This is a genomic window from Streptomyces sp. NBC_01216, assembly GCF_035994945.1.
In the GTDB taxonomy this organism is placed as follows: domain Bacteria; phylum Actinomycetota; class Actinomycetes; order Streptomycetales; family Streptomycetaceae; genus Streptomyces.
In genome coordinates, this window is record NZ_CP108677.1 from 3,145,353 (window position 1) to 3,259,024 (window position 113,672).

The following is a 113,672-nucleotide window of genomic DNA, read 5'->3' on the forward strand; positions in this document are numbered from 1 at the left end:
AGCGGATGCGTGACGTGTCCGTGACGCTGATGTTCGCGGCCGTGGTCGTCGGCTCGATCCCTCGGATGGGCAAGACGTTCCTGATGCGGCTGTTCCTCCTGATCGCCGCACTCGACCCGCGCGCGGAGCTGCACGCGTTCGACTTCAAGGGCACCGGCGACTTCGGAGCCCTGGAACCCGTCTGCCACCGCTACCGCGCAGGCGAGGAGAACGACGACATCGAATACGTCCTGGACGCGCTGCGGGAGCTGAAGGAGGAGCTGCGCCGGCGGGCGAAGGTCATCAAGTCCCTGCCGCGCTCCCGCTGCCCGGAATCCAAGGTCACCCCCGAACTGGCCAGCGACAAGAGCCTGGGGCTGCACCCGATCGTGGCCGGGTTCGATGAGTGCCAGGTGCCGTTCGAGCACGAGGAGCATGGCAAGGAGATCGAGGCGATCTGCACCGACCTCGTGAAGCGGGGCCCGGCTCTGGGGATCGTGACGCTGTTCGGGACGCAGCGGCCGGACGCGAAGTCGCTGCCGACCGGGATCAGCGCGAACGCGGTGCTGCGGTTCTGCCTCAAGGTCATGGGGCAGCCCGCCAACGACATGGTGCTGGGGACGTCGATGTACAAGGCGGGGTACCGGGCCACGATGTTCTCCCGCTCGGATCGGGGCATCTGCTGGATGGCCGGTGAGGGGGACGACCCGCGCATCGTGGCGTCCGCGTTCGTGGACGCGGTGGCCGCCGAGCAGATCGCCGCCCGCGCCCGCCAGGTCCGCGAGGAGTACGGCAACGTCACCGGCCACGCCATCGGCGCGGGCCCGGAGAAGTCCGGGCAGTCCGATGTGCTGGCCGACGTCCTCGCCGTCATCGCCCCCGACGAGAAGGCCGTCTGGTGCGAGCGCATCGCCGCCCGCTTGGCCGGCGCGCAGCCGGACGTCTATGGCGGGTGGAAGGGCGAGAACGTCACCGCCGCCCTCAAGCCCCACGGCATCAAGGCCGGGCAGGTCTGGGGCCAGACCGACACCGGTGAGGGCAAGAACCGGCGCGGCATCGACCGCGCCGACATCACCGCAGCCATCACCCGCCGTAACCAGAACAAGGCTGCTGCCTGACCCCAGCAGCGCTGCTAGGTCTAGCACCCCAGGCTGCTAGGTCTAGCACCCCCGCTAGCACCCCGAACCCTCCCTGAGCTGCGACCTAGCGTCTAGCAGCCCACCTGCGGAAACACCCGGAAACCCGCCTGACGAAGGGATGTGAGCCCCTCGTGGCGCTCGCTAGCCTCCTCATCCTCCTCACCGCCGCCGGTTACGCAGTGTTGTGCGCGATGCGGCCGTTCGCCCCGTGCCGGAAGTGTTCCGGCATCGGCGTCCGCACCCGCCGCCGCGCCGTCACCGTCTGCCGGCGCTGCCATGGCGACCGCGCCCGACTCCGCATCGGGCGCCGGCTGCTGAACGACAGCCGCAGCATCCACGCGGCCGGCACCCGACCCCAGCCCACCGACCGGAAGGCCACCCCATGGCAGTGACCCTGTCCCTTGTCGCTCTCTTCGGACTCGTCCTGTTCTTCCTGCTGCGGTCCGGCAGCCTCACCCCGGGCGGAGCGTTCACCGCTGCCGGGTTCGGGTTCTTCCTCGCTTCCACCGGAGCCGCCGGACCCATCAACGAGATGGCCACCGCCCTCATCGACGCCCTCCCCAACATCTGAGGAGCATCCCGTGCGACTGCGCCTCCAGCTCACCGGCTGGGACCGCCGGACCCTGACCCTCACCGACACCCCCCGCCCCGACTGCCCGCTCTGCGACGGGCACGGCGGGCTCGCCTACGACTACGGCGACCACAACGGGGAGTACGCCGGCACCGAGTGGGACCCCTGCACCTGCTGGGACGAAACCCGCCGCTGGACCCTGATCCGCTGCCCGCGCATCCGTCGTCGCCGCCGTGGCGTGCGCGACCCGTGGAGCAACGAACCGCCCTTCTGACATGCACGAGGGCGGCCCCCGCCTCGCCAAAGTCTGGGGCCGCCCTCGTCTGCCAGCACTTCTCACAGAACTGGAGACACCAGCATGACCCAACCCACCCCCATCGGGCGAGTGCCCGACCTCCTGTCCGCCGCGCTGGGTGCGGCCGAGCGCGGGTGGCACGTCTTCCCGCTCCGCCCCCGCGACAAGCGCCCCGCCCTCCACGGAGAGACCACCTGCCCCGGCACCGGCGACTGCACGGGCGGGCACCGGAAGTGGGAGCAGCGGGCCACCACCGACCACGACCGCATCCGCGCCGCGTGGTCGGCGGGCGCGTTCAACGTCGGTGTGGCCACGGGCCCGTCCGGGCTGGTCGTGGTGGACCTGGACCCGGTCAAGGCGAAGGATCCGAAAGGAACGCCTGACGGCGTGACTTCCCTGCAAGCGCTCTGCGAGCGCGCCGGCAAGGCCGTCCCCGCCACCTACCGGACCCGGACCGCGAGCGGCGGGCACCACCTGTACTTCACCGCCCCGCCCGGGGTGAGGCTCGGCAACAGCGCGGGCAGGCTCGGCAAGCACATCGACACCCGCGCCCACGGCGGCTACGTCGTCGCCGCGGGCAGCGTCCTCCCTGGCGGTGCGTACGAAGTGGTCGACCCCACCGCACCCGTTCCGCTCCCGGAATGGCTGCACGCCCTCCTGACGCCCCATCAGTCGTCGCGTGCATTGACGGCCGCGCCCGTGCCGGTACGGGCCTCCAGGTACGCGGCAGCGGCTCTCAGGGCCGAAACGGCGGCCGTCGCGAGGGCCGGGGAGGGGGTGCGGAACTGGACGCTGGTTCGGGCCGCCCGCGCTCTGGGGCGGTTCATCCCGCCCGGCGACCTCGACCGCCATGAGGTCGAGCAGGCTCTTAATTCGGCGGGATTGGCGGCCGGCCTCCGCGAGAACGAGTGCCGCGCCGCCGTGACCAGCGCTCTGAACTGGTCCATCGCCAACAACCCCGGGCGCCCGGCATGACCACCACCCCCAGGAATCCCCGCCTTAAGAGCCTGCCTGCCACCCCGAACACCCCGCAGGCCGCCAACGCCACCGCAGCACGGAGGACCGGTGGCGAGCCGAAAGGCGTCGCCGGAGGCGTCCGCGTTGCTGTTCTCCCTGACCCGCGCACGGTCACGGTGACCGGCATCCGCCCCGGACTCACGGTGCGCGGGCTCGGCCGCAACCAGATCCCCACGGCTGACTGGCTCTGCGCCTGCGGCCACCACGAACGCGCCCGGGGCCGCGACCGCGTCACCGAACTGACCACCCGCGCCCGCGTCGACCACTGCCCGCACACCGAGCAGCACCGGAGGAACGCCGCATGAACACGCCCGCCCAGCAGACCAAGGCACCCATCGACGGCGCCGCCCTCCTCGACCAGGTGGAAGCCTTCCACCGCCGGTTCAACGTCTTCCCCACCGAGTCCGCCTACGTCGCGGTCGCCCTGTGGGACGCACACGCCCACCTGATCGACTGCTTCGAGACCACCCCCCGCATCGCGTTCCTCTCCCCGGAACCCGGATCGGGAAAGTCCCGGGCGCTGGAGATCGTGGAACTCCTCACCCCCCGCCCCATGAGCACGGTGTCCGCGTCCGCGAACGCCCTCTACCGGCTGGTCGACTCCGCCGAGGGACTGCCCACCGTCCTGTTCGACGAGGTGGACACCATCTTCGGCCCCAAGGCCGGGGCGGACGAGGCGCTCCGCGGGTTCCTGAACGCCGGATACCGGCGCATCGGCGGGGCCCTGCGGTGCGTCGGGGACGGCTCCAACCAGAACGCCCAGGTGTTCGGCTCCTACTGCGCCGTCGCCATGGCCGGACTCGGCTCCCTCCCCGACACCGTGCTGACGCGGTCGGTCATCATTCGGATGCGGAAGCGGGCCCCCAACGAGAAGGTCGAGTCCTACCGGCAGCGCATCCACGAGAAGCAGGGCCACGCCCTGCGCGACCAGGTCGCGAAGTGGGCCGACACCGTCCGCGACCAGGTCGCCAACGCCTGGCCCGAGATGCCCGACGGGGTCACCGACCGGCCCGCCGACGTCTGGGAGCCGCTTCTCGCCGTCGCGGACGCGGCCGGTGGAGCCTGGCCCGCCCGGGCCCGGGCCGCCTGCCTGGACCTGATCAACGCCGGTCAGGACAACGACGAAGCATCGTTGGGGGTCCGACTGCTGACCGACCTGCGCGACACCGTGTTCTGCGGCGCGGACCGGGTGCCCACCGCCGTCATCCTCGAAATCCTGCTCCGCATGGACGACGCCCCCTGGGGCGACCTGGACGACAAGCCGCTGAACTCCCGGACGCTCGCCAAGCTCCTCGGGCAGTACGTCACCCCGGCCATCAAGCCCATCAAGCCGCGAGGCATTCGCACCGCCTCCGGCACCCCGAAGGGCTACTACGCGGAAGACCTCGTGGACGCCTGGACGCGGTACTGCCCTCCGCCCCCCGAGGAATCCGCAACATCCGCCACGTCCGCCACACCGCAGGTCAGCGGGGGTGAATCCGTGGCGGATACCGCCACAACCACCCGCCACATGTCTGCGGAATCCGCCACACCGCTCTTCCCGGTCGCGGGCTGACCTCCAGCGTCACCAGGTGCCGCCACACGACTGCCATCCGCCACAAACGCAGGCCCCTGACCTGCGGTGTGGCGGCGTGGCGGACGTTGCGGACCTCACAAGAAGGGGGCAGGAAGCCCCCGGATTCGCCACCGAGGAGGCATTCCGTTGAGCACCGCCACGCGAGTCATCGAGCCCCTTCTCTACACCCCCGAGGAAGCCGCCGAAGCCCTCCGGCTCGGCCGCTCCACCGTCTACGAGCTGATGGCCGACGGTGCCCTGGAGTACGTGAAGCAGGGCCGCTGCCGCCGCATCAAGGTCGCCGTGCTGAAGGCGTTCGTCGCCGGGATGCCGTCGGAGACCACCACCCACTGACCCACGACCCGAAGCGCGGGCCGGAGGACACTCTCCGGCCCGCGCTTCGGCGCGCAAGGAGCACGATGAGCCCCCGAAAAGCCAACCTCGAATCGTCCATCTACCTCGGCAGCGACGGCTGGTGGCACGGCCGCGTCACCATGGGCACCAGGAACGACGGCAGCCCCGACCGCCGACACCGCCGCGCCAAGACTGAGGCTGAAGTCAAGCGCAAGGTGCGGGAGTTGGAGAAGCTCCGCGACGAGGGGCGGGCGCCCGTCGCCGGACGCAAGCCCACCGTCGAACAGTGGATGACCACCTACCTGACCACCATCGCGAGCCTGAAACTCAAGCCCCGCTCCCTGGACGACTACTGGTCCAAAACCCGCAACGACATCATCCCCGGACTCGGTCAGCACCGGATCGACAAGCTCCAGCCCGAGCACCTGGAACGCTGCTACGCCGACATGCTCCGCGCCGGCCACGCCCCGTCCCACGTGCTCAAGGTGCACCGCATCCTCTCCCGCGCCCTGAAGATCGCCCACCGTCGCCGGATGATCGCGGAAAACGTCGCCACCCTCGTCGACCCGCCCACCGTCGATGAGACCGAAGCGAACCCGTTCACCATGGAGGAGGCGAAAGCGTTCCTGCTCGCCGCAGCGAAGCGGCCCACCTTCATGCGCTGGCTCGTCGGCGTTGGGATGGGCTTCCGGCAGGGCGAGAGCCTGGGGCTCCGGTGGAAGTACGTCGACCTGGAAGCCGAGCTGTTCAACCCGCAGTGGCAGCTCCAACGCCTCACCTGGCGCCACGGCTGCGCAGACCCCCACCTCTGCGGCGAACGCCTCCACCGCTTCGATTTCTGCCCGCCCCACTGCACCCGGCACAAGGGCTACAAGCGGGGCTGCCCGAAGCCGTGCCCGCCCGGCTGCACCCGCCACGCGAGCACCTGCCCGGACCGGAAGGGCGGCGGACTCGCCTTCACCCGGCCCAAGACCAAGAAGAGCCGCAACGCCGTCCCCATCCCCTCCCCCTTCATCCCCTACCTCCGCGACCACAAAAAGCAGCAGACCGCTCTACAGGCGGCGGCCGGGGAGGAATGGCAGGAGTTCGACGCGGTATTCACGCGCCCGGACGGCCGGCCGATCGACCCCCGGGACGACTGGGAGGAATTCAAGGAACTCCTCGAAGAGGCCGGGATCAGCGATCGGCGGCTCTACGACGGCAGTCGCCACACCGCCGGCACCATCCTCAACGAACTGGGGGTGGACATGCCGACCATCATGGAGATCCTTCGCCACACCCAGATCAGCCAGACCCGCCGCTACGTCAAGGGGCGCTCAGCTCTCTCCAAGGACGCCATGCTGCGCATGGGCAACGCCTTCACACCGGGCCAGCCCACAGGCCCCTCTGAGACCAGAACTGAGACCCCTGGCACCCGTACGGAGCGCTCACGGCGGCGCCGCCGCATCCGCTGACGACAGAAGTCCAGGTCAGACGACATCTGACCTGGGCTTCACGGTGAGCCCCCTGTCGGATTCGAACCGACGACCTACGCATTACAAGTGCGGCGCTCTGGCCAGCTGAGCTAAGGAGGCATAGCCCGCGCTCTACCGTGCGCGCGAAGGCTCCCCCACTCTACACAGCGCCGACAATCCCCCGCGACGGACTTCCGGCCCCCGCGGCGCCCCCGCCACACGCCCGCCGACGCCCCCGTCACACGCCCTCCGGCGGCCCCCCGGAACCACCCTCCGGCCGGGGCCCTCGGCCCCACGCTCCGCACCGTCGGAAATCTCTCGGCCTGCGACTGCTGACAGATCCCGTGCCGCCGGGTAGCGTCTCGGACAGTTCACTCCGGTGGACTAGACCTCCATCCTTCCACTCGGATCGTCCGGCACGTTCCTGCCGGTGAAGGGACACAACACCATGGCTTCCGTCACTTTCGACAAGGCGACCCGGCTCTACCCGGGTTCCGACAAGCCCGCCGTCGACCAGCTCGAGATCGAGATCGCGGACGGCGAGTTCCTCGTCCTCGTCGGCCCGTCCGGCTGCGGCAAGTCGACCTCTCTGCGCATGCTCGCCGGTCTGGAGGACGTCAACGGCGGCGCCATCCGCATCGGCGACCGCGACGTCACGCACCTGCCGCCCAAGGACCGGGACATCGCGATGGTGTTCCAGAACTACGCGCTGTACCCGCACATGACCGTCGCCGACAACATGGGTTTCGCGCTCAAGATCGCGGGCGTCAACAAGAGCGAGATCCGCGCCAAGGTCGAGGAGGCGGCGAAGATCCTCGACCTCACGCCGTACCTGGACCGCAAGCCCAAGGCGCTGTCCGGCGGTCAGCGCCAGCGTGTCGCCATGGGCCGCGCCATCGTGCGCGAGCCGCAGGTGTTCCTCATGGACGAGCCGCTGTCGAACCTCGACGCCAAGCTCCGCGTCTCCACCCGGACGCAGATCGCGAGCCTGCAGCGCCGGCTCGGCATCACCACGGTGTACGTGACCCATGACCAGGTCGAGGCCCTGACCATGGGCGACCGCGTCGCCGTGCTCAAGGACGGCCTGCTCCAGCAGGTCGACTCGCCGCGCAACATGTACGACCGCCCGGCCAACCTCTTCGTCGCCGGCTTCATCGGCTCGCCGGCCATGAACCTGGTCGAGGTCCCGCTCACGGAAGGCGGCGTGAAGTTCGGCAACAGCGTCGTCCCGGTCTCCCGTGAGGCGCTCTCCGCCGCGTCCGCCAAGGGCGACACGACCGTGACCGTCGGCATCCGCCCCGAGCACTTCGACGTCTCGGGCGCCGACAGCGACGCCGGTCTGGCCGTCTCCGTGAACGTCGTCGAGGAACTCGGCGCGGACGGCTACGTCTACGGCGCCACGCGCGTCGGCGGCGAGGAGAAGGACCTGGTCGTCCGCGTCGGCGGTCGCGCCGTTCCGGCGAAGGGCTCCACGCTGCACGTCGTGCCGCGCGCCGACGAGCTGCACGTCTTCTCCACCTCGACGGGCGAGCGCCTCTCCGGCTGACCCCGAAGCCACCGCCGTACGGCCTCTCGTCGGTTGCCGATGGGAGGCCGTACGCGTATCCCGGAACCCGCCGGACCACTGTCGACGACTCCCCCGGCAGAACGGCTGGTGGGGGCGCCACCCCCGCCCCGGCGTCAACACTCGATTCGAAAAGACACTTCGAACGATCCCTCGCGAGAGTGACTAAATGTCGCCAAATCATCACCGACCGCTACGCTCGCCTGCGTGACGCACACTGCCCGCCGTATCGGCCGCTCTCTCGCCCTCGTCCTGCCCGTCGTCCTGGTGCTCTCCGGCACGCTCGCGGTGTCCGCCGTCCCGTGGGCGGGCCAGGGCTCCGGAAGCCAGATGCTCACCGCATCGTCCGAGGACGTCTCCGTTCCCGCGAAGTCCCGCGCTCCCCAGGATATTCTGCGCGACCAACTGCTCGTGGAACTTCAGGAGAAGGACCCCGGAACGGCTCTCACCCACCTCCAGCGCGAGGTCGAGAACCGCCCGTCGCTCGCCGAGCACTGCATGTCGATCGCCAAGGCCCTCGGCCGCGCCGCCGTGCAGCACTACGGCCCCGCCCGCGCCCAGTCCTACTCGCGCCCGGTCTGCGACACCTCGTTCGCGACCGGCGTCATGTACGCCGGCTGACCCGCCGTCCGGCCGGCGCCGCCGGCCCCGGGAGTGCGCCTATCGTTCCCGGTATGCATACCTCCCCGACGCAGGCCGTGGTCCTGGCGGGCGGCCAGGGCTCGCGCCTGCGCCCCTACACCGACGACCGCCCCAAGCCGATGGTCGAGATCCCGGGCACCGGGACCCCGATCATCGGCCATCAGCTTTCCTGGCTGGCCGCCGAGGGCGTGACGGATGCCGTGGTCTCCTGCGGCCATCTCGCCGAGGTGCTCCAGGAGTGGCTCCGGCAGGCCGACCTGCCACTCCGTGTGACGACCGTCGTCGAACCGGAGCCGCTGGGCCGCGGCGGCGGGCTGAAGTACGCCGCCGCCCACCTGCCCGAGCCCACCCGCCCCTGGTACGCCACGAACGGCGACATCTGGACCCGGTTCTCGCTGCGCGAGATGGCCGCGTTCCACGACGAGCGGGACGCCACCGCGACGCTCGCTCTGGCCCGCCCCCGAATCCCGTGGGGTGCCGTCGAGACCGACACCTTCGGGCACATCACCGACTTCATCGAGTCGCCGCCCTCGCCGTATCTCATCAACGCGGGCGTCTACGTCTTCTCCGCGGCCTTCACGCAGCTGCTGCCCGACCGGGGCGACCACGAGCGCACCACCTTCCCCCGGCTGGCCAGGGAACGCCGCCTGGCGGGCTTCCCGCTGCCGCAGGGGGCCTACTGGCGGGCGATCGACACGGCGAAGGACCTGACCGAGGCCGCCAAGGAGCTGGCCTCTCAGGGAGCCTGACAGCCCCTCCCGCGGGCCCCACCGGCACGACCGCCCCCGGCGCCGCCGACGGCCCCGCACGGCGGACAAGGACGGCGGACAAGGACGGCGAAGGGCGGCACCGCCTCCACGCGGTGCCGCCCTTCGCCGTCCCCGGCCGGTCAGCCCAGCAGGCCGCCGATCGGGTTGCGGTTGCCCCCGCCGGTCGAACCGTCGTCGGTGGAGCCGCTGTCGGTACCGGAACCGCCGCCGGTGGTCGAGCCGCCCGTCGTCCCGCCGGAACCGGAGCCGGAGCCGGTGGACGGCGGCGGCGCGGGCCGGGACTGGGTGGGGCTGCTGTCGGTGCCACGCGTCGCCGTGGGGCGGCTCTCGCTGACGCGGCCCGTCTCCCGCACGGTCCTGCTGGGCTCGGCCGTCTTCTTCTCCTCCTCCGGCCTGCCACTGACGCCCGCGGACTCGGAGGGCCGGGGCTTGGTGGAGGCGGAGCGGGACGGAGTGCTCGTCCCGGGCTCCTTCGGAAGGGGCTGTCCGGGCAGGTGGTTCATCGGGTCGTCGTCCGGGCCGGGCACGGTGACCATCTCGGTGGACCGTACGGCCCCGCCCAGCATGGAGCCCGTGAGGAGCGTGAGGCCGATGACGACGGAGGCGATGATCAGGCCGCGGCGCAGCACCCGACGGCGCAGTTCCCAGAGTTCGGAGCGTGGACCGAGGGTGCGCCACGCCTCGCCGGCGAGCCGGCCGTCGACGGAGTAGACGGGGGCGCCGGCGATGACCAGCGGGGACCAGGCGGCGAGGAAGATGATGTCGGGGGCGTCGTAGACGGGGACGGTCCGCCAGCTGACGGTGAGGATCATCGCCGCGGACAGCAGGGCGCCGACCACGGCGGCCACCCGCTGCCAGAGTCCGAGGACGGTGAGGACACCGACGACGACCTGGAGGAAGGCGACGGTCAGCCCGGCACCGACCGGGTGCTGGAGGGCGAAGTCCCGCAGGGGCTCCGCCAGGGCCCAGGGGTGGAGCGAGGTGAGCCACTTGACCATGGAGCCGCGCTCGCCCCCGTCGAAGTAGACGGGGTCGCACAGCTTGCCCATACCGGCGTAGATGCAGATGAAGCCGAGGAGGACGCGGAGCGGAAGGAGCACCACGCCCAGGTTCATCCGGCGCCCGGGGTAGTAGGCGTGGCGGACGGCGTCGGCGCCGTGGCGGTGGGGCCGGCCCTCGTGGTCGTCACCGTCGAGGCCCGTGGCGCCACCGGCGGCGCGTCGGGCGTCGTAGGCCGGCTCCGGCTCGTAGCTCTGGTCGTAGGCCCCTTCGGCGCGCCGCATCGGAGGCAGCAGCGGCGGACCGGCGGCCGGGACGACCGGGGTGGGCATGGTGGCGTCGATGCGCGGGATGGCCTGGGTGGCTCCGGCGTCGACGTGCGCGGGGGGCTCCAGCGTGGAGACGGAGGACTCCCGCATGGCCTGGAGCAGGCCGGTGGCGCCGGGGTCGCCCGGCGATGACTTGCCCGTCCACACGACGGGGCGGCGGCGGCCCGCTGCCGCGCCCGCGGGCGCTCCGGCGAGGCTGGGGATCCGGGGGGCGGCGGCGAACTTCGGCTGCTGGGCCGGCGCGAGCCGCACACGGAAGCTGGCGTGGTTCACGATGACCTGCGCGGGATCGGAATCCACTTTGAGCATGCTCAGCGCAGGCTGATCGTCGAACCCCGGCCGGGGCGTTCTGGTGTCCACACTCATCTAACCGAGTGACGTGGGGTTAGGACACTGCCTTGACGGACTCGGAATGTCCGAGACCCGTCAAGATCGCCCACTGTGGGAAAGGGCCCAGCTCAGCGAGGTGGGCCCCTTTCCGTTACGCCGTGTGCGCCGTCGCGCGGCGGCAGGCGTCGCCACCTGCCGACGCCCGCCGCGGTGCGGGTCAGCGCGCGCGGCGGCGGGCGACCTCGTAGAGGACGATGCCCGCGGCGACGCCGGCGTTGAGGGACTCGGCGCCACCGGGCATGGAGATCCGCACCCGGTAGTCGCAGGTCTCGCCGACGAGGCGGCCGAGGCCCTTGCCCTCGCTGCCGATGACGATGACGACCGGGCCGTCGAGCGCTTCGAGGTCCTCGACGGTGTGCTCGCCGTCGGCGGCGAGCCCGACGACGGTCAGGCCCTCCTTCTGGTAGCCCTCCAGGGCCCGGGTCAGGTTGGTGACGCGGGAGACCGGCGTGCGGGCCGCGGTACCGGCGGAGGACTTCCAGGCGCCGGCGGTCATGCCGGCCGCGCGCCGTTCGGGGACGACGACGCCGTGACCGCCGAAGGCGGAGACGGAGCGGACGATGGCGCCCAGGTTGCGCGGGTCGGTGACGCCGTCGAGGGCGACGATCAGCGGGTCCTCGTGGTTGTCGTACGCCGCCGCGGTCAGGTCCTCGGGGTGCGCGTACTCGTAGGGCGGGACCTGGAGCACGAGTCCCTGGTGGTTGAGCCCGTTGGTCATCCGGTCGAGCTCGGCGCGCGGGGCTTCCATCAGGTTGATGTTCCCGCGGTCGCCGGCCAGCTTCAGGACGTCGCGGACGCGCTCGTCGTTGTCGATGTACTGCTGGACGAAGAGCGTGGTGGCGGGAACCCCGTCGCGGAGCGCCTCGAAGACCGGGTTGCGGCCGACGACCATCTCGGAGGTGCCCTTGGGGCCGCCGCGGCGGGGGGCGGGGCGGCGGGCGGCGGCGTGCTTGGCCTGGGCACCGGCGAGGCGGTTCTTCTTGTGGCCCTTGCGGGCGGCGGCGGGCGGCGTCGGGCCCTTGCCCTCGAGGCCCTTGCGCCGCTGGCCACCGCTGCCGACCGTCGCGCCCTTCTTGTTGGACGTACGGCGGTTCCTGCGCTGGCTGTTCCCGGCCATGACTACCTAATCCTCGGTGTTGCGTACATAGGTCTGTGAGTGAAGTGTGCCGCCCGGCTCCCCGAGCGGCACATCATCAGCGGTTGCCCAGCGTCCAGCGGGGTCCGTCCGGGCTGTCCTCGATGGCGAGGCCGGACCGGGTGAGCTGGTCGCGGATGGCGTCGGCGGTCGCCCAGTCCTTGCGCTCGCGAGCCGATTCGCGCTGCTGGAGCACGAGGCGTACGAGGGTGTCGACGACGCCGTGGAGCTCCTCGCCCCGGTCGGTCTCCTCGGCCCAGTGCGGGTCGAGCGGATCCAGGCCCAGGACGCCGAGCATGGCGCGGACCTCGGCGAGGCGGGCGATGGCCTCGTCCTTGTCGTCGGCGGCGAGGGCGCTGTTGCCCTGCCGGACGGCGGTGTGGATGATCGCGAGTGCCTGCGGGACGCCGAGGTCGTCGTCCATCGCCTCGGCGAAGGCGGGCGGCACCTCGGGGGCCGGGGCGACGGTCTTCCCGGCCTTCTCCGTGGCGCGCTGGACGAAGCCCTCGATACGGGCGAAGGCCGAATCGGCCTCGCGCAGGGCCTCCTCGCTGTACTCGATCATCGAGCGGTAGTGCGGGGTGCCCAGGTAGTAGCGCAGGACGATCGGGCGCCAGTTCTTCACCATCTCGGAGACGAGGACCGAGTTGCCGAGCGACTTCGACATCTTCTCGCCGCTCATGGTGACCCAGGCGTTGTGCACCCAGTACGAGGCGAACGCGTCCCCGTGGGCCTTGGCCTGGGCGATCTCGTTCTCGTGGTGCGGGAAGATCAGGTCGAGGCCGCCGCCGTGGATGTCGAAGGCGGAACCCAGGTACTTGTGGGCCATGGCCGAGCACTCCAGGTGCCAGCCGGGCCGGCCGCGGCCCCAGGGGGTCTCCCAGTCGGGCTCGCCCGGCTTGGTGGCCTTCCACATGGCGAAGTCGCGCGGGTCGCGCTTTCCGGTGATGCCGTCCTCGGCGGGCTGGCGCAGGTCGTCGATGTCCTGGTTGGACAGTTCGAGGTAGCCCGGGAAGGAACGGACGTCGAAGTAGACGCTGCCGTCGGCCTCGTAGGCGTGGCCGCGCTCGATGAGGCCCCGCATCATCTCGATCATCTCGGGGACGTGGCCGGTGGCGCGCGGCTCGTAGGTGGGCGGCAGGCAACCGAGGGCCTCGTAGCCGTCGTTGAAGGCGCGTTCGTTGTCGTACCCGATGGACCACCAGGGGCGGCCCTGTTCGGCGGCCTTGGCGATGATCTTGTCGTCGATGTCGGTGACGTTGCGGATGAAGGTGACGTCGTGGCCGCGGTACTCGAACCAGCGGCGCATGATGTCGAAGTTCAGCCCCGAGCGGATGTGTCCGATGTGCGGGGCCGCCTGGACGGTGGCGCCACAGAGGTAGATCGAGACACAGCCCGGTGTGAGGGGGTTGAAGTCACGGATCTGCCGGGCGCTGGTGTCGTACAGGCGAATGGTCACCCCACCAGGGTAGTGGGCGTGTGGTAGTGCCCCGCGACCGATTCCCGGCCCCGGGGCGTCATTTTCACCACGGTCCCCGCTTGGCGTCGTCCCGTCGGACTAGCGGACGCGGACCACCAGCGCGGTGGCGATGGCGGCGAGCCCTTCGGCGCGGCCGGTGAGACCGAGGCCGTCGGTGGTGGTGCCGGAGACGGAGACGGGGGCTCCGACCGCCTCGCCGAGCGCCTGCTGCGCCTCGTCGCGGCGCTTGCCCACCTTGGGGCGGACGCCGACGACCTGGACGGCGATGTTGCCGATCTCGTACCCCTCGGCGCGGACGAGGCGGGCGGCCTCGGCGAGCAGGGTGACGCCGGAGGCGCCGGACCACTCGGGGCGGGAGGTGCCGAAGTGGGCGCCGAGGTCGCCGATGCCCGCGGCGGAGAAGAGGGCGTCGCAGGCGGCGTGGGCGGCGACGTCACCGTCGGAGTGCCCGGCGAGGCCGTACTCCTCGTCCTCCCAGAGCAGGCCCGCGCACCACAGGGCGCGGCCCCGCTCGAAGGCGTGGACGTCGGTGCCGATGCCGGTGCGGGGCAGCGGCGGGAGCCGGGTCGGCTCAGAAGCCATCGTTGGCCCTCCTGCGGGCGAGTACGGCCTCGGCGAGGACGAGGTCGAGGGGGCGGGTCACCTTGAACGCCTCTTCGTGGCCGGGGACGACGACGACGGGGGCGCCGAGCCGTTCGACCATGCCGGCGTCGTCGGTGGCGCCGTCGCCGGTGAGGGCGACGGTGGCGTGGGCGTCGACGAGGGTGTCGCGGTCGAAGCCCTGCGGGGTCTGCACGGCCCGCAGCCGGGACCGCTCGGGGGTGGCGACGACCTGCTCGGGCCGGCCCTTCTCCGGCGCCGGCTCGACCTCCTTGACGGTGTCCGCGACCGGCAGGGCCGGGACGACGGCCACCGCGCCGTCGCGGACGGCCTCCACCACCGCGTCGACGGTGTCGACGGGCACGAGGGGGCGGGCGGCGTCGTGGACGAGGACGGTGGCGATGCCCTCGGGCAGCGCTTCCAGGCCGAGACGTACGGATTCCTGGCGGGTTTCGCCACCGGGGACGACCAGGTAGTCGGTCCGCTCGGGCAGGGCGTGCGCGTCGAGGAGGTTCTTGACCTCGGCGGCGCCGTCGGAGGGGGCTACCACGACGACGAGGGAGACGGCGCGGGAGGCGGCCATCGCCCGGACGGCGTGGATGAGCATAGGGGTGCCGTTCAGCGCGCGGAGCGCCTTGGGGGCGCCCGGGCCGAGCCGTACGCCCCGTCCCGCGGCGGGGATCACCGCCGCGGTCCGTCCGGGACGCGTTTCGTCTGTCATCGGTTGCACTCCGGCAGGTTTGTTTCCTCGGCCGACATGGGTATGGCCCTGGGTGCACCCCGGCCGACGGCTGGGGCGCGCCGACGCGACGCCTCGACCGGGCCCTTTCCGTGACGACGGTCGGGGGCGTTCCGCGGAGGCACAGGGGATGACGGCACGAGGGAATCGGGACGGGGGAATGGTCGAGGCCGGCACCGCGAGCGGTGTCCGGGCCAAGCGGTCGCGACGGTGGCACCAGACGGATCACCGGCGCGCCGTGAGGCGGGACGCGGACATGCCGCAGCGCCCGGCGACGCCACTGTGATCTTCACAGCACGTCAGCGGGCACCACGGCATCGCTTCTCACATCAGGACGCGAGGACCTCGTCGAGGAGAGCCTCGGCCTTGTCCTCGTTCGTGTTCTCCGCGAGGGCGAGCTCACTCACCAGGATCTGCCGAGCCTTGGCGAGCATGCGCTTCTCACCTGCGGAGAGTCCGCGCTCCCGCTCCCGGCGCCACAGGTCGCGGACCACTTCGGCGACCTTGATGACATCGCCGGAGGCGAGCTTCTCAAGATTCGCCTTGTAGCGACGTGACCAGTTCGTCGGCTCCTCGGCATACGGTGCGCGCAGCACCTCGAAGACCCGGTCCAGCCCGTCCTGCCCGACTACGTCGCGCACTCCGACGAACTCCGCGTTGTCCGCCGGCACACGAACCGTCAGGTCGCCCTGAGCGACCTTGAGCACCAAGTAGGTCTTGTCCACGCCTTTGATCTGGCGAGTTTCGATGGCCTCGATCAGCGCGGCCCCGTGATGGGGATAGACCACGGTGTCGCCAACCTTGAACGTCATGTGACAGGTACCCCTTCCGTGGCTATCCAGGGTAACACGGATACGGCTTCTTCTGAATGGCGTTTTCGCAGGTCAGGGCATATCTCGGGGCTTGACAACAGCGACACGGACGTGCTGCGAAGGGCTTGCGGAAGGCGGTATTCGCAGGTCGGAGCGGCTGCGTGGACACAGAGAAACGCGAACGCTACACGCTCCGGGAGCCCCTGACGAGAGGAATGTTGTCCTGTTTTGCCTGGTTCAGGGTAGGCATCTTCAGGTGCTCCGTTCGAGGGTCGACCACCCGTACGGACGCATCCCTGATCGAATCCCGAATTGATCAACGACTGTCGGAGTGGCCTTTTCCGGGGCGCGCCCCGCGGAATACCGGACGCCCGTCGAATTGATCAAGGCGGTTTTGTGAACGCCGGGTCAATGAACCGTTTCCGGCCATCGCGGGGGCACCGGGGGAAGGCGACGAGGTGCGGAGGGGCGGGTCGGGTGCGGGACGAAGAGTGCGGCTCGGTAACCTAAGCCCGCCGACACACCTTTAGCTCGTCCTTAGTCCGCCGCTGGTCCCCGGGCCGCGCGGCGGGCCGTCCACAGACTGTCCGTACGTCCTAGGAGATGCCGCCGCCGTGAGCCGCAGCCTTCGACGCGGCGCCCTCGCCGCCACCGCCATCGTGATCTCGATCGCCTCCCTGTCCGCGTGTGGCGCGGGCAACGACGCGCAGACGCTCGGGGTCCGCCCCGACAACGCCGCCGTCACCGTCGAGGACGTCAAGGTCCAGAACGCTCTGGTCATCACGCAGCCCGGACTCACCGCCGCCGGACCCGCCGTCGTCTCGGCCACGGTCTTCAACAACGGCAGCGCCCAGCAGACCATCGACGCGATCACCCTGCCGGGGGCCGCGGCGACGGTGACGCTCAAGGCCGCCGAAGGCGCCGGCCCGATCACGATCCCCGCGGGCGGCTCGGTCGTCATCGGCGGCGAGGGCAACGCCTCCGCCGTGATCGAGAACGGCCGCGAGGCCGTCAAGGACGGCGCCGCCCAGCGGGTCGTCTTCAAGCTGAGCCAGACCGGCGACGTGTCCCTGAACGCCTTCGTCGTACCCGCGAAGGGCTACTTCGAGGGGTACGGCCCGAGCGAGCTGCCGAAGCCGCCCGGCGCCACTCCGGACGCCACCCCGTCGGACACCCCGGCCGAGACGCCCTCGGGCGAACCGTCCGGCGACGCCGAGCACGCGGCCGGTCACTGACCCGGAACACACGAGGGCGCCCCACCGGATCAGATCCGGTGGGGCGCCCTCGCGCGTAGGCCGGACGGTCGGTCCTCGCACGCGCGCCAGGCCGGGCGTGTCCGGGTCACCCCGCGACGCGCGCCGGAACCGTACGCCACGCGCCCCGGGAACGGCTCGGCGCGGCGGTCACGGCCGGTCACGGTCTACGGCTCGAACTTGTAGCCCAGCCCCCGGACCGTCACCAGATAGCGCGGCGCGCCCGGGTCCGGTTCGATCTTGGCGCGCAGCCGCTTGACGTGGACGTCGAGGGTCTTGGTGTCGCCGACGTAGTCCGCGCCCCAGACGCGGTCGATGAGCTGCATCCGCGTCAGCACCCGGCCCGCGTTCCGCAGCAGCATCTCCAGCAGGTCGAACTCCTTCAGCGGAAGGTCGACCTTGCCTCCGGAGACCGTCACGACGTGGCGGTCCACGTCCATCCGCACCGGACCGGCCTCCAGGGCCGCCGGCGTGACCTCCTCCGGTTCCCCGCGGCGGCGCAGCACCGCGCGGATGCGGGCGACCAGCTCCCGCGAGGAGAAGGGCTTGGTGACGTAGTCGTCGGCTCCTATCTCCAGGCCGACGACCTTGTCGATCTCGCTGTCCTTGGCGGTCACCATGATGACCGGGACGTTCGAGCGGCCGCGCAGCTGGCGGCACACCTCGGTACCGGGCAGACCCGGCAGCATCAGGTCGAGGAGGACGAGGTCCGCTCCGTTGCGCTCGAACTCGTCGAGTCCGTCGGGCCCGGTCGCGGCGACCGCGACCTCGAAGCCTTCCTTGCGGAGCATGTACGACAGGGCGTCGCTGAAGGATTCCTCATCCTCGACGACGAGCACTCGGGTCACGGAAGGACCTCCGGGGCAGGGAGCGGTTCGGTCATGAGATCGGGGGTGGGCGAGTCGGGCGAACGGCGGTCCCGTGCGGCGCCCGCCTCGGGCAGTCGCAGGGTGAAGGTGGAGCCCTGGCCTTCGGTGCTCCAGACCGTGACCTCGCCGCCGTGCGAGGCGGCCACGTGCTTGACGATGGCCAGGCCCAGACCCGTACCGCCGGTGGCACGGGAGCGGGCCGGGTCGACTCGGTAGAAGCGCTCGAAGATGCGCTCCTTGTCCTTGTCGGGGATGCCGATGCCCTGGTCGGTGACGGCTATCTCGATCAGGTCGCCGCCGGGTGCGGCGATCTTGCGGGCCGCGATGCCGACGCGGGTGTGGGCCGGAGAGTAGTTGACGGCGTTCTCGACGAGGTTGCCGAGAGCGGCGGCGAGCTGGCCGCGGCTGCCCCAGACGTGCAGGCCGGCGGTGCCGCCGGAGGCCATGGTGATCTGCTTGGTGGAAGCCGGGTGGCGGGAACGGTCGATGGCCTCGGCGACCAGCTCGTCCACGGGCACCGGCTCGGAGTCCTCCAAGGGGTCGTCGTTCTGGACCCGGGAGAGGTCGATGAGTTCCTGTACGAGATTGGTGAGGCGGGTCGCCTCGATCTGCATCCGGCCCGCGAAACGGGTGACCGCCTCGGGATCGTCCGAGGCGTCCATGACGGCCTCGGAGAGCAGGGACAGCGCACCGGTCGGGGTCTTCAGCTCGTGACTCACGTTGGCCACGAAGTCGCGCCGCACCGCCTCGATGCGGCGAGCCTCGGTCAGGTCCTCGACGAGCAGCAGGACCAGGCGGGAACCGAGCGGCGCCACCCGGGCGGAGACCGCGAGGGCCTCGACACGGCCGGTGCCGCGCCGGGGCAGATCCAGTTCGACCTGCCGTATCTCCCCGTCGCGACGGGTGTCCCGGGCCATGTTGAGCATGGGCTCGACAGCCAGCTTGCCGCCCCGGACCAGGCCGAGGGCGTACGCCGCCGAGCTGGCCTTGACCACCGAGTCGCTCTCGTCGAGAACGACCGCGGAGGACCGCAGCACGGAGAGCACGGTGTCGACACCGGGCGGCAGCACGGCGTCGGTGTGCAGGGAGGTACGGGTGGGTCGCGCCTGGTCGCGTTCGCTCCAGCGGAACGCCAGCATGGCGATCACGCCGGTGCACACCCCGGCGATCGCTGCCAATGCGGCAACCGCCGCGTTCACGTCCATGCCCTCAAGGTTATGCGGGTCGACGGACACTCTCCCAGCCGTGCGAGTGGCTGCTCGAACAGTCGTCGCCCAGAGTTCACCATGGGGACGGCGTTGATTCATTTGCCCTGATGGCGAGGCCGGCGGGCGTCGCCCAGAGTTCACCAGGGAGACAGGGTCGGTTCATTTGTGGTGGAGGAGCCGGACGCGTACGGGGCCGAACGTGGGAGCGTGGGGGTCCGAGCCCCACCCGGACACCGGCCCCCGGACTGCCGTGGAGAAAGAGGGACACCCATGCGGGACGCGTACCACGAGGAACTCGACTCGATCGGAGAGAGCCTGGTCGAGATGGCCCGGCTCGTCGGGTCGGCGATCGGGCGCGCCACGACGGCGATGCTCGACGCGGATCTGAAGCTCGCGGAGAGCGTGATCGCGGCCGACCAGAAGGTCGACGATCTCCAGCACGACCTGGAGGCACGGGCCATAGCCCTCCTCGCACGGCAGCAGCCGGTGGCCACGGATCTGCGGATCGTGGTCACCTCGCTGCGGATGAGCGCCGACCTGGAGCGCTCGGGCGACCTGGCGCAGCACGTGGCGAAGCTGGCACGGCTGCGGTTCCCGGACAGGGCGGTGCCGCGGGACCTGCACGCCACGATCCTGGAGATGGGACAGCTGGCGCAGCGCCTGATGGCGAAGGCCGCCGAGGTCATCATCACGAAGGACGTCGACCTGGCGCTCCAGCTGGAGCAGGACGACGACGAGATGGACCGGCTGCACCGGACCCTGTTCCAGCACCTGATGGACGACCGATGGAAGCACGGCATCGAGACGGCCGTGGACGTGACGCTGCTGGGTCGCTACTACGAGCGTTTCGCGGACCACGCGGTGTCGGTCGCCAAGCGGGTCGTCTACCTGGTGACGGGCGAGCACGCGGACGAGCTCCAGCAGACGGACGCGCCGGTGGAGGGCGCGTAGGACGCCCCTCCGGGCGCGTCGCCCCGGAGGTTCCGGCCCGGTCCGGAGCGTCCGGGGATCCGTCGCACCTCTGTGCGCCGTTGATGCGCCCGGTCCGCTGGGCATGCAATGGGGAGAGGCGACGTACGCCTTCGAGGAGGACCCATGGCCGAATCCCCGACCACCGACCCCCGGCAGGAGCCGCGCCAAGCGGATCACCTGCCCGTTCTCGGCGCCTGCGGGTGCGGCTCGGGCTGCGGCTGCGGCTGCCAGTCCGGCGGGCCGTGCCAGTGCGGGGGCTGCTGCGGCTAGCGCCGCATGCGGCGGGCCCGCCCGCGGCACCGAGGACGGGGCCCTGCCCGGGTATCCGACGAGCCGGGCGGGGCCCTTCTCCCGGAACCTCCCTGTCGGGTCCCGAAGTCCGGGCCCCGCCGGGTTCCTCGGCCGCTATCCCGCCAGTTCGAGGACGCCGACGGTCTCGCCCCCGGAGACCTCGCCGGTCTTGCGGAAGCCGAGCTTCAGGTAGAACTCCTCGGGTCCGTGCTCCCCCGGCTCCCAGGTGACGTACAGGGTGCGGCCTCCGGTGCGCAGGACCTCTTCGCGGACCGCGTCGACGGCGAAGCGCCCATATCCACGGCCTTGCCGGCCGGCCGCGATGTTCAGCCGCCACAGGCCGCTGCGCCGGTCGTCGGGGTCCTGCTCGGGGTCCCACGGGATGTCGATGAAGGCCATCAGGAAGCCGACGAGTTCGTCACCGTCGAAGATCAGTCGCGGCCAGGCGGCGGCGCCGTGCGCGTACGCCTCGGCGAGCGAGTGTGCCACCGGGGCGACGTTCTTCTCCTGCTCGGGCCGGACCCGCAGCTTCAGGGCGGCGTCCACGTTCTCGGGTGTGATCTTCTCCAGGCGGAGCGTGGCGGTCGTACGGAGTGTGGCGGTCATACGGCGGACGCTACCGATCTTTCGTGCCCCGGACCCGTGAATACGTTCGAACGCTGCCGGTCCTGGCGGCTTCCGGCCACGCGCCCGATCGCCGGACGTCCGGAACTCACGAGCCCCCCGATGCGCCGGCGCCGATCGGCCCCCGGCGCGGTGGGCTGCCGGTGCGGGACCGCGCGCCTCCCCTGACCGGACGCCGGCGGGAGGGAGCTGCCCCACCGGACCGACGCCCGGCCGTCGCCGGGGGCCGGTCCCGCCGCCGGGACCCAGGACGCGTCTTCGCCATGCGAGCCGCCATGGTCGAACGCTTCCGGCCCATGGTGGACATGGGCGCCGGCTGTGGCCTACGGCAAGGCGAGATCCTCGGACTGTCCGTGGATGAGCTGGACTTCGACAGCGGCACCCCGCACGTGGTGCAGCGGCTCAGGCTCAGCCTGAGCAAGGCCGTGTTCGCGCCCCCGAAGGGCGGCAAGCTCCGTGACGTCCCGCTGCCCGATCCCGTGGCGGAAGCGCTCAAGGAGCACATCAAGCGGTTCCCGCCCGTCGAGATCACGCTGCCGTGGATGCGAGCGAACGGCCAGCCCGTCACCAAGCGCCTGATCTTCACCGGGCCCGACGGTGGCCATGTCTGGCGTACCTCGCTGAATGAGGACCACCGGAAACCCGCTCTAGTGTCGGTGGGCGTCATCCCGAAGGCCAAGAGTCGGGAGCACACTGCACTCCGCCCGCCGCAGGACCCGCCGCGCTGAGGTCCCACAGAAGGCCCAGGCCGTGAAAACGCCCCCGCCCCGCGCCATTTACGCGGGTCGGGGGCATGATCACGAGAGCTACTTCTTCTTGCCCTGGTTCTTCACGGCCTCGATCGCCGAGGCCGCGGCCTCCGGGTCCAGGTACGTGCCGCCCGGCGTGACCGGCTTGAAGTTCTCGTCCAGCTCGTAGGCCAGCGGGATGCCCGTGGGGATGTTCAGGCCCGCGATCGCCTCGTCCGAGACGCCGTCCAGGTGCTTGACCAGCGCGCGCAGGCTGTTGCCATGGGCGGCGACCAGAACCGTCCTGCCGTCCAGGAGGTCCGGGACGATGCCGTCGTACCAGTACGGCAGCATGCGGTCGACGACGTCCTTCAGGCACTCCGTCCGCGGACGGAGCTCCGGCGGGATGGAGGCGTAGCGCGGGTCGTCGGACTGCGAGTACTCGGTGCCGTCCTCGAGGGGCGGCGGCGGGGTGTCGTACGAGCGGCGCCAGAGCATGAACTGCTCCTCGCCGAACTCGGCGAGCGTCTGCGCCTTGTCCTTGCCCTGGAGGGCGCCGTAGTGACGCTCGTTCAGGCGCCAGCTGCGGTGGACCGGGATCCAGTGCCGGTCCGCGGACTCCAGCGCGAGCTGCGCCGTGCGGATCGCGCGCTTCTGCAGCGAGGTGTGCAGCACGTCGGGCAGCAGGCCGGCGTCCTTGAGCAGCTCACCGCCGCGGACCGCCTCCTTCTCGCCCTTCTCGGTGAGGTTGACGTCCACCCAGCCGGTGAACAGGTTCTTCGCGTTCCACTCGCTCTCGCCGTGGCGGAGGAGGATCAGCTTGTACGGTGCGTCGGCCATGGCCCGAGCCTAATCGACGGTCGACAGTTGACCCCCACCGTCAATTCGCTGGCGTCCGACCCGTGAGATGCGTAAGTTACGCATGCCATTGGAGGGACTTACATACACGGGGGCCGGCCACACATGTCCATCAACTCGCTCAGACGATCAGCCCGCGCGACCGTCTCCGGTCTCCCCGGTGGCTTCTGGTGGCTCTGGCTGTCCACTCTGGTCAACCGGACCGGCGCTTTCGTCCTCACCTTCCTGTCCCTCTACCTGACTCAGGAACTCGGACGCTCGGCCTGGTTCGCGGGTCTCGTCGTCGCGCTCCACGGCCTCGGCGGAGTCGCCGGTTCGCCTCTCGGCGGCATGCTCGCCGACCGGTGGGGCCGGCGGCCCACCATGGTCACGATGCACCTGGCGGCCGCCGCCTGCGCCACCGCGCTCGCCGTCGTCACCCACCCCTGGGCGGTCGCCCTCGTCGTGCTGCTGATGGGTGTCGCCATGCAGGGCGTCCGGCCGTCCATCAACGCCACCATCGCCGACATGGTCCCCGAGTCCGATCTGCGCCGCGCCTACGCACTGAACTACTGGGCCCTCAACCTCGGCTTCGCCGTCGCGGCGTTCGGCGGGGGCGCGGCGGTCTTCCTCGGCTACCGGTCCCTGTTCGTCCTGGACGCCGTCGCCACCGCCCTGTGCGCCCTGATCGTCTTCCTCCGCCTGCCCGAGTCCCGCCCCGAGGCGCGCCGCGACCCGGCCGGGAAGGTCGTCGGGGAGGGCCGGGTCGGCGTCCTCGACGTGCTGCGCGACGCGCCCTTCCGCACCCTGCTCCTGCTCAACCTGTTCGTCTGCCTGGTCTTCACCGCTCCCTGGATCGGGCTGCCCCTGACGATGACCGGGCAGGGCCTGTCCACCGCCGCCTACGGCGCGGTCATCGCGGTCAACGGCGTCGTCATCGTCGGTTTCCAGCTGCTGGTCAACAAGGTCACCGACAAGCGCTCGCCGGCCGTGCTGCTCGCGGTCTCCTCGTTGCTCTTCGCCGTCGGCACCGGCGCCACCGCCCTCGCCGGGACCCCGCTGACCTTCGCCGCGACCGTCGTCGTCTGGACCATCGGCGAGATGATCCACGTCCCGACCAACGCCGCCGCCACCGCCAAGCTCGCCCCGGCGCACGCCCGCGGTCGCTACCAGGGCGTGATGGGCATGTCCTGGGCGGTCGCCGGCTTCGTCGCCCCGATCCTGGCCGGCTGGGTCGTCGACGGGCCGGGGCCCGACGTGCTCTGGGCCTCGTGCGCGGTCATCGGTGCCGCGGCGGCGGCCGGCTACCTCACCCGCCTCCGCAAGGTCCTCACGGACGGCGCGCCCGGCCGTCCCGGCGACACGGTCGCGTCCTCTCCGTCGGCTCCGCCGGCCGCACTGGTCCCCACGGCCCCGCCCACCGAGCGGGCCGGAGCCGACGGAACCCCCGACGCACCGGCCTCGTCCGTCCGCGCCTGAACCCGCCGGGACGGGTACGGGCGGGCGGCGGACGCGCCTCCCGCACAAGGTCACGGGGCGGGCCGGGTCCTCGTGTGAAGCCCCGGCGGCGGCGCGGCGCGACGGATCAGGCCGACGTGATGGATCAGGGCGGAAGATGCCGGGCGAACGGGTCGGGACGGAGCGGATCGGGACGGAGTGGATCGCCGGGGAAGGGATCGCGCGAGAACGGATCGCGCGGCAGCGACAGAAGACGGCGTTCGGGGGGAGGGGCGCCGCTCAGGACGCGGGGCCCTCCGGAGCCGGACGCTCTGTCAGGTGCCTGAATGCGTCGAGGTTGCGGGTCGGCTCACCGCGCGAGACCCGCCACTCGTACTCCCGGCGGATGGCGCTCGCGAAGCCGAGCTCCAGGAGCGTGTTGAAGGAACCGTCGGCGGCTTCGAGTACCGAGCCGAGCAGCCGGTCGAGTTCGTCGGGCGTGACGGCGGCCAGCGGCAGCTTGCCCGCGAGGTAGATGTCGCCGAGGCCGTCGACCGCGTAACTCACCCCGTAGAGCTTGAGGTTGCGCTCCAGGAGCCAGCGGTGGACGCCCGCCTCGTTCTCGTCGGGATGCCGGACCACGAAGGCGTTGAGGGAGAGCGAGTGGCGGCCCACGCGCAGCGAGAGCGTGGTGAACAGCTTCCGTGTGCCCGGAAGTCTGACGACGTACGAGCCCGGTTCGGGCGACTCCCACTCCAGTTCGGCGTCCTTGAGGGTGTCCTCGATGACCCGCCGTACGTCTTCAGCCACGTCCTCAGCCATGGTGCGAGCGTACGCGACGGCGGTGGTCGTGCATCGCGGCCGTGTACACGTCCGCCGTGCCGGAGGCCGCCGTGTCCCAGCCGAAGGAACCGGCGTGCCGGGCCGCCGCGGCACCCATCCTGGCGGACAGGTCCGGGGTGTCCAGGAACCGGCCGAGGGCGCGGGCGTAGTCGGCCGGGTCGTGGCCCTGCACGAGGAAACCGGTGACGTCGTCCCGTACGGCGACCGGCAGGCCGCCCACCGCCGCCGCGACGACCGGGGTGCCGGCCGCTTGGGCCTCGATGGCGACGAGCCCGAAGGACTCGCTGTACGACGGCATGACCAGCACCGAAGCCGCACGGAACCAGTCCGCGAGCCGGGCCTGGCCGACCGGCGGGTGGAAGCGGACGACGTCCGCGATGCCGAGCCGGGCCGCCAGCTTCTGGAGCCCCTCCGGCTTGGCCAGGCCGCTGCCGCTCGGCCCGCCGACCACGGGTACGACCATGCGCGAGCGCAGTGAGGGGTCCCGGTCGAGGAGGAGGGCCGCGGCCCGCAGCAGGATGTCGGGGGCCTTGAGCGGCTGGATGCGGCCCGCGAAGACGGGGATGAAGGCGTCCGGCGGCAGGCCGAGGCGGGCCCGCGCGGCGGCGCGGCCGTCGGCGGGGCGGAAGTGGTCGAGGTTGACGCCGGGGTGGACGACGGCGACCTTGCCGGGGTCGGCCTCGTAGAAGCGGACGAGTTCGTCGGCTTCCTCGTCGGTGTTCGCGATCAGCCGGTCGGCGGCGCGGACGATCTGTGTCTCCCCGATCACCCGGGCCGCGGGCTCCGGTGTGTCACCGTCGGCGAGGGCCGCGTTCTTGACCTTGGCCATGGTGTGCATGGCGTGCACGAGCGGGACGCCCCAGCGTTCGGCGGCGAGCCAGCCGACATGGCCGGAGAGCCAGTAGTGGGAGTGGACCAGGTCGTAGTGGCCGGGTCGGTGGCCCGCCCATGCCTGCATCACGCCGTGGGTGAAGGCGCAGAGCTGGGCGGGCAGCTCTTCCTTGGCCAGCCCCTCGTAGGGTCCGGCGTCCACGTGGCGTACGAGGACACCGGGCGCGAGCTCGACGACCGGGGCGAGGCCGCCGGTGGTGGCGCGGGTGAAGATCTCGACCTCGATGTTGATCGCGGCGAGGCGCTTGGCGAGCTCGACGATGTAGACGTTCATGCCGCCCGCGTCGCCGGTTCCCGGCTGGTGGAGTGGCGAGGTGTGGACGCTGAGCATGGCCACCCGACGGGGATGACGGTGACGGCCGGGGAGCCGGAGCCTGGGCGGTGTCGCCAGGGAGCCGGCGAGCCGGGACACGTACTGGCTCACGTCGACGGTCCTTCCGCTCGGAGCGAGGGCTAGCGGTCACCGCGGTACGACGGGTACGCGGCATGACAGGCACTGCGGGCACTACGGATGTTGCGGGTACGACGGGTCCGGGCATCCCGAAAGGGAGGCGCGGACGCCCTCCGAAGGCCAGAACACCGGAATCCCCACATCCATTTCCGTTTTGCCAATTCATTGCCGTGCGGCCCCGGCGTGGCGGCGGTCCGGCAAGGCGACGAGACCGCCCCGGCGCGGCTGCCGCGCCACGCCCGCCGGCGCGGACGGGGCAGCCCGTAAGCTCGGGCCATGGCCCCGCGCACCACCCGCCCCGTCGGCACGACGACCCGCGGGACCACCAACCCCAACCGGTTGCGCCGCATGGACCGCTGGATCGCCGCCACACACGGACCGGCACTACGGCGGAGCGCGACGGCCCCCGTCGCCGTCGACCTCGGCTACGGCGCCGCCCCCTGGACCGCCGTCGAGCTGCTCACGCGGCTGCGCACGGCGGACCCCCGCACCGAGGTCGTGGGCATCGAGATCGAGCCCGCCAGGGTCGCCGGCGCCCTGCCCTACGCGCGCGAGGGGCTCCGCTTCCTGCACGGCGGCTTCGAGATCCCGGTGCGGGGCGAGGTCTCGCTGATCCGGGCGGCGAACGTGCTGCGCCAGTACGACGAGGGCGAGGTCGCGGCGGTGTGGGCGCGCCTGTGCGGGCGCCTGACACCCGGCGGCCTGCTGGTGGAGGGGACCTGCGACGAGATCGGGCGGCGGCACGTCTGGGTGGCGCTCGACCGGTCCGGGCCGCGGACGGTGACCTTCGCCACCCGGCTCGGCTCGCTGGAGCGCCCTTCCGACCTCGCCGAACGACTGCCGAAGGCGCTCATCCACCGCAATGTGCCGGGCGAGCCGGTGCACGCCTTCCTGCGGGACTTCGACCGGGCATGGGCGGCCGCGGCGCCGTACGCCTCCCTCGGGGCGCGGCAGCGCTGGATCCGGGCCGTGCGGGATCTGACGGTGGACTGGCCCCTGACGGACGGACAACGGCGTTGGCGGCAAGGCGAGGTGACCGTGCGCTGGGAGGCACTGGCCCCGCGAGCGTGACACGGGGCGCGACGCGAAGGCGAGCGGACTTTCCGTCATATACCACCTCATCGGCGTGCCGAGGGGAACGTGTCACACCGATATCGCGTCCCCGTGGGGGGAAAGCGGCCTCGCGCCCCTCGTCATCCCCTGTCGCTTTCACGTTTCGCATGGCACTATCACCAAGGTCACGAGCAAGTTACTGACGGTAAATCAGATGGGGCCGTCCGAGGGGGAGCTTTGAACCGACGCCGCTGGTCCACCGCCACGCTCACCGTGGTCTGCGCCCTGACGGTGCTGGCCTCGCCCGCGCTGACCCTCCAGGCGAGTGCGGCCCCGACGCCGCCCGCCCCGCGCCCGGGAACCACCGCGAAGGCGCCCCGGCTTCCCGAGCGGACACTCGAGGAGGTCCGCGCCGAGATCGACGCCCTCTACCGCCAGGCCGCCGTCGCCACCGACGCCTACAACCTCGCCGAGGAGCAGTCCGAGGAGCAGTCCGAGGAGATCGTGCGGCTGGCCCGGATGATCGTGGCCGGCCGCGAGAAGATCGACCTGCTCAAAGCACAGGCGGGGGCGGCGGCCCGCGCCCAGTACCGCAACGGGGGCCTCCCGGACGGTGCCCAGTTCGTCCTCACCGACGACCCCCAGCTCTTCCTCGACCACGCGGGGCGGCTCCAGCAGGGCGCGAAGGCCACCAAGGACCTTCTCGCGGACATGGATCGCACCCAGGCGGAGCTGACCTCCTACGCCAAGGACGCGGGCACGAACTGGACCCTGCTCGAGGCCAACCGCGTCAAGCAGGCCAAGGCGAAGAAGGACGTCGAGGCCAAGATAGAGGCGGCCAAGAAGCTCGAGTCCGAACTGGCGGCCGAGGAGCGGGCGCGGCTGCGGCGGCTGGAGGAGCAGGCGCAGAACCGGGCCCAGAGCGCCTGGCTGGACTCCGGAGTCCTCAAGGGCCTGGACGGCAAGGCGACCGAACAGGGCGAGCGGGCGGTCCGGTTCGCCACCGCGCAGATCGGCAAGCCGTACGTGTGGGGCGCCGAGGGCCCGGGTTCGTACGACTGCTCCGGCCTGACCCAGAGCGCCTGGGGGGCGGCGGGCAGGTCCATCCCGCGTACCTCGCAGGAGCAGTGGCGGCTGCTGCCGCACGTGGCCGTCAAGGACATGCGGCCCGGCGACCTCATCGTCTATTTCAAGGACGCCAGCCACATCGGGATGTACGTGGGCGACGGCACGATCGTGCACGCCCCGCGACCCGGCAGGAACGTGACGCTGGCGGGCGCGGGTTCGATGGCGATCCTGGGCGTCGTCCGCCCCGGGTGACGGCACCGCCGAGACCGGTCCGGTCTCCGCTGCCGTTTACCGGCTCCCGCCCGTCCACCGCCGGAGCCGACGGTCGCCCGCCGGCTCCGGCGGGGCCCCGTCCGACCGACGGACGTCCCGCCCGGGACGTCCGGGACGTCCGGGACGTCCGTCGGTCCGACTCCCGGCCGTGACCCGGGAGCCGGGAGCCGTATACGGAATCCTTCGGTCCGCACATCCGTCCCGCGCGGCCGTCGCCACGTGATGTTCGTCATGACTCCGCGGGCGACAACCTCCCCATGCGCGGCATATGCCATCCGCTCCCCGGTACTCGTCCCGTGATCACCATTCCGCTCCCCGCCGGGGTACCGCTATGGTCCCGGTCTGGCGGGTCGTCGTTCGGCGTCCTGCCTGCCCTCGGGGGGAGGGAAGGAACCAGGTCCGATGTCCGTACCCGTACCGCGACAGAGAATCGCCTCTGCTGCGGCGACCGGCGTTGCCACCGCCGCGGCCGGCACCGATCTCACCCTGCTGGTCGTCGAGGACGACCCGGCGGGTGCCCTCGCCGTGCCCGAACTGCTCGCCGCGGACGGCACCCGCGTCCGCATCCGCACCGCCCGCAACCTCACCGAGGCGGAGCGGCTGCTCACCGACGACGTGCACTGCGTCCTGGTCGACCTCGCCCTGCCCGGCCCCCGAGCCTCCTGCGACGACCCGCTGGCGCCACTGCGGCACCTCCTCCGCCTCGCGCCGCGCCACGCCGTCCTGGCCCTCGCGGCCTCGGCGGACGCCGAGCTGGCGGCGGAGGCGGTACGCGTCGGGGCACAGGACCACCTGTTCCGCGAGGAGCTCGACGGACGGCTGCTGAGCCGGGCGATCCGCTACGCGGTCGAGCGCAAGCGCGCGGACGCGGTGCAGGTGAAACTGGCCGAGTCGCGGCTGCGGGCCCAGGAGAACGCGCGCCTGGAGCGCGGGCTGCTGCCCACCCCCCTGCTCGACGGCTCGGACCTGCGCTTCGCCGCCCGCTACCGGCCCGGCCGCTCGCGCGCGCTGCTCGGCGGCGACTTCTACGACACCGTCCGCACCCCGGACGGCACGGTGCACGTGATGATCGGCGACGTCTGCGGGCACGGCCCGGACGAGGCGGCGCTCGGGGTCGAGCTGCGGATCGCGTGGCGGGCGCTGACCTTCGCCGGACTGTGCGGGGACGAACTGCTCTCGACACTGCAGAAGGTGCTGGAGCACGAGCGGGAAAGCGAGGAGATCTTCGCGACCCTCTGCACGGTCGACATCGCAGCGGACGGCCGCCGGGCCGGCCTCTGCCTGGCCGGACACCCCTCCCCGCTGATCGCCCGGCAGGGCCGGCCCGCCCGCTTGCTGCCCTACGAGGACGGCGGCCCGGCGCTGGGGCTGCTCCCCCGCGCCCGCTGGCCGCGCCGCCAGGTGGAGCTGGGCGGGGCCTGGAGCCTGCTGATGTACACGGACGGCCTCATCGAGGGCCGCTCGGCGGGTCCCGGATCGCCGCGGCTCGGTCAGGACGGCATGGTCGACATGATCAACCGGCAGCTGGCCTCAGGCCTGCGGGGTGAGGACCTCCTGGAGGCCGCGGTCACGGAGGTGCGCGAGCTCAACGGCGGGGAGCTGACGGACGACGTGGCGGTGCTGGCACTGGAAAGGGCCCGGGGATAGCCCCCGGGCCCTCGTTCGGGTCTCGCGCCTCGACCGCCCGCCGGTCACCGGCGCGGTGCCGGGACGGCGGGCGGTTCAGCGCCCGCCGTTGTAGGGCCCGTACGGCCCGTCGCTGCTGGAGCCGCCCCGCCGGCCGCCGCCACCGCCCGAGATCTGCCGGACGGCCGGACGGACGTCCACCATGAAGACGATGGCCGCGATGAGGCCGGCGATCTGCAGGAACAGCATCCCCGGCAGCAGCAGGTTCAGCGCGAGGTTGACACCCAGCAGGATCAACCAGAACTTCTTGGTCTTCTTGTCCGCGGCGCGGTAGGCGTCCTCGCGCACCGTCGCCGCGATCGCGAACGAGGCGACAGCGAAGCCGATGAAGACCAGCCACATCACCAGCGAGAGGATGGAATCGAACCCGTCGCGCAACATACTGAGCACCGCCTCGTGAATGGTTGGAGCGCCTCGCGGCCAAGGTACCCGGTACAACGCACCGGGCACCCTGATTGGTGCCCCGCCTTACTTCTCCGTGGCGGCGGGGGCCTTCTTGGCCGGCGACTTGCGGGCCGGGGCCCTGCGGGCGGCGGGCGCCTTCTTGGCCGCCGGCTCCTCGGCCGCGGCACGCGGCTCCGGCTCGGCGTCCGGCTCGACGACGACGGCGATCTCCGTGATGCCCTCGGCCGCCTCACCGCGCCACGACTTGACGGTCTCCTCGCCGTGCGCGGCGACCTCCTCGTACTTCTCACGCGCCTTGACCGCGTACTCGGCGGCGACACCGACACCGCGCAGCGCCAGGTCCTGGGCGGTCTCGCCCAGCTTCTTCAGGTCGGTGTCGAGGGTGCCGACGACCTCCGTGAACTTCGAGGTCACGGTGGCCTGCGCCTCCTTCGCGCGGTCGGACACCTTCTCCTGCACGGCCTTGGGGTCGGTCTTCCGCACGGCATCGATCCGGGCGGGCGCCTCGGCGGCGATCTGCTCGATCAGTCCGGGCACCTTCTTGGCCTGCTGGACGGCGAGGTCGGCGGTGCCGGCGGCGAAGTAGAGCGGGGTACGCAGTTCTTCGATGATGGCCATGGGTGTGGTCCTCCCGGATGTGTACGTACTGGACTACGGCTGGGGCGAGGTCGACGGACGCCCGGCCCCGGGCGCGTCGGGAAGCCCGGCGGCGTCAGGGGCGTCGGACGCCTCGGGCCCGGACTCCTGCCGCGCTCCGGCGGCGGAGTCCGTGACCGGGCCCGCGGCGGCGTCGGCGGCGTTCTCCTTGCGGAAGGAGTCGTAGATCTGGAGCAGAACCTGCTTCTGCCGCTCGTTGATCGAGGGATCGGCCAGTATGACGGCGCGCGTCTCCAGCTCCTCCCGCTCCTTCTCGTCGAGGATCCCGGCCCGCACGTACAGCGTCTCGGCGGAGATCCGCAGGGCCTTGGCGACCTGCTGCAGCACTTCGGCGCTGGGCTTGCGCAGACCTCGCTCGATCTGGCTCAGGTACGGATTCGACACCCCCGCGGCGTCCGCGAGCTGCCGCAGGGACAGCTGCGCGGTGCGCCGCTGCTCGCGGAGGTACTCGCCGAGACTGCCGACGTTCAGTGATGCCATGCCTCCGAAGATGCCACCCTCCGCTAACTATTGCAAGCACCTGCTTGCAATAGTGCGCCGGGTCACGTGTGACCGAGTGTGACTCGCAGCGATAACTGTCACTTCGCAGGGATTTCTGTCACCAGTCGGCCGTAGTCGCCGAGCGGTGAGTTGGCCCGTGTGTCCTGTCGCATTGAAGCTGTCGGATTCTCACCGCTTCTCGTTCGCGCTGTCGGATTCTCAGTGTGTCGCGCGCTGAGCGGCGACGTTTGCCCCATACGTGGGGTTTGATCTCATTTTCCTGGTCTGGTTCTCGCGGTACCTGTCACGGTCGTTTCGGCAGGTACGCGGAGCCGGGGGTGGCGATGGATCTGGGTCTGGTCGATGTCGAGTGGGCTGATGGTGAGGGTGGCGGGCTGCGGAGGTCCGTGCTGGAGGCGGTGTCCCGGGTTCGGTTCGAGTCGGTGCTTCCGGTGCGGCGGTTCACGTCGTACCGCGGGCAGCGGCACTTCACGGGCTGGTACTGGGCGGCGACGACGCAGTCGCTGGTGGGGTTCGAGTCGTGGCTGGAGCGGGACCGGGCCATGCTCCTTGACCATGACCGGAGGGTGGTGGGGCTGGCCTCGCAGCCGTTCCGGGTGACATGGCAGGGGGAGAAGCACCGGATCTCGCATACGCCGGACTACTTTGCACGGCTGGAGGACGGCTCGGGCCTGGTCGTCGATGTCCGGCCGGCGGACCGGGTCGGCCCGGAGGACGCGGTGAAGTTCTCGGCGACCGAAGCGATATGCCAGGAGATGGGCTGCTGGTCCTTCGCCCTGGTGCACGAGCCCGATCCGGTGGAGATGACCAACGTTCGCTGGCTGTCTGGCTACCGGCATCCACGCAACCGGGTCGGCGACGTCGCGAAACGCCTCATGGACGCCTTTGATGACCCGCGGTTGCTCATGGACGGCGCCGAGGCAGTGGGGGACCCGTTGTCCGTCCTGCCGACGCTCTACCACCTGCTGTGGTGCGGTGACCTGCGTCTTGACCTGTCGGTGCCGTTGGGAGACGGCGCCGTGATCGGCCGCGCGGCGGCGAGTCATGGCTGAACTGGCGCCACGCGGGGTTCTGCGGGTCGGGGACCGGATTCGGTTCGAGGGCCACAACCAGCAGATCATCGGCCTGGATGGAATGACCCTGCGGCTGCTCAGCGACGAGGGCGACACCAGTGTCATGGCTGCCGGCTACGTGATGGCGGCCGCCGATTTCGAGGTGCTGGACCGTGGGCCGGAGGCGGTTCCGGAACGAGTCCTGCCGCCGTTCGCGTTGGTGGACGCGTTGCCGACGGCGGCCGTCGAGCAGGCCCGGTTCTGGGAACAGCACGTGGTGGAAGTACTGACCGGGCTGCCTCCGGATGCTCCGGAAGGCACGTCTCCTCGGCCTGAGTACGACCCGGCCTGGCGGACGCTGATGGAGCGAGAAGCTGCGAAGGTGGCCGAGCTGGCGGCCGGCGGGCAGCAGATGAGCAAGCGGACCTTTCTGCGGATGCGGCAGCGCTACGAGGCCGAGGGGTTGTGGGGGCTGGTGGACGGCCGGTCCCGGAAACCGCCGGCCCCGGTCCCCGGCACGGGAAGGACGGACGAGCGCGTCGTCGAGGCGGTCACCGAGGCCCTGGCCGGGCAGACGGACCTTTCGACGGGGGATCGCAAGCGGCTCATGCTGCGGGCCGAGCAGATCCTCGCCGCGAAGCACGGCGAGGAAGCGGTGAAGCTCCTGCCGACGAGGGCGACCTTCTACCGGCTGGTGAACAGCCTCGCCAGGAACAACGAGTCCTTCGGTTCGGCCACGGTCCGCCGCCAGCGAGCGCGTCGGCCCGTGGGGCCGTTCACTCCCTCCATGGCCGCCCGCCCCGGGGAGATCGTGCAGATCGACTCCACGCGGCTGGACGTGATGGCGGTGCTGGACGACGGAGTCGTGGCCCGCCCGGAACTGACGATCGCGGTCGATGTCACGACACGCACGATCTGCGCGGCCCTGCTCAGGCCCGCGGGCACGAAAGGCGTCGACGCCGCGGTGCTGCTGGCGAGAATGCTGGTTCCCGAGCCGATGCGGCCGGGCTGGAGCCAGACCCTGGCGATGTCGGACTCGGTCCTGCCGCACCAGCGGCTCATGGCGGTGGACACGCGGTTGGAGAAGGCCGCGGCCAAGCCGGTCATCGTCCCGGACACCATCGTCATCGACCACGGCAAGGTGTTCGTCTCCGACACGTTCTCCTCCGCCTGCTCGCTGCTGGGGATCTCCTTGCAGCTCGCGAGGCCCAGGACCCCGACGGACAAGGCGATCGTGGAGAGGACGTTCGCGTCGATCAACTCACTGTTCTGCCAGTACGTCGCGGGCTACACCGGCTCCGATGTCACCCGTCGCGGCAGCGATCCGGCCTCCGAGGCGGTCTGGACCCTCGCCCAGCTCCAGGATCTCCTGGACGAGTGGATCATCTGCTGGCAGCAGCGTCCGCACGAGGGTCTGCGCAACCCCTATATGGCGGGGCGGACGCTGTCGCCGAACGAGTCGTACGCCATCGCCGTCGCCCGCACCGGATACTTGCCGGTCGCTCTGTCGGCGGCGGACTACATCGAGCTGCTACCCGCGGTCTGGAGGGCCGTCAACGACTACGGCATCAAGGTCAACTACCGCACCTACGACAGCCCCGAGCTCAACCGGCTACGAAGGCAGCCGTCCGGGGTGACGGGCAAGCAGGATCTGTGGGAGGTCCACTACGACCCCTACGACGTCTCCCGCGTCTGGGTACGGCGAAGCGACAGCCGCCGATGGATCGAAGCCCTGTGGACACACCTGCCCATGGTCCGGGCCCCTTTCGCCGACTTCACCTGGCGCCACGCACGCCAACTTCTCGCCGACCAAGGCCGCGACGACACCAGCGAGACCGCCATCGCCCAGGTCCTGGCCAAGCTTCTGCGCAGGTCGGGAAAGCCGCCGGCCGGATCGGAACAGGTCATGGCCCGCACCCGGGCATCCCTTGAGGCCCCCGCACGGCCCACACTCCCGCCTGCCCGGTCCGCCGATGCGGACGACAGCGAGACCGAAGGGCCGGAGGATGCGCCGGTCACCCCGTTCGGCGTCTTCAACCCCCTGGAAGAGGAAGGAAACCCGCTGTGGTGACTCCGCCTGACACCCATGACGACGAGCACAACCCGCTGACCACCAAGGACGGCTGGAGACAGTTCGTCGACGACGCCCCGGTCTGCCCGGCCATGCTCTCGCCACGGGCCTTCAAGGCCCTCACCGAGGAGAAGCGTCTCGCTTACAACGAGCCCCGGCTGGACTACCACTCCCGGCTCGTGATCGTGGCCACCCCCACCGTCCGCAACGTGTTCACCACCGGACGGCGCCTGGTCCTGCTCAACCGGCACCAGATCTCCGGCCGCCGCGGGCTGATCGTCACCGGCCAGGCCGGGACCGGCAAGACGACCGCCATCGCCCAGCTCGGCCGCAACCATGAACTTCTGGTCCGCAAACGGCTCGGCTCGGCCGCCGCAGGGCGACTGCCGGTCGTCTACGTCACCGTCCCGCCCCGGGCCACCCCGAAGATGCTCGCCATCGAGTTCGCCCGGTTCCTCGGCCTTCCCGTCGTCCGGCAGGAGACCCAGACCTCCATCACCAACGCCGTCTGCGACCTGCTGATCAAAATGCGTGTCGAACTCGCGCTCGTCGACGAGATCCACAACCTCAACCTCGCCACCCAGACCGGGGCCGAAGCCTCCGACCAGCTCAAATACCTGTCCGAGCGGATCCCCGCCACCTTCGTGCTCGCCGGCATCGACGTCGCCGCGAGCGGCCTGTTCAGCGGGGTCCGGGGTCAGCAGATCGCTGGCCGATACACCGTCACCGAGACCGAACCGTTCGCCTACGGCACCACCGGGCAGCGGCAGAACTGGCGGAACCTGGTCGCCTCGCTCGAAGACGCCCTGCGACTCCACCGGCACAAGCCCGGCAGCCTGGTCAAACTCGACGGCTACCTCCACGAACGCACTGACGGCGCGATCGGCAGCCTCTCCCAGCTCGTCCGCGGCGCCGCCCTTGAGGCCATCATCAACGGCAGCGAGGCCATCACCCGCAAGACTCTGGAGACCATCGAGGTCGACCAGACTGCCGAGGACGCCCGCCAGGAACACCGCCGCAACCGTCGCCCCCGCCGCCGGAGGCCGGATGTCGACGCAGCCTGACCAACTTCGTCAGCTGCCCATCGCTCTCGGGCCCATCCACAACGAGACCGTCGGTTCCTATCTCCACCGCCTGGCCGTCGCCAACAACCGTCCCGCGGGCTTCCTCGCCCGCCTCCTTGGACCGCTGCCGCTGGAGTTCTCCCCGCTCAGCAACACCACGGCCGGCTGGACTCCCCACTCGCCTGAACGCCTGGCCACACTCTCCGGGCGCCCAACGTCCCAGCTCGCCCGGGCCCTGCCCGCGCTCGCCGACTTCCTCAGCCCGCATGCTCCCGGGCGGCGAACGGAACAGCTGATCAGCCGCCCCTGCCGCTGCTGCACAGCCCGCCGCAGCCTCACCGCTTCCGTGGTCATCACCCTCTCGCCTGCCCACGTCCACCTCTGCCTGCGGCATCAGCTCTGGACCCGCTCCACTCACGACATCCCGCTCGTCTCCTTGCCGGAAGTCATCGAGGCCCAGCGTCGACTCGACCAGCTCGCCCGCCGTCACCGCCAGGTCCGACAAGCCCTCGACCTGGCACGGAGAATCGTCGAGGACTGGTCCGCCTCCGGAATGCCGATCGATCTTGGAAAGGAGTGGACCGACCGCCTCGACCGAGTCGAAGCTCTCGCGGTCAGCAAGAAGATCTCGGCTGAGGACCGCAGCCACCTCGCGGCGTTCCCCGAAGTCGTGGTGCTGACGCACCTGATCCTCGACCCGCCCACCACTGCCCTCGATCCCAAGGAGCTCTATCTTGCGACGACCGCCGAGCTGAGCCGACGATTCGCGCGGATCTACACCACCCTCGGAACCCAGGACCCCCTCTACCGGCGCTTCTGTCTCTATCGCGAACGAGACTTCCGTGAGGCTCCGGGCTAAGTTCGACTCGTGGACGGCACGGAGATCACCATCAAGCTCACCCCCGACGAGGCACTCGTCCTCTCGGACTGGCTGGAGCGAGTTCAGATGACGGACCTCAGTCGTCTGGTTGACGACCCAGCCGCCTGGGCCCCGATCCACAAGCTCGCGGGGATGCTGGACAAGGCGCTTCCCGGGATCTTCGCCGCTGACTACGCGGAGCGTCTGGATGCAGCACGGCGCCGCCTGCGGGAGACCATGGGCAGCTTCACGGAAGAGCAAGGCAGCTGACCTGCACACGCTTCCGTGGAAGCAAGCCCGTTGAGAACACCAAAGTCCCGGCGCTCTTCAGCAACAATGCCTACTCGTCGCGCCTCATGCGTCGGCGCTGAGCGGGAACATGATGCTCAACCTCGGCAGCCTGCGAGCCGCTTCTTCTTCATCCCAGACGTTCCAGCGCTTCCCGGCCGGGCCCTGGCCGACCGCGTGCTCGCCCCGCCGGGTCCGCACCGCCGCATAGAAGGCATCCCCGCACTCGTCGGGATCCCCAGTCACAAGCCCGAATGCTTCCAACGCCACATAGTCGAGCGATTCCCAACCGGGCCAGTCATCGCCCCAGGACCTCCAAGTTCGCCCCGCCAGGCGCAGGACATCAGGAGTGTCAGCCAGAGCATCAGGGTCGAGCACGGCTCGCCCGAAGGCTTCTTTGCCCAGCCCGACCATCCAGAGGCCGAAGTAGCAGAAGTCGTCATCCGAACACCGGCCACCGAAGATCCGCTCCGCCGCAGCCACTAGTTCCCAGGAGAAAGCCTGACGGGTCACTTGGTCCAGGCACATCTGGAACTCAACGATCTCTTCCAGCGGCCTGCGCGACAAATCCTCACGAAGCCATGTAAGTCGTGCATCTCTGCTTTGCGTCTGGCGGCGACAGGTCTCCACGAGTTCCCAGAACTTCTCAAGGTTCACGAAGAGCACCCTGCCAGGCACCACTGACAACGGACGGGCCACCTGGCGCCCTCGTCACTTCCGCGAGAGCCAGATCGTTTGAGATAGTCACCGGCCCGCAGTCCCAGAACATCTGGCACCTATGCAAGTCAGCGTCACGTCAACTGCCACCTGCGCTGCGACAGGACACCGTGAATGGTTGACGGGGCCCGGTGAGCGTCGGGGGTGGCCCGCACGGCAGCGATCGCCGCTTGCCAGCTAGGCTCCGCGAGAAGAAGCCGCCGTACGACACCGAGTTCCGTGAGGGCGCGGTGCGCATCGTGGTCGAGACCGGGAGGTCGGCCGGGGACGTCACCGAGGAGCTCGGGATCAACCCGGGCACGCCGCACAGCTGGGTGTCGCGGTGGCGGCGCAACGGGACGACGTCCTCGGACCGGCTCGTACAACCGACAGCCGCCAGTGGCGGTGGCGGTAGCGGTCGGGTGCGGGAGGCAGAGCGGGCCGAGCTGGAGCGGCTGCGCCGGGAGATCGGGGAGAAGAACAAGCGGATCCGGGAGCTGGAGACGGAACGTGATGCCTTCAAGCGATGCATGGCCCCCTGGGTGAAGTGACCGAGAACGCTCCGGAGGCGGTGGTGGAGGTTCCCCTCACGCTGACCAGCACCATCAGTCTGCGCGCGACCGGCCCTGGCCACTTCCTGCTCATCGAGGTGCCATCCTGGCCGCAGGGAAGCGACACGCCGCCCGACAGGTCGCCCGCAGCACTTGTGATCATCACCCTGTGGGTCGGCGCATCCGTGTGCTACCCCTGACGTCATGAGCTCAGATGCGAACGACAGGGTCCGCCCTGGAGACTTGCCGACGATGGCCTTCACGATTCTCTCGGAGGCGTTCTTCGACGATCGGGGACGTTCGGTTCCCTTCCATCTGCGGGACAAGCGGAACACCCAGGATGACCCGTTCGATGAGTACGTCACCGATCTTCTCCACGAACAGTTGCCGGCGGAGGTGATTGTTCTGCGGGCAGACAAACCCTTGGTAAGCCCCGACGCTGTCATTGCGAGGCCCGAGGAGTACGAGCTCCTGAGGGCAGGTGGGGTCGACTACGACCCCCGGGCGATCTTCGGCCTCGAGGTCAAGAAGGTCGACCTGGGCAAGAACGGGAAGCCCGCCCGTTCCACGGGTCTCGACTACAACAGCACCCCGCCTTGCGCAACCGTCCGCGTTTACGCCGAGGACGGCAACGAGATCCGCATCCCTGGCTTCTACCTGTTTGTCGCTCTTAAGGGAAACGAAGAGGGTGGCATGGTGCAAGTGCATTCGATGGTCCTGGTGGCCGGTGCTGCTCTAAATAAAGATGTGGATCTCTATGACCGCATCACGGGAACGCGCACCAAGCAGATTGGACTTGGTACATACGGTGACGGAGCGAACCGGGTAAGGCCGATGCTGCTCTTCTCTAACCCACTCGGTTGGGAATGGATGCTCGGTGCGGCAACTTTCATCAGTGAGCGCAATGACCTTGCAGACGACCCGTCCCTCGCTCACGTACGCGACATGACCCGTACCGTCTCACCAGGGGTGTCCGAGCTCTTCCATTGTTACCGGCTTGCCAAACTGTCTCCCCCGGTCGAGGAGATCGCGCACGACCCCTTCCCGCAGCCATCGAAGCGAAAGGAGGAGACGGCTCAGCGGGGCCGGTTCGAGATCAATCTGCGAACACTCACCCTCGGTTAGAACGCACGTCGAGAGCGGCGGCGGCTGCGGCGACCGCCTCTCCGGCTTCCGCCGCCAACTCCTCGACGGACAGCGAGTTTCCGGGAACGGTATGCAGTGCGAGGACAGAGCCCCTGACCACGGATTCGACGTCCGCATACCCGACCTTGACGCCAGCCTCCTTGCACTCACGCAGCGCGATAATGGCACGCTCCCTCACTGCCTCCACCGAGCACCCCTCGGGCCCCACGTGTCCGATCAGCCGGCACACGACGATCGAATCCAGGTTCGACGGATCGGCCGCACTTGACTTAATGGTGCTCGTGCTCATTTCTGCCTTCACAGGCTGCACTGCGGTAATTACCAGTCCCGCGTTCTCCAATGCCTTGACCAGCTCAACCCATCCCGCAATTCGAGCCTGATGAAAGGTGAACGCAAGCAGACCATTCGACCTAAGGAGTCGGGCACACTCCTTCCATACTGCGGCAATGGCATGGCCAAACTCGGCGGGATCTGCGGACTGGACTTCCTCTGCATGGCGCGTGGTGTTGGAGTCTGCCGGGTAGCTCTCGAATGGCTGGAGCTGCCGAAGCCATGCGTGGAAGAAGTCGGCGAGTTCACTGTAGTGGACGTTGTCCATGAAAGGGGGGTCGGTGATGACCAGATCTACTGATGCATCCGGGAGGTCGAAGGATGCCGATGATCCATAGTGAACGTACGCACTCGCTCTCCCTTGATCGAAGGACTCAGCGTCACCGATCTCTAGCGAAAGAGGATGCGACAGCCCGAAGACGCGCTCCGAGTTATCGCCCACGGGCACGAGATCATGCGGAGCACGCTTGTACTCCCACGCGCGGATGATACGAGACTGATAGAGCGTCGAGAAGGCGCCAGAGGATGCGGAAGTACCCCAGGGATGCGCTTCGAGCGGAGTCCGTTCGGGCTTTAGGACATGGTTGGAGAACATGTGCCGGACGGCACCAGTCCCTTCACCCTTGAACGAGCAGAAGAGATTGTTGAATTCAAGCACGCCAGAGAAAAGTGCGGCCAGCGCCTCGCGCTCCGGTCCGGATTCAAGGTCGCGGATAGCCTTGCCAAGCAACCCAAGGCTATAGAGCTGACGAGCGTTGAAGAACTGACGCCACTCGCGATAGTTCCAGCGGATGGCCTGTCGGGTGTTATGGCCGTCATCCAATGTGCCGGCTGGCAGTACGAGCTCCTCGCCTCGCTCCTCAAGCAGCTTCTCAGCCTTCGCGTAAAGCGCGAGGTCGAAGTCGTCGATGGGTTCGTACAGCCGTGATCCGTCTGCATCAAGCACTTGTTTCGCATACATGCGGAGCTGCGGAGGCTGCCCCCCCAAAGCGTCGATGACTTTGGCCGCGTGACCCTGAGAACAAGTCATGGTCGCGCGGTTTACCGGGCCAACGAGGTCTGAGACCTGGTTGCAGGCAGGACATGTCAGCTGCTTATCCTTCACCACATCGACGATTGCAATGGCGTGACAGTGCGGACACGTCGCCTTGCTGGCCGGATATTTCTTCGGATAGGCATGCCGAGCAAAGACGTACCGACTGAATAGCTCCACGGGCGGCACGTCGGGAGGACATTGGGGACACTGGGCGAGGGCGACCCAGAAGTAGTAGAGGACGGGCCGACCACGCTCATCCCTGTGCAACTGATCGATTTCAGAGCGGACCTGAGACTCTACTTGCTTAAATGCCCGGTCCAGTCGAGTCCGATCCCAAGGAGCCAGCGCCTGCCGCTGAACCAGTGTCGCCACCGGGTTGATGTCCCTGCCGATCACTCGCGCACCGAGCTTTGCTGCCTCCGCGAGCGTCGTGCCGGAGCCGGCAAAGGGGTCGCAGACAATAAGACCTTCGAGCCGAAGCGCATTGCTGTAGCACTCGATGGCATCTTGTTCGTCCTGCGCAACAGCTGCGGCCAGGATCCCACGGAAAACAGAGCCAAGGCGTTGCGCCCACCACTTGTGAGTGTGCGTGGCCGGTCGGTGCACCTCCTTGCGCCAGGACTCCCGCTCGGCCGCGGCCGACACGATCCCGGCAGGGAAAGCCGTCTCCAGCGCTGTCACCGCAGGGATCGAACTCCGAACGATCGACGTCGGGCCGTCTTCTGTAGCGCTGAAGATGCTGTCCTGCTCAAAGATCGTCATTCATACCTCCAAGTTCCGCTCAAGTATCCCTTGATTCCGCCGCTGCACCGCGGACTCACTGGGGCACACAGCTAACGATCGGCACCCATGTATCCGATACAGGTCGAACTAGTTCAATCAACCTTACCTAGGTGACCAGTAGTCGGCAAGTAGACTGACCTAGGCCGACTAGGATCACCGCATGGAGCTAAGCCCAGACGATCCGCGCCCCGCCTATCTGCAGATCGCCGCTGCTCTACGTGAGCAGATCTTGGACGGCAGGCTCGAGCCCGGCTCTCGGCTTCCGTCCGGCAGGGAGCTCGCGAAGGAGTTCGGCACCGCGTTGATGACCGCTCAGAACGCCCTTCGGGTTCTCCGCGACGAGGGGCTAGTAAGTCCTCAGCAAGGCCGGGGCGTGTTCGTTCGTGCCCCCGAGCTGGAGGCCGATACACAGGTCCACCACGCACAGGCACCCCTGGCATCACAACTGGAGGCGATCCTTGTTGAGCTGCTCAAGGTGAATCAACGCCTGGCCGCCATCGAGAGGCGTCTCGACGATGAGGTACATGGGGTCGTCGATTGATCGTCCGACGCCCCTCGTCCGCTCTCGAGTCGTCACTCGGGAGCGATGTCGGTAGATGCCAGCTTGCCGCGCGCCGTGCCGTTCAAGCTACATGCCGCGAACGCTGGCACTCCCGCTCGTGAAGTGCGTCGGCAAGTCACTGCCTGCCCGCTCCTCGTGGCGCGCGCGAGGTGAGGGCCAGCTGGAGGGGGAGGCAACTCCCCGGAAGGTGCCGCAGATAGCTGGTGAGCGCCGTAGCGCGGGAAGCAGCGGCTTCCCTCAAGGGCGCCAGTGCGTCGCAAGCCCGTGCCTCGTCCAGTCGCAGGAGGCGATCGGCCGCGTGCAGTACGGCGGCTCCGGCCAGGGCGTCGACGGCGGGGCGGAGGAACATCCGGGAGCTGTGCTTCTTGGCGCCGAGCAGCAGCCGCTCGTACTCGTGCTGGCGCCAGGCTGGGTACGTCCCGCCGCCACCGGAGGGGTTCGCTACTTGGGAGGATGACGATCGCCCCGCGCCGCTGAGTTCTCCGCCGCTGCCGCCACCCGGCGGACCTGTCAGAAGACGTCGGGGCACCACGGCCGGCGGGCGGCCCGCAGCAGTGTGTCGGCGCGTGCGGCGGCGCCCGGTGTGAGTTCCTCTGCCCGGCCCAGGTCCACGAGCCGCACCGCGGACTCGTCGCCGAGCGAGAGCGTGCCCAGCTCGGCCACGTCGAGGGCCAGGTCGGCGGACTCGGTGGTGCGCGTGCAGTCGGCGCCGTCGGGTCCGGCGTCGAGACGGTAGCGCCCGCCGGCCAGACCGTCATGGTCCCGCACCTCGAGGACGAGGGTGCCGGAGGATCCGTAGGCCCGGTTCCGCAGGACCTGGACGACGTCCAGGACGCGGACCCACAGCATGTCGGCGTGCGTCGTGACCCGGGCGGCGCGCGGGTCGGGCAGCAGCAACGGGAGCAGGTCGTCGGGGGCGCGGAGGCCGGACTTGACGCGGGTCACCCAGTCGACGGAGCACAGGAACCGCCACAGGGCCCGTTCGGCCGCCGGGGTGACGGCGATCAGGTCCTTGACGGTGGCCGTGTTCAACGGCTGCTTGCCGTCCTCCCAACGGTCGTCGCAGACGTAGGCGGCGTAGCCCTCGGCCACGCCCGACTCGGAGCGGTAGACGGCGTAGAAGGGTTCGGTCCACGGCTCCGTGTGGAAGTGACGTCCGGTGACGACGTCCCAGCCTCGGGTGTCCCGTTCGACGACGCCGGGCCGGACGCCGGCCAGCCTGCGGTGCAGCACCGGGCCGATGCGGCGGATCTCCGCTCCGTCGGCGAAGTCGATCCGTCCGCCGTCCTCCGGGCGCCCTGAGCGACGCGGGTCGAGGCCCGCGCGGCGGACGTCGACGGTCCACTCGGTGGTCCACGACGCCGGGCCGAAGCCGAACCGGCCGTAGATCGGATACTCGGCGGCGATGAGCGTGGCCACGGCGTCGCCCCGCTCCTTGGCCGCGGCGAGGTCGTCGGCCATCATCCGGCTGAGCAGACCACGCCTGCGGTGGGTGGCGGAGACGGTGACCCCGGAGACGGCGTCGGCGACGAGCCTGCCGCCGCCCACCGTGCTGAGCTGCTGGGTGAACGAACGGAAGGTGGCGACGACCCGCCCGCGGTCGAAGACCCCGTACACACGGGAGAGGTCGACGTGGGGCAGCCGGTCGGCGACCTCCTCGTCCGTGACGACGGGCGGCCGGAGGAAGCCCGTGTGGACGGCGCGCAGCCAGCCGCCGTACTCGGACTCGGCGACGACACGCACCTCAAGGCTCATTCTCCGAGGCTATGCCGCCTTCCCCGCCGCTCGCACTCGGGTTTCACCGGACCTTGCGGAGCGGCCGCCCCGCCCCTCTCCCGGGATGTCGGAACCACCCCGGGAAGGCGGACCTCAGGTCAGCAGGTCGTCCACCTGCGCTTCCCCTTCGCGGTAGCGGCGGGCGATCTCCGCGCTGCAGTCGTCGGCCGTCCGCTGAAGCTGCTGGCGCCGACGGGAGACCTGCTGCTCGTAGCCGGCGAGCCGCCCCATCCCCGTGTGCAGTTCCTCGTCCGTACGGGCCGCCAGGTCCGACAGCTCGACCTCCGACAGCATCTCCGTGGCGAGCCTGCGGTACTCCTCGCCACGTGGCGTCGACAGCGTCACGTGCCGCGCCGAGGTCCGCAGCCGGGATGGCGCGTCCGCGAGGATCTCCGAGAGCCGGTCGAGGACCGGTGTCTCGGGGTCCGTACGACGGGCCAGCTCGGCCCGCAGGATGTCGATCCGGCCCTGCAGCATCCGGCGGACGTAGCTGAGGTCGGCCTCGTCGCCCTGGGCGTCACGGCGCAGGGCACGCAGCTCCGACAGGCGCAGGGTGGTGATGTCCGGTGTCGTCCGTTCCGGCAGGGCGGGCTCGGCCGACCGCTGGACAGGTGGTCGTATGGCCGCGGCGGCCCGGGTCAGCTCTACGGGGCCGGACGGCGTCTGCCCGGCGCCAGGTGCACTCATGTGATTCGTCCCCTCGACCGGTGCGGATCCGCACCGCCTGTAAGGCATCGTGCCACTCCGCACGTGCACGTGCAGGCGCTCTGCACCCGTTCAGCCCCTGACGATTCGGTCGGTAGGTTGGTCCGTATGCGAGCAGTGGTGCAGAGGGTCGACGGCGCGAGCGTCGTCGTCGCAGGGGAAACGGTCGGCGAGATCGTCGGCGAGGGGCTGTGTGTGCTGGTGGGGGTCACCCACGACGACACACCGGAGAAGGCGGCACAGCTCGCCAGGAAGCTGTGGTCCGTTCGCATGCTTCAGGGAGAGAAATCCTGTTCCGACGTGAATGCGCCCTTGCTGGTGATTTCGCAGTTCACCCTCTACGGGGACGCCCGCAAGGGCCGCCGTCCGACCTGGAACGCGGCGGCGCCCGGCCAGGTCGCCGAGCCCCTCGTCGACGAGGTGGTGGCCCGCCTCCGTGAGCTCGGCGCTCATGTGGAGACGGGCCGGTTCGGAGCCGAGATGCGCGTCTCGCTCACGAATCACGGCCCGTTCACGGTGCTCGTCGAGGTCTGACACCTGCCCGGGGAGGCCGCACGACGCACCGGCCCGGCGCGTCGGGCCGCAGCCACGGCTACGGCTACGGCTACGGCTACGGCTACGGCTACGGCTCGACGATCGTCTCCTGTGCCGCGGCCGTGTCCCCCGCGAGCAGCTTCGCGTCCACCGGCACGTTCCGCTTCACCACCGCCAGGGCGATCGGCCCCAGCTCGTGGTGGCGGGCCGAGGTCGTGACGAAGCCGAGTTGCCGGCCCTCGGCGCCGTCGGAGGCGAGCCGCAGCGGTGTGCCGTGGCCGGGCAGATGCACCTCGCTGCCGTCCAGGTGCAGGAAGACGAGCCGACGCGGCGGCTTGCCCAGGTTCTGGACACGGGCGACGGTCTCCTGCCCCCGGTAGCAGCCCTTCTGGAGATGCACCGCGCTGCCGATCCAGCCCAGCTCGTGCGGGATGGTGCGGTGATCGGTCTCGAAGCCGAGCCGCGGACGGTGGCCCTCGACCCGCAGCGCCTCGTACGCCAGGATGCCGGCGGCCGGGCCGTGCGCGGCGGCGAAGGACGCCAGGTCGGCGCGGGGCAGGAACACCTCACGGCCGTGCGCCGTCTCGCGGACGACCGCGCCCGGCGGGACCTCGGCGATGGAGCCGGCCGGCAGGTGGACGACGGCGAAGTCGTCGGTACGGTCGGCGACCTCGACGCGGTAGAAGAACTTCATCGACTCCAGGTAGGCGACGAGCTCTTCGCGCGTGCCCGGCTCGACATGCGCCCAGACCGTCTCGCCGTCGTCGACGACGTAGAGCGCGTGCTCGATGTGGCCGTTGGCGGAGAGGATCAACGCCTCGGTGGCCTGGCCGGCCGGAAGGTCGCTCATGTGCTGGGTGAGCAACAGGTGCAGCCAGCTCAGTCGGTCGTCGCCGGAGACGGTGACGACACCGCGGTGGGAGAGGTCGACGAAACCGTTGCCGTCGGCCAGGGAGCGCTGTTCGCGGAACAGGTCGCCGTAGTGGGCGGCCACGCCTTCGTCCCGGCCCTCGGCAGGGACGGCGCCGGGCAGGGACAGCAGGGGGCTCTGCGGGGATCGCTGCATGGCGTCCAGCCTACGACTCGGCCTCGGCCGCCTTGCGGGAGCAGTCCTGACAGCGGCCGAAGATCGCGAAGTGCTTCATGTCGGTCTCGAAGCCGAAGGTCTCGCGGAGCTTGCCGGTGAAGTCCTCCGCGACCTGCACGTCCGCCTCGATCACCTCGGTGCAGTCCCGGCACACCAGGTGGAGATGGTGGTGCCGGTCGGCCAGGTGGTAGGTCGGCGCACCGTGGCCCAGGTGGGCGTGGCTGACCAGTCCCAGCTCCTCCAGGAGCTCCAGCGTCCGGTACACGGTGGAGATGTTCACGCCGGAGGCGGTCTTGCGCACCTCGCCCAGGATGTCGTCCGGGGTCGCGTGTTCCAGGGCGTCCACGGCCTCCAGGACGAGCTGGCGCTGGGGCGTCAGCCGGTAGCCGCGCTGCCGCAGGTCGCTTTTCCAGTCGGTGCTCACCACGCCCCCCAGTGTAGGAGGGCGCGGCGGGTCACCGGGGGCTCGCGGGCCTACTTGAAGAAGGCGATGCCGTCGTCCGGCAGGTCCCCGAGGCCGCGGGCCATCTCCGCGACCTCCTCGGGGCTGACGACCTTCTTCAGGTGGGCCGACATGTACGGCCGCAGCGGGACCTCGGGGGTGGCCTTCTCGCCCACCCACATCAGGTCGCCCTTGACGTAGCCGTAGAGCCGCTTGCCGCCGCTGTACGGGCCGGAGGCCGCCGTACGGGCCACGGCGTCGGTGACGATGTCGATCTGCGGCTTCTGGTCGGCGAGCTCGCCGTACCAGATCTCGACGATGCCCTGGTCACGCACCATGACGATCTCGACCTTGCGGTCCTTGTCGATCCGCCAGTAGCCGCTTTCGCTCTCCAGGGGCCGGACCTGCTTGCCCTCGTTGTCCAGGACCCAGGAGTGCGAGACGTACTCGATGACGTCCCGGCCGTCGTGGCTGAAGGTGACGGACTGGCCGAAGTTGCACTTCTCGGCGCCGGGGAAGTCGGAGACCCCGACCCCTTCCCACGTGCCGAGGAGGAACGCGAGGGGCAGGAGGTCCGGATTGAGGTCGGACGGAATCTCGATCATGAGCGGCTCTGTCGATCTCTAGAGGTGGTCAGCGCTGGCCCTGGTACAGCTTCTTCACGGCCAGTCCGGTGAAGGCGAGCACGCCGACGCAGACCAGGACCAGCAGGGTTTCGAAGAAGATGATCACGGGGTGCTCCTCGAATGAGCGTGAAGGCAGAACGGGCCGGGCACCAGCTTAGTGGGCTGGTGTCCAGCGCCGCCTGCGAGGTGGGTACCGCCCGTCGTCAGCCCAGGAGCTGGTTCTGGAGGGCGACGGTCTGCTGGAAGGGCACCGTGAGCGCCCCGCCCTCGCGGGACTGGGTGATCAGGGCGACGGTGTCGCCGGCCTGGATGTGGACCCACCGGGTCTGCTCCGCGCCGTACGGCTTCGTCTCCGCGAACGGGTAGAGGACGTTGAACGGCATGCGGATGTCGGTGGTCGCGGCGTCGATCTCCCCGGAGCGCACACCGTCCGGGAAGCGGCCGAAGGACGAACCCGCTTGCAGCGCGCTGTCCTTGAAGTCCTCCGCGAACGCGACCGAGTTGAACCGCAGCAGGTGGATGCGGGTCGTGGTGCCGTCGGGAGTCGTCCAGCCCCGGGCGGCGATGTGCCGCAGGGCGGACTCGTCGAGGGCCTGCTTGAGCGTGACCCTGGCGTCCTTGTCGTACCGCGAGACGTACTCGTCCACCGTGACCCAGCCGCCTTTCAGCTCGGGGTCGACCGTGGCACCCGCCGGGGCCGGGAGGAGCAGTTCCCGGAGGTCCGCGTAGTGGATCTCACCCGCGTTGCCCTCGGTGAACGGGCGCGGAGCGTCCCGCGGCAGAGCCGGGAGGCGCAGCTCCGGGTATTCCCAGCGTCCGTCGCTCTCGGTGGCCAGACCGGGCACGTCGGTGCGTTCCATGGACGTGATCTTGAGCGCGGTGCCGGTGCCGAGCCCTCCGCACACGACGACGGCGGCGGTCCAGCGGGCGACGGCCCACAGGACCCGCTTCGAGGACCTGCGCGCGGGCGGATCGGCGGGGACCTCCGGGCCCGTGGCCCCCGCGGACGCCACGAGGACCTCCGGGCTCGCGGTGGGAGCCTCCGGTGCCGGGACGGCGGGAGCCTCCGGTGCCCCGGCGGCCGGTGCGGACCCGGGCGTCCCGGCGGGTTCGTCCCGGTCCTGTGCCGGAATCCTCGCGTCCGTCTGCTCGGTCATATGTACTCCCCCGGGGACTCGATGTGGTCCATCTGCTTCTTCACCAGTGCGGCCACCGCGGACTTGTCGAACGGCTTGACCCCCGCGGCGGTGACGGTGACGTAGACGTCCGAGTCGTAGGCGGCGCAGACCATCCCGTCGAGCTGGTATGCCTGCTCCTTCTTGCTCAGGCTCTTGTCCGAAGGGATGAGATTGCAGAAGGACTTCGTGTGCCCGTCGATCTTCGGTCCCTTGGGGAACTTCAGCAGTCCGGAGATCTCCTTGCGGAGCTCGAACATGTCACGGATGCGCTTCTTGTCCTTCATCTGCGTGATGTGTACGTACACCACGAGGTCCGTGTCGGAGGAGACGAAGGTGCGGACCCCGACTCCCTGGACGCCGAGGCGGTCGATCCGCTTCTCGTAGTCCCGGCGCTTCTTGCCGGAGAGGCCCTTGGCCTGCTCCTTGAGCAGGGCCGTGGCCTCCTTCGCACCGAGTTCGCCGTCGTTCCCGAAGGTCTCGACATCGGGGCCGAGGTCGTAGCCGGAGGGCGCGGGCAGCAGGAGCTTGCTCAGCGGCGTCGAGGACTTGCCCCGGAGGGCGGCGGTGGCCGGGTCCTCGTCCTTCGCCTTCGTGTCGGGCTCCTCCCACACCACGGTGTCGGCGGTGCGGTCCGCGGCCGCGACGGTGACGCCGGTGTACGTCACGCCGCCGCCGACCGCTCCGAGGACGAGGACGGCGGGAAGGACGACCGTCAGCAGCCGCCGGGCGCGACCGGGCCGGGCCGGGGCGTCCGGCGGCACGGTGGAGGCGAACACGTCGCCCTCGTCGGGCACGGTGTTCCCACCCCCGTCGGGAGTCGTCCTCCCGGCCCCGTCGGGCATGGCGTCCCCGGCCCCGCCGGGGGTCGTGTTCCCGGCCTCGTCGGGCGTGGTGGTGCGGTCGTCGTCGCTCACGGTGTTCCGGTCCTCGTTCACAGGCGCCCCAGCTGTCGCTCGGCCACTGAGGAGATGTCCTTCTTGGAGATCTTCTTGGTGTCGAACATGAAGACCTCGACGGCGATGTCGCCGCGGCTGAGGTAGGCGCGGGCCTCGTAGAAGTCGAGGTAGCCCGCTTTCCTCTTCACCGGGAAGACATAGAAGCGGCCGTTGGCGGAGCCCTTGAGCGCCACGCCCTCGTTCTCGGCGTACTCGTCGTCGGCCATGTACGACATCTGTTCTTCGGCGTGGTCCCGCGAGCCGAGAACGTCGCTGGGGCGGTACTGCACCAGCCGGATCTCGGTCACCCGGTACTGGCCCGTCTTCCAGGACGTGGCCGCGATACGGCGGATCCCGCTCTCCAGCTGGTAGCCGAGGGCCCGGCCGGGATGGTTGAAATCGTCGGCGTACTCGGGCAGGGTCACCCAGCCGTCGTCGTCCGTGAAGTCCGTCTTCTTCGCTCCCGCCGGTTTGGGCAGCAGCAGCTTGCGCAGATCCCCGTTCGTCTTGACCGCGCGGTCCTCGGTGGCCGACAGCGGCTCGATCGTGCCGCCCTTCGGCAGCGGCTTCGGGTAGGCGAGACCCGGCTGGTTGAGGGCCGGCAGCGCTGTCGGTTCGCGCTGGGCCTGAACGCCGTATCCCACGGCCGTGCCACCGACGAGACCGAGGACGGCGGCGACGGCGATCAGGGCGACGGTCCGGCCGGTCCGGCGGGTGCGCGGCGGCGTGGCCTCGGGCGGGCCGCCGGAGTCGACGGCGGCGACGGAGTCCTCCGGTCCGTCTGTCGTGGTGTCGGTTGTCTGTATGGCTTCCAAAGGGGGTCCCCCCACGAGACCTGAATCGCAGATTCCTTAACCTGCGCACCCCTCTGACTCACGAGTGACGCATGGGGTTGTAGAGGTTCGCATTACAGTTCGGCATATGGCGAAGAAGCTCGTGATCAAGGTGACCGCCGGGGACGATGCCCCCGAACGCTGCTCGCAGGCCTTCACGGTGGCCGCCGTCGCAGTCGCCAGCGGAGTGGAGGTATCGCTCTGGCTGACGGGCGAGGCGTCGTGGTTCGCGCTCCCCGGACGTGCGGCGGAGTTCGAGCTGCCGCACGCGGCGCCCCTTCCGGACCTGATCGACGCGATCCTGGCGGCGGGACGGCTGACCCTGTGCACGCAGTGCGCGGCCCGCCGCGAGATCACCGAGAAGGATCTCCTGGACGGCGTCCGTATCGCCGGCGCGCAGGTCTTCGTCCAGGAGGCGATGGCCGACGAGACCCAGGCCCTCGTCTACTGACCGCGACCCCGCCCCGCTCCGTCCGGCTCAGGGGCGCTGCTCCAGGCACTGCGCTGCTCCAGGCGCGGCTCAGGGCTCGTGGCGCTTCTTGCCGTCGAGTTCGTCCCACCACTCGTCCGACGTGGGGTCACCGGAGGGGTCGTCCCACCAGCGGTCCTCGGGCCCCCGCCGGTTCGCGATCATCGCGGCGACGGGCGGGATGACCATGGCCACCACGCACATCCCGATGGCGGCCGGCATGGAGAACAGGCGTACGACGGCCCAGGCGCCCACGAAGAGGACCAGGCAGGCACCCATCATCCAGAAGTAGACGTGCCGACGCCGCGCGTACACCCCTTCAGGATACGACCGCGGGCAAGCCGGAGGGCCGTGCCTCAGGTCCTGGTACGGGCGTCCAACCCCCAGGAGGCACGGCCCTCCGGCCGTTCACGGGTCGCGGATCAGACCGCGATGGCGACCTCCGCGAGGCCACCCTTCTGCGCCACGACCTGGCGGTCGGCGGTGCCGCCGGGGACCAGGGCGCGTACGGTCCAGGTGCCCTCGGCCGCGTAGAAGCGGAACTGACCGGTGGCGGAGGTCGGGACCTCGGCCGTGAACTCGCCGGTCGAGTCGAGAAGGCGGACGTAACCGGTGACGGGCTCGCCGTCCTTGGTCACGAAGCCCTGGATGGTGGTCTCACCGGGCTTGATCGTCGAGGCGTCGGGGCCGCCGGGCTGCGCTCCACACATGATGTTCTGTCCTTGTCGTCGAGGGGTCCGGAGGAGGGGAGGTCCGGGGCCTTACTTGTTGGCGCCGAGCTCGATCGGCACGCCGACGAGGGAGCCGTACTCGGTCCAGGAGCCGTCGTAGTTCTTGACGTTCTCGACACCGAGCAGCTCGTGCAGCACGAACCAGGTCAGCGCGGAGCGCTCACCGATGCGGCAGTACGCGATGGTGTCCTTCGCCAGGTCGACCCGCTCCTGCTCGTAGAGGGCCTTGAGCTCGTCGTCCGACTTGAAGGTGCCGTCGTCGTTGGCGTTCTTCGACCACGGGATGTTGCGGGCGCTCGGCACGTGACCGGGGCGCTGGGACTGCTCCTGCGGAAGGTGGGCCGGGGCGAGCAGCTTGCCGGAGAACTCGTCGGGCGAGCGGACGTCGACCAGGTTCCGGCTGCCGATCGCGGCGACCACGTCGTCGCGGAAGGCGCGGATCGCGGTGTTCTGCGCCTTGGCCTTGTAGTCGGTCGCGGGGCGGGCCGGCACCTCGGCGCCGTCGACCAGGTCGCGGGAGTCGAGCTCCCACTTCTTGCGACCGCCGTCGAGGAGCTTCACGTTCTCGTGGCCGTAGAGCTTGAAGTACCAGTAGGCGTAGGAGGCGAACCAGTTGTTGTTGCCGCCGTAGAGAACCACGAGCGTGTCGTTGGCGATGCCCTTGGCCGACAGGAGCTTCTCGAAGCCCTCCTGGTCGACGAAGTCACGGCGGACCGGGTCCTGGAGGTCCTTCGTCCAGTCGATCCGGATGGCGTTCCTGATGTGGTTCTTCTCGTAGGCCGAGGTGTCCTCGTCGACCTCGACGAGGGCGACCTTCGGGTCGTCGAGGTGGGCCTCGACCCAGTCGGCGTCTACCAGGACGTCGCTGCGGCTCATGCTGTTCTCCTCCGGGGCAGTGTTCGGCGGTGTGGTGCGGTGTGGCGCAGGGTGGTGCGGGTACGCGTCATGGTGTGCGTACGGACTGCACGGAGACCCCGACTTCGCGTCAAAGGGCCTGAGGAATACGGGAATCGAGCGTCCCGCTCAGACGGAGCGACAGAGCATGGCGGCGACGCGGCACAGGTCTACTGCCCGCCGCTTCGTGAGATCCGCCTGTCGCTTCATGCCCTCGATCGTAGGGACGGACAGGCGGCCGTGTCACCGGCGTGTCACATTTTGAGACACGATCGTCCGAGATGCGGGATGAGAGGGCTCCGGAAACAGCGTCGGACGCCCCGCGGGCGGGGCGTCCGGCCAGCGCTTCTACGGTTCGGACGAGGACGTCTCAACATGTGGCATGCTCGTGTCCGAGGGGTGTCAGGGCGTCTCAGCCGGCGAGAGCCACGTCCGTGCCGGTCACCGAGACGGCCACGCCGTCCTCACGGGCCTCGACCCGCTCCAACTCCATACCGGCCGGCAGACCGCCGATCTCCCGGTCGAAGTCCGTGCGCTCGCGGATCGCGTCCTCGATGCCGGGAACGCCTTCCAGCGGCACCTTGTCGGCACGCACCCGGATGGTGTCCCCGTCCACCAGAGTCACCGACGAGACCACGCTGCGCGTGATCGCGCGGCCCAGCACGTGCACCTGGCCGGTCACCTTGAGCTTGCCGTCACCGCCGTAGGCGACGACCACGTCCCGGTCGGCCGCGGCGGCGAGGTCCGCGTAGGAGATCAGCGCGGTGCCGGTGGCCGAGCGCGCCCGCGCGCTGGTGTAACCGGCGCCGAGGGTCACGTCGTGGAGCGTGGCCGTCAGCTCGCCGATCCGGAGGTTCTTGGCACCGGCGCGGGCCTCGACACCGGTCAGTCTCACCTCGACCTCGTCCAGGCGCTTGTCCATGACCTGTGTCAGGAAGGGGAAGCCCTTGATGTCGACGTCCGTCGAACCCGCCCGCGCGGAGCCCAGCCGGACGCGGTCGGCCGCCTCCGACTCGGCGTAGGCCACGGCGAGGCGGTCCAGGCCCACGAAGATCCCGCCCAGCACAACGGCGAGGATCAGCAATACGCGCAGTGCTCGCATGACCTGTACGTCCCCCCAAGGTGTGTGCGCCGACGACGCCGGCCCCCCGACACGAAGATCGACGCGTCGGGGGGCCGGTTGGTTCCCGCGGGCGCCTGCCGGTCCGCCTCTCGGCCGTAGGCCACCCGACAGGCTCTCAGCTCAGACCAGGACGCGGCCGAGCAGGTGGACGGCGGGAGCTGCGAGCGCCAGCGGCAGTGCGACACCGGCCGTCATGTGCACGAAGCGGGACGGGTAGTCGTAGGCGGCGACCCGCAGGCCGGCCAGTGCGCAGGCACCGGCACCCAGGCCCAGCAGCGCTCCCGAGGCCACTCCCGCGCCCCCGAGGGACCCGGCCACGATCCCGGCGCCCGCGGCGGCCAGCAGCGCCACCACGACGGAGACCGGTGCGGGCAGCGGCAGCGCGCGGGCCGGTACGGCCGCGGCGACCGCGAGCGCGCCCGCGATCACGGCCTCCGGGGCCGCGCCGAGGTGACCGGTGGCCACGATCGTCAGCGCCGCCGAGGCGACGGTGGCCATCAGGCCGTACATCCGCTCGTCCGGGTCGGCGTGGCTTCGCAACTGGAGGACGAGCGTGAGCAGCACCCAGACACCGAGGGTGCCGAGGATCGCGGCGGGCGCGTGCGCGCGGCCGGTGGCCAGCAGGACGACGTCGGCGGCGAGTCCGCCGGCGAAGGCGAGGGCGATACCCTGCCGGGCCGGCCACATGCCGTTGAGCCGGAACCAGCCCGCCGCGGTGACCGCCTGGAGCAGCACGACCGGCAGGAGCAGTCCGTACGGGCCGAGGGCCGCGCCGACGGCGAGCAGGACGCCGAGGACGGCGGTGAGGACGGCCGGCCGCATCCCGGGGTCGATGATCGGCGAACGGCCCTCGGCACGGGCACGCTGCGCGTCGGTGATCCGGGCACTGCCCGTGACGGTGGCGGTGGAGTAGGCGGGCCCGTCCGCGGGCTCCGTCACCGGCTCCGTCGCGGGCCGCGGTGCGGCCGGCGCCTCCGGCGGCAACGGCTGGGCGACCTGCGTGCCGTACGGGGTGTACGAGTCCGCCGGGGCTTGCGTGCCGTGCGTCGCGTACGGGTCCGAGGCGGTCTGAGCGCCGTGCGTTCCGTACGCGCCGGAGGAGGTCTGCGTGCCGTACGCGCCGGAGGGCGCCGCCGGTACCTGCGTGCCGTACGTGACGTACGGGTCCGAAGGGACCTGCGGGTACGGGGTGACGGGCGGGTACGGGTCGGTTCCCGGCGAAGCGGGAGGGGCGCCGGAATGGTCGGCCGGGTACGCGGCCCGCGGCTGCTGCCGGTACTCCTCCTGGTACGCCCCGGTCCCTCCCGGCCCGACCGTGGGCTGGTAACGGGTGTCCCAGGTCTGGCCCTCCCACGTCTGGGTGACCTCGGGGTCCGGGTGACCGCCGCCGGGGTCCCGGTGCCCGCGCCCCGTGGCGTAGGGATCGTACGGATGCTGCGGATCGCTGCTCATGCTGTGCGGTTCACCCTCCTGCGAACGGCGGGAGCACCTCGACCGTGCCGCCCTCGGCAAGCCGTACCGTCTCATGGTCGCGGGTCCCGACGGGGTCACCGTCGACGAGGAACGAACACCGCTGGAGCACCCGGACGAGCTCGCCCGGGTGCTTCCCGCGGGCCGCTTCCAGCGCCTGCGCCAGCGTCTCGGCGGTGTACGGCTCCTCGGCGACACCGGCGGCGGCCTTGGCCGCGGCCCAGTAGCGGATCGTCCCCGCTGCCATAGCGGCGCTCCCTTCGTTCGTGTGCGCGCCGCTCCCCATGATGGGCTATCGGGCCACCAGCCAGTCCCCGAGGCGGGCGAGCAGCTCGTCGTCGGCCGCGTTCTCCGCGTGGCCCATGCCGGGCTCCAGCCAGAGTTCGGCCGGTCCGGCCGCCGCCAGCATGCGGGGATGGTCGACGGGGAAGTACGGGTCCCGGTCGCCGTGCACGATCAGCAGGGGTGTCGGGGCGATCAGCGGGACCGCCTCGACGGGGGACAGCGGCACGGGGTCCCAGGGCCGGTGGTCGATCCGGGTGCGCAGCCCGAAGCGGCCGACCAACCGGCCCACCGGCCGGGTGATCAGCCAGTGGACGCGCCGCATCGACGGCGTCCCCCGGTAGTACCAACGGGCGGGGGCGCTCACGGCGGCCACCGCGTCGGTGTGCCCGCCGTCACGCCCCCGCTCGAGCGCCGCGTGCCGGAGGACCACCGAGCCACCCATCGAGAAGCCGACCGTCACCACCCGGGAGTGACCCCGCTCACGGGCCCAGCGCACCGCCGCCGAGAGGTCGAGCACCTCACGGTCGCCGACGGTGGAGACCCCCGCGGAGCGGCCGTGGCCGCGGAAGGAGAAGGTCACGACCGCCGCGTGGGCGGAGAGCACCCGGGCGGCCCGCCGGACGGAGGGCCGGTCGGCCGCGCCGGTGAACCCGTGTGCGACGACCACGGCCGTATCGCTGACTCCCGCCGTACACGGCTCGTACACCGCTTCGATACGGACACCGTCATCCGCGAGCAACACGGCCCGCCGAGCAGTGGACCGGGCCGCCGCCGCGCCCCCGCGCGCGGCGCGAGGGAACGAGGAATCATCCACCATGTGAAATCGGCCCTCTGCCTCGGAACTCATGTGAGCTATTCTGCTTGCCAGAGGATCCGGGCAACGCAGCCCCCGGGTCCTTTTGTGTTTCCCGGCCGTTGTTACGGCCAGATGAACAAAAGCTCTCGTGGGCGCGAGAGCCGCACCGCAGGACCAGCCGATCAAGTGCCGCAGACGCCCCGCACGCCTGGAGGCGTGAGGGGATCCCCTCTCGCAGGGACGAGGAGGACTCGACGTTATGGGCGAGCGAACGAAGGACGACCGACCGACGACCCGGGCAGGTGGGGCGCGATGAGTTCACTGCTGCTCCTGACCAACGCACTCCAGCCGTCGACCGAGGTGCTCCCCGCACTCGGCCTGCTGCTGCACAACGTGCGGGTGGCCCCTGCCGAGGGCCCCGCGCTGGTCGACACCCCCGGTGCCGACGTCATCCTCATCGACGGCCGCCGCGACCTCCCACAGGTACGCAGCCTCTGTCAGCTGCTCCGCTCCACGGGCCCCGGCTGCCCCCTGATCCTGGTCGTCACCGAGGGCGGCCTCGCGGCGGTCACCGCCGACTGGGGCATCGACGACGTGCTGCTCGACACGGCGGGCCCGGCCGAGGTCGAGGCGCGGCTGCGGCTCGCGATGGGCCGCCAGCAGATCGTCTCCGACGACTCCCCGATGGAGATCCGCAACGGCGACCTCTCGGTGGACGAGGCGACCTACAGCGCCAAGATCAAGGGCCGGGTCCTGGACCTGACCTTCAAGGAGTTCGAGCTCCTGAAGTACCTCGCTCAGCACCCCGGCCGGGTCTTCACCCGGGCGCAGCTCCTCCAGGAGGTCTGGGGCTACGACTACTTCGGCGGCACCCGAACGGTCGATGTCCACGTACGGAGGCTCCGGGCCAAGCTCGGACCCGAGCACGAGTCGCTGATCGGCACCGTCCGCAACGTCGGCTACCGCTTCGTCACCCCGGAGAAGGTGGAGCGCGCGGCGGAGGAGGCCCGGGTCAAGGAGGAGGCCCGGGTCAAGGACGCCGCGCGGGACGTCACTCCGACGGAGGACACGGCCGACGTACCGGCGGCAGCGGTGCGGCCTGCCGGTGGGTAGGTCCCCCCGCGTAGACTGCCGCGCGTGGCCAAGGTGACGCGGGACGACGTAGCGCGACTGGCGGGTACTTCGACCGCCGTCGTGAGCTACGTCATCAACAACGGACCCCGGCCGGTCGCCCCGGCCACGCGCGAGCGTGTCCTCGCCGCCATCAGGGAGCTGGGCTACCGCCCGGACCGGGTGGCCCAGGCGATGGCCTCGCGGCGCACCGACCTCATAGGCATGATCGTCCCGGACGCGCGGCAGCCGTTCTTCGCGGAGATGGCGCACGCGGTCGAGCAGGCCGCCGCCGAGCGCGGCAAGATGGTCCTCGTCGGGAACTCCGACTACCGGGACGAACGCGAGATCCACTACCTCCGCGCCTTCCTCGGGATGCGGGTCTCCGGCCTGATCCTGGTCAGCCAGGGAATGAGCGAGCAGGCCGCGAGCGAGATCGAGGCATGGGACGCGCGGGTGGTGCTGCTGCACGAGCGGCCCGAGGCGCTCGACGACGTGGCCGTCGTCACGGACGACATCGGCGGCGCCCAGCTCGCCACCCGGCACCTCCTGGAGCACGGCCACCCCTACGTGGCCTGTCTCGGCGGCGTGCCGAGCACCCCGGCCGTCGGCGACCCGGTCGCGGACCACGTCGAGGGATGGCGGCGCGCGATGGTGGAGTCCGGGCGCTCGGTCGAGGGCCGGTTGTTCGAGGCGCCGTACAACCGCTACGACGCGTACCGGATCGCCTTGAAGATCCTCGCCGGGCCCGACTGCCCGCCGGCCATCTTCTGCTCCACCGACGACCAGGCCTTCGGCGTGCTGCGCGCCGCCCGCGAGCTGCGGATCGACGTGCCGGGAGAGCTGGCCGTGGCGGGCTTCGACGACGTGAAGGAAGCGGCGCTGACGGATCCGCCGCTGACCACGATCTCCTCCGACCGCCCGGCGATGGCCCGGGCGGCGGTGGACCTCGTGCTGGACGACTCACTGCGGGTGGCGGGACCCCGGCGGGAGCGGGTGAAGCAGTTCCCCTCGGCGCTGATCCTCCGCCGTAGCTGCGGCTGCGGATAAGGCCCCCGTCGGGGTCAGGGCACCACCCCGCCCCACTTCCTTATTTCGGGCATACAGGGTTCTGTCGGGCTTCTCAGGACGTGCTCAGGAAGCTCTCATGAACGGCTCGCAGAGTCATTGCCATGACGGACTACCAGCAGCCGCAGCAGCCGTACTACCCGCCGCAGCCCCCGAGGCCCCCACGGCACCCGGCCGAGCCGCTCAGCGCCGGTCCGGGCACCACGGTCCGGCCCGCCGACGGGCACGTGCCCCCGCCGGCCCCGCCGAGCGCCCACGGCCCGGCACACGCGGCCCCCGAACCGCGCGGGCGCGCCAGGCGGGGCACCGGGCTGCTCGTCGCCGTGGCCATCGCCGCGGCGGCGATCGGCGGCGGCACGGCCACCCTCGTCCAGCAGCTCACCGCCGACGGCACCACGACCGGGTCCGGCCCCGTCAGCGGCGCGAACGTCTCCGCGAGCAGCCGGGGCACGGTCGCCGGGGTCGCCGCGGCCGTCTCCCCCTCCATCGTGGAGATCTCCGCGGCCTCGACGTCCGGGAAGTCGACCGGCTCCGGCGTGGTCATCACCGCCGACGGCGAGATCGTCACCAACAACCACGTGGTCTCCGGCGCCACCACGCTCAAGGTCCGGCTGTCCGACGGCACCTCCTACGACGCCGCCGTGGTGGGCACCGACCCCGACAAGGACCTGGCTCTGATCAAGCTCCAGGGAGCGTCCGGCCTGAAGGCGGCCACCCTCGGCGAGTCGGACAAGGTCGCCGTCGGCGACGAGGTCGTCGCGATCGGCTCCCCCGAGGGCCTGACCGGCACCGTCACCAGCGGCATCGTCTCGGCGCTCGACCGCGACGTGACCGTGGCGAAGGACGACGGTCAGGACCAGCGTCAGCCGCAGTACGACCCGCGGCAGGGCTGGCCCTTCGAATTCGGCGGCCAGGAGTTCAACGGCGACACCGGCACGTCGAAGACGACCTACAAGGCGCTCCAGACCGACGCCTCGCTCAACCCCGGGAATTCCGGTGGCGCGCTGATCAATATGAACGGCGAGATCATCGGAATCAATTCGGCCATGTACGCACCGAGTTCCTCGAACAGTTCTTCGGCCGGCAGTATCGGCCTCGGATTCGCCATTCCGATCGACACCGTGAAGGCCGATCTGGAACAGCTCCGCGCGGGCGGCTCCCGCTGAACGGCGGCCCCCGCGACCCGGGCGGCGACCCCCGGCGGAGCGACTCGTACGGCCCGAGCGACCCATGGGACGCTGGGGCCATGACTGAAGGCGAGCGCATCCTCATCGTCGACGACGAGCCCGCCGTACGGGAGGCGCTGCGACGCAGCCTCGCGTTCGAGGGCTACGGCACCGAGGTCGCCGTCGACGGACTGGACGCCCTCACGGCCCTGGAGGCGTACGCGCCCGACCTCGTCGTCCTCGACGTCCAGATGCCCCGGATGGACGGCCTGACCGCGGCCCGCCGCATCCGGGCGGCCGGCTCGACCGTGCCGATCCTGATGCTGACGGCCCGCGACACCGTCGGCGACCGGGTGACCGGACTCGACGCCGGCGCGGACGACTACCTGGTGAAACCCTTCGAACTGGACGAGCTGTTCGCCCGGATCAGGGCCCTGCTGCGGCGCAGCTCCTACGCCCCCGCGGCGGGCGAGGCGCCCCCGGGCGACGTCCTGGCCTTCGACGACCTGCGGATGGACCTGACGACCCGCGAGGTCAGCAGGGCCGGCCGGCCGGTGGAACTGACGCGGACGGAGTTCACCCTCCTGGAGATGTTCCTGGCCCATCCGCGGCAGGTGCTGACCCGGGAGCAGATCCTGAAGGCCGTTTGGGGTTTCGACTTCGAACCCAGCTCGAACTCCCTGGACGTGTACGTGATGTACCTGCGCCGCAAGACCGAGGCCGGCGGCGAACCACGCCTGGTCCACACGGTGCGCGGGGTGGGCTACGTCCTGCGGGGCGGAGGCCCGGAGTGAGAGGTCCGGTGGCATGGTTCCGGTCGAGGCCGCTGCGGTCGCGACTGGCCCTGCTGACGGCGACGGCGGTGGCCTTGGCGGTGGCCGCCGTGTCACTGGCCTGCTGGTTCGTGACCCGGGCCCAGCTGGAGGGGGAGCTGGACGCCTCACTGCGCCGCTCGCAGTTCACCCAGGACGAGGCCCGCGCCCTGCTCAACTCCTGCGGGCCGGCCGCGCAGAAGCCTCCGGGCTATCCGCAGTTCGGCTCCGACACCCGGCAGATCGTCTCGGCGGACGGCGTGGTCTGCTCCCTGGGCGCCTCGAAGATCCCGGTGACTCCCGAGGACGTCGCCGTGGTCGAGCGGCGGGAGCCGTACGCGCTGCATACCACGACGGCCGAGGACGGCTCGCAGATGCGGGTCTACACCTACCCCGTGCGCAACCAGGCGGTGGCCGTGTCGGTGGCCCGTCCGCTCGCCGAGATCGACAACTCGATGTCCACGCTCGGCTGGGTCCTCCTGCTGGTCTCCGGGATCGGTGTGGTGGGCGCCGGCGCGGCCGGACTGTGGGTGGCACGGGCCGGGCTGAAGCCGGTGGACCGGCTGACGGCCGCGGTCGAGCATGTGGCGGTGACCGAGGACCTGACGGTGCGCATCCCGGTCGAGGGCGAGGACGAGATCGCCCGGCTGTCCCGCTCCTTCAACGCGATGACGGCGGCGCTGGCGTCCTCCCGGGACCGGCAGTCCCAGCTGATCGCCGACGCGGGTCACGAGCTGCGCACCCCGCTGACCTCGCTGCGCACCAACATCGAACTCCTCGCCCGCAGCGAACGGACGGGCCGCGCGCTGCCGCCCGACGACCGGCGGGCGCTGATGGCCTCGGTGAAGGCCCAGATGACGGAGCTGGCGGCGCTGATCGGCGACCTCCAGGAGCTGGCCCGCCCCGACGCGGCCGAGCCGGGCCCGCTGGAGGTGGTGCCGCTGCACGGCATCCTGCGTTCGGCCCTGGAGCGGGCGCGGCTGCGCGGACCCGAGCTGACGTTCGTCACCGACCTCGCGCCCTGGTACGTGCGGGCGACGCCGGCCGCCCTGGAACGCGCGCTGGTGAACGTGCTGGACAACGCGGTGAAGTTCTCGCCGCCGGGGGGCACGGTCGAGGTGACCCTGATGCGCGGCGAGCTGACGGTCCGCGACCACGGTCCGGGCATCCCTCCCGAGGAGCTCCCGCACGTCTTCGACCGTTTCTGGCGTTCCCCGTCGGCCCGCGCTCTGCCGGGCTCGGGCCTGGGCCTGTCGATCGTGGCCCGCACGGTCCAGCAGGCCGGGGGGACGGCCGCCCTCCGGGTGGCGGAGGGCGGCGGCGCGGAGGCGGTCCTCCGGCTGCCGGGCGCGCCGACCCCGCCGCCGGAGGGCAGGTCCGTTCCGGAGAGCCGGCCGACCGCCTGACCCTCCGCCCCACAGGTCCCCCTGCGGTCGCGCCGGTCGCGCCGGTCGCGCCGGTCAGTTGTGCCGGATCAGGGACTCCAGCAGGCCCGGTCGGGTGTTCGGGAAGTCCAGCGGGACGACGCCGAGGCCCTTCCAGCCGGCGGCCTCCGGACCGTCGAGGAAGGCGTGGACCCTCGGGTTGAGCCGGTCGGAGTTCCAGCGGGGCGGCAGCAGGGCCGACGTGGACACGTAGTTGACGCAGAGCTTGCCGGGCCGGCCGGCCGCCTTGCGGAACTGGGCCTCGATCTTCGGGTACTTGGCGCCGGGTTCCGCCTGGTAGTCGTCCTGGATGTCGAAGTACGCGCCGTCGCCGTAACGGACACCCGGCAGCCCACCGTTGTCGGCGAGCAGCACGACCCGGCCGCGGGCCTCGCCGAGGACGGGCAGGCCCGCCCCGATCCGGAAGAGGGAGCGCCAGCCCCGGTGGTCGAGGTAGTCGTCGAAGACCGCCCGGAAGGTGGCGTCCGAGTCCTCCGAGTACTCCTGCTTGACCCGCATGAGGACGGTCTCCGACGGATACGCGGCGAGGAAGTCGCGGCAGGCGATCAGGACGTCCCCGAACATCAGGTGCTGGTAGGAGGCACCGTGGTGGATGGCGAGGGAGCCGCCGGTGACCCGGCAGCGGACGTCGAGGAAGCGGATGCCGCTGCTCAGTTGCCGGGCGATGGTGGTGTCCTGACAGGCGGCCCACGGGCCGCCGTGGCGGGCTCCGGAGTCGTGGGTTCCGGGGATGGTGAGTCTCTGGAGCGGGGTGGCGTCGCCGTGGCCGGCCATCCAGTCCCGCGTCGTGAGTGCCCGGGTGCGGGCCCGCGCGGGCGGGGCGGCGGTCAGCAGCGTGACGGCGGTCGCCACGGACCCCGCGAGAAGGCTTCGTCGGTCCATGGCAGGCGATTATGACGGGGACGCGTCAAGAATCACAGATGTGATCCGGCCCTCCCGCGCGGACACATACCCGTGCTCGGCCGCCCGGCGGCGCGGGCGTCGGCTTCTCCCGTCCCCGGACGGCGTCCGGTCCTCACGGCCTGGCGTGACACCGAGTGGACACGCGGAGGGGGCGGCGCCCGTCGAGACGGACGCCGCCCCCTCCCGGGGCCCGAGGGCCTACTGCACGACCGTGATCCGGTCGGCCGCCGGCGCGGCCAGCGGGGCCGACGCCGAGGAGTGCGCCGTCAGGTAGGCGTTGAACAGGTCCAGGTCGGACGCGCCGACCAGCTTGTTCGTGCCCGCCGCGAGGGCCGGGAAGCCGTCGCCACCGCCCGCGAGGAACTCGTTCATCGCGACGCGGTAGCTCTTCGACGGGTCGATCGCCTCACCGTTCAGCATGACCGAACCGTCCACGACACGGTCCGCGCCCGACTTCGTCATGTCGAGCGTGTAGGTGAGACCCCCGGAGACCTGAAGGATCTTGACCGAGGCCGCGTTGGCGCCGCTGACCTGCTGCTTCAGCGCGGCCAGCAGGTTGGCGCCGGACAGGTCGACGACGTTCATCATGTTGGTGAAGGGCTGCACGGTGAATGCCTCGCCGTACGTCACCACTCCGTCGCCCTCGCTGCCGGAGGCCGCGTAGACCAGGTCCGAGCGGATGCCGCCCGGGTTCATCAGGGCCAGCTGCGCGCCGCCCTTGTCCGCCGGGGCCAGGCCCTCCAGCTGGGCGTCGGCGATCAGGTCGCCGAGAGGCTTCTCGTACGCCGTCGAGCCGCGGCCGTTGATGTCCGTGGCGATGTAGCCCTGCGGCCGGTTCGCGATCGGGGCGGACAGCGTGCGCCAGTCCTCGATCAGCTTCGTCATGTCGGCGGCCTTGGGCACGTCACGCGTGACGACGTGGTTCGCCGAGGCGACCGACGTGCGGACGATGTCCTTGGTACGGCGGTCGTAGGTCAGCGTGGTGTCCGTGTAGAGCTTGCCGTAGGAGGCCGCCGAGGTGACCAGTCGCGGCTTGCCCGCGGGGTCCGGGATGGTGCACACGTACGCCTGGTGGGTGTGGCCGGTGACCAGCGCGTCGACCTGCGGGCTCACGTGCTTGGCGATCTCGGTGATCGGGCCGGAGATGCCGTCGCCCTGGCCGGGGCTGTCGCAGTCGTAGTTGTACGAGGAGGAGGCCGGCGCCCCGCCCTCGTGGATCAGCGCGACGATCGACTTGACGCCCTTGCGCTCCAGGACCTTCGTGTACTTGTTGATCGTCTCGACCTCGTCGCCGAACTTCAGGCCCTTCACGCCCTCGGCGGTGACGATGTTCGGGGTGCCCTCCAGGGTCACACCGATGAAGCCGATCCGGACGCCGTTCTTCTCCCAGATGAAGTACGGGTCGAGCAGCGGCTTGCCGGTCTTCTCCTTCGTCACGTTGGCGGCGAGGTAGGGGAAGTCGGCGCCCTTGAACTTCTTGCCCTTGACGTAACACCCGCCCGTCGGGTGGCAGCCGCCGTTCTGTATCCGGGACAGCTCGCGCGCGCCCTCGTCGAACTCGTGGTTGCCCACCGAGGTGACGTCGAGGTCCAGCCTGTTCAGCGCGTTGATCGTCGGCTCGTCGTGGAAGAGCCCCGACAGCAGCGGCGAGGCACCGATCAGGTCACCGGCCGCGGCCGTGACGGAGTAACGGTTCCCCTTGCGGGCCTGGCGCAGGTGCGTCGCCAGGTACTCGACGCCGCCCGCGTCGATCTTCTCGGTGGTGCCGTCCGCGTGGGTCCGCGTGACCTGGCCGGAGGAGCCGGCCGGCGGCTCCAGGTTGCCATGCAGGTCGTTGAAGGAGAGCAACTGGACGTCGACCGTCCGACCCCAGCCGTGTCCGTGTCCGTGGCCGTGTCCGTGGCGCGCCGACTGCCCGGCCGCGCCGGCCGGCATCGCGGCGACGAGCGCGCCGACGGTGGCGAATGCCGCACCGGCGACGAGAACCCGCCGCCCCGCCCTGTTCCTCTTCGGTGTCGCTGACATCTCTCCCCTTTGTCCCTACGACTACCTGGTCTGCCCGCGCAGCCTAGAGTCAACGCGCGTAGCGCAACAGGGGGTAACGGGTTACAAGGTGGTTGCCTCCGCCTTTCCGGCGGGTCGGAGCACCGCCGCCGTAGGCTCGTACCCATGACTTCTGACGCGGCGCCGGCCCTCGAACCCGGACGGCAGATCCAGACCCTCGACGAACTCTCCCCCGGCCAGGTCCAGGACGTCCTCGACCTGCTGGAGGCCGCGGACCGCGCCGACGGCCTGCACGCCGTGTCCGAGCAGGGCCGGCTCTACCTGCGTCACGGCCGGCGCGAGGGAGTGAGCCACTTCCTGCTCACCGTCGGCCCGCACCTCTACGGCTACGCCCAACTGGAGGACACCGACCCGGTGGAGGCTCCCGCCGCCGAGCTCGTCGTGCACCCCTCGCACCGGGGCCGCGGACACGGAAGGGCGTTGGGTTCGGCGCTGCTCGCCGCCTCGGGCAAGCGACTGCGGGTATGGGCGCACGGCGGGAAGTCGGCGGCCCGGCACCTCGCCCAGGTGCTCGGCCTGACCCTCTTCCGGGAACTGCGCCAGCTGCGCCGGCCGTTGGTGCCACTCGACATCCCGGAGCCGGCGCTGCCCGAGGGAGTCACCGTCCGTACCTTCGTCCCCGGCCGGGACGACACCGCCTGGCTCGCCGTCAACGCGGCGGCATTCGCCCACCATCCCGAGCAGGGGTCGCTCGCCCAGCGCGATCTCGACGACCGCATGTCCGAGCCCTGGTTCGACCCGAAGGGCTTCTTCCTCGCCGAGCGGGAGGGCCGGCTGGTCGGCTTCCACTGGACGAAGGTGCACGCCGAGGAGCACCTGGGCGAGGTCTACGTGGTCGGCGTCCTGCCCGAGGAGCAGGGCGGTGGCCTGGGCAAGGCGCTCACCGCGATCGGGCTGCGGCACCTGGCGGCGCAGACGCTGCCGACGGCGATGCTGTACGTGGACGCGGACAACACGGCGGCGGTGACGGTGTACGAGCGGCTGGGGTTCGCCACGCACGAGGTGGACCTGATGTACCGCACGGAGTCCTGACCCACGGCACGCGTCCGCGAGCGGGCCGGGGCCCCCGGGGCTCCGGCCCGGCACCACGCGGGGCCCGCGTGACGGGCGGACACGTCGGCGGAGGCGGAATCCGGCGCTGACGAGGGGAGGTTGACACCACCGCTCCTTTCCACCACCCTTTCACTACTTGATTAGTGAAAGGGTGGTGGAAGGACGTGCTCGAGTACCGGATCGACCGGCGCAGCGGGGTCGCCACCTATCTCCAGATCGTCCAGCAGACGAAACAGGCCCTGCGCATGGGCCTCCTGGAGCCCGGCGACAAGCTGCCCACCGCGCGCGAGGTCGTCGAGGCGACGGCGATCAACCCGAACACGGTCCTCAAGGCCTACCGCGAACTGGAACGCGAAGGGCTCGTCGAGGCCCGCCGCGGACTGGGCACCTTCGTCCGCGCCACGCTCGGTGCCACCCCCGCCGAATCGCCGCTGCGCGGCGAACTCGCCGACTGGACACGCCGGGCACGCGCCTCCGGCCTGGACCGGGACGACGTGGCCGCGCTCTTCACGACCGCGCTGGACGAACACTTCGAGGGGGACGACGCATGACGACCCACACCACGCTGGAAACCACCGGACTGGGCAAACGCTACGGAGGACGCGCGCGCCGCTGGGCCCTGCGGGACTGCTCCTTCCGGCTCCCCGCCGGCCGCGTGTGCGCCGTCGTCGGCCCGAACGGCGCCGGCAAGTCCACCCTCCTCGCGCTCGCCGCCGGACTCCTGCTGCCCACCGAGGGCACCGTCCACGCCCCGGCCCGCGCCGACCTCGCCTACGTGGCCCAGGACAAGCCGCTCTACCCGCAGCTCACCGTCGCCGAGACCCTGCGGATGGGACGCGAGCTCAACCCCGGCCGCTGGGACGACACCGTGGCCGCACGGATCGCCGAAGCCGGCCCCCTCGACCCCGGCACCCGGGTACGCGCCCTGTCCGGCGGACAGCGCACCCGGCTCGCCCTCGCCCTCGCCCTGGGCAAACGCCCCGGCCTGCTGCTCCTGGACGAGCCGATGGCCGACCTCGACCCACTGGCCCGCCGCGAGCTCATGGGCGCACTGATGGCCGACGCCGCCGACCGCGGCACGACGGTCGTGCTCTCCTCCCACGTGCTCGGCGAACTGGAAGGCACCTGCGACCACCTGCTGCTGGTCGACGGCGGCCGGATCCGCCTCGACGGCGGCGTCGACGCACTCCTCGCGTCCCACTGCCTGCTCACCGGCCCGGTCGCCGACCTCGCCCCGCACACCGTCGTCGAATCCCGCACGACAGGCCGTCAGCTCACCGCACTCATCCGGCGGGAAGGCCGCGTCGAAGGACCGTGGCGGGTCACCGAACCCACCCTGGAGGAACTCCTCCTGGCCCACCTGCGCGCCGCGAAGTCCCCCGAAGGAGCCGTCGCATGAGCACCCCCGCACGCAAGGGACCGTCCCTCCTGAAGGGTTCCTCCTGGGTCACCGTCCGCCAGCACCGGCGCGCCCTGTGGGTGGCCGCGACGGGAGTGACGCTGAGCCTCGCCGTCATCGGCGGGCTGCGCTGGTGGGACGCCCGCCCCTCCGCGCCCGACGGGAGCGGGTCCTTCGGCGCGCTCCGGCCGGCCATGGGGTACGCCTCCCTGGGCATGCTGGTCCTGCCCCTGCTGGCCGGCGTCTTCGTCGCCGGCCCGATGGTGGCGCGCGAGCTGGAGTCGGGGACGTACCGCCTGGCCCTGACCCAGTCGGTGACCCCCACCCGCTGGCTCGCCGCGAAACTGCTGACCGCGGGCACGGTCGCGATCACCGGCACCCTCGCCCTGATCGGGGTCTACCAGCTCGGCCTGGCGCGGGTGGACGGCACCTACCTCTTCCACTGGGCGGACCGCGGCCCCTACGAGGCGTCCGGTCCGGTGCTCCTCGCCCAGGTCCTGCTGGCCCTCGCCCTCGGCGCGCTCGTCGGACAGCTCGTCCGGCGCACGGTCCCCGCCATGTCGTCCACCGGCCTCGTCCTCGGCACGGTGATCCTCCTCCTCGGCAGGGCGCGCTGGAACCTGCTGCCGGTACGAACGGTCACCGGGCCGCCGGAACAGCCCCTTCCCGTCCCCCACGACGCGCTCACCCTGGACACCGGCCTCATCGGCCCCGGCGGCGCCCGGCTCCCGGAGTGGACCTGCTCCGAGTACGCCGACCCGCGGGGCTGCCCGCCCGGCCTCGGCATCACCCACCGGTACGCCGACTACCATCCGCACGCCCACTTCTGGCCGACCCAGCTCCTCGAGACCGGCATCCTGCTGGCCCTGACCGGACTCGCGCTCTACGCCGCGTTCCGCCTCCTGCGCGCCCGGCACGCCTGAGTGCCTGTCGGGTGGCCTCCGGCCGGGCGGTCACGTCCTGGCACGCACGCTGCCGGCGTTGCCGGGATACCTCGGTAGCTCCGCCACGGCGGCCTCCCGGCGCCTTGGAATCTCATGCACCAAACCGCGTCCACCTGTCAATCGAAGGCCACCCGGCAGGCTTCGAGCGCCCGAGACGCCGTGCGGGGTCGGGCCGGCCCACCGCGCACCACGCCGGAAGGACGGCACCCGCGGCCCGCCCACCAGGCCCGTACCGGCCCCGGCGGGGCCCATGAGGGCCCCGCCCCCGATTCCCACAGGACACGTCCTCGTTACCGGGCATTCAGACACGCTTGCGACGCTCACGCAATGAAGCCCGCCGTGCCCGCGCCCCGCCAGGCACTCCCCAAAGGGAGACTTCCCTCCGCCACGGCCCGCTCCGACGCGCCCGACCGCCCCTTCGCGCGGAAGAATAGGTCCATGAGCCAGCAGCCCGCCGAGGTACCGGTCCAGTCCTCCGCCACGTCTTCCGCCACGCCCTCCGCGCAGAACGGACGGACGTCCCCGCAGCCGTCCATCGGATCCATAGCCGCGCACCGCCCCCACACGGTCAACGCGGGCCCCGTGTCGGACCTCGAACCCGACCTGGACTCCGACCTCGACGCGTACGAGGACGACGGCGACGCGGGCGAGCTTCCCCAGGGCCGCTTCCTCGACCGCGAACGCAGTTGGCTCGCGTTCAACGAACGGGTCCTCGAACTCGCCGAGGACCCCACGACGCCGCTGCTCGAACGGGCGAACTTCCTGGCGATCTTCGCCTCGAACCTCGACGAGTTCTTCATGGTCCGCGTCGCCGGCCTCAAACGCCGCATCGCCACCGGCGTCGCCACCCGCTCCGCGTCCGGCCTCCAGCCCCGCGAGGTACTGGACCTGATCTGGACCCGCTCGCGCGAACTCATGGCCCGGCACGCCGCCTGCTACCAGCAGGACGTCGCCCCGGCCCTCGCCGACGAGGGCATCCACCTGATCCGCTGGCCGGAGCTCACGGAGAAGGAACAGGCGCGCCTCTTCACCCTGTTCCGCCAGCAGATCTTCCCCGTCCTCACCCCGCTGGCCGTCGACCCCGCACACCCCTTCCCGTACATCTCCGGCCTCTCGCTCAACCTCGCCGTCGTCGTGCGCAACCCGGTCAGCGGCCACCGCCACTTCGCCCGGGTGAAGGTGCCGCCGCTGCTCTCCCGCTTCCTGGAGGCGTCCCCCGAGCGCTACGTCCCCCTCGAGGACGTCATCGCCGCGCATCTGGAGGAACTCTTCCCCGGCATGGAGGTGCTGGCGCACCACATGTTCCGGGTGACCCGGAACGAGGACCTCGAAGTCGAGGAGGACGACGCCGAGAACCTGCTCCAGGCCCTGGAGAAGGAACTCCTGCGCCGTCGCTTCGGACCGCCGGTCCGCCTGGAGGTCGAGGAGTCCATCGACCCGTACGTGCTCGACCTGCTCGTGCGCGAACTGAAGATCTCCGACGCCGAGGTCTACCCGCTGCCCGGCCCGCTCGACCTCACCGGCCTGTTCGGGATCGCGGGCCTGGACCGGCCCGAGCTGAAGTACCCCAAGTTCATCGCCGGCACCCACCGCGACCTGGCCGAGGTCGAGTCCGCCTCCGCGCCCGACATCTTCATGGCGCTGCGCGAACGGGACGTGCTGCTGCACCACCCCTACGACTCCTTCTCCACGTCCGTGCAGGCGTTCCTGGAACAGGCCGCCGCCGACCCCGACGTCCTCGCCATCAAGCAGACGCTGTACCGGACCTCCGGCAAGTCCCCCATCGTCGACGCGCTCATCGACGCGGCCGAGGCGGGCAAGCAGGTCCTCGTCCTCGTCGAGATCAAGGCCCGCTTCGACGAGCAGGCCAACATCAAGTGGGCCCGCAAGCTGGAGGAGGCCGGCTGTCACGTCGTCTACGGCCTCGTCGGACTCAAGACCCACTGCAAGCTGTCGCTGGTGGTCCGTCAGGAAGGCGAGCTGCTGCGCCGCTACTCCCACGTCGGCACCGGCAACTACCACCCCAAGACCGCCCGCCTCTACGAGGACCTCGGTCTGCTCACCGCCGACCCGCAGGTCGGCGCCGACCTCTCCGACCTGTTCAACCGGCTCTCCGGCTACTCGCGGCGCGAGACCTACCGGCGCCTGCTCACCGCCCCCAAGTCCCTGCGGGACGGACTCGTCGCCCGGATCAACAAGGAGGTCGCCCACCACCACGCCGGGCGTCCCGCCTACGTCCGGATCAAGGTCAACTCGCTGGTAGACGAGGCGATCATCGACGCCTGTTACCGGGCCGCGCAGGCCGGCGTCCCCGTCGACATCTGGGTCCGCGGCATCTGCGCGGTGCGGCCCGGCGTCGCCGGACTGTCCGAGAACATCCGGGTCCGTTCGATACTCGGACGCTTCCTGGAGCACTCCCGGATCTTCGCCTTCGGCAACGGAGGCGAGCCCGAGGTCTGGCTGGGCAGCGCCGACATGATGCACCGCAACCTGGACCGCAGGATCGAGGCCCTCGTCCGGGTCTCCGACCCGGCCCACCGGGCCGCCCTGACCCGGCTCCTGGAGACCGGAATGTCCGACACCACCTCCTCCTGGCACCTCGGCCCGGACGGGAACTGGACGCGGCACGCGACCGACCCGGAAGGCCGGCCCCTGCGGCACGTCCAGGAGATGCTCATCGACGCGCGGAGGCGCCGGCGTGCACAACCCTGACCACGACGTCCCCGCCACGGCCACGGCGGGCGACGTCCTCTCCCCCTACCTCCAGGCGCGCGCCGGTGACTTCCTGCGCGGCCTGCGCCTGCACGCCGAAAGCGGCGCCGACACGGCCGGAGCCGGGGAGGCCGCCCGGTCCCTGAGATCCGCCGCGCGCCGCATCAGCGGGACCCTGCACACCTTCCGCCCGCTGCTCGACGCCGCCTGGGCCGACCAGCTCCGCACGGAACTGGCCTGGCTGTCCGGCACCCTGGCGCTCGAACACGCCTGCACCTCCCGGCTGGTCCGGCTGGTGGACGCGCTGTCCCGCCTGTCGAGCGGCGGCGGGCCGGTACCCGCCGCCCGGGGCGCCGAACGGGCCGGACTGACGGTGGGCGCGGCCCGCGCGGGCGCCCTCCTGGAGCGCCAGCTCACCCTCGCCCGCACCCGCGCCCACTCGGCCGCGCTGCAGGCGCTCGGGTCCTCCCGCTTCCACGCCCTCGCCGACACGGTCGCCCTGCTCGCCTCCGAGGTCCCGCTGGGGCCCGCCGCGTCGGCCCCGGCGGCCGACGTCCTCGACATCCCCGCCGAGACCGTCGAACGGCGACTCCGGGACGCGGTCGCCGCGCTGCCGCTGACCCGCGCGGCCCACCCGTACAACGCCGACGCCCTCGCCCTGGGTGCCGCCGAGACCCAGGACGCCCCCTGGCACCAGACCCGGCTGCTGCTGCGGCTGCACCGCTACGCCGCCGAAGTCGTCCACCGCGGCACCGACCCGGACCCCGTGCTCTACGAGGCCGGGCGCACCCTGGACCGCCACCGGGACGCCTCCGAGGCCGCCGTGGCCGCTGCCACGGCGGCCCGTACCCCGCGGATCGCTCCGGCGACCGCGTACGCCCTGGGCGTCCTGCACGCGGACCAGCGCCATGAGGTCGAGGCCGCCCGCTTCGCCTTCCAGCGGGCCTGGCAGCGGACGACGGCGGCGGTCCCGTGACAGCGGCGACGCCCGTCCAGGCGGCCGGCTGCGCACTGTGGCGGCGGGTCGCCGGCGGCCGGGCACCGGGCATCGAGATCGCCCTGGTCCACCGGCCGAAGTACGACGACTGGTCGCTGCCGAAGGGCAAGCAGAAGCACGGCGAGACGCTCCGCGCCTGCGCCGTCCGCGAGGTCCGGGAGGAGACGGGCCAGGAGTGCGTCCTGGGAACCCGGCTCCCGACCGCCCGCTACCTGGCGAGCGGACGGCCGAAGGAGGTCGCCTACTGGGCGGCCGAGGCGGTGGGGGGCGTCTTCGTCCCCGACGACGAGGTCGACCGGCTCCTCTGGCTCGCCCCCGCCGAGGCCCGCGGGCGCCTCACCCAGCCGCGGGACCGTGAGCTCCTCGACGCGCTCCTGGACACCCTGTCCACCCCCTGACGTCGCCCACCGCCCGCCCACCGCCCGCCCGGCGGCCCCCGGTCCCCGGACCATCCCGTGCCGTGCCCGCACCGCGCCCCGCCGGAACGCACCCGGCCTTCCGGCACGGTTCACTTTCCGTTCACTCTCCCCCGTCGGCGGCTTCACCTGATCTGCCTAATTTCGGCCGTACAAGGTGCACAGGCACAGCGACGCACCACGACCCCGACACGCGCCGCCGTTACGTTCAGGACACCAAGGTCCACGGCAGGCGGCTTCTGGAAGGAACACCCGAAAGTGAAGCTTTCGCGCAAGAACGGGCTTCGCGCCACCGCGATCGGTGCCCTCGCCGTCTCCGGCGCCCTGGTCCTCACGGCGTGTGGTTCGGACAACAACAACGAGGCGACCCCGAGCGGCGACAAGACCTCCGCCGCGGCCTCCGACATCACGTGCGACGGCGCCAAGGGCCAGCTGCTCGCCGCCGGGTCCAGCGCGCAGAAGAACGCCATGGACCTGTGGGTCAAGAACTTCCAGGCCGCCTGCTCCGGCGTCGAGGTCAACTACCAGGCCATCGGCTCCGGCGGCGGCATCACCAAGTTCAACCAGGGCCAGGTCGCCCTCGCCGGCTCCGACTCCGCCCTGAAGGACGAAGAGGTCGCCGAGTCGCAGAAGATCTGCACCGGCGGCAAGGGCATCAACCTGCCCATGGTCGGCGGGCCCATCGCCATCGGCTACAAGCTGAACGGTGTGGACAACCTCGTCCTCGACGCCCCGACCATCGCCAAGATCTTCGACGCCAAGATCACCAAGTGGAACGACGAGGCGATCGCCAAGCTGAACCCGGGCGTGACCCTGCCCGACAGCGCCATCCAGGCCTTCCACCGCTCGGACGAGTCGGGCACCACCCAGAACCTGGGCAAGTACCTCTCGACCGCCGCCCCGGCCGACTGGAAGTACGACCCGAAGTCGAAGTCGTGGCCGGCCCCCGGTGGCCAGGCCGCCAACGGTTCCTCCGGTGTCGCGACCGCGGTCAAGGACGCCGAGGGCTCCATCGGCTACTTCGAGCTCTCCTACGCCACCGCCAACAAGATCTCCACGGTCAAGGTGAACACCGGTGCCGCCGCCCCGGTCGAGGCCACCACGGAGAACGCCTCCAAGGCCATCGCCGCCGCCAAGGTCAAGGGCACCGGCAACGACCTCGCGCTGTCCCTGGACTACGCCACCAAGGCCGAGGGCGCCTACCCGCTGATCCTCGTCACCTACGAGATCGCCTGCGACAAGGGCAACAAGGCCGAGACCCTGCCCACCCTGAAGGCATTCCTGAACTACACCGCCAGCGAGGAGGGCCAGAAGGTCCTCTCCGAGGCCGGCTACGCCCCGCTCCCGGCCGAGATCGCGGCCAAGGTCCGCGAGATCGTCCCCACCCTGTCCTGATCCCCGGCCGGGTCCGGTCCGTCGCTCACACCGACGGGCCGGTTCCGGCATCCGGTGCACCGCCGCCAGGAGCCGTACAGCAGTCCGGCCCCGCAGACCGGAGAGACCGATGGTTACGACAACCACACCACCCATACGAAAGAGCCGGCGCGCCACGAGCGCGACCCGCCCCGGAGACCGGATCTTCCTCGGCCTGTCCCGCGGTTCCGGCATCACCCTGCTGGTGATCATGGCCGCGATCGCGGTCTTCCTCACCTACCGCGCCGTCCTCGCCATCTCGCAGGACTCCACGAACTTCCTCACCACCTCCGAGTGGAACCCGACCGGACAGCCGCCCGTCTTCGGCATCGCCGTCCTCGCCTTCGGCACCGTCGTCTCGTCGGTCATCGCGATGGCCATCGCCGTGCCGGTCGCGATCGGCATCGCGCTGTTCATCTCGCACTACGCGCCCCGCAAGCTGGCCAAGCCGCTCGCGTACGTGGTCGACCTGCTCGCCGCCGTGCCCAGCATCATCTACGGCCTGTGGGGCGCGATCTTCCTCGTCCCGTACCTCGGCGGACTGAACCAGTGGCTCGACCAGTACCTGGGCTGGACGTACATCTTCGACAAGTCCATGGACGGCGTCGCCCGTAACCTCTTCACCGTGGGCATCCTGCTGGCGATCATGATCCTGCCGATCATCACCAACGTGACCCGTGAGGTCTTCCTCCAGGTCCCGCGGATGCACGAGGAGGCCGCCCTGGCCCTCGGCGCCACCCGCTGGGAGGTCATCCGGATGTCGGTCCTCCCCTTCGGCCGCTCGGGCATCATCTCGGCCTCGATGCTCGGTCTCGGCCGCGCGCTCGGCGAGACCATGGCCGTCGCCGTGGTGCTCTCCCCCAGCTTCGTCATCTCCGGCTACCTGCTCGACCCGGGCGGCGGCACCTTCGCCCAGAACATCGCGGCCAAGTTCAACGAGGCCAACGAGTTCGGCCGGGACGCCCTGATCGCCTCCGGCCTGGTCCTCTTCGCCATCACCCTGCTGGTCAACGGCGCGGCCCGGTGGATCATCGCCCGCCGCAAGGACTACTCGGGAGCCGCCGCGTGAGCACCGCGCACGCGGCCCGGCCGCAGACCACAGCGAAGACCGCGCCTGAGCTCCGCGCGGGCGGAGAAGACACGGTAGGGGGCACAGCATGAGCCACGCCATACAGGACCGTCCGCCGGTGACCACCGCCGTACGACAGGACCGGCTGAAGCACGCCCGCGTGCCGCGCTGGACGCCCGCCGCCGTCGCCGCCGGCTCGATCGCCGCCGCCGTCGGCATCGGCCTCGCCGCCGGCTGGCACAGCCGCGTCCAGTGGGGCCTGATCGCCGCCCTGCTCTTCGTCCTCGCCACCTACGCGATCACCACCCGGGTCGAGGGCAGCCGCCAGGCCAAGGACCGCGTCGCGACCAGCCTCGTCTGGGTCTGCTTCGTGCTGGCCGTCGTCCCGCTGCTCTCCCTCGCGTGGGTCACGATCAGCAAGGGCATGGACGTCCTCGACGGGTACTTCCTCACCCACTCGATGAACGGCGTCCTCGACGCCGAGGCCGGCGGCGGGCTCTACCACGCCCTGCTCGGCACCATCGAGCAGGTGGCCATCGCGACCCTGATCGCCGCGCCGATCGGACTGCTGACCGCCGTCTACCTGGTCGAGTACGGCAGTGGCAAGCTGTCCCAGGCCGTCACCTTCTTCGTCGACGTGATGACCGGCATCCCCTCGATCGTCGCGGGCCTGTTCATCCTCGCCACCTGGAATCTGATGCTGGGCTTCGGGCCCTCCGGATTCGCCGGCGCGATGGCGCTCGCCATCCTGATGATGCCCGTCGTGGTCCGCTCCACCGAGGAGATGCTCAAGCTCGTCCCCAACGAGCTCCGCGAGGCATCCCTCGCCCTCGGCATCCCGAAGTGGCGCACCATCCTGAAGGTGGTCCTGCCCACCGCCATCGGCGGCATCACCACGGGCGTCATGCTCGCGGTCGCCCGCATCACCGGTGAGACGGCCCCCGTGCTGCTCCTCGTGTTCGGCACCAAGCTGATCAACCCGAACCCCTTCGAAGGCGCCCAGTCCTCGCTGCCGCTCTACGTGTACGAGCAGTACGCGGTCGGCACCGACGCCGCCGTGGGCCGCGCCTGGGCCGCAGCGCTCGTCCTGATCGCCTTCGTCATGATCCTCAACATGGTCGCCCGCGGCATCGCCCGCTGGAAGGCCCCGAAGACCGGCCGCTAGAAATCGGCATGCGGCCCCGCCGCGTGAGCGACCACCTCTGGAAGTGAATTGATATGGCCAAGCGAATCGACGTCAGCGGCCTCTCCGCCTACTACGGCGCCCACAAGGCGATCGACGACATCTCCATGACCGTCGAGCCCCGCTCGGTGACGGCCTTCATCGGTCCCTCGGGCTGCGGCAAGTCCACCTTCCTGCGCACCCTGAACCGCATGCACGAGGTCACCCCCGGCGGCCGCGTCGAGGGCAAGGTGATGCTGGACGACGAGAACCTGTACGGCTCCCACGTCGACCCGGTCGCCGTGCGCCGCACGGTCGGCATGGTCTTCCAGCGCCCGAACCCCTTCCCCACGATGTCGATCTTCGACAACGTGGCGGCGGGTCTGCGGCTGAACGGCTCGTACAAGAAGTCGCAGCTCAACGACATCGTCGAGCGTTCCCTCAAGGGCGCGAACCTCTGGAACGAGGTCAAGGACCGCCTGAACAAGCCCGGCGCGGGCCTCTCCGGCGGCCAGCAGCAGCGCCTGTGCATCGCCCGCGCGATCGCGGTGGAACCGGACGTCCTGCTGATGGACGAGCCCTGCTCCGCGCTGGACCCGATCTCCACCCTCGCCATCGAGGACCTGATCGGCGAGCTGAAGGAGCGCTTCACCATCGTCATCGTGACGCACAACATGCAGCAGGCGGCGCGCGTCTCCGACCGCACGGCCTTCTTCAACCTGGCGGCCGTGGGCCAGCCGGGCAAGCTGATCGAACTCGACGACACCGAGCGCATCTTCTCCAACCCGAGCGTCCAGGCGACCGAGGACTACATCTCGGGCCGCTTCGGATAGTCCGCTCCCCAGACGTCCGGCCGTGTACCCGCCGGGGCGGCCACTCAGCGCCCCCGGCCCGGGTCCGACGACCGGGCAGCACGTCCTGCGGTGCTGCATGGCGGTGCCACCGCACGACGAAGGGCCCGGCTCCCCCAGGGAGCCGGGCCCATCAACGTTCTCACGCACGGTGTCAGGCGGCGGGCGGAAGGGCACCCCCGCGGAGGTACGGCCCCGCAACCACGGAAGTACGGCCGGAACCACGGAAGTACGGCCGCAACCGCGGGCGGGAGCTAACCGAAGAACAGCTGGACCACGTAGAAGCTCAGCGCCGCAACCAGCGCGGCGGCCGGCATCGTGATGAACCAGCCGAGGACGATGTTCTTCGCGACGCCCCAGCGCACCGCGTTCACACGCTTCGTCGCCCCCACACCCATGATCGCCGAGGTGATCACGTGCGTCGTCGAGATCGGCGCGTGGAAGAGGAACGCCGAACCGAACATGATCGACGCACCCGTCGTCTCCGCGGCGAAGCCCTGCGGCGGGTCCAGCTCGATGATCTTGCGGCCGAGGGTCCGCATGATCCGCCAGCCACCCGCGTACGTGCCGAGCGAGAGCATCACGGCGCAGGCGATCTTCACCCACACCGGGATGTCGTCCCCGGACTGCTGCACATCGGCGATGACCAGGGCCATCACCACGATGCCCATCGTCTTCTGGGCGTCCTGCAGACCGTGACCGAGCGCCATGCCGGCCGCCGAGACCGTCTGGGCGATCCGGAAACCGCGCTTCGTCTTGTGCGGGTTGGCCTTGCGAAAGATCCACATGATCCCGCACATGACCAGGTAACCGACGAGGAGGCCGACCACCGGCGACACGAACATGGGGATCACGACCTTGTCGAGCACCCCCGACCAGATCACCTCGGTACCACCGGCCAGCGCCGCGCCCACCATGCCGCCGAACAGGGCGTGGGAGGACGAGGACGGCAGACCGAAGTACCAGGTCAGCAGGTTCCAGAGGATCGCCCCCACCAGCGCGGCGAAGAGGATGCCCATCCCCTTGTCACCGGTGGGCGTCTCGATGAGACCCTCACTGACCGTCTTGGCGACCCCGCTGCCCATGAAGGCACCCGCGAGGTTCATCACCGCGGCCATCGCCAGCGCCGCCCGAGGGGTCAGCGCCCGCGTGGAGACCGAGGTCGCGATGGCGTTGGCGGAGTCGTGGAACCCGTTCGTATACGTGAAGCCGAGCGCGACACCAATGGTCACGATCAGCGCAAAGGTGTCCACGAAGCCTCAGGACTCCTTGACCGCGATGGTCTCCACGGTGTTCGCCACGTGCTCGAAGGCGTCGGCCGCCTCTTCCAGCACATCCACGATCTGCTTGAGCTTGAGCACCTCGATGGCGTCGTACTTGCCGTTGAAGAGATGGGCGAGCAGCTTGCGGTGGATCTGGTCGGCCTGGTTCTCGAGCCGGTTGACCTCGATCCAGTACTCCGTGAGGTCGTTCATCGTCCGCAGGTTCGGCATGGCCTCGGCGGTCAGCTCCGCCGCTCGGGCCAGCACCTCGATCTGCTGCTCGACGCCCTTGGGAAGTTCCTCGACGTTGTAGAGGACGACCAGGTCGACGGCCTCCTCCATGAAGTCCATGATGTCGTCGAGGGAGGAGGCGAGGGAGTAGATGTCCTCGCGGTCGAACGGTGTGATGAACGAGGAGTTCAACTGGTGGAAGATGGCGTGGGTCGCGTCGTCACCGGCGTGCTCCGCTGCCCGCATCCGCTCCGCGATCTCGGCCCGGGCGGAGGTGTCCGCTCCGAGCAGTTCCATCAGGAGCTTCGAGCCCGTCACGATGTTGTCCGCGGACGCGGCGAACATGTCGTAGAAGCTCGTCTCCCTGGGGGTTAGACGAAATCGCACGTGGGGTCCTCGGGGTGCTGGGTTCGGTCAGGCTGATGCTAGGCGCATCATCCGGCCACGGCTAACCGGCGTCCCTTCAGTGTCGCCCATCAGGCACAGTGATCTGCACGGGCCCCCACCCGGATCGGCGGGGATCGGTACCATATACCCACGAGGGGTATACACACCCTTTCTGGACAACGGGAGGACGCGATGACGACCACCGAGGCGGCCGAGGTCACCCCCGAGACCGCCGAGCCGGACCACGCCCACGGCGTGCACGGCTACCACCAGCAGAAGGACGAGCACCTCAAGCGCCTGCGCCGGATCGAGGGCCAGGTCCGCGGCCTGCAGCGGATGGTCGACGAGGACGTCTACTGCATCGACATACTCACTCAGGTCTCCGCCTCCACCAAGGCACTGCAGTCCTTCGCGCTCCAGCTCCTGGAGGAGCACCTGCGCCACTGCGTCGCCGACGCGGCGCTCAAGGGCGGCGACGAGGTCGAGGCGAAGGTCGAGGAGGCCACCAAGGCCATCGCGCGGATGCTGCGCACCTGAGAGCCCGTCGGGTGACCTTCGGCCGACAGGCTCCGAGCCGAGACGCGGACCCCGCAGACCCGGCGACCCGGGACCACCGAAACCCGACACAAGGGGTCAGATCGGACGAAACGGGCAGGCTTCAGGATGTGCCCACCTGGCCGAAACTCGACGGTGAGCCACACCGACGCGATGGCGGACCGCATGCGCCCGGCCCGGTCAGCGCCCCGGCCCGCTGCCGCCGCCCCGGCCGGACGGCTCCGCGGCGACCCGCAGCACCTCGTCGATCCGGTCCGGGCTGAGCCGCTCACCCTCGGCGGCCGACGCCGCGATGATCAGCTCGCCACACAGTTCGATCTCGGCGAGGGCGACGCACTCCTGGTCGGTGGGCACGATCGCGGTACTGGGCGGAGCCACGCGCATTCACCTCTTCCTGCCGGCGTCGGTCTCCCAGCGTAGGGAGCCCGCCACACGCCGCGCATGACACGTCCGGACCATTTGTCCGTGGCCCGACGGCCCCCGGCTACGCCTCGATCCGGCCCGCGTAGATGTCCTTGCGCTCCGGGAGCCGGACGACGACCGGCGCGCCGAAGCCGTACAGCAGGGTCGTCGACGCGACGGCGACCGTGCGCCCCTGGTTGGCGAAGCTGAACTGGTGCCGCACCTTGCGCAGCAGCCCCGCGCGGTCCAGATAAGCGTCGAAGGGCACCGTGTCCGTGGAGAACCCTTTCGCCGCCGCGGTCAGCGCCCCTCGTACCTGCGGCGAGGCGGCCCGCGCGGCCACCCCGATGTCCGCCACCCCCCGGTAGTGGCCGACCCTCACCCCCGCCAGCTCGACCTCGCCGACGTACGTCACGCGCCGCGCGCCGCGCAGCAGCTCGGCGGCGGCGGCCGGATCGGTGGCTCCGCCGGTGACGAGATTGCCGTCGTCGAGCGTGGTGGTGTCGACCCGGACCCACTTGTCCGCGGGGACCCCGGCCCCGCGGTTCTTCATGTAGAGCGCACCCGGTGCCAGGAGTTCGGTGATGGGCTGGTGCTCGCTGGCGCCGGTGGCGTCGCTGGGCAGGACGACCCGGAGTCGGCCGGTGCGCAGCCGGAAGTCGTAGGCGCCCTCGCCCCGGATGGTCACCCGGGTTCCGCCGGTCGCCATCTCCATCGACGTACTCGCCTTGGAGGTCCCCGCCCGGGCCAGCACCTCTGCCGCCGCCCGCACGGTCCGCGCCGGGTCACCGGCGGGCCTGGGGTCCTCGGCCGCGCCGCACCCGCCGGTGGCGACCGCTCCGACGAGGGTGGCGGCGACGGCCCACGCGCCGCCGCGTCCGTGCCGCCGTCCGTACACCTCGACCACCATCGCCTGCCAACCCCCAAGACCGTGAAGCCGCTTGCCCGGGACGCACCCTCTTTCCGGGCGCCGAGGGCCTGGTGAGAACCCATCCGGATAACGACGGTCCCGGCCCCTCGTCACGCGCAGTACGGTGGACCCGTGCAGGAGCATGCCTCTCACGAGACGACCACGACGGAACGCGGCTCGTTCGCGACGGCCCGGTGCACCTGCGGGTGGGCGGGCCCGGCACGAAGGTCGAGGGAACGCGCCCGCACGGACGCCGCGGCCCACGCGGCCCCGGCGGACGGACCGGCCGCGCGACGACCCGCCTGAAGCGGCCCGAACGCTCCCGGCACCGACGCTCCCGACCGGTAGCCCGACCGGTAGCCCTCGGAGCGTGTCCGTCGAAGGCCACCGCATCATCCGATCGTGGACATCTCAGCCGACGGCCCGGACCTCGCCCCCGAATGGCAGGAGGCCGACAACAACTTGTGCGGCGTGCTGCGCGGGCGCTTCGGCACCTCGGCCGTGGCCGAGTGCTTCGTTCGGGCCGGCTGGAAGTCCAGGTCGTCGTCTTGGGACGCCTACGAGGTCGAAACGAGCTGGTGCCGGGTCGACCTCGATCCTGTCGACGGGTCGGACACCTTGCTGAACGGTGTCACCGATCCGGACGAATTCGATGCCCTCGCTGCTCTCGCGGTTCGGGCCGAGCTTCGGCCTTGAGCTGTATGACGACGAAGGTGGCCTACTCAGGGACGTCACCGTCTGAGCTCAGGCGGCCAGGTCGTTCTCGTCGTTCCCGGAGCCGATGTGAGGCTCGGGGATGTCCAGCGTCCCGCGCACCGGCCCGCGCCCGGCGACACGGCGGGACCTGACCAGCCGGGCACCGGCCCTCGACCGGGCGACCGCGCCGACGAGCGGCGTCAGCAGGGCGTGGGCGAGCGGGGCGAGCAACAGGGTCACCGCCGTACCGAGGGCGAGTCCGCCGATGACGTCGGTCGGGTAGTGCACGCCCATGTAGACGCGGCAGAAGCCCTCGGCGAAGGCGAACCCGATGGCGAGGAGCCCGATCCGGCGGTGGGCCACGAAGAGCCCGACGCCGATCGCCATCGCCAGGGTGGCGTGGTCGCTGACGAACGAGAAGTCGGTCTTGCCGTCGACCAGGACCTCGAGCCCCTGGTGGTCGTTGAAGGGGCGTGGGCGCTCGACGAATCCGCGGATGGGAATGTTGACCAGGAGGGCGACACCGGCCGCGAGTGGGGCCCACACCAGCGCGGCGACTCCAGCGACGGCATCACCGAGGGCCGCCCGGCGCCGCACGCTCCACCAGCACCAGAGGGCGACCAGGACGAGGGCGAGCATGATCCCGTACTCGCCGACGAACCCCATGACACGGTCGAACCACGGCGGCGCGTCCTTCGCCAGCCCGTTGATGTCGTAGAGCAGGCCGACATCGGGGTTCGAACCGTCCGATGCGAGTCCAGCCATCTGCTGCGGCCCCTTGCCTTGTCACGTGGGTCGACCGTTCGACCATGGGCGGTCGCATCGGGAACGAATCGCCTGATGCCCGCGTTCCGCTGACTCCTGACGATCACTCGGACGTTACCCAAGAGTGATCCGTCGCCGCGGCTCGGGGCCCGTGCCTTACGGAGAGTTCCAGCCGGATCGGCCGACGGGACGTCATGTCGGCGGAAGGTGCGTCGGCAGCGCCGCCGCCCCGTCCTCGGTCACCCTGGTCGCCCCGAAGTAGTCCGGCGTGTCGATCTTGTCGAAACGGATCACGGCCCCCGTACGCGGGGCGTCGATCATATAGCCGCCGCCCACGTAGAGACCGACGTGCCTGATGGCCCGCGAGTTGGTCAGGTCATCCGAGAAGAAGACGAGGTCCCCGGGGAGCAGCTCGTCGCGCGCCGGATGGGGACCGGCGTTGTACTGGTCGTTGGCGACGCGCGGCAGCTCGATCCCGACGGAGCGGTAGGCGGCCTGGGTCAGCCCCGAACAGTCGAATCGGCCGTTCTGAGCCGCTGTTCCCGTGCCACCCCAGAGATAGGGGGTGCCGAGCTTCTGCTGCGCGTAGTAGATGGCCCCGGCCGCCTGGCGCGAGGGCTCGACCCTGCCGACGGGGCGGGCGAAGCTCTTCTCCAGGGAACGGATGATCCGCACGTAGTTCTGCGTCTCGCTGATGCGGGGGACGCCGCCGGACTTTATGACGCGGTACGCACCTGCGTTGTAGGCGGCCAGCATGTTGTCCGTCGGGTCGCCCGGGACCTTCTTCACATAGCCGGCGAGCTCGCAGTCGTACGAGGCGGCGGACGGGATCGCGTCGTTCGGGTCCCAGACGTCCCGGTCCCCGTCCCCGTCTCCGTCGATGCCGTGCCCCGCCCAGGTGCCGGGGATGAACTGGGCGATGCCCATGGCGTTGGCGGGCGAGACGACCTTCGGGTTCCAGCCGCTCTCCTGGTAGAGCTGCGCGGCGAGCAGGGCGGGATTGATGGCCGGACAGAGGTTGCCCCACTTCTGCACCAGGTGCTGATAGGCGGCGGGCACGGCCCCCTTGGCGAGCGCGACCGTGCCGTTGACCCCGCTGCCCGCCCCGCCAAGGAGCCCGGCGGCGGCGGAGTACGTGCCCACGACGAGCAGGGCGACGAAGCTGAGGCACACCCCGACGGCCCCACCGGCCACCAGCCATGCCTTGCGCGCCTTACGCACCGTCAACCACCCCTAGGGTTTCGGCAGTCCACCGACGTCCAAGTCTAGGCGGCGGGCCGCCGCCGGGGAGCAGGACGAAGCGGGCGGATAGGAGGTGTCCTCGCCCCGCCGGGCCACGCGCCACTCTCACCGACGACGCCGCCGGCACCCCCGTTCGCCCCGTCGACCAGGGGCTACGCGCGTCGCAACCGCCCCAAGAGTGCAACAACGACGATCATTGCCCGGAGTCACCCTCCGTGATACACAGAGTGACCATACGCTTCTTCGCATACAACCGGCCGCACCGCCGCAGGTCACAGCGGTCGGATCGGTCAATTGTGCGGGGATCGGGTAAAGAGAGCCGCCAAGCCGTCACACGCGAGCGGTTTCATCAGCGAAGATAGGGCGATGACCCATGCCATCAGGCACGGGCGACGAACTACCCAACAGGGGCGGTGAGTTACATGTACCTGGCGGCCGAGAAGGGCGACATCACCACCATCATCGGTGGAATCGCCCCGAACTGGGGGCCTTTCGGGAGCCTGGGCAATGAGGCCAAGGTGATGATCGAGGTCGTGATGGCCGTGGCCATCCTGCTCTGCCTCGGCATCGCCATCTGGGGTGCGGCCAAGCAGCGTATCGGAGCGACCGCCCTCCGGGACACGTTCAGCGCGGAACAGGGCAAGGGCCTCATCGTGGCCGGCCTCACCGGGGTCTTCATCATCGGGTCACTCGGGACGCTGTTCACCATCGTGTACGGGATGGCTGTCTAAACCACCGAGGTCGCGATCCCTGATGTCCAGTCACCACACCGCGCCTGCGCGGAGACCAGCACGGCTTCTGTCGTACCCGCGAACGGTTGAGGGGGCGTACCCGTCATGAGTCTCGGCGAGGACAACGACGGCTTCGGCGGCGGATCGGGCCAGACCCGCACCCGCCTACCCGAGGGCAACAGCGGCGACGTGTACGGCGACTCCCGCCGCCCCGCGACACGCGGCTCACGGTCCCTCATCACGGTGGTGGGCGTGGTGGTCCTGCTGATCGCCGCGATCGCCTTCGCCAACCGCGGCAACGGCGACGGCTCCGACGCGCCCACCGCCTCCCCGGGCAGGGGAAGCCAGGCCGACGGCGCGCCGACAGCCGCGACGGGCGTACGCCCGGTGACGGGCAAGAACGGCCAGATCCCGACGGGCTTCGCCCACGACGCCCAGGGGGCCCAGAGCGCCGCGGCGAACTACGCGGTGGTTCTTGTGTCAGCCGAGATCCTGAAGCCTGACCGGCGAGGGGAGATCGTCCGCCGACTGTTCGTCCAGGACAAGATCAGCACGCTTGAGACCAGCTTCGACAGGGCGTACAGCCGCGCCTTCCTCGAAAAGCTGGGACTCGATGAGCACGGAAACGCCGCGCCCGGCCTCGTCTACGTGTCGCGGACGGCTCCCGTCGGCACGAAGGTCGGCCAGTTCTCGGACAGCGCCGCAACAGTCGACGTCTGGTGCACGGGTGTTTTCGGAACGGCCGGTGTCGGTTCCACCAACCCCGTGACGAACGACTGGTTCACGATGACACTCGCGCTTCGTTGGGCCGACAACGACTGGAAGATCGAGAGTTTCTCTCAGAAGGAAGGTCCGGCACCGGTGAACACCGATCGCACCGCCTCCGACGCCGATGCGATCGCCAAGGCCGTCGAGGAGTACGGAGGCTTCACCTATGCCCGCTAAGTCCCCTCTCACGATGCGCCTGGCCGCGACTCTGACCGGAGTACAGACAGCCGCCGTCCTGCTGGCTTCCCGCGCCTACGCGGAGCCCACCCCCTCGCCCTCGCAGTCCGCCAAGGAGCAGTGCGACCTGATCGTCGGCCCCGCCCGTGACTACTGCGAGAACGGCCAGTCCGGCGGCGCCCGCTCCCCTCGCCTCGACGACCCGACCACCGCCCTCGACCCCCTCGCCTCCCTCGCCCGCGGCTGCGCCGACGCTGCCGTGTCGATCGTCGACGCGCTCTCCACGGCCGTGAAGGAGACCGCCGACGTCGACTTCACCAACACCGCGTTCCTCGCCCGGTACGCCATCGTCTTCGCCGCCGCCACCGTCCTCACCCTCCTCCTCTGGCTGCTCGCCGTCGCCAAACGGGCCGTCCGCGGCGTGCCCCTGACCACCGCGCTGTCCGAGGCCATCGGCTTCCTCTGGCTGACCGTCCTCGCGTCGGCGTTCACGCCGCTCATCCTCTACACCGTCGTGAACGCCACGGACGCCGTCACCGAGGTCATCGCCTCCGGTACCGGCCAGCAGACCGACGTCTTCTTCGGGAGCTTCAAGCAGGCCCTCCAGAAAGGCGACAGCATCGGCGGCGGGCCGATCATGCTGATCATCGTGTCGCTGGTGACCGTGCTGGCCGCCGGTGTGCTCTATCTGGAGCTGTTCCTGCGCGCCGTACTGCTCTACGTCGGCGCTCTGCTCGGTGTCGTGGTGTACTCCGGGCTCGTCGACAAGAACATGTGGGGGCACGTCCGCCGCTGGGCCGGAATCATGATCGCCGTCATCCTGGTGAAGCCGGTGATCGTGATCGTGCTCGGGCTCGCGGGCGCGCTGTCCTCCGGGACCGGACCCGACTCGTTCTCCGCCGTCGTGTCCGGCCTCGCGATCATCCTGCTCGCCATCTTCGCCTCCGCGATGATCTACCGCTTCGTACCCGGCTTCGGCGACGAGATCGTCGCCTCGCGCAACAACCGGCTCCACCGCGCCGGCGAGAACGCGGCGGCCGCCGTCATCTCCTCCCCCGCCTCCCTCGTCTCACAGGGCATCAAGACCCACAGCACCCGTGGCGACGGCGGCCAGGGCGGCGGCTCCGGGAACGCCGGGGCCGCCCGTCCCGCCAACCCCCTGGCCGGCGGCGTGGCCGCCCACAGCAGCCGCGGGGGCGGCGGCGGATCTGTCCCCTCCGCCGCACCCCCGCCGCGCAGCAGCACCAGCCCCACCGCGGGCACACCGCACAGCAACCGCAAGAACTCTGGAGGTGGAGGGCGTTGACGACCCAGTCCCAGCCGGTCACGCCCCGCCGCACGTATCTCATCGGCCGTGCCCGGCCGAACGCGATCGTCGGCAAGAACCGCGAGACCGGCGAGATCGCCCTGATCATCGCCGGCGCGTTCCTCGGCATGATGAGCGGACTCCTCGTCCCCGCCCTCACCCTGCGGATCGTGCTGCTCACCGGCTTCCCGATGCTGGCGCTCGCCGCCGTGTACGTGCCGTACAAGCACCGCACCTTCTACAAGTGGTTCGAGATCAACCGCAGTTACAAGCGCTCCCTGAAGCGCGGCACGGCCTACCGGTCCGCCGCGGCCGAGGCGGGCACCCGGCTCGACGGACGCGAGGTCGAGGTCGGCCCGCCGCCCGGCATCGGCCGGATCAACTGGCTCGCCGCGCCCTTCGGACCCGACGAGATCGCCGTCCTGCTGCACGCCGACCGCCGGACCGTCACCGCCGCCATCGAGATCGAGGGCCCGGGAGTCGGACTGCGCGACAGCGAGGACCAGGAAGCGCTGGTGGACCGTTTCGGCACTCTGCTGAAGCACGTCGCCAACGGGGACGGCTTCGTCACCCGCCTCCAGATGCTCGCCCGCACCCTGCCCGCCGACCCCGACGCCCACGCCAAGGACGTCGGCCAGCGGGGCGACCCGAACGCCCCGGTCTGGCTGCAGGAGTCGTACGACCAGCTCCAGTCCATGGTGTCCACCTCCAGCGAGCAGCACCGCGCCTACCTCGTCGCCTGCATGCACTTCACCCGCGAGCTGGCCGCCGAGGCCAACGCGATGGCCCGCGCCGCCCGGCACGCCTCCGGCACCCGCCGGCTCGACCGCGACTCCGGGCTCGCCGTCGTCATGGCCCGTGAGCTCACCGACATCTGCGCCCGGCTCGCGGAAGCGGACATCCGCGTCCGGCAGCCCCTCGGGCAGTCCCGGCTGGCCTCCCTCCTGCACTCCATGTACGACCCGGACCATCCCGTCGACCACATCCAGGCGATGACCAAGCGCAACGCCTGGCCGGCCGAGCTCGACGCGATGGAGCCCACCTACCTGCAGGCCAAGACCCGCGAGTCCTCCACCCGCGCACCCTGGTGCCACGCCACCGCGTGGGTGAAGGAGTGGCCGATGACCCCGGTCGGCGTGAACTTCCTCGCGCCGCTCCTCGTCCACACCCCGGACGTGATCCGCACGGTCGCGGTGACCATGGACCTGGAGCCCACCGAGGTCGCCATCGAGCGGATGCTCACCGAGAAGACCAACGACGAGGCCGAGGCCTCGCGGCAGGCCAAGATGAACCGCACCGTCGACCCGCGCGACATCGCCGCCCACGGCCGGCTCGACCAGCGGGGTGAAGATCTCGCCAGTGGTGCGGCGGGCGTCAACCTGGTCGGGTACATCACTGTGTCGGCGCGCTCGCCCGAGGCCCTGGCCAGGGACAAGCGCACGATCAGGGCCTCCGCCGGCAAGTCGTATCTGAAGCTGGAGTGGTGCGACCGCGAGCACCACCGGGCGTTTGTGAACACGTTGCCGTTCGCGACCGGCATCCGCCGCTAGCCGCTAAGGGGCCCGTGCACATGCGAGATCCGTTGACCGCCCTCACCGAAGCGTTCACCTCCTTCCTCTTCGGGAAGGTGGAGACCACGCGACTGCCCGTGCGTACCTCGACCGGGCAGGCGCAGGCCGTCTACCTGCCGACCGCGGCACCGGGCCTCGGCGACTCCGGCGTCATCATCGGACGCGAGGTCTACAGCGGCAAGGGCTACATCTACGACCCCTTCCAGCTGTACGGGCAGCAGCTCCCGGCTCCCCACTGGCTGGTCCTCGGCGAGTCCGGGAACGGCAAGTCGGCCCTGGAGAAGACGTACGTCCTGCGCCAGCTGCGCTTCCGCGACCGGCAGGTCGTCGTCCTCGACGCCCAGGGCGAGGACGGCGTCGGCGAATGGAACCTCATCGCGCAGGAGCTGGGAATAACTCCCATCCGCCTCGACCCGATGGTCGCCAACGACGCCGGCATCCGGCTCAACCCGCTCGACCCGTCGATCACCACGACGGGGCAGCTCGCCCTGCTCCGTACGATCATCGAGGTCGCGATGGGGCACGGCCTGGACGAGCGCTCGGGCTTCGCGCTCAAGGTCGCGCACGCCTTCGTCACCGACCACATCACCGACCGCCAGCCGATCCTGACGGACATCGTGGAGCAGCTGCGGCACCCGGAGGCGGAGTCGGCGCTGGCGATGAACGTCGACATAGACGATGTCCGGGCCTGGGGTCTGGACGTCGCGCTCGTCCTCGACCGGCTCGTCGACGGCGACCTGCGGGGCATGTTCGACGGCCCGACGACCGTCGGCATCGACCTCGACGCGCCGCTGATCGTGTTCGACCTGTCCCACATCGACCGCAACTCGATCGCCATGCCGATCCTGATGGCGATCGTCGGCGTCTGGCTGGAGCACACCTGGATCCGTCCCGACCGGAAGAAGCGCATCTTCCTGGTCGAGGAGGCGTGGCACATCATCAACAGCCCCTTCGTGGCGCAGTTGTTCCAGCGACTGCTCAAGTTCGGGCGACGCCTCGGCTTGTCCTTCGTGGCGGTGGTCCACCACCTCTCCGACGTCGTCGACGGCGCGGCGGCCCGGGAGGCGGCGGCGATCCTCAAGATGGCCTCGACACGGACCATCTACGCCCAGAAGGCCGACGAGGCACGGGCCACGGGGCGGGTCCTCGGTCTGCCGCGCTGGGCCGTCGAGATCATCCCGACGCTCACGCCGGGCATCGCCGTCTGGGACGTCAACGGCAACGTACAGGTGGTCAAGCACCTCATCACGGAGCGGGAACGGCCACTCGTCTACACCGACCGCGCCATGACCGAGTCCGCGCCGCCACGCGACCTCCCGGAGGACCTGCGGGCCGCGGAATGGGAGGCGGAACAACGCGCCTCGCTGATGGAACGACAGGTCGACGACCCCTCCGAGTCCACGGTGGCGTGACATGGCCAGGGAACAGCGGGCAGGCGGAGTGCCCGACGGGCTGCTGGTCGGGCTCCTGGGGTTCCTGCTCAGCCTGACGCTGCTGGTGTGGACGGCGACCGGCCTGTCCGCGCTGTTCTCCCGGGGCGCCTGGCCTAACGGCGTCTCCTTCACCCGCACCCCCCAGGCCGTCCGCTCCCTGGCCGGGAACCCGCAGGACCTGGCGAGCGCGTGGCCGAAGACCGTGCCCGGCGCGCTGTCGGGCTACGGCCTGTTCTGGGGCGTCCTCATCGGCGAGCTGATGGTGCTGGCCGTCCTCACGGTGTTCGCCGTCGGGACGCTGGCCCGGTGGCGAACGGTGCGGGAACGCCGAAGGGAGGCGTACGGCGCCGGAAGGGCGGCACGGGGCGACACCCGGCACCGGCCCCCCGGCTCTCCGGCGCGCACCGGGGCCGCGGGGGAGCCCCGCATCCTGGCGTCGGGGGGCGAGCCCGACCCCTCCGACATGGCAGCACCCGCCGCCCCGGCCACCCTCCCGGTCGAGGATCGTCGCCCCGGCGCCGGCTCCCGCCCCGTCGAGGCGGTCGTCCCCACGCCTCCCGGGCCGACGTCGTGGCCGACCTCCGCGACGACACCGGTCCCGGCACCCGGCGCCCCCGGCCCGGTCCCCGCGCCGCTCCCCTCACCCCGCACCGCCTCGCTTCTCTACGGGGCTCCCGCCACCCGCCGCCCGGCCGCCCTCCAGGCCGTCCGGGACGCGGAGGGCCCGGCGCTCGTGGTCAGCTCGGACCCCACGGTGTGGGCCGACACCAAGGACGCCCGCGGCAAGCTCGGGCCGGTACTCCTCTACGACCCCGGACACCTCTGCGACACCCCGGCGCGGATCCGCTGGTCCCCCACCGACCGCTGCGCGGACCCGGCCGTCGCGAAAGAACGGGCGGTCGCGCTGCTCGCGCCGGTCCGTCCGCCGTCCCGCCTGGACCTGGCGGTCGCCGACACCGCGGAAACGCTCCTGCGCTGCTGGCTGCACGCCGCCGCCGTCGACGCCCGCCCGTTCAAGCAGGTGCACCGCTGGGCCCAGGGAGCGGGCGCCCACGAGCCCGTGCGCATTCTCCGCACCCATGCCGGGGCCACATCAGGGCACGCCGGGCTCCTGGAGTCCGCGCTCACCGCGCACCCGGAACGCCGGGAGATGGCCCAGCGGCTGACGGCGCGAGCACTGTCCTCGCTCTCCTCGGTCCACATCCGGGACGCCTGCACCCCGAGTCGAACAGATTCACTGGCACTGGAATCTTTCCTCGCCGAAGGGGGCACGCTCTATGTGGTGGGCGAACCGATCGAGGACCCGCGCACCCGCCCGGGAGCGATGCCCCTGTTGACCGCTCTCACCGCAAGCGTGGTCGAGCACGGCCGCCGCGTGGCCGCACGGTCATCCGACGGTCGGCTCGACCCACCACTGTCCGTCGTCCTCGACGACGTGGCCGCGGTCGCTCCTCTCCCCGGGCTCCCGGAGCTGTTGGCGCACGGCCACGCGGAGGGCCTGCCGGCCCTGGTCCTGCTGCGCTCCCGGGAACAGGCCCGAGCGCGCTGGCCTGAGGAGACGCTCGCCCCCTGAGACCCTCACGGCACCAGGGCGTGTTGCGGAAGTGGCTCTGTCCGCCCGGAGGGCGGGGCCCGCGGCGTCTGGTGCGTGCGGTCGCAAGGCGGAGGATCATCCTCGTACCGGGCGTACTCGGATGACACCGGCAACGCGGCGAGCGTGCCAGGCGTCACGGGCCGGGAGGGACTCTCTCAACACGCCTCAGGGGCGGCGCAGTTCGTACTCCAGCTCCTGTGCTGTGTCGTCGCCCGGCACCGCGACCCGTGCTCCGGTGGCCGTGAATCCGAACCGCCGGTAGAAGGCCGCCGCCCGTGCGTTCTCCTGGTGTACGTAGAGCCGCACCCGCTCGATCACCGGATCCGGCAGCGACCAGGACCACTCGACCCCCGCCCGGAAGAGTTCTTCGATCAGCCCGCTCCCGCGCGCCGCGGGCCGCACGTAGACGCCCACGATGTGGGTCTGCGCCGCCTTGGCCGCCTCACCGAAACGCACGTCGTCGGCGGGGCGTTCGACCAGTACCGTGATCGTGCCCGCCCAGCCGCAGTCGGGCGTCTCGCCGACGAACTGGCGGACGTGGGCGCCGTTTTCGGACGCGTCCTCCGTCCGCTCGCGCCAGTGGGCCTCGGGCCGGCCGGCCGCGGCCTCGTAGGTGTCGAGGAAGGCGATCGGTGCCACCGGGTCCCGCAGCGCGGCCAGCCGGATCTCACGGGCCTTCTCCCACTCGTCGGCACGGATGGTCCGAATCAGGAAGCTCATGGGTTCATCCTCGCGAGGCCCGAGGGACGCTGACAAGCGAATAGAGGCAGGCCCGCAGCCGGCCGCGGTTGTGTCGTAACGGGCCCTGAACGCGAAAATGCCTCAGTCCCCGGGACACGAGGTCCGGGGACTGAGGCTAAAAATTGTTCGGCGGCGTCCTACTCTCCCACAGGGTCCCCCCTGCAGTACCATCGGCGCTGAAAGGCTTAGCTTCCGGGTTCGGAATGTAACCGGGCGTTTCCCTAACGCTATGACCACCGAAACACTATGAAGAAAACAAACTCCAGCCAGCAAAAAGGCGAGTTCGTTACTTCAGAACTAACACAGTGGACGCGAGCAACTGAGGACAAGCCCTCGGCCTATTAGTACCGGTCAGCTCCACCCATTACTGGGCTTCCACATCCGGCCTATCAACCCAGTCGTCTACTGGGAGCCTTACCCTCTCAAGGAGGTGGGAATACTCATCTCGAAGCAGGCTTCCCGCTTAGATGCTTTCAGCGGTTATCCCTCCCGAACGTAGCCAACCAGCCATGCCCTTGGCAGGACAACTGGCACACCAGAGGTTCGTCCGTCCCGGTCCTCTCGTACTAGGGACAGCCCTTCTCAATATTCCTACGCGCACAGCGGATAGGGACCGAACTGTCTCACGACGTTCTAAACCCAGCTCGCGTACCGCTTTAATGGGCGAACAGCCCAACCCTTGGGACCGACTCCAGCCCCAGGATGCGACGAGCCGACATCGAGGTGCCAAACCATCCCGTCGATATGGACTCTTGGGGAAGATCAGCCTGTTATCCCCGGGGTACCTTTTATCCGTTGAGCGACGGCGCTTCCACAAGCCACCGCCGGATCACTAGTCCCGACTTTCGTCCCTGCTCGACCCGTCGGTCTCACAGTCAAGCTCCCTTGTGCACTTACACTCAACACCTGATTGCCAACCAGGCTGAGGGAACCTTTGGGCGCCTCCGTTACTCTTTGGGAGGCAACCGCCCCAGTTAAACTACCCATCAGACACTGTCCCTGATCCGGATCACGGACCGAGGTTAGACATCCAGCACGACCAGAGTGGTATTTCAACGGCGACTCCACCATGACTGGCGTCACAGCTTCAAAGTCTCCCACCTATCCTACACAAGCCGAACCGAACACCAATATCAAACTGTAGTAAAGGTCCCGGGGTCTTTCCGTCCTGCTGCGCGAAACGAGCATCTTTACTCGTAGTGCAATTTCACCGGGCCTATGGTTGAGACAGTCGAGAAGTCGTTACGCCATTCGTGCAGGTCGGAACTTACCCGACAAGGAATTTCGCTACCTTAGGATGGTTATAGTTACCACCGCCGTTTACTGGCGCTTAAGTTCTCAGCTTCGCAACCCCGAAAGATCACTAACCGGTCCCCTTAACGTTCCAGCACCGGGCAGGCGTCAGTCCGTATACATCGCCTTACGGCTTCGCACGGACCTGTGTTTTTAGTAAACAGTCGCTTCTCGCTGGTCTCTGCGGCCACACCCAGCTCAGAGTGCAAGACTCATCACCAGACATGGCCCCCCTTCTCCCGAAGTTACGGGGGCATTTTGCCGAGTTCCTTAACCATAGTTCACCCGAACGCCTCGGTATTCTCTACCTGACCACCTGAGTCGGTTTAGGGTACGGGCCGCCATGAAACTCGCTAGAGGCTTTTCTCGACAGCATAGGATCATCCACTTCACCACAATCGGCTCGGCATCAGGTCTCAGCCTTAACGTGCGACGGATTTACCTATCACACGGCCTACACCCTTACCCCGGGACAACCACCGCCCGGGCTGGACTACCTTCCTGCGTCACCCCATCGCTTACCTACTACCACCTTGGATCAGCGGCTCCACCACTTCCCTTCACCCGAAGGATCCAGGACGGCTTCACGGCCTTAGCATCAATGGGCTCGATACTGGGCGTTTCAAAGCGGGTACCGGAATATCAACCGGTTGTCCATCGACTACGCCTGTCGGCCTCGCCTTAGGTCCCGACTTACCCTGGGCAGATCAGCTTGACCCAGGAACCCTTAGTCAATCGGCGCACACGTTTCTCACGTGTGTATCGCTACTCATGCCTGCATTCTCACTCGTGAACCGTCCACAACTCGCTTCCGCGGCTGCTTCACCCGGCACACGACGCTCCCCTACCCATCACAGTCCCCGTTGGGGGTACATACTGCAATGACACGACTTCGGCGGTACGCTTGAGCCCCGCTACATTGTCGGCGCGGAATCACTTGACCAGTGAGCTATTACGCACTCTTTCAAGGGTGGCTGCTTCTAAGCCAACCTCCTGGTTGTCTCTGCGACTCCACATCCTTTCCCACTTAGCGTACGCTTAGGGGCCTTAGTCGATGCTCTGGGCTGTTTCCCTCTCGACCATGGAGCTTATCCCCCACAGTCTCACTGCCGCGCTCTCACTTACCGGCATTCGGAGTTTGGCTAAGGTCAGTAACCCGGTAGGGCCCATCGCCTATCCAGTGCTCTACCTCCGGCAAGAAACACACGACGCTGCACCTAAATGCATTTCGGGGAGAACCAGCTATCACGGAGTTTGATTGGCCTTTCACCCCTAACCACAGGTCATCCCCCAGGTTTTCAACCCTGGTGGGTTCGGTCCTCCACGAAGTCTTACCTCCGCTTCAACCTGCCCATGGCTAGATCACTCCGCTTCGGGTCTTGAGCGTGCTACTCAAACGCCCTATTCGGACTCGCTTTCGCTACGGCTTCCCCACACGGGTTAACCTCGCAACACACCGCAAACTCGCAGGCTCATTCTTCAAAAGGCACGCAGTCACGACATACAAGCAAGCTTGCATGCGACGCTCCCACGGCTTGTAGGCACACGGTTTCAGGTACTATTTCACTCCGCTCCCGCGGTACTTTTCACCATTCCCTCACGGTACTATCCGCTATCGGTCACCAGGGAATATTTAGGCTTAGCGGGTGGTCCCGCCAGATTCACACGGGATTTCTCGGGCCCCGTGCTACTTGGGTGTCTCTCAAACGAGCCGTCAATGTTTCAGCTACGGGGGTCTTACCCTCTACGCCGGACCTTTCGCATGTCCTTCGCCTACATCAACGGTTTCTGACTCGCCTCACAGCCGGCAGACTGTGAAAGAGAGATCCCACAACCCCGCATGCGCAACCCCTGCCGGGTATCACACGCATACGGTTTGGCCTCATCCGGTTTCGCTCGCCACTACTCCCGGAATCACGGTTGTTTTCTCTTCCTGAGGGTACTGAGATGTTTCACTTCCCCTCGTTCCCTCCACATGCCCTATGTGTTCAGGCATGGGTGACAGCCCATGACGACTGCCGGGTTTCCCCATTCGGAAACCCCCGGATCAAAGCCTGGTTGACGGCTCCCCGGGGACTATCGTGGCCTCCCACGTCCTTCATCGGTTCCTGGTACCAAGGCATCCACCGTGCGCCCTTAAAAACTTGGCCACAGATGCTCGCGTCCACTGTGTAGTTCTCAAGCAACGACCAGCCACCCATCACCCCGTCGACAAGCAACAGGTTCACTGGGGCCGGCATCACGAAGGCAACGACCTCACGGCCGCACCCTCAGACACCCAACAACGTGCCAAGCGCGAGCCTCCCGAACAAGATCCACGTTCCACGCCGAAGCAGTACTAGTGGTCCCACAGGACTCTCACGCCAACTAATCAACGTTCCACCCTTGAGCAACCAGCACCGGACACTCGCCGGTGTACTGGCCCCTTGACCAGGCAAGCCTGGTAAGAAGTGCTCCTTAGAAAGGAGGTGATCCAGCCGCACCTTCCGGTACGGCTACCTTGTTACGACTTCGTCCCAATCGCCAGTCCCACCTTCGACAGCTCCCTCCCACAAGGGGTTGGGCCACCGGCTTCGGGTGTTACCGACTTTCGTGACGTGACGGGCGGTGTGTACAAGGCCCGGGAACGTATTCACCGCAGCAATGCTGATCTGCGATTACTAGCAACTCCGACTTCATGGGGTCGAGTTGCAGACCCCAATCCGAACTGAGACCGGCTTTTTGAGATTCGCTCCGCCTCACGGCATCGCAGCTCTTTGTACCGGCCATTGTAGCACGTGTGCAGCCCAAGACATAAGGGGCATGATGACTTGACGTCGTCCCCACCTTCCTCCGAGTTGACCCCGGCGGTCTCCTGTGAGTCCCCATCACCCCGAAGGGCATGCTGGCAACACAGGACAAGGGTTGCGCTCGTTGCGGGACTTAACCCAACATCTCACGACACGAGCTGACGACAGCCATGCACCACCTGTATACCGACCACAAGGGGGGCACTATCTCTAATGCTTTCCGGTATATGTCAAGCCTTGGTAAGGTTCTTCGCGTTGCGTCGAATTAAGCCACATGCTCCGCTGCTTGTGCGGGCCCCCGTCAATTCCTTTGAGTTTTAGCCTTGCGGCCGTACTCCCCAGGCGGGGAACTTAATGCGTTAGCTGCGGCACCGACGACGTGGAATGTCGCCAACACCTAGTTCCCAACGTTTACGGCGTGGACTACCAGGGTATCTAATCCTGTTCGCTCCCCACGCTTTCGCTCCTCAGCGTCAGTAATGGCCCAGAGATCCGCCTTCGCCACCGGTGTTCCTCCTGATATCTGCGCATTTCACCGCTACACCAGGAATTCCGATCTCCCCTACCACACTCTAGCCTGCCCGTATCGAATGCAGACCCGGGGTTAAGCCCCGGGCTTTCACACCCGACGTGACAAGCCGCCTACGAGCTCTTTACGCCCAATAATTCCGGACAACGCTTGCGCCCTACGTATTACCGCGGCTGCTGGCACGTAGTTAGCCGGCGCTTCTTCTGCAGGTACCGTCACTTTCGCTTCTTCCCTGCTGAAAGAGGTTTACAACCCGAAGGCCGTCATCCCTCACGCGGCGTCGCTGCATCAGGCTTTCGCCCATTGTGCAATATTCCCCACTGCTGCCTCCCGTAGGAGTCTGGGCCGTGTCTCAGTCCCAGTGTGGCCGGTCGCCCTCTCAGGCCGGCTACCCGTCGTCGCCTTGGTAGGCCATTACCCCACCAACAAGCTGATAGGCCGCGGGCTCATCCTTCACCGCCGGAGCTTTCAACCAACCCCCATGCGGAAGCCGGTATTATCCGGTATTAGACCCCGTTTCCAGGGCTTGTCCCAGAGTGAAGGGCAGATTGCCCACGTGTTACTCACCCGTTCGCCACTAATCCACCCCGAAGGGCTTCATCGTTCGACTTGCATGTGTTAAGCACGCCGCCAGCGTTCGTCCTGAGCCAGGATCAAACTCTCCGTGAATGTTTACCCGACCAATGCCCGATGAAGGGCCGCGGGTGCACACATCACGAGAGCGGAACGACCAGTCGGAATAGGACCGGTCGTTCACAGCGTCCTCGCTGTGTATGTCGCCTGCCCACCACAAGGGCCGACAGGACTTTCAAAGGAACCACGACCATCCGAAGATGGACGGGGTATCAACTAATCTGGCGTTGATTTTTGGCACGCTGTTGAGTTCTCAAGGAACGGACGCTTCCTTCGTACTCACCCTCTCGGGCTTTCCTCCGGGCATTTTCCCTTCGGTCTTGCGTTTCCGACTCTACCAGACCTTCCCGGTCCGATTTCCTCGGTGCTTTCCGGTCCCGTTCGCTTTCGCTCCGGGCCCTTCCGGCGTTTCCGACTCTATCAGATCCTTTCGGGCCTGATTCCCAGTCAGAGGGATTTGTCATCACTGCTGTTGGGCAGTTCCGACGCTCGAACTCTAACGCTTTCCCCCCGCGACTCATAATCGAGTCGTTCGACATGAATTCCGGCATGCCGAAATTCATCCCGTGAGGGAGACCGTACGGAGTTGAGGTGCCGCTGCTGCGGCGGGAGTGGCTGACACGGAACCGTTCCGTCCCGTGACAACTCGGAGAACACTACGGATACGTCAAGGGTGTGTCAACCCGCCTCCGGCGTGCTTTCACGCGACTGCCGGCAGGTCCACCTCGGTCGACCTGCGACGACCGTCCGGCGCCGTCACAGGCGCGCGTTCCCGTGGTTCACCCGGACGAGGTCCTCGGTCGAGATCCTTCAGTCGAGGTCCTTCAGTCGGCCGCCCGCGTCCGGCTGGGTGTGCTCGACCCTGCGGAGGAGGCGGATCAGCATCTCGCCGAGGGCTCCGCGCTCGTCGCTCGTCAGGTCCTGGAGGAGTTCCTCCTCGAAGTCCGTCGCCATGCGCATCGCCTCGAGCCACTTCGACCGTCCCTCGTCGGTGAGCTCGACGATCACTCGGACGCGGTTGTTCTCGTCGCGGTCCCGGGTGACCAGGCCCTCGCCCGCCATGCGGTCGATGCGGTGCGTCATCGCGGCCGGGGTGAGACCGAGACGCTTCGCCAGTTCTCCCGGCCCCATCCGGTAGGGGGTGCCGGCGAGGACGAGGGTCTTCAGTACCTCCCACTCCGCGTTGCTGATGCCGAGGTCGGCGACCTGGCGGCCGTACGCCACGTTCATCCGGCGGTTCAGCCGGCCGAGCGCGGAGACCACCTTCTCGACCTGGGGGTCGAGCTCACGGAACTCGCGCTGGTAGGCCGCGATCTGTTCGTCGAGGGTCGGCTCCTGCGGGGACCGCGTGCCGGACTGCTCGGGGGTGTCGGACATGCGGGGAGTATCCCACGGGCTCCGTTGGCGTTGAAGTCCTTCCATGTGTATTGTTAAGGATCGAATTTTAGTGTTGAAGTCTTCAGGGTTCAGTCCTACATGTCTGAAGCCCTTCGATCGAAGTGGGTGAGTGTGACCAAGGCGATGGGCGCGGCGATGCGCCGGATCCAGGCAGGCAGCGCGCTGAGCGCGTTCGGACTCGGCTTCACCGTGCCGTACCTCTATGTGTACGTCGCCCAGGTGCGGGATCTGGGCGCGACCGCGGCGGGCGTCGTTCTCGCCGTCTTCGCCATGGCCGCGCTCGTCGTCCTGCCCTTCAGCGGGCGGGCCATCGACCGCCGCGGTCCGCTCCCCGTGCTGGTGGCCGCCGCGGTACTGGCCTCGCTGGGCGCGGTGGGCATGGGACTCGCGGGCAGCGTGGCGGCGGTGGTCGGCTCGGCGGCGCTGCTCGGCGCGGGCACGGCCGTGCTGCAGCCCGCACTCGCCACGATGATCGTCTGGTGCTCGGACCCGGCCGGCCGGACCCGTTCCTTCGCCCTGCAGTTCTTCCTGCAGAACCTCGGCCTCGGTGTCGGTGGTCTGATCGGCGGCCAGCTCGTGGACGAGAGCCGGCCGGGCAGCTTCCTGCTGCTCTTCTCGATCGAGGCCGCGATGTTCCTGGTGCTCGCGGGCATCGTGCTGACCGTGCGTATGCCGGGCTCTCCCGCCCTTCAGGGCGCCCGCCCGGCGGCGGGCCGCACGGGTGGGGTCCGGGCGCTGCTCGGGCACCGGGCCATGGTGCAGTTGTGTGTCCTGGGGTTCGTGCTGTTCTTCGCCTGCTACGGGCAGTTCGAGTCGGGCCTCGCGGCGTACGGCACCGAGGCGGCCGGGATCGAGCCGTCCACGCTCGGGATGGCGCTGGCCGCCAACACGGCCGTCATCGTCCTCGCCCAGTTCGTCGTGCTGCGGTTCGTCGAGCGCCGACGGCGGTCCCGGGTGATCGCGGCCGTGGGCCTGATCTGGGCGCTGGCCTGGCTCATCGCCGGGTACGCCGGGCTCGGGCACGGCAGCCAGGCGATGGCGACCGCGGCGTTCGTCTCGACGTACGCGCTCTTCGGGCTCGGTGAGGCGATGCTCTCGCCGACCGTGGCCCCGCTGGTGGCCGATCTGGCGCCGGAGTCGATGGTCGGTCAGTACAACTCGGCGTTCGCGCTGGTCAAGCAGCTGGCGCTGGCGGTCGGTCCGGCCGTCGGCGGGCCGATGGGGGCCGCCCTGCACGGCCCGTACATCGTGACCTTCGTGCTGTTCTCGCTGGGCATCACGTTCCTGGCGCTGCGGCTGGGCCGGCGGCTCACCCCGGTACAGGACCGGCCGGCCCTCGCGGTGACGGCGTCGCGGGTGGTGGCCCGGCACCGTCCGGAGAAGGAGACCGCCGCCGCGTAGGCACCGCCCGCGGGGCGGGTCCGGGCGTCCGGCACCGCCCGCGACCCGGCTCCCGGGCCGGGGTCAGCCCGCCCTCGCCGGACCAGGGGTCAGCAGGAGGACGGGGCGGGCAGCGCGAACTCGCACCAGACGGCCTTGCCGCCTCCCGGTGTGCGACGGCTCCCCCAGGACGAGGCGATCGTCGCGATGATCGAGATCCCGCGGCCCGCCTCGTCTTCCGTCTCCGCCCTGCGGCGGCGCGGCAGGTGGTCGTCACCGTCCGTGACCTCGATGATCAGTCGGCGGTCGGTGCGGCGCAGGCGCAGGCGCATCGGCGGAGTGCCGTGCTGCAGGGAGTTGGCGACGAGCTCGCTGGTGGCGAGCACGCCCAGGTCGCACAGTTCGACCGGGAAGCGCCAGCTGGCCAGGACTCCGGAGGCGAAGGCACGCGCGCGGGGGGCTGCCTCCACCCCTCCGAGGAGTTCCAGCGCCGCGTTGTGGAAGAGCTCGGCGTCCGGCCCCGTGCGGGCGGGGTGCTGGACGACCAGGACCGCCACGTCGTCGTCGTGTTCCGCGGTCACACCCAGCGAGCGCAGCAGTCGGTCGCAGACGACCTCCGGGGTGCCGACGGCACCGGACAGGGCCCTCTCCAGGGCCGCGACGCCCTCGTCGATGTCCTCACGACGGCGTTCGACCAGGCCGTCGGTGTAGAGGACGGCGGTGGAGCCCGGGGGCAGGGCGATCGTGCCCGAGGTGTGCAGCCAGCCGCCGGTGCCGAGCGGGGGGCCGGTGGGGCCCTCGGCACGATGGACCGTGCCGTCCTCGTGCCGGACGAGCACCGGGAGGTGGCCGGCGGAGGCGTAGACGAGCTTCCCCTCGTTCGGGTCGTGGACGGCGTAGACGCAGGTGGCGATCTGGCTCGCGTCGATCTCCGCGGCGAGGCCGTCGAGGAGCTGGAGCACCTCGTGCGGCGGCAGGTCGAGGCGGGCGTAGGCGCGTACCGCGGTGCGGAGCTGTCCCATGACCGCGGCGGCCCGTACCCCGCGGCCCATCACGTCGCCGATGACGAGCGCGGTGCGGCCTGCTCCGAGGGTGATGACGTCGTACCAGTCGCCGCCGACGGCCGCGTCGGTGACCCCGGGCTGGTAGGTGGCGGCGATCCGCAGGTCGTCGGGCTGCTCCAGCTCCTGGGGAAGCAGGGAGCGCTGGAGGGTGACGGCGGTCTCGCGGTGACGGCGCTCGCTGGCCCGGAGACGTTCGGCGGCCTCGGCGTGGTCGGTGACGTCGGCGGCGTGCACGAGGACCGTGCCGTCGGGCAGGCGGGGGGACTCCACGGGAAGGCAGGTGACGGTGTACGAGCCGCCGTCCCTCGTCTTGCGGGACTTGACCGTGCGGGGCTTTCCGCTGCGCAGGACCTGGTCCATGAGCGGCAGCAGGCCGAGCTGGTGGGCTTCGGGGCAGGTTTCGGCGACCGTGGCCCCGGCGGGGCGGGAGCCGAAGGAGGCGGCGTACGCGTCGTTGACGTAGGCGATGCGGTGCTCGGGGCCGTACACGAGCGCGACCAGGCCGGGGAGCCGGCCGATGATCTCCCGCGCGGTGAAGTCCTCCAGTACGGGGACGTCGTCGGCGAGGGGCTCCGGCTGCTGCCCGTACTCACCGCGGGCCGCGGGCACGGAGCCCTCGGTTCCCCGCGCCGCCGTGCGACGCTGCGTGCCGGGGAGCCGGGCGCTCCAACGGGTGAAGTTCACGGATCTGTATGCCTCGGGTTGTCGTTGGCCGTGCGGAGTCACTCTGTGCAGGTGTGAGCCCACCTATGGTCACACGTCCAGTGTGACCGACCGCACTGACATCGGTGTCAGCCGGTCTTCGGGCCGTTCTTGGGCGGTGGGGGTGCGGCGGCGAGCTCGAACTCGGCTCGCGGGTGTTCCAGGGAGCCGAGCGAGACGATCTCGCGTTTGAAGAGTCCGGACAAGGTCCATTCGGCCAGGACGCGTGCCTTGCGGTTGAAGGTGGGCATGCGGCTGAGGTGGTAGGCGCGGTGCATCAACCAGGCCGGGTAGCCCTTGAGCCTGCGGCCGTACACGTGCGCCACGCCCTTGTGCAGGCCGAGGGAGGCGACCGAGCCCGCGTACTTGTGGGCGTACTGCTTGAGCGGGTGTCCGCGCAGGGAGGCGGCGATGTTGTCGGCGAGCACCTTGGTCTGCCGGACGGCGTGCTGGGCGTTGGGGGCGCACGTCGCGCCCGGCCGGTCCGCGGTGAGGTCGGGGACGGACGCCGCGTCGCCGGCCGCCCAGGCGTGTTCGGCGCCCTCGACGGTGAGCTCGGCCGTGCACCTCAGCCGGCCGCGGTCGTCGAGGGGCAGGCCGGTGGCGGCGAGGAGGGGCGCCGGCTTGACGCCGGCCGTCCAGACCACGGTGCGGGTGGGGAAGCGGCTGCCGTCGCTGAGGACGGCCACGCGGTCCTCGCAGGAGTCGAGCCGGGTCTCCAGGCGGACGTCGATGTTCCGGCCGCGCAGCTCGCGGATGGCGTACCGGCCCATCTTCTCGCCGACCTCGGGCAGGATCCGGTCCGATGCCTCGACCAGGATCCAGCGCAGGTCCTCGGGTTTGACGTTGTGGTAGTAGCGGGCGGTGTAGCGCGCCATGTCCTCCAGTTCGGCGAGGGCCTCGACGCCCGCGTATCCGCCGCCGACGAAGACGAAGGTGAGGGCGGCGTCGCGCAGACCGGGGTCACGGGTGGAGGAGGCGATGTCCATCTGCTCGATGACGTGGTTGCGCAGCCCGATGGCCTCCTCGACGGTCTTGAAGCCGATGGCGTGTTCGGCGAGACCGGGGACCGGGAGGGTGCGGGAGACGGAGCCGGGAGCGATGACGAGTTCGTCGTAGGTGAGCCGGATGTTGCCGGTGCCCTCCTCCTCGGTGGCGAGGGTGGAGAGGCTGACGGTGCGCTTGGCGTGGTCGACGGAGTGGACCTCGCCGATGACGATGCGGCACCGGGCGAGGACGCGGCGCAGCGGCACGACGACGTGACGTGGGGAGATGGAGCCCGCCCCCGCCTCGGGCAGGAACGGCTGGTACGTCATGTACGGCTCGGGTGTGACCACCACGATCTCGGCCGCGCCGCCGCGCAGCTCGGCCTTGAGCCGCTGCTGCAGGCGCAGCGCGGTGTACATCCCGACGTAGCCACCGCCGACAACGAGAATGCGCGCAGGTTCGGTCACTGTCCCATGACGCAACGCCGACCGGGGTTTGTCCACAGGCCCGGCAAATTGTGTGACCGGCGGAGGGCGGAGGCGCGGGGCGGGCCGCGGGGGTGGCACATCGAAGAGTGCGCAGCTCAGAGCCACATTCCGAGGGAGTGGGAGCGGGCACAATCGGGAGGCTTTCGGTCCTTGCTCCGATCGGGGGGCGCACCGTGCGGAACTGCCCCTTCTGAATTGACCTCGACTCAACTATGTTCGTACCTCGTCGGGGTATCGGAGCGCGGTGCGTGGACCAGAGCACGGAGCGCTCCGGGATCCCGTGTCAAGGCGGGGAGTCTCCGGGGGGAGACATCATGAGCGGGGGAACGCTTGTGCATATGAGGGATTCGCACGGACAGGCCGTCGTCACATCGGCGGACGGTCTGGTCGACGGACGTTCGGGGGGATCGGCGGTGACCGTCGGCCGCTCCGCTCCGCTGCGCGTGGACGCCCAGCGGAACCTGGAGCACGTGCTGCGCGCCGCGCGGGAGGTCTTCGGCGAACTCGGCTACGGGGCGCCGATGGAGGATGTCGCGCGTCGCGCCCGGGTCGGCGTCGGTACGGTCTACCGCCGCTTCCCGAGCAAGGACGTACTGGTGCGTCGAATAGCCGAGGAGGAGACCGCCCGGCTGACCGAGCAGGCGCGGACCGCCCTCGGGCAGGAGGAGGAGCCGTGGTCGGCGCTGTCCCGGTTCCTGCGGACCTCGGTGGCCTCCGGCGCGGGGCGGCTGCTGCCGCCGCAGGTGCTGCGGGTGCGGGTGGAGGAGACGCTCGGCGACACGGTGCCGCCGGCGAAGTCCGGGCAGGGGACGGCGGACGGCGTACGGGTGCCGCAGCAGCGAAGCTTCGCTGAAGGGGCCGAGGCCCGGGGGGACACGCCCCGGCCGGCGTCGGCGGGCGAGCCTGAGGACGAGGGCGCGGCGGAGCTCCTGGAGGTCGTGGGGCAGCTGGTCGACCGGGCGCGGGCGGCGGGTGAACTGCGCACCGACGTGACCGTCGCGGACGTACTGCTCGTGATCGCCACGGCGGCACCGGCACTGCCGGACCCGGCGCAGCAGGCCGCGGCCTCGGCCCGGCTGCTGGACATCCTGCTGGAGGGTCTGCGGTCGCGTTAGCGGGTCGGGCCCCGTGCCCGGAAGCGGCGTGACATGAGACGGACCGGGTCGACCGGGCGGACCGTGGCCGCTCGCGGTCGCGGGCGTCTGGTGCGAACGGACGGGAGGTTACGCCCGGACACGGGAAGTCGCCCCGGACGAGTGGTAAGTGGTCACGTGGCCTCGGCGTGCCCACGCGCTGTGGGACCCTGGGCCCGTGGTCGGTCTGAGCGTGCGTACGGGGGCTTCCGCGGATGAGCGGTGAGGGTCGGGACGAGGCACGGAGCGACGGAGGTGCCACGGAGACCGGCGGGCCGCCGTCCCGTCAGGTGCCGTACCAGGGCGGACCGGGCGGCTCCTCCCGTGCCCCGGGAGCGGCGGGCCCCGTGCCGGGCTCGGAGGTCCCGGCCACCCCGCCAGGCCCGGCCCGTGGTCCGGAGACGGCCGGCGCCGGTGTGCCGCAGCAGCGCGAGGGCGGGATGGCCGGGGGCGCCGCGGGGAGGCCGGCGGACGCCGGGGACTCCGGTTCGGTCCTGCCACCCCCGGTCGAGACGGCGCCCTCCGACGCCGATCTGATCCAGCTGATGCGCGCCGGTGACGACAGCGCTTACGAGGAACTCTTCCGCCGCCACTCCGAGTCCGTACGGCGCTACGCCCGCACCTGCTGCCGGGACGCGCACACCGCCGACGACCTGACGGCGGAGGTCTTCGCGCGCACCCTCCAGGCCGTGCGGCGCGGTGCGGGCCCCGAACACGCCGTCCGCGCCTACCTGCTGACCACGGTCAGAAGGGTGGCGGCGAACTGGTCGAGGACGCAGAGGCGGGAGCATCTGGTCGAGGACTTCGCGGTGTTCGCCGAGCAGGCCGCCCGGACGGCCGAGTTCTCCGATCAGGACACGCTCGATCCGGGCGCGGACGTCCGGGCCATGCACGAGGCCGAACAGTCCCTGGCGATGCAGGCGTTCCGTTCGCTTCCCGAACGCTGGCAGGCCGTGCTGTGGCACACCACCGTCGAGGAGGAGTCACCGAGCGAGGTGGCGCCGCTCTTCGGGCTGACGGCCAACGCGACCGCCGTCCTGGCCGGCCGCGCCCGCGAGGGACTGAAACAGGCATACCTCCAGGCCCATGTCAGCCAGTCGCTCACCGCGGGCGGGGACTGCGCCCGGTACGCCGACCGGCTCGGCGCCTACGCGCGCGGCGGACTGCGGATGCGGGCGGAACGCGGGCTGCGCAAGCACCTGGAGGAGTGCGCCAGGTGCCGGCTCGCCGCCGGCGAGCTGGCCCACGTCAACGCCGGGATTCCCGCGCTGCTGCCGATCGCCGTCATCGGCTGGTTCGCCGCCGGTTACTCCCTCAAGGCCGCCGGTGCGGTGGTGGGCGGCGTGGTGGGCGCGGCCGGGGCGGGGGCGGCGGCAGCGGCCACCGGGGCCGGTTCGTCCGCCACGGCCGGAACCGCCGCCGCCGCCGAGGGTCTGGGCGCTCCGGTGAAGGCCGGGATCGCCGCGGCCGTGGCCATGGCCGCGACGGCGGGGCTCGTGTGGGCCCTGTCCGGCGATCCCCAGCCGGTCGCGCGGCCCGAACCGACTCCGCCGGCCGTCGTCCCCCTCGCCCCGCCGGGACCGGAACCGACCCCGACGCCGACACCGCGGTCCACTCCGCAGCCGCCTCCCGCGCGGCAGACCGCGCCGGCGCCGAGGCCGACGCCTCCGCCCTCACCGGTGGTGCGGCCGGCCCCCCGGCCGACCCCGACCCCGGCGCCCACCCCGCCACCGAGCCCCCGCCCGACGCCCGCCCCCTCGAAGACGGCTCCCCGGCCCGTGCCGCCGGCCCCACCGACGGTCTACCGGATCAGCCGGTTGGAGTACGGCGTCTTCGGCGACGGCACCAAGCCGGAGGTACGGCTCGGCGACAGCAGCTGGATGTGGCAGCGCGACGGGCTGTCGATCGGCGGCACCCGGTACACGCACGGTGTGAGTGTCCATGCTCCGTCCTCGCTGGCCATCGACCTGAACCGGCGGTGCGACGCCTACGACGCGGTCGTCGGGGTCGACGACCTGAGCGCCCCCCTCGGGGTCGGCGGTGTGCGCTTCTCCGTCTTCGGCGACGGCGACCGGCTCTGGCGCTCCCCGGTGGTCGAGGCCGGCGACCCGCCGCTCCCGGTGCGCGTGGACCTCGCCGGGCACAGGACGATCCGGCTGGTGGTGGAACCGCACACCCCGTTCGGACGGGTCGCGGTCGCGGACTGGGCCCGGTCGCAGATCAGCTGCGCGTAGTCCGGAAGCGGGGCGGTGGCCGGCGGGGCGCGCCGGGACCCTCGGGGAGCAAGCCGGGAAGGCCGTGACCGGAGGCAGCCCGAGGGCCCCTCGGGCCGGTCCCTCAGGCCATCAGCCGGCGCGCCGACGGGATCAGCGGGCCCGGGACCGCGCGCTGTCTCGGGGCGGCCGTGCCCGTCCAGCAGCTGCCCCGGCGGGCCAGCAGGCGGTGCAGCCACAGTTCGGTGGAGACCAGATCGGCGAGGCCGTCCAGCGGGACGGGCTCGCCCTCGGAGGCAGCCCGCAGCGCCGCCCGGACCACCCGCGCCTCGATCAGGCCCGCGTCCGCCAGGAGCGGGGCGTCGAAGAGGGCGAGCAGGCCGGGGAGTGCGGCCCGCAGCCCCGCACGGGCGGCGGCGGCCGCGTCCGCCGGCTGGGGCGCGCCCCAGCCGGCGGGCAGTTCGTGGATGCCCGCGCCCGCGAGGACGGTGCGCAGCACGGTGGCCCTGGCGCCCGGTTGGACGCGCAGGGACTCGGGCAGGTCGCGGCAGGCCCGTACCACCTGGTTGTCGAGGAAGGGCGCGTGCAGGCGCTGGCTGCGGATCTCCGCGGCCTGCTCCAGGATCCGGTGGTCTCCCGCCGCCCGTGCCAGGGCGGCTCGCGCGCGGGCTTCGCCCGGTCGCTGCACCGAGGCCGGCAGGGTGGCCGCCCGGTTCAGCCGGACCGACACCTCCGCCAGCGCCTCGCCCGTCAGCCAGCGCGCCGCCGGGCCGGGACGGGTCCAGGTCAGGGCGGAGAGCGACGCCTCCAGCGGCCCGAACGCCCCGGGGACGGAGCGATTCGCCTCCAGGACCCGCGTCGCCGCCGCCTCCAGCCCGGTCCGGTAGGGCGTGCGGGCCAGCCGGCGCGCCGCCCGGTACACCGTCAGCGGGACCAGCAGCGAGCCCGCCGACGGGCCCGACGCCTTCGCCAGCGCCGTCACCGGGCGCACCAGTGATCTGCGGCGCCGGTCCATCAGCAGGTCGGCGAGCCGCGCCGGGTGGGCGTCCAGGACCTGGCGGGCACCCAGGCCGGTGAAATGGTCGGCGCTACCGCCGGCGAGGCGCCGGCGGTGCCGGTCCGCGAAGACGAGCGAGGGGCCGGGTTCGTCGGTGAGCGGCCCGTCCAGTTCGGCGTACGGCAGGGCCTCCTCGCCCGCCGCGACGACCACGTGGTGCAGCCGCGGGTTCGCCGCGATCGACCGGGCCCGTTCCAGCTCGTCCTCGCGCCCGGTGACGCCGCGGCTCGTCAGGTCGTTGAAGGTGACGGCGAGCAGGCGCTCACCGGCGCCCGTGCCGTGGCCCAGGATCGTCCCGGGCACGCCCGGCAGCCCGGCGGCCAGCAGGGCGAGCGTCCCGGACGCGCTGCCCCCGGACAGGTCGGCTCCGATGCCCGGTGCCGGTCCGCCGCCGCGCGCCGCGCGCCGCTCGGCGGGCCCCATTCCGGGGACGGGGCCGGGGTCCGGCAGCGGTGTCTCGGGGGCGTGGCGGGGGGCGGTGAGCCGGGCCCGTACGGCGTCCACCAGCGCGTCCCGGACGCCCTCCACGGCCAGTCGCGGATCGGTCTCCGGGGCGGCGACCGCCAGCGAGGCGACCGCCTCGTATCCGGCGATCTCGCGCGAGCCCTCGCGCAGGATCAGCGCGTGGCCGGGCGGCACCCGCCGCACCCCCTCGTACGGGGTGGAGTCGCGCAACGCCTCCGGGGTCTCGGGACAGGCCAGCAGGGCGGCCAGGTGGCCGATGTCCAGTTGGGCCTCGACGAGGTCGGCGAGCGGCAGGGCGGCGGTGGCGTAGGCGGTGCCTCCGGCCCAGGGGGTGTGGAACACGGGCCGCGCACCGGCCAGATCGCCGGTGACGGTGATGCGGCGGCCGATCCGGACGACGGCGGTGTAGCTGCCCGCCCAGGCGGTGAGGTGGCGCAGGGCACCCCCGCGTGCGGCGAACAGTCCGACGCGCAGTTCCTCGTCGCTCGCCGCGCAGCACCCCAGGACGGCGAGGCGGGTCCGGGCGTCGACGGTGACCGTGCGGACCTCGTCGGGGCGCCAGTCGCCGACCGCCCACAACGGGTCGGGGTCACCCCACAGGGGCTGTGCGCCCACCGGGTACACCGTGCGCCCCTCGGCCGCCCCGTCCAGGGCGCCGGCCGCGCCCGGCCCGGAGAAGCCCGCGGCGACACTGCTCCAGCCCACCAGCCATCGCATCGGCGCCTCCACTTCGGGTCGGTGGAGGACATGCTGCCACGACGGCGGGGCAGGCGAGGGCGTCCGGGGTCGCGTGTGCGAAAGGCGAATGCGCCGCTGGCATTGGCCAGTTGACTACCATCGAGATTCGGCCATTCTCGGCGGAGCCTGAGGCCGCCGGCTGGCCGGGAGGCGTTCATCGCCCCCCGGTGCCGTCCGCCGCCCGCGGGGAAATGGGGCGGCGATGTCCCCCAGCCCGCTGGTCCAGTGCCAGACGGGCCGACCCACGCAGCACTCATGGAAGCGCTCCCCCGCCTACCCGGCGAGAGCGCACGGGCGGGCGCACGGCCACACACCCGGAGCACGGTTCCAGGGCCGCCGGCCGGGCGTCTCCGCCGCCGACGCTTCTACGCCATCCGCGCGTCACGCGTCTGTTCCCACAACAATCCCGCCATACGGAACTCCGCCCCTTAACGGTAGGGATGCGGCGAACTACGCTGTGTTTACGAATGCCGCACGCCTATGCCCGGCGTCGCGGCGGCCGTCTGGGTGGTCGAGGGGTGGCGTCATGTCCAGGGAGCAACGCGGGCCGAACGAAAAGCTCGGCACGGTTCTCGCCCTCGCGGGAATCAGCAACGCCGGTCTCGCCCGGCGGGTCAACGACCTCGGCGCGCAGCGGGGTCTGACGCTTCGCTACGACAAGACGTCGGTGGCCCGCTGGGTGTCGAAGGGCATGGTGCCGCAGGGTGCCGCCCCGCACCTGATCGCCGCCGCCATCGGGCAGAAGCTCGGCCGGCCGGTGCCGCTGCACGAGATCGGGCTGGCGGACGCCGACCCGGCGCCCGAAGTGGGTCTCGCCTTCCCGCGCGACGTGGGTGAGGCGGTCCGTTCGGCCACCGAGCTGTACCGACTGGATCTCGCCGGCCGCCGGGCCGGCGGCGGGATCTGGCAGTCGCTGGCCGGTTCCTTCGCGGTCAGCGCCTACGCCACACCCGCCTCCCGGTGGCTGATCACCCCCGCCGACTCCTCGGTGGAGCGGCTGCTGACCCGGGCGGGCGGCGAGGAGCCGCTCGACGGGCCGGAGGGCGGGGCCCACGCGCGCGTGGGCCACAGCGACGTCGCCAAGCTGCGGGAGGCGGCCGAGGACGCGCGCCGCTGGGACTCCAAGTACGGCGGCGGCGACTGGCGGTCCTCGATGGTCCCGGAGTGCTTACGTGTGGACGCCGCCCCGCTGCTGCTGGCCTCGTACTCCGACGAGGTCGGCCGCGCGCTGTTCGGGGCGACCTCGGAGCTGACCCGGCTGGCCGGCTGGATGGCCTTCGACACGGGCCAGCAGGAGGCCGCCCAGCGCTACTACATCCAGGCGCTGCGGCTGGCCCGTGCCGCGGCCGACGTCCCCCTCGGCGGCTACGTCCTCGCCTCGATGTCGCTCCAGGCCACCTATCGCGGCTTCTCCGACGAGGGCGTGGACCTCGCGCAGGCGGCCCTGGAACGGAACCGCGGTCTCGCCACCGCGCGCACCATGTCCTTCTTCCGGCTCGTGGAGGCACGGGCCCACGCGAAGGCCGGGGACGCGGCGGCCTCCGGGGCCGCGCTGAAGGCGGCCGAGGGCTGGCTGGAGCGCTCGCGGGACGGCGACGCCGATCCGTCGTGGCTCGGGTTCTACTCGTACGACCGGTTCTGTGCCGACGCCGCCGAGTGCTACCGGGACCTGAAGCTACCGCGTCAGGTGCGGCGCTTCACCGAGCAGGCGCTCTCCCGGCCGACCGAGGAGTACGTCCGCTCGCACGGGCTGCGGCTCGTGGTGTCGGCGGTCGCCGAGCTGGAGTCGGGCAACCTGGACGCGGCGTGCGCGGCGGGCACGCGCGCGGTGGAGGTGGCGGGCCGGATCTCCTCGGCGCGGACGACCGAGTACGTCCGGGATCTGCTGCATCGTCTGGAGCCGTACGGGGACGAGCCGCGGGTGATGGAGCTGCGGGAGCGGGCCCGGCCCCTGCTGATGACACCGGCGTGACGCGAAAGTGTGACGTGAAGCGTGTCCCCATGGGTTTAGCCGGATTGTCAGTGGGTCAGTGCACTATCGGGGTGGGAGGTGGTGCAGGTGTCCGTGCGTGATGTCGACTGCGATGTGCTCGTGATCGGCGGCGGGATCGTCGGGCTGTCGGCGGCGTACGCCCTGGGCCGCGCCGCCCCCGGCACGCGGGTCACGGTCCTGGAGAAGGAGCCGGGTCCCGCGCGTCACCAGACCGGGCGGAACAGCGGCGTGATCCACAGCGGGATCTACTACCGGCCGGGATCGCTCAAGGCACGGTTCGCCGTCGCGGGCGCCGCCGAGATGGTCAAGTTCTGCGCGGAGTACGGCCTGCCGCACGAGGTCACGGGCAAGCTCATCGTGGCCACCGGCCGGGACGAGCTGCCCCGGCTGCACGCCCTCGTGCAGCGTGGCCGGGAGAACGGCATCCCGGTGCGGGAGCTGGGCCCCGCCCAGATCAGCGCGTACGAGCCGCGGGTGCGGGGACTGGCCGCGATCCACGTCGGCACCACCGGCATCTGCGACTACGGCGCGGTCGCGGCGCAGCTCGCCGAGTCGTCCGGGGCCCGGATCCTGTACGGCTCCGAGGTCACGGCGATCGACCGGCGGCCCTGGGGCGTCGCCGTCCGCACGGCGGCGGGGCGGGTGGTGCGCGGCCGGGTCCTGGTGAACTGCGCGGGACTGCACTGCGACCGGGTGGCACGGCTCGCGGGCGACGACCCGGGCATGCGGATCGTCCCCTTCCGCGGCGAGTACTTCGAGCTCACGGACCCCTCGCTGGTACGCGGCCTGGTGTACCCGGTCCCGGACCCGGCCTTCCCCTTCCTCGGGGTGCATCTGACGCGGGGCGTCGACGGCGGCGTGCATGTGGGGCCGAACGCGGTGCCGGCGCTGGCACGCGAGGGATACGACTGGTCGGTCGTCCGGCCGGCCGAGCTCGTGGGGACGCTGGCCTGGCCCGGATCCTGGCAGATCGCCCGGGAACACTGGCGGTACGGCGCGGGCGAACTCCACCGGTCCCTGTCGAAGCGGGCCTTCACGGAGGCCGTGCGCCGGCTGCTGCCGGTCGTCGAGGAGTCGGACCTGCGCCGCACGACCGCGGGCGTCCGCGCCCAGGCGGTCCTGCGGGACGGCACGCTGGTCGACGACTTCCTGATCCGCGAGGCGCCCCGGACGGTGCACATCCTGAACGCGCCCTCGCCGGCGGCGACGGCGAGCCTGCCGATCGGCCGCGAGGTGGCCCGCCGGGCACTCGCCCAGCTGTAGAGCACGGCCGGAGAACCCCGGTCGGAGAATCCGGTTGCAGGGCCGCGCACCCTCGGCTCGCGCCCTCGACGGCGGCGAGGTCCCGCACCCGGGCCTCCGCGCGGCCCGGGGCCGTGTTCCGGCACGCCGTAGAATCGAGGCATTGTGTCTGAGTCCCGTGAAGCCCTCGCGCACCCCACCGCCGCAGCCGCCGTACCCGCCGTCGCCCGGCGGGGCAGCCGGATGTTCGCCGCGGGAGAGGGGCCCCTGCCCGACCCCGCCGGTTCGCACCACGAGCGCCGCATCCGCAGTTTCCAGCCCCGTCGCAGCCGGGTCACCGCGGGCCAGGCCGAGGCGATGCTCAAGCGCTGGCCGGACTGGGGCCTCGACATCGACGGCAAGCGGGTCCTCGACCTGCGCGAGATGTTCGGCGGACTGCCCGTCGTCCTGGAGATCGGCTTCGGCATGGGCGAGGCCACCGCGCGGATGGCCGCCGCCGACCCCGGCACCGGCATCCTCGCCGTGGACGTCCACACCCCCGGCCAGGGCAACCTGCTCGGCCTGGCCGACCGGGGCGGGCTGGAGAACGTCCGGGTCGCCAACGGCGACGCGATCATCCTGCTCCGCGAGATGCTGGCCGTCGACGCCCTCGACGGCTGCCGGGTCTACTTCCCGGACCCCTGGCCCAAGAAGCGTCACCACAAGCGCCGCCTCATCCAGCCGGAGTTCCTCACCCTCCTGGCGACCCGAATGAAGCCGGGGGCCGTCCTGCACTGCGCCACGGACTGGGAGCCGTACGCCGAGCAGATGCTGGAGGTGCTGACCGCGCACCCGGACTTCGGGAACACCGCGGCCGACGGCGGCTACGCCCCCCGTCCCGCCTTCCGCCCGCTCACCCGCTTCGAGGGCCAGGGCCTCGACAAGGGGCACCGCGTGCACGACCTTCTGTTCCAGCGGAGTAGAACTCCCTCGCGGGCTGTCACTTCCGCTGGTTAGGGTCGTCGGGTGTCGAACCCCGTAGCCGTACCCGTGCCCGCCCGGGACACCGAGGAGCCCGCGTTCCCCGCCATCCCGGACCGCGCCCAGTGGCGCTACCGGCCCCGCCGGGCCTTCTGGCGCAGCAAGGCCGTCCGGGCCGTCGCGGTGATCACCCTGCTCGCGCTGTGCGCCCTGGTGATCCTCGCGCTGGTACGGGAGGAGACCGGCACCGAGGGGTTCCTCGTCGGCCTCGGTCTGGCCGTGCTGCCCGTGCCGCTGCTGGCCGCCGCCTTCCGCTGGCTCGACCGCGTCGAACCGGGCCCCTGGAAGAACCTGGTCTTCGCCTTCGCCTGGGGCGCCTTCGCGGCGGCGCTCGTCGCGCTCACCGCCAACACCTTCGCGGTCCGCTGGATCGAGACCTCGACCGCTGATCCGGCCTCGGCGGACGCCCTCGGCGCCACCGTCGTCGCCCCGGTCGTCGAGGAGAGCGCGAAGGCCGCCGCGATCCTGCTGATCTTCCTGCTGCGGCGCCGGGATTTCACCGGCCTGGTCGACGGGGTGGTCGTCGCCGGTTTCACCGCCACCGGCTTCGCCTTCACCGAGAACATCCTCTATCTCGGCCGGGCCTTCGGCGAGGACCAGGAGATCGGCACGTCCGGTCTCGGTTCGATGACCGCGGGGACCTTCTTCGTGCGGATCGTGATGTCGCCGTTCGCGCATCCTCTGTTCACCGTGCTCACCGGCCTCGGCTTCGGCTTCGCCGCCCTGGCCGCCCGCCGCAGGCGCGTCCGCCGGATTCTGCTGCCGCTGACCGGCCTGGTCCTCGCCATGGGCATGCACGCGCTGTGGAACGGCTCCGCGGTCTACGCGTCCTGGGGCTTCATCATCGTGTACGGGATGTTCATGGTGCCCGTCTTCGGTCTGCTGACCTGGCTGGCGATATGGAGCCGGCAGCGCGAGCTGCGCACGATATCCGGGCAGCTCCCGGCGTACGCGGCGGCCGGCTGGATCTCGCCCTCCGAGCCCCTGGCACTGTCCTCGA

General features: G+C 70.4%; 107 protein-coding genes, 1 tRNA gene, 3 rRNA genes and 1 pseudogene (2 of these 112 cut by a window edge). 61 read left to right on the forward strand and 51 right to left on the reverse strand.

Annotated features, from left to right (window positions below):
- The 9 genes from OG393_RS13635 to OG393_RS13675 form a co-directional block, all read left to right on the forward strand.
- Window positions 1-1,097 carry the 3' portion of a cell division protein FtsK gene (locus OG393_RS13635; protein WP_327374929.1) on the forward strand. The gene continues 982 nt to the left of window position 1, outside the view, so only the last 1,097 of its 2,079 coding nucleotides appear in the window; its start codon lies off the left edge, out of view; its stop codon occupies window positions 1,095-1,097.
- A 152-nt stretch (window positions 1,098-1,249) separates the two neighbouring features.
- On the forward strand, window positions 1,250-1,510 hold the full coding sequence (locus OG393_RS13640; protein WP_327374930.1) for a hypothetical protein: 261 nt from the start codon (window positions 1,250-1,252) through the stop codon (window positions 1,508-1,510).
- The gene (locus tag OG393_RS13645; RefSeq protein ID WP_327374931.1) at window positions 1,501-1,689 is read left to right on the forward strand and encodes a hypothetical protein; all 189 of its coding nucleotides are present in this window, start codon (window positions 1,501-1,503) and stop codon (window positions 1,687-1,689) included. Before OG393_RS13640 ends, OG393_RS13645 begins: the two co-directional genes overlap by 10 nt.
- A 10-nt stretch (window positions 1,690-1,699) precedes the next feature.
- Complete coding sequence (locus tag OG393_RS13650) at window positions 1,700-1,963, forward strand: hypothetical protein (RefSeq protein WP_327374932.1); 264 nt, start codon at window positions 1,700-1,702, stop codon at window positions 1,961-1,963.
- An 84-nt stretch (window positions 1,964-2,047) separates the two neighbouring features.
- A complete protein-coding gene (locus tag OG393_RS13655; protein WP_327374933.1) occupies window positions 2,048-2,959 on the forward strand; it encodes a bifunctional DNA primase/polymerase in 912 nt (303 codons plus the stop codon).
- Window positions 2,956-3,306 carry a hypothetical protein gene (locus tag OG393_RS13660; protein ID WP_327374934.1) on the forward strand — a complete coding sequence of 117 codons (351 nt, stop codon included), beginning with the start codon at window positions 2,956-2,958 and terminating at the stop codon, window positions 3,304-3,306. The genes OG393_RS13655 and OG393_RS13660 overlap by 4 nt, the downstream gene beginning before the upstream one ends.
- Complete coding sequence (locus tag OG393_RS13665) at window positions 3,303-4,556, forward strand: DUF3631 domain-containing protein (protein WP_327374935.1); 1,254 nt, start codon at window positions 3,303-3,305, stop codon at window positions 4,554-4,556. The genes OG393_RS13660 and OG393_RS13665 overlap by 4 nt, the downstream gene beginning before the upstream one ends.
- Before the next feature lie 147 nt (window positions 4,557-4,703).
- On the forward strand, window positions 4,704-4,910 hold the full coding sequence (locus OG393_RS13670; protein ID WP_327374936.1) for a helix-turn-helix domain-containing protein: 207 nt from the start codon (window positions 4,704-4,706) through the stop codon (window positions 4,908-4,910).
- A gap of 65 nt (window positions 4,911-4,975) precedes the next feature.
- Window positions 4,976-6,364 carry a tyrosine-type recombinase/integrase gene (locus OG393_RS13675; protein ID WP_327374937.1) on the forward strand — a complete coding sequence of 463 codons (1,389 nt, stop codon included), beginning with the start codon at window positions 4,976-4,978 and terminating at the stop codon, window positions 6,362-6,364.
- Window positions 6,365-6,410: 46 nt separating this feature from the next.
- Here the strand turns inward: OG393_RS13675 and OG393_RS13680 are convergent.
- Window positions 6,411-6,484 (reverse strand) — tRNA-Thr (locus tag OG393_RS13680).
- Window positions 6,485-6,812: 328 nt separating this feature from the next.
- On the opposite strand from OG393_RS13680, the gene OG393_RS13685 reads away from it, so the two are divergent.
- The 3 genes from OG393_RS13685 to OG393_RS13695 all read left to right on the forward strand — a co-directional run bounded on the left by OG393_RS13685 (window position 6,813) and on the right by OG393_RS13695 (window position 9,319).
- Window positions 6,813-7,910, forward strand: coding sequence for an ABC transporter ATP-binding protein (locus tag OG393_RS13685; protein ID WP_327374938.1), 1,098 nt, complete (start codon window positions 6,813-6,815; stop codon window positions 7,908-7,910).
- A 225-nt stretch (window positions 7,911-8,135) separates the two neighbouring features.
- Window positions 8,136-8,549 (forward strand): hypothetical protein, encoded by a 414-nt coding sequence (locus OG393_RS13690; RefSeq protein ID WP_327374939.1) that lies wholly within the window; start codon window positions 8,136-8,138, stop codon window positions 8,547-8,549.
- A gap of 53 nt (window positions 8,550-8,602) precedes the next feature.
- The gene (locus OG393_RS13695; RefSeq protein ID WP_327374940.1) at window positions 8,603-9,319 is read left to right on the forward strand and encodes a nucleotidyltransferase family protein; all 717 of its coding nucleotides are present in this window, start codon (window positions 8,603-8,605) and stop codon (window positions 9,317-9,319) included.
- Window positions 9,320-9,459: 140 nt separating this feature from the next.
- Here OG393_RS13695 and OG393_RS13700 read toward each other — a convergent pair whose 3' ends face one another.
- The 6 genes from OG393_RS13700 to OG393_RS13725 form a co-directional block, all read right to left on the reverse strand.
- On the reverse strand, window positions 9,460-11,034 hold the full coding sequence (locus OG393_RS13700) for a DoxX family membrane protein (protein ID WP_327374941.1): 1,575 nt from the start codon (window positions 11,032-11,034) through the stop codon (window positions 9,460-9,462).
- Between the two features lie 181 nt (window positions 11,035-11,215).
- Entirely contained in the window at window positions 11,216-12,175 is a 960-nt protein-coding gene (gene rlmB, locus OG393_RS13705) for a 23S rRNA (guanosine(2251)-2'-O)-methyltransferase RlmB (protein WP_327374942.1), read from the reverse strand.
- Window positions 12,176-12,251: 76 nt separating this feature from the next.
- Window positions 12,252-13,652, reverse strand: a complete 1,401-nt coding sequence (gene cysS / locus OG393_RS13710) for a cysteine--tRNA ligase (RefSeq protein ID WP_327374943.1) — start codon at window positions 13,650-13,652, stop codon at window positions 12,252-12,254.
- Between the two features lie 99 nt (window positions 13,653-13,751).
- Window positions 13,752-14,255 carry a 2-C-methyl-D-erythritol 2,4-cyclodiphosphate synthase gene (gene ispF, locus OG393_RS13715; RefSeq protein ID WP_327374944.1) on the reverse strand — a complete coding sequence of 168 codons (504 nt, stop codon included), beginning with the start codon at window positions 14,253-14,255 and terminating at the stop codon, window positions 13,752-13,754.
- The gene (gene ispD / locus OG393_RS13720; protein ID WP_327374945.1) at window positions 14,245-14,994 is read right to left on the reverse strand and encodes a 2-C-methyl-D-erythritol 4-phosphate cytidylyltransferase; all 750 of its coding nucleotides are present in this window, start codon (window positions 14,992-14,994) and stop codon (window positions 14,245-14,247) included. The genes ispF and ispD overlap by 11 nt, the downstream gene beginning before the upstream one ends.
- A gap of 347 nt (window positions 14,995-15,341) precedes the next feature.
- Entirely contained in the window at window positions 15,342-15,824 is a 483-nt protein-coding gene (locus tag OG393_RS13725; protein WP_003953493.1) for a CarD family transcriptional regulator, read from the reverse strand.
- Between the two features lie 614 nt (window positions 15,825-16,438).
- Here OG393_RS13725 and OG393_RS13730 point away from each other — a divergent pair.
- Window positions 16,439-17,059 carry a DUF461 domain-containing protein gene (locus OG393_RS13730; protein WP_327374946.1) on the forward strand — a complete coding sequence of 207 codons (621 nt, stop codon included), beginning with the start codon at window positions 16,439-16,441 and terminating at the stop codon, window positions 17,057-17,059.
- A gap of 185 nt (window positions 17,060-17,244) precedes the next feature.
- On the opposite strand, the gene OG393_RS13735 is transcribed toward OG393_RS13730, so the two are convergent.
- Window positions 17,245-17,925, reverse strand: coding sequence for a response regulator transcription factor (locus tag OG393_RS13735; RefSeq protein ID WP_017242433.1), 681 nt, complete (start codon window positions 17,923-17,925; stop codon window positions 17,245-17,247).
- Window positions 17,922-19,151, reverse strand: coding sequence for a sensor histidine kinase (locus tag OG393_RS13740; RefSeq protein WP_327374947.1), 1,230 nt, complete (start codon window positions 19,149-19,151; stop codon window positions 17,922-17,924). The genes OG393_RS13735 and OG393_RS13740 overlap by 4 nt, the downstream gene beginning before the upstream one ends.
- A 273-nt stretch (window positions 19,152-19,424) precedes the next feature.
- Between OG393_RS13740 and phoU the strand changes: the two genes are divergently transcribed.
- A complete protein-coding gene (phoU, locus tag OG393_RS13745; RefSeq protein WP_327374948.1) occupies window positions 19,425-20,105 on the forward strand; it encodes a phosphate signaling complex protein PhoU in 681 nt (226 codons plus the stop codon).
- Window positions 20,106-20,531: 426 nt separating this feature from the next.
- Here phoU and OG393_RS13750 read toward each other — a convergent pair whose 3' ends face one another.
- Window positions 20,532-21,023, reverse strand: coding sequence for a GNAT family N-acetyltransferase (locus tag OG393_RS13750; RefSeq protein WP_327374949.1), 492 nt, complete (start codon window positions 21,021-21,023; stop codon window positions 20,532-20,534).
- Between the two features lie 263 nt (window positions 21,024-21,286).
- Between OG393_RS13750 and OG393_RS13755 the strand changes: the two are divergent.
- Window positions 21,287-21,745, forward strand: a pseudogene (locus OG393_RS13755) (tyrosine-type recombinase/integrase); the annotation flags it as partial.
- A 102-nt stretch (window positions 21,746-21,847) separates the two neighbouring features.
- Here the strand turns inward: OG393_RS13755 and OG393_RS13760 are convergent.
- A complete protein-coding gene (locus OG393_RS13760) occupies window positions 21,848-22,609 on the reverse strand; it encodes a phosphoglyceromutase (RefSeq protein ID WP_327374950.1) in 762 nt (253 codons plus the stop codon).
- A 123-nt stretch (window positions 22,610-22,732) separates the two neighbouring features.
- Here OG393_RS13760 and OG393_RS13765 point away from each other — a divergent pair, with 123 nt between their 5' ends.
- Window positions 22,733-24,085 (forward strand): MDR family MFS transporter, encoded by a 1,353-nt coding sequence (locus tag OG393_RS13765; RefSeq protein ID WP_327374951.1) that lies wholly within the window; start codon window positions 22,733-22,735, stop codon window positions 24,083-24,085.
- 258 nt (window positions 24,086-24,343) lie between these two features.
- On the opposite strand, the gene OG393_RS13770 is transcribed toward OG393_RS13765, so the two are convergent.
- Both OG393_RS13770 and mshA read right to left on the reverse strand, forming a co-directional pair.
- Window positions 24,344-24,865 (reverse strand): YbjN domain-containing protein, encoded by a 522-nt coding sequence (locus tag OG393_RS13770; protein WP_327374952.1) that lies wholly within the window; start codon window positions 24,863-24,865, stop codon window positions 24,344-24,346.
- Window positions 24,858-26,201, reverse strand: coding sequence for a D-inositol-3-phosphate glycosyltransferase (mshA, locus tag OG393_RS13775; protein WP_327374953.1), 1,344 nt, complete (start codon window positions 26,199-26,201; stop codon window positions 24,858-24,860). Before mshA ends, OG393_RS13770 begins: the two co-directional genes overlap by 8 nt.
- 303 nt (window positions 26,202-26,504) lie before the next feature.
- Between mshA and OG393_RS13780 the strand changes: the two genes are divergently transcribed.
- The 3 genes from OG393_RS13780 (at window position 26,505) to OG393_RS13790 (ending at window position 30,269) form a co-directional block, all read left to right on the forward strand.
- A complete protein-coding gene (locus tag OG393_RS13780; RefSeq protein ID WP_327374954.1) occupies window positions 26,505-27,299 on the forward strand; it encodes a class I SAM-dependent methyltransferase in 795 nt (264 codons plus the stop codon).
- Between the two features lie 219 nt (window positions 27,300-27,518).
- Entirely contained in the window at window positions 27,519-28,601 is a 1,083-nt protein-coding gene (locus OG393_RS13785) for a C40 family peptidase (protein WP_327374955.1), read from the forward strand.
- 423 nt (window positions 28,602-29,024) lie between these two features.
- Entirely contained in the window at window positions 29,025-30,269 is a 1,245-nt protein-coding gene (locus tag OG393_RS13790) for a PP2C family protein-serine/threonine phosphatase (protein ID WP_327374956.1), read from the forward strand.
- A gap of 75 nt (window positions 30,270-30,344) precedes the next feature.
- Here the strand turns inward: OG393_RS13790 and OG393_RS13795 are convergent, their stop codons facing one another.
- From OG393_RS13795 to OG393_RS13805, 3 genes are all read right to left on the reverse strand, one after another.
- Window positions 30,345-30,689 carry a DUF2516 family protein gene (locus tag OG393_RS13795; protein ID WP_327378421.1) on the reverse strand — a complete coding sequence of 115 codons (345 nt, stop codon included), beginning with the start codon at window positions 30,687-30,689 and terminating at the stop codon, window positions 30,345-30,347.
- An 87-nt stretch (window positions 30,690-30,776) separates the two neighbouring features.
- The gene (locus OG393_RS13800) at window positions 30,777-31,331 is read right to left on the reverse strand and encodes a hypothetical protein (RefSeq protein WP_327374957.1); all 555 of its coding nucleotides are present in this window, start codon (window positions 31,329-31,331) and stop codon (window positions 30,777-30,779) included.
- Between the two features lie 33 nt (window positions 31,332-31,364).
- On the reverse strand, window positions 31,365-31,850 hold the full coding sequence (locus OG393_RS13805; protein ID WP_327374958.1) for a helix-turn-helix domain-containing protein: 486 nt from the start codon (window positions 31,848-31,850) through the stop codon (window positions 31,365-31,367).
- A 344-nt stretch (window positions 31,851-32,194) separates the two neighbouring features.
- Here OG393_RS13805 and OG393_RS13810 point away from each other — a divergent pair, with 344 nt between their 5' ends.
- The 5 genes from OG393_RS13810 to OG393_RS13830 are packed head-to-tail and all read left to right on the forward strand — an operon-like array spanning window position 32,195 to window position 37,187.
- Window positions 32,195-32,923 (forward strand): TnsA-like heteromeric transposase endonuclease subunit, encoded by a 729-nt coding sequence (locus OG393_RS13810; RefSeq protein ID WP_327378422.1) that lies wholly within the window; start codon window positions 32,195-32,197, stop codon window positions 32,921-32,923.
- On the forward strand, window positions 32,916-34,994 hold the full coding sequence (locus tag OG393_RS13815; protein WP_327374959.1) for a Mu transposase C-terminal domain-containing protein: 2,079 nt from the start codon (window positions 32,916-32,918) through the stop codon (window positions 34,992-34,994). Before OG393_RS13810 ends, OG393_RS13815 begins: the two co-directional genes overlap by 8 nt.
- Window positions 34,988-36,058 carry an ATP-binding protein gene (locus OG393_RS13820; RefSeq protein ID WP_327374960.1) on the forward strand — a complete coding sequence of 357 codons (1,071 nt, stop codon included), beginning with the start codon at window positions 34,988-34,990 and terminating at the stop codon, window positions 36,056-36,058. The genes OG393_RS13815 and OG393_RS13820 overlap by 7 nt, the downstream gene beginning before the upstream one ends.
- On the forward strand, window positions 36,042-36,917 hold the full coding sequence (locus OG393_RS13825) for a TniQ family protein (protein ID WP_327374961.1): 876 nt from the start codon (window positions 36,042-36,044) through the stop codon (window positions 36,915-36,917). The genes OG393_RS13820 and OG393_RS13825 overlap by 17 nt, the downstream gene beginning before the upstream one ends.
- Before the next feature lie 9 nt (window positions 36,918-36,926).
- Window positions 36,927-37,187 (forward strand): hypothetical protein, encoded by a 261-nt coding sequence (locus OG393_RS13830; protein ID WP_327374962.1) that lies wholly within the window; start codon window positions 36,927-36,929, stop codon window positions 37,185-37,187.
- A gap of 84 nt (window positions 37,188-37,271) precedes the next feature.
- Here the strand turns inward: OG393_RS13830 and OG393_RS13835 are convergent, their stop codons facing one another.
- Window positions 37,272-37,862 (reverse strand): DUF4240 domain-containing protein, encoded by a 591-nt coding sequence (locus OG393_RS13835; protein ID WP_327374963.1) that lies wholly within the window; start codon window positions 37,860-37,862, stop codon window positions 37,272-37,274.
- Between the two features lie 230 nt (window positions 37,863-38,092).
- On the opposite strand from OG393_RS13835, the gene OG393_RS13840 reads away from it, so the two are divergent.
- From OG393_RS13840 to OG393_RS13850, 3 genes are read left to right on the forward strand one after another with little or no spacing between them, the layout of a single operon-like run.
- Entirely contained in the window at window positions 38,093-38,452 is a 360-nt protein-coding gene (locus tag OG393_RS13840; RefSeq protein ID WP_327374964.1) for a transposase, read from the forward strand.
- Window positions 38,449-38,652: a hypothetical protein gene (locus OG393_RS13845; protein ID WP_327374965.1), complete on the forward strand. Its 204-nt coding sequence runs from the start codon at window positions 38,449-38,451 to the stop codon at window positions 38,650-38,652. Before OG393_RS13840 ends, OG393_RS13845 begins: the two co-directional genes overlap by 4 nt.
- Before the next feature lie 52 nt (window positions 38,653-38,704).
- Entirely contained in the window at window positions 38,705-39,577 is an 873-nt protein-coding gene (locus OG393_RS13850) for a hypothetical protein (RefSeq protein WP_327374966.1), read from the forward strand.
- Here OG393_RS13850 and OG393_RS13855 read toward each other — a convergent pair.
- Window positions 39,564-41,726, reverse strand: coding sequence for a DNA methyltransferase (locus tag OG393_RS13855; protein WP_327374967.1), 2,163 nt, complete (start codon window positions 41,724-41,726; stop codon window positions 39,564-39,566). The two genes, OG393_RS13850 and OG393_RS13855, sit on opposite strands and share 14 nt — an antisense overlap.
- Before the next feature lie 181 nt (window positions 41,727-41,907).
- On the opposite strand from OG393_RS13855, the gene OG393_RS13860 reads away from it, so the two are divergent.
- Entirely contained in the window at window positions 41,908-42,288 is a 381-nt protein-coding gene (locus OG393_RS13860; RefSeq protein WP_327374968.1) for a GntR family transcriptional regulator, read from the forward strand.
- Between the two features lie 136 nt (window positions 42,289-42,424).
- Here the strand turns inward: OG393_RS13860 and OG393_RS13865 are convergent, their stop codons facing one another.
- From OG393_RS13865 to OG393_RS13875, 3 genes are all read right to left on the reverse strand, one after another.
- Complete coding sequence (locus OG393_RS13865; RefSeq protein ID WP_327374969.1) at window positions 42,425-42,658, reverse strand: hypothetical protein; 234 nt, start codon at window positions 42,656-42,658, stop codon at window positions 42,425-42,427.
- Between the two features lie 161 nt (window positions 42,659-42,819).
- Entirely contained in the window at window positions 42,820-44,064 is a 1,245-nt protein-coding gene (locus OG393_RS13870; RefSeq protein WP_327374970.1) for a GNAT family N-acetyltransferase, read from the reverse strand.
- 114 nt (window positions 44,065-44,178) lie between these two features.
- On the reverse strand, window positions 44,179-44,772 hold the full coding sequence (locus OG393_RS13875) for an RsiG family protein (protein ID WP_327374971.1): 594 nt from the start codon (window positions 44,770-44,772) through the stop codon (window positions 44,179-44,181).
- A 126-nt stretch (window positions 44,773-44,898) separates the two neighbouring features.
- On the opposite strand from OG393_RS13875, the gene dtd reads away from it, so the two are divergent.
- The gene (dtd, locus tag OG393_RS13880; RefSeq protein WP_327374972.1) at window positions 44,899-45,324 is read left to right on the forward strand and encodes a D-aminoacyl-tRNA deacylase; all 426 of its coding nucleotides are present in this window, start codon (window positions 44,899-44,901) and stop codon (window positions 45,322-45,324) included.
- Window positions 45,325-45,412: 88 nt separating this feature from the next.
- Here dtd and ygfZ read toward each other — a convergent pair whose 3' ends face one another.
- The 6 genes from ygfZ to OG393_RS13910 form a co-directional block, all read right to left on the reverse strand.
- Entirely contained in the window at window positions 45,413-46,390 is a 978-nt protein-coding gene (gene ygfZ / locus OG393_RS13885) for a CAF17-like 4Fe-4S cluster assembly/insertion protein YgfZ (protein WP_327374973.1), read from the reverse strand.
- 10 nt (window positions 46,391-46,400) lie between these two features.
- Window positions 46,401-46,838: a Fur family transcriptional regulator gene (locus OG393_RS13890; protein ID WP_327374974.1), complete on the reverse strand. Its 438-nt coding sequence runs from the start codon at window positions 46,836-46,838 to the stop codon at window positions 46,401-46,403.
- A 47-nt stretch (window positions 46,839-46,885) separates the two neighbouring features.
- The gene (locus tag OG393_RS13895; RefSeq protein ID WP_327374975.1) at window positions 46,886-47,458 is read right to left on the reverse strand and encodes an FABP family protein; all 573 of its coding nucleotides are present in this window, start codon (window positions 47,456-47,458) and stop codon (window positions 46,886-46,888) included.
- Window positions 47,459-47,682: 224 nt separating this feature from the next.
- On the reverse strand, window positions 47,683-48,636 hold the full coding sequence (locus OG393_RS13900; protein ID WP_327374976.1) for a hypothetical protein: 954 nt from the start codon (window positions 48,634-48,636) through the stop codon (window positions 47,683-47,685).
- Window positions 48,633-49,571, reverse strand: coding sequence for a hypothetical protein (locus tag OG393_RS13905; protein WP_327374977.1), 939 nt, complete (start codon window positions 49,569-49,571; stop codon window positions 48,633-48,635). Before OG393_RS13905 ends, OG393_RS13900 begins: the two co-directional genes overlap by 4 nt.
- A gap of 17 nt (window positions 49,572-49,588) precedes the next feature.
- On the reverse strand, window positions 49,589-50,407 hold the full coding sequence (locus OG393_RS13910; protein ID WP_327374978.1) for a hypothetical protein: 819 nt from the start codon (window positions 50,405-50,407) through the stop codon (window positions 49,589-49,591).
- Between the two features lie 106 nt (window positions 50,408-50,513).
- On the opposite strand from OG393_RS13910, the gene OG393_RS13915 reads away from it, so the two are divergent.
- On the forward strand, window positions 50,514-50,876 hold the full coding sequence (locus OG393_RS13915; RefSeq protein ID WP_327374979.1) for a DsrE family protein: 363 nt from the start codon (window positions 50,514-50,516) through the stop codon (window positions 50,874-50,876).
- 69 nt (window positions 50,877-50,945) lie between these two features.
- Here the strand turns inward: OG393_RS13915 and OG393_RS13920 are convergent, their stop codons facing one another.
- From OG393_RS13920 to OG393_RS13950, 8 genes are all read right to left on the reverse strand, one after another.
- Window positions 50,946-51,209: a DUF3099 domain-containing protein gene (locus OG393_RS13920; protein ID WP_327374980.1), complete on the reverse strand. Its 264-nt coding sequence runs from the start codon at window positions 51,207-51,209 to the stop codon at window positions 50,946-50,948.
- A 107-nt stretch (window positions 51,210-51,316) separates the two neighbouring features.
- The gene (locus tag OG393_RS13925) at window positions 51,317-51,604 is read right to left on the reverse strand and encodes a DUF1416 domain-containing protein (RefSeq protein WP_017242395.1); all 288 of its coding nucleotides are present in this window, start codon (window positions 51,602-51,604) and stop codon (window positions 51,317-51,319) included.
- Between the two features lie 51 nt (window positions 51,605-51,655).
- Window positions 51,656-52,501: a sulfurtransferase gene (locus OG393_RS13930; protein WP_327374981.1), complete on the reverse strand. Its 846-nt coding sequence runs from the start codon at window positions 52,499-52,501 to the stop codon at window positions 51,656-51,658.
- A 147-nt stretch (window positions 52,502-52,648) separates the two neighbouring features.
- Window positions 52,649-52,729, reverse strand: coding sequence for a putative leader peptide (locus OG393_RS35470; RefSeq protein ID WP_350497993.1), 81 nt, complete (start codon window positions 52,727-52,729; stop codon window positions 52,649-52,651).
- 202 nt (window positions 52,730-52,931) lie between these two features.
- On the reverse strand, window positions 52,932-53,621 hold the full coding sequence (locus tag OG393_RS13935) for an LmeA family phospholipid-binding protein (protein ID WP_327374982.1): 690 nt from the start codon (window positions 53,619-53,621) through the stop codon (window positions 52,932-52,934).
- 141 nt (window positions 53,622-53,762) lie between these two features.
- Window positions 53,763-55,094, reverse strand: coding sequence for a hypothetical protein (locus tag OG393_RS13940; protein ID WP_327374983.1), 1,332 nt, complete (start codon window positions 55,092-55,094; stop codon window positions 53,763-53,765).
- A gap of 10 nt (window positions 55,095-55,104) precedes the next feature.
- Window positions 55,105-55,359, reverse strand: coding sequence for a MoaD/ThiS family protein (locus OG393_RS13945; RefSeq protein ID WP_327374984.1), 255 nt, complete (start codon window positions 55,357-55,359; stop codon window positions 55,105-55,107).
- Between the two features lie 45 nt (window positions 55,360-55,404).
- On the reverse strand, window positions 55,405-56,244 hold the full coding sequence (locus OG393_RS13950) for an alpha/beta hydrolase (RefSeq protein WP_327374985.1): 840 nt from the start codon (window positions 56,242-56,244) through the stop codon (window positions 55,405-55,407).
- 261 nt (window positions 56,245-56,505) lie between these two features.
- Between OG393_RS13950 and OG393_RS13955 the strand changes: the two genes are divergently transcribed.
- The 5 genes from OG393_RS13955 (at window position 56,506) to OG393_RS13975 (ending at window position 61,755) form a co-directional block, all read left to right on the forward strand.
- Entirely contained in the window at window positions 56,506-57,306 is an 801-nt protein-coding gene (locus tag OG393_RS13955) for a winged helix-turn-helix transcriptional regulator (RefSeq protein WP_327374986.1), read from the forward strand.
- 24 nt (window positions 57,307-57,330) lie between these two features.
- Window positions 57,331-58,353: a LacI family DNA-binding transcriptional regulator gene (locus tag OG393_RS13960; RefSeq protein WP_327374987.1), complete on the forward strand. Its 1,023-nt coding sequence runs from the start codon at window positions 57,331-57,333 to the stop codon at window positions 58,351-58,353.
- 122 nt (window positions 58,354-58,475) lie between these two features.
- Window positions 58,476-59,537: a S1C family serine protease gene (locus tag OG393_RS13965; protein WP_327374988.1), complete on the forward strand. Its 1,062-nt coding sequence runs from the start codon at window positions 58,476-58,478 to the stop codon at window positions 59,535-59,537.
- Between the two features lie 80 nt (window positions 59,538-59,617).
- Window positions 59,618-60,331, forward strand: coding sequence for a response regulator transcription factor (locus OG393_RS13970; RefSeq protein ID WP_327374989.1), 714 nt, complete (start codon window positions 59,618-59,620; stop codon window positions 60,329-60,331).
- 8 nt (window positions 60,332-60,339) lie between these two features.
- Window positions 60,340-61,755, forward strand: coding sequence for a sensor histidine kinase (locus tag OG393_RS13975; RefSeq protein WP_327374990.1), 1,416 nt, complete (start codon window positions 60,340-60,342; stop codon window positions 61,753-61,755).
- Window positions 61,756-61,809: 54 nt separating this feature from the next.
- Here the strand turns inward: OG393_RS13975 and OG393_RS13980 are convergent, their stop codons facing one another.
- Both OG393_RS13980 and OG393_RS13985 read right to left on the reverse strand, forming a co-directional pair.
- A complete protein-coding gene (locus OG393_RS13980; RefSeq protein WP_327374991.1) occupies window positions 61,810-62,676 on the reverse strand; it encodes a phosphatidylinositol-specific phospholipase C in 867 nt (288 codons plus the stop codon).
- A gap of 219 nt (window positions 62,677-62,895) precedes the next feature.
- Window positions 62,896-64,722, reverse strand: a complete 1,827-nt coding sequence (locus OG393_RS13985; RefSeq protein ID WP_327374992.1) for a bifunctional metallophosphatase/5'-nucleotidase — start codon at window positions 64,720-64,722, stop codon at window positions 62,896-62,898.
- A 144-nt stretch (window positions 64,723-64,866) separates the two neighbouring features.
- Between OG393_RS13985 and mshD the strand changes: the two genes are divergently transcribed.
- The 11 genes from mshD to pstB all read left to right on the forward strand — a co-directional run bounded on the left by mshD (window position 64,867) and on the right by pstB (window position 76,759).
- A complete protein-coding gene (gene mshD / locus OG393_RS13990) occupies window positions 64,867-65,793 on the forward strand; it encodes a mycothiol synthase (protein ID WP_327374993.1) in 927 nt (308 codons plus the stop codon).
- Between the two features lie 185 nt (window positions 65,794-65,978).
- Window positions 65,979-66,365 (forward strand): GntR family transcriptional regulator, encoded by a 387-nt coding sequence (locus OG393_RS13995; protein WP_327374994.1) that lies wholly within the window; start codon window positions 65,979-65,981, stop codon window positions 66,363-66,365.
- Complete coding sequence (locus OG393_RS14000) at window positions 66,362-67,213, forward strand: ABC transporter ATP-binding protein (protein WP_327374995.1); 852 nt, start codon at window positions 66,362-66,364, stop codon at window positions 67,211-67,213. Before OG393_RS13995 ends, OG393_RS14000 begins: the two co-directional genes overlap by 4 nt.
- Complete coding sequence (locus OG393_RS14005; protein ID WP_327374996.1) at window positions 67,210-68,136, forward strand: ABC transporter permease; 927 nt, start codon at window positions 67,210-67,212, stop codon at window positions 68,134-68,136. The genes OG393_RS14000 and OG393_RS14005 overlap by 4 nt, the downstream gene beginning before the upstream one ends.
- A gap of 459 nt (window positions 68,137-68,595) precedes the next feature.
- Complete coding sequence (locus OG393_RS14010) at window positions 68,596-70,869, forward strand: RNA degradosome polyphosphate kinase (protein ID WP_327374997.1); 2,274 nt, start codon at window positions 68,596-68,598, stop codon at window positions 70,867-70,869.
- Entirely contained in the window at window positions 70,856-71,845 is a 990-nt protein-coding gene (locus tag OG393_RS14015) for a CHAD domain-containing protein (RefSeq protein WP_327374998.1), read from the forward strand. Before OG393_RS14010 ends, OG393_RS14015 begins: the two co-directional genes overlap by 14 nt.
- Complete coding sequence (locus tag OG393_RS14020) at window positions 71,842-72,264, forward strand: NUDIX hydrolase (protein WP_327374999.1); 423 nt, start codon at window positions 71,842-71,844, stop codon at window positions 72,262-72,264. The genes OG393_RS14015 and OG393_RS14020 overlap by 4 nt, the downstream gene beginning before the upstream one ends.
- A gap of 276 nt (window positions 72,265-72,540) precedes the next feature.
- Window positions 72,541-73,677, forward strand: coding sequence for a phosphate ABC transporter substrate-binding protein PstS (pstS, locus tag OG393_RS14025; RefSeq protein WP_327375000.1), 1,137 nt, complete (start codon window positions 72,541-72,543; stop codon window positions 73,675-73,677).
- A 109-nt stretch (window positions 73,678-73,786) separates the two neighbouring features.
- The gene (pstC, locus tag OG393_RS14030; protein WP_327375001.1) at window positions 73,787-74,764 is read left to right on the forward strand and encodes a phosphate ABC transporter permease subunit PstC; all 978 of its coding nucleotides are present in this window, start codon (window positions 73,787-73,789) and stop codon (window positions 74,762-74,764) included.
- 88 nt (window positions 74,765-74,852) lie between these two features.
- On the forward strand, window positions 74,853-75,929 hold the full coding sequence (pstA, locus tag OG393_RS14035; RefSeq protein ID WP_327375002.1) for a phosphate ABC transporter permease PstA: 1,077 nt from the start codon (window positions 74,853-74,855) through the stop codon (window positions 75,927-75,929).
- A gap of 53 nt (window positions 75,930-75,982) precedes the next feature.
- Window positions 75,983-76,759 (forward strand): phosphate ABC transporter ATP-binding protein PstB, encoded by a 777-nt coding sequence (gene pstB, locus OG393_RS14040; RefSeq protein ID WP_327375003.1) that lies wholly within the window; start codon window positions 75,983-75,985, stop codon window positions 76,757-76,759.
- Window positions 76,760-77,031: 272 nt separating this feature from the next.
- On the opposite strand, the gene OG393_RS14045 is transcribed toward pstB, so the two are convergent.
- Together OG393_RS14045 and OG393_RS14050 are read right to left on the reverse strand one after the other, a co-directional pair.
- Window positions 77,032-78,030 carry an inorganic phosphate transporter gene (locus OG393_RS14045; protein WP_327375004.1) on the reverse strand — a complete coding sequence of 333 codons (999 nt, stop codon included), beginning with the start codon at window positions 78,028-78,030 and terminating at the stop codon, window positions 77,032-77,034.
- Window positions 78,031-78,036: 6 nt separating this feature from the next.
- A complete protein-coding gene (locus tag OG393_RS14050) occupies window positions 78,037-78,657 on the reverse strand; it encodes a DUF47 domain-containing protein (protein WP_327375005.1) in 621 nt (206 codons plus the stop codon).
- Between the two features lie 192 nt (window positions 78,658-78,849).
- Between OG393_RS14050 and OG393_RS14055 the strand changes: the two genes are divergently transcribed.
- Complete coding sequence (locus tag OG393_RS14055; protein ID WP_327375006.1) at window positions 78,850-79,194, forward strand: metal-sensitive transcriptional regulator; 345 nt, start codon at window positions 78,850-78,852, stop codon at window positions 79,192-79,194.
- A gap of 198 nt (window positions 79,195-79,392) precedes the next feature.
- On the opposite strand, the gene OG393_RS14060 is transcribed toward OG393_RS14055, so the two are convergent.
- Together OG393_RS14060 and OG393_RS14065 are read right to left on the reverse strand one after the other, a co-directional pair.
- Entirely contained in the window at window positions 79,393-79,596 is a 204-nt protein-coding gene (locus OG393_RS14060; RefSeq protein WP_327375007.1) for a hypothetical protein, read from the reverse strand.
- A 100-nt stretch (window positions 79,597-79,696) separates the two neighbouring features.
- Window positions 79,697-80,524 carry a hypothetical protein gene (locus OG393_RS14065; RefSeq protein WP_327375008.1) on the reverse strand — a complete coding sequence of 276 codons (828 nt, stop codon included), beginning with the start codon at window positions 80,522-80,524 and terminating at the stop codon, window positions 79,697-79,699.
- Between the two features lie 402 nt (window positions 80,525-80,926).
- Between OG393_RS14065 and OG393_RS14070 the strand changes: the two genes are divergently transcribed.
- Entirely contained in the window at window positions 80,927-81,220 is a 294-nt protein-coding gene (locus tag OG393_RS14070) for a hypothetical protein (protein ID WP_327375009.1), read from the forward strand.
- A 48-nt stretch (window positions 81,221-81,268) separates the two neighbouring features.
- Here the strand turns inward: OG393_RS14070 and OG393_RS14075 are convergent, their stop codons facing one another.
- Complete coding sequence (locus OG393_RS14075) at window positions 81,269-81,985, reverse strand: phosphatase PAP2 family protein (RefSeq protein ID WP_327375010.1); 717 nt, start codon at window positions 81,983-81,985, stop codon at window positions 81,269-81,271.
- Window positions 81,986-82,177: 192 nt separating this feature from the next.
- Window positions 82,178-83,206 carry a C40 family peptidase gene (locus OG393_RS14080; protein ID WP_442817413.1) on the reverse strand — a complete coding sequence of 343 codons (1,029 nt, stop codon included), beginning with the start codon at window positions 83,204-83,206 and terminating at the stop codon, window positions 82,178-82,180.
- Between the two features lie 443 nt (window positions 83,207-83,649).
- Here OG393_RS14080 and OG393_RS14085 point away from each other — a divergent pair, with 443 nt between their 5' ends.
- The 6 genes from OG393_RS14085 to OG393_RS14110 all read left to right on the forward strand — a co-directional run bounded on the left by OG393_RS14085 (window position 83,650) and on the right by OG393_RS14110 (window position 90,786).
- A complete protein-coding gene (locus OG393_RS14085; protein WP_024757447.1) occupies window positions 83,650-83,958 on the forward strand; it encodes a hypothetical protein in 309 nt (102 codons plus the stop codon).
- A 105-nt stretch (window positions 83,959-84,063) separates the two neighbouring features.
- Window positions 84,064-84,903, forward strand: a complete 840-nt coding sequence (locus tag OG393_RS14090) for a hypothetical protein (protein ID WP_327375012.1) — start codon at window positions 84,064-84,066, stop codon at window positions 84,901-84,903.
- Window positions 84,893-86,209, forward strand: coding sequence for a hypothetical protein (locus OG393_RS14095; RefSeq protein ID WP_327375013.1), 1,317 nt, complete (start codon window positions 84,893-84,895; stop codon window positions 86,207-86,209). Before OG393_RS14090 ends, OG393_RS14095 begins: the two co-directional genes overlap by 11 nt.
- Window positions 86,206-87,759, forward strand: a complete 1,554-nt coding sequence (locus tag OG393_RS14100; protein WP_327375014.1) for an SCO6880 family protein — start codon at window positions 86,206-86,208, stop codon at window positions 87,757-87,759. The genes OG393_RS14095 and OG393_RS14100 overlap by 4 nt, the downstream gene beginning before the upstream one ends.
- A 20-nt stretch (window positions 87,760-87,779) precedes the next feature.
- Complete coding sequence (locus OG393_RS14105; protein ID WP_327375015.1) at window positions 87,780-89,192, forward strand: ATP-binding protein; 1,413 nt, start codon at window positions 87,780-87,782, stop codon at window positions 89,190-89,192.
- A 1-nt stretch (window position 89,193) separates the two neighbouring features.
- Window positions 89,194-90,786 carry a type IV secretory system conjugative DNA transfer family protein gene (locus OG393_RS14110; protein WP_327375016.1) on the forward strand — a complete coding sequence of 531 codons (1,593 nt, stop codon included), beginning with the start codon at window positions 89,194-89,196 and terminating at the stop codon, window positions 90,784-90,786.
- 186 nt (window positions 90,787-90,972) lie between these two features.
- On the opposite strand, the gene OG393_RS14115 is transcribed toward OG393_RS14110, so the two are convergent.
- The 5 genes from OG393_RS14115 to OG393_RS14135 form a co-directional block, all read right to left on the reverse strand.
- A complete protein-coding gene (locus tag OG393_RS14115; RefSeq protein ID WP_327375017.1) occupies window positions 90,973-91,527 on the reverse strand; it encodes a GNAT family N-acetyltransferase in 555 nt (184 codons plus the stop codon).
- A gap of 145 nt (window positions 91,528-91,672) precedes the next feature.
- Window positions 91,673-91,789: ribosomal RNA gene (rrf, locus tag OG393_RS14120) — 5S ribosomal RNA — on the reverse strand.
- Window positions 91,790-91,869: 80 nt separating this feature from the next.
- Window positions 91,870-94,991 (reverse strand): 23S ribosomal RNA (locus OG393_RS14125).
- Between the two features lie 311 nt (window positions 94,992-95,302).
- Window positions 95,303-96,828: ribosomal RNA gene (locus OG393_RS14130) — 16S ribosomal RNA — on the reverse strand.
- Together the 16S, 23S and 5S rRNA genes form the textbook arrangement of a ribosomal RNA operon.
- 774 nt (window positions 96,829-97,602) lie before the next feature.
- On the reverse strand, window positions 97,603-98,169 hold the full coding sequence (locus tag OG393_RS14135; protein WP_327375018.1) for a MarR family winged helix-turn-helix transcriptional regulator: 567 nt from the start codon (window positions 98,167-98,169) through the stop codon (window positions 97,603-97,605).
- A 144-nt stretch (window positions 98,170-98,313) separates the two neighbouring features.
- On the opposite strand from OG393_RS14135, the gene OG393_RS14140 reads away from it, so the two are divergent.
- Window positions 98,314-99,591, forward strand: a complete 1,278-nt coding sequence (locus tag OG393_RS14140; RefSeq protein WP_327378423.1) for an MFS transporter — start codon at window positions 98,314-98,316, stop codon at window positions 99,589-99,591.
- Between the two features lie 89 nt (window positions 99,592-99,680).
- Here OG393_RS14140 and OG393_RS14145 read toward each other — a convergent pair whose 3' ends face one another.
- Window positions 99,681-101,318 (reverse strand): ATP-binding SpoIIE family protein phosphatase, encoded by a 1,638-nt coding sequence (locus OG393_RS14145; protein WP_327375019.1) that lies wholly within the window; start codon window positions 101,316-101,318, stop codon window positions 99,681-99,683.
- A 107-nt stretch (window positions 101,319-101,425) separates the two neighbouring features.
- Window positions 101,426-102,790, reverse strand: a complete 1,365-nt coding sequence (locus tag OG393_RS14150; RefSeq protein WP_327375020.1) for an NAD(P)/FAD-dependent oxidoreductase — start codon at window positions 102,788-102,790, stop codon at window positions 101,426-101,428.
- A gap of 353 nt (window positions 102,791-103,143) precedes the next feature.
- Between OG393_RS14150 and OG393_RS14155 the strand changes: the two genes are divergently transcribed.
- On the forward strand, window positions 103,144-103,926 hold the full coding sequence (locus OG393_RS14155) for a TetR/AcrR family transcriptional regulator (protein ID WP_442817414.1): 783 nt from the start codon (window positions 103,144-103,146) through the stop codon (window positions 103,924-103,926).
- A 233-nt stretch (window positions 103,927-104,159) separates the two neighbouring features.
- Window positions 104,160-106,178 (forward strand): sigma-70 family RNA polymerase sigma factor, encoded by a 2,019-nt coding sequence (locus OG393_RS14160; RefSeq protein WP_327375022.1) that lies wholly within the window; start codon window positions 104,160-104,162, stop codon window positions 106,176-106,178.
- 103 nt (window positions 106,179-106,281) lie between these two features.
- On the opposite strand, the gene OG393_RS14165 is transcribed toward OG393_RS14160, so the two are convergent.
- Complete coding sequence (locus OG393_RS14165) at window positions 106,282-108,396, reverse strand: asparagine synthase-related protein (RefSeq protein ID WP_327375023.1); 2,115 nt, start codon at window positions 108,394-108,396, stop codon at window positions 106,282-106,284.
- Window positions 108,397-108,943: 547 nt separating this feature from the next.
- Between OG393_RS14165 and OG393_RS14170 the strand changes: the two genes are divergently transcribed.
- The 4 genes from OG393_RS14170 to OG393_RS14185 all read left to right on the forward strand — a co-directional run.
- Window positions 108,944-110,389, forward strand: coding sequence for an MFS transporter (locus OG393_RS14170; RefSeq protein ID WP_327375024.1), 1,446 nt, complete (start codon window positions 108,944-108,946; stop codon window positions 110,387-110,389).
- Between the two features lie 93 nt (window positions 110,390-110,482).
- A complete protein-coding gene (lhgO, locus tag OG393_RS14175; RefSeq protein WP_327378424.1) occupies window positions 110,483-111,673 on the forward strand; it encodes an L-2-hydroxyglutarate oxidase in 1,191 nt (396 codons plus the stop codon).
- 144 nt (window positions 111,674-111,817) lie between these two features.
- A complete protein-coding gene (trmB, locus tag OG393_RS14180) occupies window positions 111,818-112,648 on the forward strand; it encodes a tRNA (guanosine(46)-N7)-methyltransferase TrmB (RefSeq protein WP_327375025.1) in 831 nt (276 codons plus the stop codon).
- 9 nt (window positions 112,649-112,657) lie between these two features.
- Window positions 112,658-113,672 carry the 5' portion of a PrsW family intramembrane metalloprotease gene (locus tag OG393_RS14185; protein WP_327375026.1) on the forward strand. It continues 296 nt past the right edge of the window, so 1,015 of the gene's 1,311 nt are visible here — the first part of the coding sequence; it begins with the start codon at window positions 112,658-112,660; its stop codon lies off the right edge, out of view.

Bases quoted from the DNA above. Each gene is read 5' to 3' on its own strand.
- OG393_RS13790 (WP_327374956.1), top strand. From the start codon at position 29,025: ATGTCCGTACCCGTACCGCGACAGAGAATCGCCTCTGCTGCGGCGACC.
- OG393_RS13795 (WP_327378421.1), bottom strand. From the start codon at position 30,689: ATGTTGCGCGACGGGTTCGATTCCATCCTCTCGCTGGTGATGTGGCTG.
- OG393_RS14090 (WP_327375012.1), top strand. From the start codon at position 84,064: ATGAGTCTCGGCGAGGACAACGACGGCTTCGGCGGCGGATCGGGCCAG.
- OG393_RS13875 (WP_327374971.1), bottom strand. From the start codon at position 44,772: ATGAGTGCACCTGGCGCCGGGCAGACGCCGTCCGGCCCCGTAGAGCTG.
- OG393_RS13985 (WP_327374992.1), bottom strand. From the start codon at position 64,722: ATGTCAGCGACACCGAAGAGGAACAGGGCGGGGCGGCGGGTTCTCGTC.
- OG393_RS13675 (WP_327374937.1), top strand. From the start codon at position 4,976: ATGAGCCCCCGAAAAGCCAACCTCGAATCGTCCATCTACCTCGGCAGC.
- OG393_RS13945 (WP_327374984.1), bottom strand. From the start codon at position 55,359: ATGGCAGCGGGGACGATCCGCTACTGGGCCGCGGCCAAGGCCGCCGCC.
- OG393_RS14055 (WP_327375006.1), top strand. From the start codon at position 78,850: ATGACGACCACCGAGGCGGCCGAGGTCACCCCCGAGACCGCCGAGCCG.
- OG393_RS13935 (WP_327374982.1), bottom strand. From the start codon at position 53,621: ATGCGAGCACTGCGCGTATTGCTGATCCTCGCCGTTGTGCTGGGCGGG.
- OG393_RS14005 (WP_327374996.1), top strand. From the start codon at position 67,210: ATGAGCACCCCCGCACGCAAGGGACCGTCCCTCCTGAAGGGTTCCTCC.
- OG393_RS13645 (WP_327374931.1), top strand. From the start codon at position 1,501: ATGGCAGTGACCCTGTCCCTTGTCGCTCTCTTCGGACTCGTCCTGTTC.
- OG393_RS13700 (WP_327374941.1), bottom strand. From the start codon at position 11,034: ATGAGTGTGGACACCAGAACGCCCCGGCCGGGGTTCGACGATCAGCCT.
- OG393_RS13865 (WP_327374969.1), bottom strand. From the start codon at position 42,658: ATGTTCCTCCGCCCCGCCGTCGACGCCCTGGCCGGAGCCGCCGTACTG.
- OG393_RS14000 (WP_327374995.1), top strand. From the start codon at position 66,362: ATGACGACCCACACCACGCTGGAAACCACCGGACTGGGCAAACGCTAC.
- rlmB (WP_327374942.1), bottom strand. From the start codon at position 12,175: ATGGCCGGGAACAGCCAGCGCAGGAACCGCCGTACGTCCAACAAGAAG.
- OG393_RS14010 (WP_327374997.1), top strand. From the start codon at position 68,596: ATGAGCCAGCAGCCCGCCGAGGTACCGGTCCAGTCCTCCGCCACGTCT.
- OG393_RS13925 (WP_017242395.1), bottom strand. From the start codon at position 51,604: ATGTGTGGAGCGCAGCCCGGCGGCCCCGACGCCTCGACGATCAAGCCC.
- pstC (WP_327375001.1), top strand. From the start codon at position 73,787: ATGGTTACGACAACCACACCACCCATACGAAAGAGCCGGCGCGCCACG.
- OG393_RS14115 (WP_327375017.1), bottom strand. From the start codon at position 91,527: ATGAGCTTCCTGATTCGGACCATCCGTGCCGACGAGTGGGAGAAGGCC.
- OG393_RS13740 (WP_327374947.1), bottom strand. From the start codon at position 19,151: ATGGACGTGAACGCGGCGGTTGCCGCATTGGCAGCGATCGCCGGGGTG.
- OG393_RS13695 (WP_327374940.1), top strand. From the start codon at position 8,603: ATGCATACCTCCCCGACGCAGGCCGTGGTCCTGGCGGGCGGCCAGGGC.
- OG393_RS13825 (WP_327374961.1), top strand. From the start codon at position 36,042: ATGTCGACGCAGCCTGACCAACTTCGTCAGCTGCCCATCGCTCTCGGG.
- OG393_RS14110 (WP_327375016.1), top strand. From the start codon at position 89,194: ATGGCCAGGGAACAGCGGGCAGGCGGAGTGCCCGACGGGCTGCTGGTC.
- OG393_RS13655 (WP_327374933.1), top strand. From the start codon at position 2,048: ATGACCCAACCCACCCCCATCGGGCGAGTGCCCGACCTCCTGTCCGCC.
- pstB (WP_327375003.1), top strand. From the start codon at position 75,983: ATGGCCAAGCGAATCGACGTCAGCGGCCTCTCCGCCTACTACGGCGCC.
- ygfZ (WP_327374973.1), bottom strand. From the start codon at position 46,390: ATGCAGCGATCCCCGCAGAGCCCCCTGCTGTCCCTGCCCGGCGCCGTC.
- OG393_RS13895 (WP_327374975.1), bottom strand. From the start codon at position 47,458: ATGATCGAGATTCCGTCCGACCTCAATCCGGACCTCCTGCCCCTCGCG.
- ispD (WP_327374945.1), bottom strand. From the start codon at position 14,994: ATGACAGACGAAACGCGTCCCGGACGGACCGCGGCGGTGATCCCCGCC.
- OG393_RS14060 (WP_327375007.1), bottom strand. From the start codon at position 79,596: ATGCGCGTGGCTCCGCCCAGTACCGCGATCGTGCCCACCGACCAGGAG.
- OG393_RS14160 (WP_327375022.1), top strand. From the start codon at position 104,160: ATGAGCGGTGAGGGTCGGGACGAGGCACGGAGCGACGGAGGTGCCACG.
- OG393_RS14165 (WP_327375023.1), bottom strand. From the start codon at position 108,396: ATGCGATGGCTGGTGGGCTGGAGCAGTGTCGCCGCGGGCTTCTCCGGG.
- OG393_RS13770 (WP_327374952.1), bottom strand. From the start codon at position 24,865: ATGGCTGAGGACGTGGCTGAAGACGTACGGCGGGTCATCGAGGACACC.
- pstA (WP_327375002.1), top strand. From the start codon at position 74,853: ATGAGCCACGCCATACAGGACCGTCCGCCGGTGACCACCGCCGTACGA.
- OG393_RS13765 (WP_327374951.1), top strand. From the start codon at position 22,733: ATGTCCATCAACTCGCTCAGACGATCAGCCCGCGCGACCGTCTCCGGT.
- OG393_RS13815 (WP_327374959.1), top strand. From the start codon at position 32,916: ATGGCTGAACTGGCGCCACGCGGGGTTCTGCGGGTCGGGGACCGGATT.
- OG393_RS14135 (WP_327375018.1), bottom strand. From the start codon at position 98,169: ATGTCCGACACCCCCGAGCAGTCCGGCACGCGGTCCCCGCAGGAGCCG.
- OG393_RS13950 (WP_327374985.1), bottom strand. From the start codon at position 56,244: ATGAGTTCCGAGGCAGAGGGCCGATTTCACATGGTGGATGATTCCTCG.
- OG393_RS14075 (WP_327375010.1), bottom strand. From the start codon at position 81,985: ATGGCTGGACTCGCATCGGACGGTTCGAACCCCGATGTCGGCCTGCTC.
- OG393_RS13860 (WP_327374968.1), top strand. From the start codon at position 41,908: ATGGAGCTAAGCCCAGACGATCCGCGCCCCGCCTATCTGCAGATCGCC.
- OG393_RS13930 (WP_327374981.1), bottom strand. From the start codon at position 52,501: ATGAGCCGCAGCGACGTCCTGGTAGACGCCGACTGGGTCGAGGCCCAC.
- OG393_RS13855 (WP_327374967.1), bottom strand. From the start codon at position 41,726: ATGACGATCTTTGAGCAGGACAGCATCTTCAGCGCTACAGAAGACGGC.
- OG393_RS14170 (WP_327375024.1), top strand. From the start codon at position 108,944: ATGTCCAGGGAGCAACGCGGGCCGAACGAAAAGCTCGGCACGGTTCTC.
- OG393_RS13900 (WP_327374976.1), bottom strand. From the start codon at position 48,636: ATGACCGAGCAGACGGACGCGAGGATTCCGGCACAGGACCGGGACGAA.
- OG393_RS14065 (WP_327375008.1), bottom strand. From the start codon at position 80,524: ATGGTGGTCGAGGTGTACGGACGGCGGCACGGACGCGGCGGCGCGTGG.
- OG393_RS13940 (WP_327374983.1), bottom strand. From the start codon at position 55,094: ATGAGCAGCGATCCGCAGCATCCGTACGATCCCTACGCCACGGGGCGC.
- mshD (WP_327374993.1), top strand. From the start codon at position 64,867: ATGACTTCTGACGCGGCGCCGGCCCTCGAACCCGGACGGCAGATCCAG.
- OG393_RS13800 (WP_327374957.1), bottom strand. From the start codon at position 31,331: ATGGCCATCATCGAAGAACTGCGTACCCCGCTCTACTTCGCCGCCGGC.
- OG393_RS14085 (WP_024757447.1), top strand. From the start codon at position 83,650: ATGTACCTGGCGGCCGAGAAGGGCGACATCACCACCATCATCGGTGGA.
- OG393_RS13760 (WP_327374950.1), bottom strand. From the start codon at position 22,609: ATGGCCGACGCACCGTACAAGCTGATCCTCCTCCGCCACGGCGAGAGC.
- OG393_RS13810 (WP_327378422.1), top strand. From the start codon at position 32,195: ATGGATCTGGGTCTGGTCGATGTCGAGTGGGCTGATGGTGAGGGTGGC.
- dtd (WP_327374972.1), top strand. From the start codon at position 44,899: ATGCGAGCAGTGGTGCAGAGGGTCGACGGCGCGAGCGTCGTCGTCGCA.
- OG393_RS13870 (WP_327374970.1), bottom strand. From the start codon at position 44,064: ATGAGCCTTGAGGTGCGTGTCGTCGCCGAGTCCGAGTACGGCGGCTGG.
- OG393_RS13665 (WP_327374935.1), top strand. From the start codon at position 3,303: ATGAACACGCCCGCCCAGCAGACCAAGGCACCCATCGACGGCGCCGCC.
- OG393_RS13660 (WP_327374934.1), top strand. From the start codon at position 2,956: ATGACCACCACCCCCAGGAATCCCCGCCTTAAGAGCCTGCCTGCCACC.
- OG393_RS13970 (WP_327374989.1), top strand. From the start codon at position 59,618: ATGACTGAAGGCGAGCGCATCCTCATCGTCGACGACGAGCCCGCCGTA.
- OG393_RS13850 (WP_327374966.1), top strand. From the start codon at position 38,705: ATGGCCTTCACGATTCTCTCGGAGGCGTTCTTCGACGATCGGGGACGT.
- OG393_RS13780 (WP_327374954.1), top strand. From the start codon at position 26,505: ATGGCCCCGCGCACCACCCGCCCCGTCGGCACGACGACCCGCGGGACC.
- OG393_RS13955 (WP_327374986.1), top strand. From the start codon at position 56,506: ATGAGTTCACTGCTGCTCCTGACCAACGCACTCCAGCCGTCGACCGAG.
- phoU (WP_327374948.1), top strand. From the start codon at position 19,425: ATGCGGGACGCGTACCACGAGGAACTCGACTCGATCGGAGAGAGCCTG.
- OG393_RS35470 (WP_350497993.1), bottom strand. From the start codon at position 52,729: ATGAAGCGACAGGCGGATCTCACGAAGCGGCGGGCAGTAGACCTGTGC.
- OG393_RS13750 (WP_327374949.1), bottom strand. From the start codon at position 21,023: ATGACCGCCACACTCCGTACGACCGCCACGCTCCGCCTGGAGAAGATC.
- OG393_RS13980 (WP_327374991.1), bottom strand. From the start codon at position 62,676: ATGGACCGACGAAGCCTTCTCGCGGGGTCCGTGGCGACCGCCGTCACG.
- OG393_RS13915 (WP_327374979.1), top strand. From the start codon at position 50,514: ATGGCGAAGAAGCTCGTGATCAAGGTGACCGCCGGGGACGATGCCCCC.
- OG393_RS14095 (WP_327375013.1), top strand. From the start codon at position 84,893: ATGCCCGCTAAGTCCCCTCTCACGATGCGCCTGGCCGCGACTCTGACC.
- OG393_RS14105 (WP_327375015.1), top strand. From the start codon at position 87,780: ATGCGAGATCCGTTGACCGCCCTCACCGAAGCGTTCACCTCCTTCCTC.
- OG393_RS14140 (WP_327378423.1), top strand. From the start codon at position 98,314: ATGGGCGCGGCGATGCGCCGGATCCAGGCAGGCAGCGCGCTGAGCGCG.
- OG393_RS13685 (WP_327374938.1), top strand. From the start codon at position 6,813: ATGGCTTCCGTCACTTTCGACAAGGCGACCCGGCTCTACCCGGGTTCC.
- ispF (WP_327374944.1), bottom strand. From the start codon at position 14,255: ATGGCTTCTGAGCCGACCCGGCTCCCGCCGCTGCCCCGCACCGGCATC.
- OG393_RS13805 (WP_327374958.1), bottom strand. From the start codon at position 31,850: ATGGCATCACTGAACGTCGGCAGTCTCGGCGAGTACCTCCGCGAGCAG.
- OG393_RS13965 (WP_327374988.1), top strand. From the start codon at position 58,476: ATGACGGACTACCAGCAGCCGCAGCAGCCGTACTACCCGCCGCAGCCC.
- OG393_RS13725 (WP_003953493.1), bottom strand. From the start codon at position 15,824: ATGACGTTCAAGGTTGGCGACACCGTGGTCTATCCCCATCACGGGGCC.